The organism is Aliiroseovarius crassostreae, from assembly GCF_049803815.1.
Classification (GTDB): Bacteria; Pseudomonadota; Alphaproteobacteria; order Rhodobacterales; family Rhodobacteraceae; genus Aliiroseovarius; species Aliiroseovarius crassostreae_A.
In genome coordinates this window covers 1-111,863 of the sequence record NZ_JBNAGI010000007.1, presented here as the reverse complement: position 1 = coordinate 111,863, position 111,863 = coordinate 1, and the positions used below count along the sequence as shown (strand labels likewise).

The 111,863-nt window shown below is 58.3% G+C and carries 105 protein-coding genes and 10 pseudogenes (1 of these 115 running past the window's edge); 37 read left to right on the top strand and 78 right to left on the bottom strand.

Annotation, left to right across the window (positions count from 1 at the left end; genetic code table 11):
- From ACP15V_RS15825 to ACP15V_RS15755, 15 genes are all read left to right on the top strand, one after another.
- Positions 1-259, top strand: the 3' portion of a protein-coding gene (locus ACP15V_RS15825) for a VirB3 family type IV secretion system protein (RefSeq protein ID WP_170627168.1). Its footprint begins 20 nt before the window's first position; only the last 259 of its 279 coding nucleotides appear in the window; its start codon lies off the left edge, out of view; its stop codon occupies positions 257-259.
- Positions 249-2,627, top strand: coding sequence for a type IV secretion system protein B4 (locus ACP15V_RS15820; RefSeq protein WP_424944682.1), 2,379 nt, complete (start codon positions 249-251; stop codon positions 2,625-2,627). The genes ACP15V_RS15825 and ACP15V_RS15820 overlap by 11 nt, the downstream gene beginning before the upstream one ends.
- Positions 2,624-2,833, top strand: a complete 210-nt coding sequence (locus tag ACP15V_RS15815; RefSeq protein WP_170627172.1) for a hypothetical protein — start codon at positions 2,624-2,626, stop codon at positions 2,831-2,833. Before ACP15V_RS15820 ends, ACP15V_RS15815 begins: the two co-directional genes overlap by 4 nt.
- On the top strand, positions 2,830-3,942 hold the full coding sequence (locus ACP15V_RS15810) for a lytic transglycosylase domain-containing protein (protein WP_424944681.1): 1,113 nt from the start codon (positions 2,830-2,832) through the stop codon (positions 3,940-3,942). Before ACP15V_RS15815 ends, ACP15V_RS15810 begins: the two co-directional genes overlap by 4 nt.
- Positions 3,939-4,706, top strand: a complete 768-nt coding sequence (locus ACP15V_RS15805) for a type IV secretion system protein (protein WP_170627176.1) — start codon at positions 3,939-3,941, stop codon at positions 4,704-4,706. The genes ACP15V_RS15810 and ACP15V_RS15805 overlap by 4 nt, the downstream gene beginning before the upstream one ends.
- A 20-nt stretch (positions 4,707-4,726) precedes the next feature.
- On the top strand, positions 4,727-5,140 hold the full coding sequence (locus ACP15V_RS15800; RefSeq protein WP_424944680.1) for a hypothetical protein: 414 nt from the start codon (positions 4,727-4,729) through the stop codon (positions 5,138-5,140).
- Positions 5,141-6,154: a type IV secretion system protein gene (locus tag ACP15V_RS15795; RefSeq protein ID WP_424944679.1), complete on the top strand. Its 1,014-nt coding sequence runs from the start codon at positions 5,141-5,143 to the stop codon at positions 6,152-6,154.
- 17 nt (positions 6,155-6,171) lie between these two features.
- Positions 6,172-6,852, top strand: a complete 681-nt coding sequence (locus tag ACP15V_RS15790; RefSeq protein ID WP_037210179.1) for a virB8 family protein — start codon at positions 6,172-6,174, stop codon at positions 6,850-6,852.
- Between the two features lie 5 nt (positions 6,853-6,857).
- Positions 6,858-7,592: a TrbG/VirB9 family P-type conjugative transfer protein gene (locus ACP15V_RS15785; protein ID WP_424944678.1), complete on the top strand. Its 735-nt coding sequence runs from the start codon at positions 6,858-6,860 to the stop codon at positions 7,590-7,592.
- A 2-nt stretch (positions 7,593-7,594) separates the two neighbouring features.
- A complete protein-coding gene (locus ACP15V_RS15780; RefSeq protein ID WP_424944677.1) occupies positions 7,595-9,037 on the top strand; it encodes a TrbI/VirB10 family protein in 1,443 nt (480 codons plus the stop codon).
- A gap of 82 nt (positions 9,038-9,119) precedes the next feature.
- Complete coding sequence (gene virB11 / locus ACP15V_RS15775; protein WP_424944676.1) at positions 9,120-10,097, top strand: P-type DNA transfer ATPase VirB11; 978 nt, start codon at positions 9,120-9,122, stop codon at positions 10,095-10,097.
- Between the two features lie 227 nt (positions 10,098-10,324).
- Positions 10,325-10,621 carry a hypothetical protein gene (locus ACP15V_RS15770; protein ID WP_424944675.1) on the top strand — a complete coding sequence of 99 codons (297 nt, stop codon included), beginning with the start codon at positions 10,325-10,327 and terminating at the stop codon, positions 10,619-10,621.
- A 74-nt stretch (positions 10,622-10,695) separates the two neighbouring features.
- Entirely contained in the window at positions 10,696-11,181 is a 486-nt protein-coding gene (locus ACP15V_RS15765; RefSeq protein WP_424944674.1) for a tetratricopeptide repeat protein, read from the top strand.
- A gap of 40 nt (positions 11,182-11,221) precedes the next feature.
- Positions 11,222-12,007 (top strand): 2-keto-4-pentenoate hydratase, encoded by a 786-nt coding sequence (locus tag ACP15V_RS15760; RefSeq protein ID WP_424944673.1) that lies wholly within the window; start codon positions 11,222-11,224, stop codon positions 12,005-12,007.
- Complete coding sequence (locus tag ACP15V_RS15755) at positions 12,004-12,141, top strand: hypothetical protein (RefSeq protein WP_424944672.1); 138 nt, start codon at positions 12,004-12,006, stop codon at positions 12,139-12,141. The genes ACP15V_RS15760 and ACP15V_RS15755 overlap by 4 nt, the downstream gene beginning before the upstream one ends.
- 143 nt (positions 12,142-12,284) lie before the next feature.
- Here the strand turns inward: ACP15V_RS15755 and ACP15V_RS15750 are convergent, their stop codons facing one another.
- Together ACP15V_RS15750 and ACP15V_RS15745 are read right to left on the bottom strand one after the other, a co-directional pair.
- A complete protein-coding gene (locus tag ACP15V_RS15750; RefSeq protein WP_424944714.1) occupies positions 12,285-12,476 on the bottom strand; it encodes an integrase core domain-containing protein in 192 nt (63 codons plus the stop codon).
- 31 nt (positions 12,477-12,507) lie between these two features.
- Positions 12,508-13,466 (bottom strand): annotated as a pseudogene (locus tag ACP15V_RS15745) (IS3 family transposase); the annotation flags it as partial.
- 32 nt (positions 13,467-13,498) lie between these two features.
- Between ACP15V_RS15745 and ACP15V_RS15740 the strand changes: the two are divergent.
- Positions 13,499-13,660, top strand: a pseudogene (locus ACP15V_RS15740) (IS3 family transposase); the annotation flags it as partial.
- Between the two features lie 188 nt (positions 13,661-13,848).
- On the opposite strand, the pseudogene ACP15V_RS15735 reads toward ACP15V_RS15740, so the two are convergent.
- From ACP15V_RS15735 to ACP15V_RS15720, 4 genes and pseudogenes are all read right to left on the bottom strand, one after another.
- Positions 13,849-14,004, bottom strand: a pseudogene (locus ACP15V_RS15735) (IS110 family transposase); the annotation flags it as partial.
- Positions 14,005-14,251: 247 nt separating this feature from the next.
- Positions 14,252-16,165 carry a type IV secretory system conjugative DNA transfer family protein gene (locus ACP15V_RS15730; RefSeq protein ID WP_424944671.1) on the bottom strand — a complete coding sequence of 638 codons (1,914 nt, stop codon included), beginning with the start codon at positions 16,163-16,165 and terminating at the stop codon, positions 14,252-14,254.
- A 14-nt stretch (positions 16,166-16,179) separates the two neighbouring features.
- A complete protein-coding gene (locus ACP15V_RS15725; protein WP_424944670.1) occupies positions 16,180-18,108 on the bottom strand; it encodes a relaxase/mobilization nuclease domain-containing protein in 1,929 nt (642 codons plus the stop codon).
- On the bottom strand, positions 18,101-18,721 hold the full coding sequence (locus tag ACP15V_RS15720; RefSeq protein ID WP_424944669.1) for a helix-turn-helix domain-containing protein: 621 nt from the start codon (positions 18,719-18,721) through the stop codon (positions 18,101-18,103). Before ACP15V_RS15720 ends, ACP15V_RS15725 begins: the two co-directional genes overlap by 8 nt.
- A 279-nt stretch (positions 18,722-19,000) precedes the next feature.
- Here ACP15V_RS15720 and ACP15V_RS15715 point away from each other — a divergent pair, with 279 nt between their 5' ends.
- On the top strand, positions 19,001-19,249 hold the full coding sequence (locus ACP15V_RS15715) for a hypothetical protein (RefSeq protein ID WP_424944668.1): 249 nt from the start codon (positions 19,001-19,003) through the stop codon (positions 19,247-19,249).
- A gap of 47 nt (positions 19,250-19,296) precedes the next feature.
- Here ACP15V_RS15715 and ACP15V_RS15710 read toward each other — a convergent pair whose 3' ends face one another.
- A complete protein-coding gene (locus tag ACP15V_RS15710; RefSeq protein ID WP_424944667.1) occupies positions 19,297-19,656 on the bottom strand; it encodes a DUF2958 domain-containing protein in 360 nt (119 codons plus the stop codon).
- 70 nt (positions 19,657-19,726) lie between these two features.
- Positions 19,727-19,927 carry a hypothetical protein gene (locus ACP15V_RS15705; protein ID WP_424944666.1) on the bottom strand — a complete coding sequence of 67 codons (201 nt, stop codon included), beginning with the start codon at positions 19,925-19,927 and terminating at the stop codon, positions 19,727-19,729.
- Between the two features lie 594 nt (positions 19,928-20,521).
- Here ACP15V_RS15705 and ACP15V_RS15700 point away from each other — a divergent pair.
- Positions 20,522-20,737, top strand: a pseudogene (locus ACP15V_RS15700) (integrase core domain-containing protein); the annotation flags it as partial.
- A 296-nt stretch (positions 20,738-21,033) separates the two neighbouring features.
- Here the strand turns inward: ACP15V_RS15700 and ACP15V_RS15695 are convergent.
- The 10 genes from ACP15V_RS15695 to betI form a co-directional block, all read right to left on the bottom strand.
- Positions 21,034-21,363 (bottom strand): hypothetical protein, encoded by a 330-nt coding sequence (locus ACP15V_RS15695; protein ID WP_424944665.1) that lies wholly within the window; start codon positions 21,361-21,363, stop codon positions 21,034-21,036.
- A gap of 11 nt (positions 21,364-21,374) precedes the next feature.
- Complete coding sequence (locus ACP15V_RS15690) at positions 21,375-21,899, bottom strand: Hint domain-containing protein (RefSeq protein ID WP_424944664.1); 525 nt, start codon at positions 21,897-21,899, stop codon at positions 21,375-21,377.
- 23 nt (positions 21,900-21,922) lie between these two features.
- Positions 21,923-25,561 carry a Hint domain-containing protein gene (locus ACP15V_RS15685; RefSeq protein WP_424944663.1) on the bottom strand — a complete coding sequence of 1,213 codons (3,639 nt, stop codon included), beginning with the start codon at positions 25,559-25,561 and terminating at the stop codon, positions 21,923-21,925.
- Positions 25,561-25,710 (bottom strand): hypothetical protein, encoded by a 150-nt coding sequence (locus ACP15V_RS15680; protein ID WP_424944662.1) that lies wholly within the window; start codon positions 25,708-25,710, stop codon positions 25,561-25,563. The genes ACP15V_RS15685 and ACP15V_RS15680 overlap by 1 nt, the downstream gene beginning before the upstream one ends.
- Positions 25,703-26,758: a hypothetical protein gene (locus ACP15V_RS15675; protein ID WP_424944661.1), complete on the bottom strand. Its 1,056-nt coding sequence runs from the start codon at positions 26,756-26,758 to the stop codon at positions 25,703-25,705. The genes ACP15V_RS15680 and ACP15V_RS15675 overlap by 8 nt, the downstream gene beginning before the upstream one ends.
- A gap of 474 nt (positions 26,759-27,232) precedes the next feature.
- Complete coding sequence (locus ACP15V_RS15670; RefSeq protein WP_424944660.1) at positions 27,233-27,688, bottom strand: hypothetical protein; 456 nt, start codon at positions 27,686-27,688, stop codon at positions 27,233-27,235.
- Positions 27,678-27,833, bottom strand: a complete 156-nt coding sequence (locus ACP15V_RS15665) for an ArdC-like ssDNA-binding domain-containing protein (RefSeq protein WP_424944659.1) — start codon at positions 27,831-27,833, stop codon at positions 27,678-27,680. The genes ACP15V_RS15670 and ACP15V_RS15665 overlap by 11 nt, the downstream gene beginning before the upstream one ends.
- Before the next feature lie 215 nt (positions 27,834-28,048).
- Positions 28,049-28,936 (bottom strand): antitoxin, encoded by an 888-nt coding sequence (locus ACP15V_RS15660; protein WP_424944658.1) that lies wholly within the window; start codon positions 28,934-28,936, stop codon positions 28,049-28,051.
- Positions 28,933-30,024 (bottom strand): MarR family transcriptional regulator, encoded by a 1,092-nt coding sequence (locus ACP15V_RS15655; RefSeq protein WP_424944657.1) that lies wholly within the window; start codon positions 30,022-30,024, stop codon positions 28,933-28,935. The genes ACP15V_RS15660 and ACP15V_RS15655 overlap by 4 nt, the downstream gene beginning before the upstream one ends.
- A gap of 492 nt (positions 30,025-30,516) precedes the next feature.
- A complete protein-coding gene (gene betI, locus ACP15V_RS15650; RefSeq protein ID WP_424944656.1) occupies positions 30,517-31,167 on the bottom strand; it encodes a transcriptional regulator BetI in 651 nt (216 codons plus the stop codon).
- Positions 31,168-31,281: 114 nt separating this feature from the next.
- Here betI and choX point away from each other — a divergent pair, with 114 nt between their 5' ends.
- From choX to ACP15V_RS15635, 3 genes are read left to right on the top strand one after another with little or no spacing between them, the layout of a single operon-like run.
- Positions 31,282-32,208 carry a choline ABC transporter substrate-binding protein gene (gene choX, locus ACP15V_RS15645; protein WP_424944655.1) on the top strand — a complete coding sequence of 309 codons (927 nt, stop codon included), beginning with the start codon at positions 31,282-31,284 and terminating at the stop codon, positions 32,206-32,208.
- Positions 32,209-32,233: 25 nt separating this feature from the next.
- Positions 32,234-33,121 carry an alpha/beta fold hydrolase gene (locus tag ACP15V_RS15640; RefSeq protein WP_424944654.1) on the top strand — a complete coding sequence of 296 codons (888 nt, stop codon included), beginning with the start codon at positions 32,234-32,236 and terminating at the stop codon, positions 33,119-33,121.
- 38 nt (positions 33,122-33,159) lie between these two features.
- Positions 33,160-33,333: a hypothetical protein gene (locus tag ACP15V_RS15635; protein WP_424944653.1), complete on the top strand. Its 174-nt coding sequence runs from the start codon at positions 33,160-33,162 to the stop codon at positions 33,331-33,333.
- Between the two features lie 115 nt (positions 33,334-33,448).
- On the opposite strand, the gene istB is transcribed toward ACP15V_RS15635, so the two are convergent.
- The 5 genes from istB to ACP15V_RS15610 form a co-directional block, all read right to left on the bottom strand.
- Positions 33,449-34,177, bottom strand: a complete 729-nt coding sequence (gene istB / locus ACP15V_RS15630; protein WP_424944652.1) for an IS21-like element helper ATPase IstB — start codon at positions 34,175-34,177, stop codon at positions 33,449-33,451.
- Positions 34,110-35,675: an IS21 family transposase gene (gene istA, locus ACP15V_RS15625; RefSeq protein WP_424944651.1), complete on the bottom strand. Its 1,566-nt coding sequence runs from the start codon at positions 35,673-35,675 to the stop codon at positions 34,110-34,112. Before istA ends, istB begins: the two co-directional genes overlap by 68 nt.
- Positions 35,676-35,815: 140 nt before the next feature.
- A complete protein-coding gene (locus ACP15V_RS15620; protein WP_424944650.1) occupies positions 35,816-36,988 on the bottom strand; it encodes an ATP-binding protein in 1,173 nt (390 codons plus the stop codon).
- A gap of 62 nt (positions 36,989-37,050) precedes the next feature.
- Positions 37,051-37,650, bottom strand: a complete 600-nt coding sequence (gene scpB, locus ACP15V_RS15615) for an SMC-Scp complex subunit ScpB (RefSeq protein WP_424944649.1) — start codon at positions 37,648-37,650, stop codon at positions 37,051-37,053.
- A gap of 3 nt (positions 37,651-37,653) precedes the next feature.
- Complete coding sequence (locus ACP15V_RS15610; protein WP_424944648.1) at positions 37,654-38,538, bottom strand: DUF1403 family protein; 885 nt, start codon at positions 38,536-38,538, stop codon at positions 37,654-37,656.
- Positions 38,539-38,741: 203 nt separating this feature from the next.
- Between ACP15V_RS15610 and ACP15V_RS15605 the strand changes: the two genes are divergently transcribed.
- Entirely contained in the window at positions 38,742-39,794 is a 1,053-nt protein-coding gene (locus ACP15V_RS15605; protein ID WP_424944647.1) for a tyrosine-type recombinase/integrase, read from the top strand.
- 6 nt (positions 39,795-39,800) lie between these two features.
- Here the strand turns inward: ACP15V_RS15605 and ACP15V_RS15600 are convergent, their stop codons facing one another.
- The 12 genes from ACP15V_RS15600 to ACP15V_RS15545 form a co-directional block, all read right to left on the bottom strand.
- Positions 39,801-40,136 (bottom strand): type II toxin-antitoxin system RelE/ParE family toxin, encoded by a 336-nt coding sequence (locus ACP15V_RS15600; RefSeq protein ID WP_424944646.1) that lies wholly within the window; start codon positions 40,134-40,136, stop codon positions 39,801-39,803.
- Positions 40,133-40,390, bottom strand: a complete 258-nt coding sequence (locus ACP15V_RS15595) for a type II toxin-antitoxin system ParD family antitoxin (protein ID WP_424944645.1) — start codon at positions 40,388-40,390, stop codon at positions 40,133-40,135. The genes ACP15V_RS15600 and ACP15V_RS15595 overlap by 4 nt, the downstream gene beginning before the upstream one ends.
- A 55-nt stretch (positions 40,391-40,445) precedes the next feature.
- Positions 40,446-41,741, bottom strand: coding sequence for a plasmid replication protein RepC (repC, locus tag ACP15V_RS15590; RefSeq protein ID WP_424944644.1), 1,296 nt, complete (start codon positions 41,739-41,741; stop codon positions 40,446-40,448).
- Between the two features lie 274 nt (positions 41,742-42,015).
- The gene (repB, locus tag ACP15V_RS15585; protein ID WP_424944643.1) at positions 42,016-42,987 is read right to left on the bottom strand and encodes a plasmid partitioning protein RepB; all 972 of its coding nucleotides are present in this window, start codon (positions 42,985-42,987) and stop codon (positions 42,016-42,018) included.
- A 2-nt stretch (positions 42,988-42,989) separates the two neighbouring features.
- Complete coding sequence (gene repA / locus ACP15V_RS15580; RefSeq protein ID WP_424944642.1) at positions 42,990-44,171, bottom strand: plasmid partitioning protein RepA; 1,182 nt, start codon at positions 44,169-44,171, stop codon at positions 42,990-42,992.
- 208 nt (positions 44,172-44,379) lie between these two features.
- Positions 44,380-44,718: a DUF736 domain-containing protein gene (locus ACP15V_RS15575; protein WP_424944641.1), complete on the bottom strand. Its 339-nt coding sequence runs from the start codon at positions 44,716-44,718 to the stop codon at positions 44,380-44,382.
- Positions 44,719-45,115: 397 nt separating this feature from the next.
- Positions 45,116-46,672 (bottom strand): hypothetical protein, encoded by a 1,557-nt coding sequence (locus ACP15V_RS15570; protein WP_424944640.1) that lies wholly within the window; start codon positions 46,670-46,672, stop codon positions 45,116-45,118.
- Positions 46,673-47,133: 461 nt separating this feature from the next.
- Entirely contained in the window at positions 47,134-48,999 is a 1,866-nt protein-coding gene (locus ACP15V_RS15565; RefSeq protein WP_424944639.1) for a ParB/RepB/Spo0J family partition protein, read from the bottom strand.
- 123 nt (positions 49,000-49,122) lie between these two features.
- Positions 49,123-49,491: a phosphoglycerate kinase gene (locus ACP15V_RS15560; protein ID WP_424944638.1), complete on the bottom strand. Its 369-nt coding sequence runs from the start codon at positions 49,489-49,491 to the stop codon at positions 49,123-49,125.
- Between the two features lie 614 nt (positions 49,492-50,105).
- Complete coding sequence (locus ACP15V_RS15555; protein ID WP_424944637.1) at positions 50,106-51,263, bottom strand: hypothetical protein; 1,158 nt, start codon at positions 51,261-51,263, stop codon at positions 50,106-50,108.
- Between the two features lie 211 nt (positions 51,264-51,474).
- A complete protein-coding gene (locus tag ACP15V_RS15550) occupies positions 51,475-52,410 on the bottom strand; it encodes a nucleotidyl transferase AbiEii/AbiGii toxin family protein (protein ID WP_424944636.1) in 936 nt (311 codons plus the stop codon).
- Between the two features lie 76 nt (positions 52,411-52,486).
- On the bottom strand, positions 52,487-53,083 hold the full coding sequence (locus ACP15V_RS15545; protein WP_424944635.1) for a DUF6088 family protein: 597 nt from the start codon (positions 53,081-53,083) through the stop codon (positions 52,487-52,489).
- 253 nt (positions 53,084-53,336) lie between these two features.
- Here ACP15V_RS15545 and ACP15V_RS15540 point away from each other — a divergent pair, with 253 nt between their 5' ends.
- Genes ACP15V_RS15540 through ACP15V_RS15530 form a run of 3 tightly spaced genes read left to right on the top strand, consistent with a single transcriptional unit; the run spans position 53,337 to position 56,345 of the window.
- The gene (locus tag ACP15V_RS15540; RefSeq protein ID WP_424944634.1) at positions 53,337-54,293 is read left to right on the top strand and encodes an ABC-three component system protein; all 957 of its coding nucleotides are present in this window, start codon (positions 53,337-53,339) and stop codon (positions 54,291-54,293) included.
- A 2-nt stretch (positions 54,294-54,295) separates the two neighbouring features.
- The gene (locus ACP15V_RS15535) at positions 54,296-54,547 is read left to right on the top strand and encodes an ABC-three component system middle component 8 (protein ID WP_424944633.1); all 252 of its coding nucleotides are present in this window, start codon (positions 54,296-54,298) and stop codon (positions 54,545-54,547) included.
- Positions 54,537-56,345, top strand: a complete 1,809-nt coding sequence (locus tag ACP15V_RS15530; protein WP_424944632.1) for a DUF2326 domain-containing protein — start codon at positions 54,537-54,539, stop codon at positions 56,343-56,345. The genes ACP15V_RS15535 and ACP15V_RS15530 overlap by 11 nt, the downstream gene beginning before the upstream one ends.
- Before the next feature lie 499 nt (positions 56,346-56,844).
- Here ACP15V_RS15530 and ACP15V_RS15525 read toward each other — a convergent pair whose 3' ends face one another.
- From ACP15V_RS15525 to ACP15V_RS15465, 13 genes and pseudogenes are all read right to left on the bottom strand, one after another.
- Positions 56,845-57,867, bottom strand: a complete 1,023-nt coding sequence (locus tag ACP15V_RS15525) for a hypothetical protein (RefSeq protein WP_424944631.1) — start codon at positions 57,865-57,867, stop codon at positions 56,845-56,847.
- A 2-nt stretch (positions 57,868-57,869) separates the two neighbouring features.
- A complete protein-coding gene (locus ACP15V_RS15520; RefSeq protein ID WP_424944630.1) occupies positions 57,870-58,088 on the bottom strand; it encodes a KTSC domain-containing protein in 219 nt (72 codons plus the stop codon).
- A gap of 1 nt (position 58,089) precedes the next feature.
- Positions 58,090-59,991 carry an ATP-binding protein gene (locus ACP15V_RS15515; protein WP_424944629.1) on the bottom strand — a complete coding sequence of 634 codons (1,902 nt, stop codon included), beginning with the start codon at positions 59,989-59,991 and terminating at the stop codon, positions 58,090-58,092.
- Positions 59,969-61,228, bottom strand: coding sequence for an SIR2 family protein (locus tag ACP15V_RS15510; protein WP_424944628.1), 1,260 nt, complete (start codon positions 61,226-61,228; stop codon positions 59,969-59,971). The genes ACP15V_RS15515 and ACP15V_RS15510 overlap by 23 nt, the downstream gene beginning before the upstream one ends.
- Before the next feature lie 310 nt (positions 61,229-61,538).
- Positions 61,539-61,646 (bottom strand): annotated as a pseudogene (locus ACP15V_RS15505) (integrase core domain-containing protein); the annotation flags it as partial.
- A complete protein-coding gene (locus ACP15V_RS15500; protein WP_424944627.1) occupies positions 61,645-62,724 on the bottom strand; it encodes a TniQ family protein in 1,080 nt (359 codons plus the stop codon). The pseudogene ACP15V_RS15505 and the gene ACP15V_RS15500, both read right to left, overlap by 2 nt.
- Positions 62,688-63,557: a TniB family NTP-binding protein gene (locus ACP15V_RS15495; RefSeq protein WP_424944626.1), complete on the bottom strand. Its 870-nt coding sequence runs from the start codon at positions 63,555-63,557 to the stop codon at positions 62,688-62,690. Before ACP15V_RS15495 ends, ACP15V_RS15500 begins: the two co-directional genes overlap by 37 nt.
- Positions 63,554-65,152 (bottom strand): Mu transposase C-terminal domain-containing protein, encoded by a 1,599-nt coding sequence (locus ACP15V_RS15490; protein WP_424944625.1) that lies wholly within the window; start codon positions 65,150-65,152, stop codon positions 63,554-63,556. The genes ACP15V_RS15495 and ACP15V_RS15490 overlap by 4 nt, the downstream gene beginning before the upstream one ends.
- A 168-nt stretch (positions 65,153-65,320) precedes the next feature.
- Positions 65,321-65,542 carry a helix-turn-helix domain-containing protein gene (locus ACP15V_RS15485; protein WP_424944624.1) on the bottom strand — a complete coding sequence of 74 codons (222 nt, stop codon included), beginning with the start codon at positions 65,540-65,542 and terminating at the stop codon, positions 65,321-65,323.
- Positions 65,543-65,709: 167 nt separating this feature from the next.
- Positions 65,710-65,952 (bottom strand): type II toxin-antitoxin system Phd/YefM family antitoxin, encoded by a 243-nt coding sequence (locus ACP15V_RS15480; RefSeq protein WP_424944623.1) that lies wholly within the window; start codon positions 65,950-65,952, stop codon positions 65,710-65,712.
- Between the two features lie 190 nt (positions 65,953-66,142).
- Positions 66,143-66,686, bottom strand: a pseudogene (locus tag ACP15V_RS15475) (recombinase family protein).
- Positions 66,687-67,042: 356 nt separating this feature from the next.
- Positions 67,043-67,270: pseudogene (locus tag ACP15V_RS15470) on the bottom strand (SAVED domain-containing protein); the annotation flags it as partial.
- Between the two features lie 121 nt (positions 67,271-67,391).
- Positions 67,392-68,399 (bottom strand): LysR family transcriptional regulator, encoded by a 1,008-nt coding sequence (locus tag ACP15V_RS15465; protein WP_424944622.1) that lies wholly within the window; start codon positions 68,397-68,399, stop codon positions 67,392-67,394.
- Between the two features lie 36 nt (positions 68,400-68,435).
- Between ACP15V_RS15465 and ACP15V_RS15460 the strand changes: the two genes are divergently transcribed.
- From ACP15V_RS15460 to ACP15V_RS15425, 8 genes and pseudogenes are all read left to right on the top strand, one after another.
- Entirely contained in the window at positions 68,436-68,906 is a 471-nt protein-coding gene (locus ACP15V_RS15460; protein ID WP_424944621.1) for a TRAP transporter small permease, read from the top strand.
- Entirely contained in the window at positions 68,903-70,213 is a 1,311-nt protein-coding gene (locus ACP15V_RS15455; RefSeq protein WP_424944620.1) for a TRAP transporter large permease, read from the top strand. Before ACP15V_RS15460 ends, ACP15V_RS15455 begins: the two co-directional genes overlap by 4 nt.
- 38 nt (positions 70,214-70,251) lie before the next feature.
- Complete coding sequence (gene dctP / locus ACP15V_RS15450; RefSeq protein WP_424944619.1) at positions 70,252-71,244, top strand: TRAP transporter substrate-binding protein DctP; 993 nt, start codon at positions 70,252-70,254, stop codon at positions 71,242-71,244.
- A 71-nt stretch (positions 71,245-71,315) separates the two neighbouring features.
- A complete protein-coding gene (locus ACP15V_RS15445) occupies positions 71,316-72,413 on the top strand; it encodes an NAD(P)/FAD-dependent oxidoreductase (protein ID WP_424944618.1) in 1,098 nt (365 codons plus the stop codon).
- Complete coding sequence (locus ACP15V_RS15440; RefSeq protein WP_424944617.1) at positions 72,391-72,699, top strand: (2Fe-2S)-binding protein; 309 nt, start codon at positions 72,391-72,393, stop codon at positions 72,697-72,699. The genes ACP15V_RS15445 and ACP15V_RS15440 overlap by 23 nt, the downstream gene beginning before the upstream one ends.
- Positions 72,692-74,101 (top strand): NAD(P)/FAD-dependent oxidoreductase, encoded by a 1,410-nt coding sequence (locus ACP15V_RS15435; RefSeq protein WP_424944616.1) that lies wholly within the window; start codon positions 72,692-72,694, stop codon positions 74,099-74,101. Before ACP15V_RS15440 ends, ACP15V_RS15435 begins: the two co-directional genes overlap by 8 nt.
- Complete coding sequence (locus ACP15V_RS15430) at positions 74,098-74,436, top strand: RidA family protein (protein WP_424944615.1); 339 nt, start codon at positions 74,098-74,100, stop codon at positions 74,434-74,436. Before ACP15V_RS15435 ends, ACP15V_RS15430 begins: the two co-directional genes overlap by 4 nt.
- 28 nt (positions 74,437-74,464) lie before the next feature.
- Positions 74,465-74,626, top strand: a pseudogene (locus tag ACP15V_RS15425) (serine dehydratase beta chain); the annotation flags it as partial.
- Between the two features lie 251 nt (positions 74,627-74,877).
- Here the strand turns inward: ACP15V_RS15425 and ACP15V_RS15420 are convergent.
- From ACP15V_RS15420 to ACP15V_RS15405, 4 genes are all read right to left on the bottom strand, one after another.
- Positions 74,878-75,450, bottom strand: a complete 573-nt coding sequence (locus ACP15V_RS15420; RefSeq protein ID WP_424944614.1) for a hypothetical protein — start codon at positions 75,448-75,450, stop codon at positions 74,878-74,880.
- A gap of 631 nt (positions 75,451-76,081) precedes the next feature.
- Positions 76,082-78,199 carry a hypothetical protein gene (locus ACP15V_RS15415; protein WP_424944613.1) on the bottom strand — a complete coding sequence of 706 codons (2,118 nt, stop codon included), beginning with the start codon at positions 78,197-78,199 and terminating at the stop codon, positions 76,082-76,084.
- 9 nt (positions 78,200-78,208) lie between these two features.
- Complete coding sequence (locus ACP15V_RS15410) at positions 78,209-79,324, bottom strand: phosphatase PAP2 family protein (protein WP_424944612.1); 1,116 nt, start codon at positions 79,322-79,324, stop codon at positions 78,209-78,211.
- Positions 79,325-79,372: 48 nt separating this feature from the next.
- Positions 79,373-81,013, bottom strand: coding sequence for a hypothetical protein (locus ACP15V_RS15405; RefSeq protein WP_424944611.1), 1,641 nt, complete (start codon positions 81,011-81,013; stop codon positions 79,373-79,375).
- Positions 81,014-81,160: 147 nt separating this feature from the next.
- Here ACP15V_RS15405 and ACP15V_RS15400 point away from each other — a divergent pair, with 147 nt between their 5' ends.
- Positions 81,161-81,343, top strand: coding sequence for a hypothetical protein (locus ACP15V_RS15400; protein ID WP_424944610.1), 183 nt, complete (start codon positions 81,161-81,163; stop codon positions 81,341-81,343).
- Positions 81,344-81,535: 192 nt separating this feature from the next.
- Here ACP15V_RS15400 and ACP15V_RS15395 read toward each other — a convergent pair whose 3' ends face one another.
- From ACP15V_RS15395 to ACP15V_RS15350, 10 genes are all read right to left on the bottom strand, one after another.
- Complete coding sequence (locus ACP15V_RS15395; protein ID WP_424944609.1) at positions 81,536-82,552, bottom strand: nucleotidyltransferase family protein; 1,017 nt, start codon at positions 82,550-82,552, stop codon at positions 81,536-81,538.
- Positions 82,553-82,816: 264 nt separating this feature from the next.
- Positions 82,817-84,043 (bottom strand): plasmid replication protein RepC, encoded by a 1,227-nt coding sequence (repC, locus tag ACP15V_RS15390; protein WP_424944608.1) that lies wholly within the window; start codon positions 84,041-84,043, stop codon positions 82,817-82,819.
- A 174-nt stretch (positions 84,044-84,217) separates the two neighbouring features.
- Positions 84,218-85,267, bottom strand: coding sequence for a plasmid partitioning protein RepB (gene repB / locus ACP15V_RS15385; protein ID WP_424944607.1), 1,050 nt, complete (start codon positions 85,265-85,267; stop codon positions 84,218-84,220).
- An 82-nt stretch (positions 85,268-85,349) separates the two neighbouring features.
- On the bottom strand, positions 85,350-86,537 hold the full coding sequence (repA, locus tag ACP15V_RS15380) for a plasmid partitioning protein RepA (protein ID WP_424944606.1): 1,188 nt from the start codon (positions 86,535-86,537) through the stop codon (positions 85,350-85,352).
- A 216-nt stretch (positions 86,538-86,753) separates the two neighbouring features.
- A complete protein-coding gene (locus ACP15V_RS15375; protein ID WP_424944605.1) occupies positions 86,754-88,154 on the bottom strand; it encodes a TRAP transporter large permease in 1,401 nt (466 codons plus the stop codon).
- Between the two features lie 143 nt (positions 88,155-88,297).
- The gene (locus ACP15V_RS15370) at positions 88,298-88,930 is read right to left on the bottom strand and encodes a TRAP transporter small permease subunit (RefSeq protein ID WP_424944604.1); all 633 of its coding nucleotides are present in this window, start codon (positions 88,928-88,930) and stop codon (positions 88,298-88,300) included.
- 72 nt (positions 88,931-89,002) lie between these two features.
- Positions 89,003-90,013, bottom strand: a complete 1,011-nt coding sequence (dctP, locus tag ACP15V_RS15365; protein ID WP_424944603.1) for a TRAP transporter substrate-binding protein DctP — start codon at positions 90,011-90,013, stop codon at positions 89,003-89,005.
- A 121-nt stretch (positions 90,014-90,134) separates the two neighbouring features.
- Positions 90,135-91,475 carry a sigma-54-dependent transcriptional regulator gene (locus ACP15V_RS15360; RefSeq protein ID WP_424944602.1) on the bottom strand — a complete coding sequence of 447 codons (1,341 nt, stop codon included), beginning with the start codon at positions 91,473-91,475 and terminating at the stop codon, positions 90,135-90,137.
- A complete protein-coding gene (locus ACP15V_RS15355; protein ID WP_424944601.1) occupies positions 91,475-93,202 on the bottom strand; it encodes a sensor histidine kinase in 1,728 nt (575 codons plus the stop codon). The genes ACP15V_RS15360 and ACP15V_RS15355 overlap by 1 nt, the downstream gene beginning before the upstream one ends.
- A gap of 1,929 nt (positions 93,203-95,131) precedes the next feature.
- Positions 95,132-96,277 (bottom strand): alpha-D-ribose 1-methylphosphonate 5-triphosphate diphosphatase, encoded by a 1,146-nt coding sequence (locus ACP15V_RS15350; RefSeq protein WP_424944600.1) that lies wholly within the window; start codon positions 96,275-96,277, stop codon positions 95,132-95,134.
- Between the two features lie 73 nt (positions 96,278-96,350).
- Here ACP15V_RS15350 and ACP15V_RS15345 point away from each other — a divergent pair, with 73 nt between their 5' ends.
- On the top strand, positions 96,351-97,049 hold the full coding sequence (locus ACP15V_RS15345; protein ID WP_424944599.1) for a DUF1045 domain-containing protein: 699 nt from the start codon (positions 96,351-96,353) through the stop codon (positions 97,047-97,049).
- Here the strand turns inward: ACP15V_RS15345 and phnN are convergent.
- Genes phnN through phnG form a run of 8 tightly spaced genes read right to left on the bottom strand, consistent with a single transcriptional unit; the run spans position 97,016 to position 102,719 of the window.
- A complete protein-coding gene (phnN, locus tag ACP15V_RS15340) occupies positions 97,016-97,582 on the bottom strand; it encodes a phosphonate metabolism protein/1,5-bisphosphokinase (PRPP-forming) PhnN (protein ID WP_424944598.1) in 567 nt (188 codons plus the stop codon). The two genes, ACP15V_RS15345 and phnN, sit on opposite strands and share 34 nt — an antisense overlap.
- Positions 97,582-98,265, bottom strand: coding sequence for a phosphonate C-P lyase system protein PhnL (gene phnL / locus ACP15V_RS15335; protein WP_424944597.1), 684 nt, complete (start codon positions 98,263-98,265; stop codon positions 97,582-97,584). The genes phnN and phnL overlap by 1 nt, the downstream gene beginning before the upstream one ends.
- A gap of 4 nt (positions 98,266-98,269) precedes the next feature.
- Positions 98,270-99,097, bottom strand: a complete 828-nt coding sequence (phnK, locus tag ACP15V_RS15330) for a phosphonate C-P lyase system protein PhnK (RefSeq protein ID WP_424944596.1) — start codon at positions 99,095-99,097, stop codon at positions 98,270-98,272.
- Positions 99,094-99,963 (bottom strand): alpha-D-ribose 1-methylphosphonate 5-phosphate C-P-lyase PhnJ, encoded by an 870-nt coding sequence (locus ACP15V_RS15325; protein WP_424944595.1) that lies wholly within the window; start codon positions 99,961-99,963, stop codon positions 99,094-99,096. Before ACP15V_RS15325 ends, phnK begins: the two co-directional genes overlap by 4 nt.
- The gene (locus tag ACP15V_RS15320; protein WP_424944594.1) at positions 99,963-100,556 is read right to left on the bottom strand and encodes an HAD family hydrolase; all 594 of its coding nucleotides are present in this window, start codon (positions 100,554-100,556) and stop codon (positions 99,963-99,965) included. Before ACP15V_RS15320 ends, ACP15V_RS15325 begins: the two co-directional genes overlap by 1 nt.
- Positions 100,553-101,641, bottom strand: coding sequence for a carbon-phosphorus lyase complex subunit PhnI (locus tag ACP15V_RS15315; RefSeq protein WP_424944593.1), 1,089 nt, complete (start codon positions 101,639-101,641; stop codon positions 100,553-100,555). The genes ACP15V_RS15320 and ACP15V_RS15315 overlap by 4 nt, the downstream gene beginning before the upstream one ends.
- Positions 101,641-102,240 (bottom strand): phosphonate C-P lyase system protein PhnH, encoded by a 600-nt coding sequence (gene phnH / locus ACP15V_RS15310; RefSeq protein WP_424944592.1) that lies wholly within the window; start codon positions 102,238-102,240, stop codon positions 101,641-101,643. The genes ACP15V_RS15315 and phnH overlap by 1 nt, the downstream gene beginning before the upstream one ends.
- Positions 102,240-102,719, bottom strand: coding sequence for a phosphonate C-P lyase system protein PhnG (gene phnG / locus ACP15V_RS15305; protein WP_424944591.1), 480 nt, complete (start codon positions 102,717-102,719; stop codon positions 102,240-102,242). The genes phnH and phnG overlap by 1 nt, the downstream gene beginning before the upstream one ends.
- 121 nt (positions 102,720-102,840) lie before the next feature.
- Here phnG and phnF point away from each other — a divergent pair, with 121 nt between their 5' ends.
- Both phnF and ACP15V_RS15295 read left to right on the top strand, forming a co-directional pair.
- Complete coding sequence (phnF, locus tag ACP15V_RS15300) at positions 102,841-103,566, top strand: phosphonate metabolism transcriptional regulator PhnF (RefSeq protein ID WP_424944590.1); 726 nt, start codon at positions 102,841-102,843, stop codon at positions 103,564-103,566.
- Between the two features lie 90 nt (positions 103,567-103,656).
- Complete coding sequence (locus ACP15V_RS15295; protein WP_424944589.1) at positions 103,657-104,862, top strand: alpha-D-ribose 1-methylphosphonate 5-triphosphate diphosphatase; 1,206 nt, start codon at positions 103,657-103,659, stop codon at positions 104,860-104,862.
- 232 nt (positions 104,863-105,094) lie between these two features.
- Here the strand turns inward: ACP15V_RS15295 and ACP15V_RS15290 are convergent, their stop codons facing one another.
- The 8 genes and pseudogenes from ACP15V_RS15290 to ACP15V_RS15255 form a co-directional block, all read right to left on the bottom strand.
- On the bottom strand, positions 105,095-105,709 hold the full coding sequence (locus ACP15V_RS15290) for a chloramphenicol acetyltransferase (RefSeq protein ID WP_424944588.1): 615 nt from the start codon (positions 105,707-105,709) through the stop codon (positions 105,095-105,097).
- The gene (gene phnE, locus ACP15V_RS15285) at positions 105,709-107,037 is read right to left on the bottom strand and encodes a phosphonate ABC transporter, permease protein PhnE (protein WP_424944587.1); all 1,329 of its coding nucleotides are present in this window, start codon (positions 107,035-107,037) and stop codon (positions 105,709-105,711) included. Before phnE (ACP15V_RS15285) ends, ACP15V_RS15290 begins: the two co-directional genes overlap by 1 nt.
- Positions 107,034-107,903, bottom strand: a complete 870-nt coding sequence (phnE, locus tag ACP15V_RS15280; protein ID WP_424944586.1) for a phosphonate ABC transporter, permease protein PhnE — start codon at positions 107,901-107,903, stop codon at positions 107,034-107,036. Before phnE (ACP15V_RS15280) ends, phnE (ACP15V_RS15285) begins: the two co-directional genes overlap by 4 nt.
- Before the next feature lie 77 nt (positions 107,904-107,980).
- A complete protein-coding gene (phnD, locus tag ACP15V_RS15275; protein WP_424944585.1) occupies positions 107,981-108,889 on the bottom strand; it encodes a phosphonate ABC transporter substrate-binding protein in 909 nt (302 codons plus the stop codon).
- Positions 108,890-108,942: 53 nt separating this feature from the next.
- Positions 108,943-109,773: a phosphonate ABC transporter ATP-binding protein gene (gene phnC, locus ACP15V_RS15270; protein ID WP_424944584.1), complete on the bottom strand. Its 831-nt coding sequence runs from the start codon at positions 109,771-109,773 to the stop codon at positions 108,943-108,945.
- Between the two features lie 401 nt (positions 109,774-110,174).
- A pseudogene (locus tag ACP15V_RS15265) lies at positions 110,175-110,594 on the bottom strand (beta family protein); the annotation flags it as partial.
- A gap of 180 nt (positions 110,595-110,774) precedes the next feature.
- Positions 110,775-111,017, bottom strand: coding sequence for a type II toxin-antitoxin system Phd/YefM family antitoxin (locus ACP15V_RS15260; RefSeq protein WP_424944583.1), 243 nt, complete (start codon positions 111,015-111,017; stop codon positions 110,775-110,777).
- Between the two features lie 190 nt (positions 111,018-111,207).
- Positions 111,208-111,751, bottom strand: a pseudogene (locus tag ACP15V_RS15255) (recombinase family protein).
- Between the last annotated feature and the right edge of the window lie 112 nt (positions 111,752-111,863).

Genomic DNA, 111,863 nt, shown 5'->3' with positions numbered 1-111,863 from the left:
CTTTCTGGGCCTCGCCCGACCGCCCAAGTATCTGGGTCTCCCCGTCGGATACCTCGTGGTTCTGGCGACCGGGGTCGTTCTGCCGTTCATCTGGACGAAGTCGATGGTCTTCTTCCTGGTCGGGCTCGTCGCCTATCCGATCCTCTGGTTTGTGGCCGATCGAGAGCCACATTTCTTCGAGGTGCTGCGCATCTCCTACGGCTCTGTGCGCGCGACGAAGAACCGGGCCCTGCACGGAGGCGACAGCTTTGGCGCGTGATGCAGGCACCCTTTCTTCCTTCGGGACCGCCTTGCATCAAGCGGGTGGCGGGGCGTTCGCGCGGGAGAGCTATCTCGCCGAACACCTGCCGTATTTCGCGATGGCGGATGACGATGTGATGGTGCTGCGCGAAGGTGACCTCTTGGCGACCCTGCGCCTTGATGGGCTGAACCCGATGACCAGCGAGGACGCCCGGCTCGACGCGCTCAAACGCGCAGTCGCTGCCATCGTCGCCCAGACCGGCAATGCGTTCGGTTTCTACATCCACCGCATCTCCGTACCGCAGGATCTCGGGATGCACCCCATCGAAGGGGACAGTTTCGCAGCCGCGATCGACACGCGCTGGCAGGCCCATGTCAAAGACCTTCGCCCCGCCAAGCGCCAGCTCTATCTCAGCGTCATCCGGCGCCCCGATATCTCCGCGCGCATTCCGCTTCTGCGGGCGCTGGCCCGCAAGGCCTGGGTCAAGGACCGCGCGACACGCCTGCAGGAGCTGAACGAGGTCATGGGCTTCTTCGAGGTGGCGCTTGCCTCGGCCAACCCCGTCAGGCTCACGAAGTCGGGCGGTGAATGGCTGGGCTACCTCAATACGCTGAACGCTGGGGCATTCTCCCCCATCGCCTTCGGGCAAAGCGCCCTGCCTCTGTCGTACACCCTGAGCAATTGCCGCGCCACCTTCAACGGCGATGTCGTCACCCTGACCGACGCCGTGACCGGCCAGGTCAAATACGGCGCACTCTTTTCGATGAAATCCTATCCGGCCCTGACAGACGTTACGTTGCTCGACGCGCTCGACCTGCCGCTCGACATTGTTCTGACGAACTCCTTCAGCCCGATCCCGAACAACATCATGGCCGAACGCATCCAGCGGATCATCCGCCAGATGCATGCCTCCGACGATGCTGCCGTCTCCTTGCGAGAACAGTTGGGCCAGGCCGCCGATGACCAGGAGGCGGGACGGATCGCTTTCGGGGACCATCACCTCTCCATCGCCGTCTATGCGCCCGACCGTGACATGCTCGAACGTGCTGCTGCCCAGATCAAACGCGTCGGCCAGGAGATCATGTCCGTCATCGTGCGCGAGAATATGGCGCTGAAAGCCACCTACTTCGCGCAGTCGCCCGGCAACTTCGGCTACCGCGCGCGCAAGACGCCGATCTCCTCGATCAACTTCGCGGATTTCGCGGCGCTTCACGGCAGCGTCGAAGGACGTGGCCCGGATCAATCGCCCTGGGGCCAGACGATCTCGGTCCTGCCCACGGTTGGCACCTCGGGCTATCGGTTCAATTTCCACGAGGCGGGCAGCCCCGGCAAGGAACCCACGGTCGGCCATACGCTTGTGCTCGGGCGCACCGGGACCGGCAAGACGCTCACCACTGCCTTCCTCGCGGCACAGGCACAGCGGGTCGGCGCGCGGCTTTTTTTCTTCGACAAAGATCGCGGCCTCGAGATGGCCGTCCGCGCCCTTGGCGGCCGGTACAACGAAATCCGGGCCGGCGTGCCGACGGGGCTGAACCCGCTCGCTACCGAAACCGACGAGCGTGGCCGTGCCTGGCTTTCGGATTGGCTTGCGACCCTTCTCACGCGCAATGGCACGCTCTCGGGCGAGCAGTCTCGCCACATCCAGAGCGCGGTCGGCCAGAACGCCGATGCGGGTACGGCCCTGCAACGCTTCGCCAGTTTCGAGACCCTGTTCCAGTCGCTCGATGACGATGGCGAGCTGCAATCCCGCGTTGCCGAATGGGCGCCGGGCGGACGTTATGGCTGGGTCTTTGATGAGCCCGAACGGGGCGCGGGTCTCAAGCTTACAGGCGACATCGTCGGATTCGATATGACCGAAATCCTCGACATGACGACCGAGCGGATGGCGGTGCTCTCCTACATCTTCCGCCAGATCGAACGCGTGGTCGAGGACCGCCGCCCCACCATCATCGTGCTCGACGAGGCCTGGAAGCTTCTCGACGATCCCTACTTCGGGGCGCGGCTGGAAAACTGGCTGGTGACACTTCGCAAGATGAACTGCGTCGTGATCATGATGACGCAGTATCCGAGCCAGCTGGAGGGCAGCCGCGTCGGCAAGACCATCGTCGAGACGGTGCCCACCCAAATCCTTTTCCCGAACGACCGCGCCACGATCTCCGATTACGACTTTCTGCGCGTGAACGCCAAGGAGGCTGCCCTTCTCGTCCAGCCCACCATCGGCCAGCGCATCGCGCTTGTGCGTTCGGCGGGCGACAGCGTCTTCGTCGATGCCGATCTCTCCGCGCTTGGAGACCTCCTCCCCATCCTTGGCGGCGGCGCCACTGGCGAAGCCCGCGTGCCCGCCGATTGGCGCGCCAATCCCGATTTCTGGAGACATGTGATATGAATTTGAAACCCCTCCTTATGCTTTGCGCCGCCGCCAGCTCGCTGTCGGCTTGCGAGACATACACCGAACAAACCTCGCCCTGCTTCGGGCGCAATGGCGAGCCGCAGGTCACGCGGTCCGCGTTTTCGGTCTCGACTATGGGCGCACCAGTTCAGCAGGCAGCCAAACCCGACTGCATCTTCGAAACCCTGCCCCGTCCGGAATGAGCCGCGCCGCGATCATATCCGCCGGGCTCTGCCTTGGCCTCGGCGCCCTGCCCGCGCTCGCCCAGGGCGTGCCGACGCAGGATAATTCCGCCATCGGTCGCGCCATCGCACGGGTGACGGCATTGGCCGAGGATCTGGGCGTCCAGCAGGACAAGGATCGCACCGAATCCACGCTGGCCGACGTCCAAGCCGACCAGCTGCGCGTCCTCGAGGAGATGACCGCCGCGATCACCGGTCCCGGCTTCGACATCCGCGCGCTCGAGGGCAATGCGGAATTCGGGGTGGCGGCCGTCTACCCCAATACTGACCCGAGCCCGATGAACAGCCGCCTCTTCGGCGAGGGCCGCGAGACGGTCGAGATGATGATCGTCGAGGTCGCGGGCGAGTTCGCAGGCGCCCCGGGTGTGGCCCGGGCCGGTCTCTCGGCCACCCAGTGGCGCTGCCTCTTCCAGGCCCTGATCAAGCAGGAAAGTCGATTCAATGTCGCCGCTGAAAGCCCGGTCGGGGCCTATGGGCTGACCCAGCTCATGCCCGGCACTGCCTCGGACCTCGGCGTCGACCGATATGACGTGAAGGACAATCTGCGCGGCGGCGCGCGCTACATCACCACCCAGCTCAATCGCTTCGGCAACATCCCCCACGCACTTGCGGCCTATAACGCGGGGCCGGGCCGGGTCATCGAATACGGCGGGGTGCCGCCCTTTGCCGAAACGCAAGGCTACGTGCGCAATATCTCGAAGTTCTACAACGAGTATCTCGCCGTGGTGGGCGGTGCCGATGCGCTTGGCACGCTCTCACCTTCAGACTTTGCGCTCGCCGAATATGCCAGCATTTCCGAGGCGGGCGTCTATTACGCCGCCGACAGTTCGGCGACCACCGAACAGGTTATCAACCGCCTGCGTGCGATCATCCTGCAGATCGATGCGCAACCCAATGCCAAGGCGGCCTGGGAACTCAACACCTACGCCAAGGCCGAGATCGGCCGCATCCTCAACCTTCGCGTCCGGCTGATGGCCGCCAACCAGCAGCGCGAGGCCGCTTACGCGCAGCACCTCGTGGCCGACAGGCTGGCCGAACGCGACTTCATGCAGATGGGAGTTCCCGAATGAGACAGCTTCTCCTAACCGTAGCCGCGGTCACCACACTCGGGGTCTCTGGCCCCGCCATGGCGCAGGGCGTGCCGACTTTCGACGGCTCGCAGCTTGGCCAGCTCGTGGCCCAGCTCGAGCACATGGCCGAGGACCTGAACGTCCAGATGCAACAGCTGACCACCATGCGGCTGGAGCTTGAGACCCAGCTGTCGCAACTGACGAACCTCGAGGCGCAACTGACCTCACTGATTGAGGGCAGCGGGCTCGGAGAACTCTTCGCCACGGTCGAGGAGTTCCGCGCGCTGCGTGGCAAGCTGGTCGCCCCTCTCAACACCGCGCAGTCTTTGGCCAGCGGCGATTTCCTGAGCGGCTTCAATCCCGGTGCCGAGCTTTCTGCCTCGGTCGAGCGGGTGCTGTCTGGCAGCGGCTTCACCTCGGAACGCCTGAGCACGCTCTCGGGCTCCGACCAACCCGCCGACAACCGCATCGCCACCTCGGCCGGGGCCAGCGCCATGCTGTCGGTTGCCGCGCAGGAAAGCCACGAAGAAGCGGGCCAGAGCCTCGAACGGCTCGAAACCATGGTCGGGCTCATCGACGATCAGGACGGTCTGAAGGCCGCCGTCGATCTCAACACCCGCGTCACCGCCGAGCTCGGCATAATCCTGACCCAGATCTGGCGGCTGGAAGCGGCGCAAGGCGTCAGCGCCGGCCAGCTTGGCGTCGTCGATGCCGCGACCCTCGCGGATGAGCGCAAGTTCCGCTCGATGGCGGTGGATCCATGAGGCAAGCCATCAGCCACAGCTTGGTACCAATTCAGTCTCTTGGTCTCGCCGTGCTTGTCGCGGCCACCCTGCCCTGTGCCGCGCTGGCCCAGACCCCGAGCACAGATCCCTCCGGCGACACGCCTTTCAGCTCGATGGCCATCGCGCGGGATGAGGCCGACGCCTGCCGCGTCCCGAAACCGCCTGCAGGTCTGGCCGAGACCGCCTACCTGCGCAACGGTTACCGCGCGATCCTGCGCATCCTGACCGCCGAAGAGGCGCTCGCCTCGGAGAGCTGCACCTGCCTGCTGGATCAGTTCACCTGGGATCAGGCACTTGACGCCCTGCTCCGGTTCCAGACCTCGGACAACCCGCGCCTGCCGTTCAAGGTACTCGATCTCTACGCTCAAGCCGACGCGCTCGAGGCCCAAGTTGCGGAGGCCTGTGCCGAGTAGATGGGGATCATTCGCGACATCCTGAGCCAGGTCGACGCCGCGGTGGATACCGTGGCGCAGGACGGCTTTGTCTCTTCGGCAGGTGCTGTCGGCGACGTGATCTCCGCCGGGGCCGCGCTCCTTGTCGTGCTTCTCGGGATCAACGCGGTGATGCAACTCCGTCCCCTGCCCTTCGGCACGGGCTTTGCCTTCGGGATCAAGGTGGCACTGGTGGGGATCTTCGCGCAGAGCTGGGACAATTTCAGCGTCATCTATGGCGTGGTCACCGATGTCCCCGACTCCATAGGCGCCTCGATCCTCGCCCTCACCGGATCGGGCGACGAGGCCGGGGTCTATGAGAGCCTCGACAACATGGTCGCGCGCATCACCGCCTATGGCGACACGATCGGCGACCGCGCGGGCTGGGTCTTCGGCGCGGTCCTGGGCGCCATCTTCTTTGTCCTTTCCGCCATCTTCGCCGCCGTCACCGCCGGGATCATCGCCTTCGCCCGAATCGTCTTCGCGTTGATGATCGTCATCGCGCCCTTCATGATCGTGACCTCGCTCTTCAAACCGACCCAATCGCTCTTCGAGGCCTGGACCCGCGCTACCATCGGCTATGCGCTCATGCCGGTCGCGGCCGCCGGGGCCGCAGGCATCATCGTCGCAATCGCCGAGGCCATTGGCGATGCTTCCGCCGATCCCGGTGATGTCGAAACTGTCAGCCTCATCCTGCCCTTCCTCGTCATCCTGATCCTCAGCGCCGGGATCATGGCCTCGGTGCCCTATATCGCCTCCAACCTCACCGGCGTGGTCGGTATTGCGTCGAACGCCGTGGGTCTGACCGGCCTCGCACGTCAGGGGTTCGTGAACACGCGCCAGTATGGCACCGGCACCACTTCGCGCCTCGTCACCGGCAAGTCCCCGCAGGAACTGAACCAGATGGCCAATGCGGGCGTGGTCAAAACCGGCGAGATGATCCGACAAAGCCCCGGCGCGCTTCTCTCCGCCGCCAAGGCCTTCCGCAAACCCTGATGTGAAAGACGATTGACTTGAAGAAGCTTGTGACCAGTTCCCCCGCGCCCGATCGCGATGCTTTCGAGGCGGATTTCATCTACGGGCCGCGGCGGCGCGAGCGTTTCGCCTGGTTCGTCGCGGCGGCGGGTGTGCTGGTGGGCGTCGCCGGCATGGTCGCGGGCGCAAGCCTCTTTCCGCTCAAGACGACCGAGACCTTCGTGGTCGTGGTCGACAAGGAGACCGGAGAGATGGACCGGGTCGCCGCCGTCCAAGCGCTGACGCTTTCCGAGAGCGACGCCATCATCCAGGCCAATCTCGTGGCCTATGTCGATGATCGGGAAACCTATGATCTGACCGATGGCGAGCAGCGCATCAACTCGGTGCTCGATCGCTCGGATGGCGATGCCGCCCGCACGCTACGCGACCTCTGGTCCTCCACCAATGAAGACTACCCGATCACTGTCTACGGCCGCGACGCCAAGATCGAGGTGGTGATCAAATCCGTAAACCAGATCGAGCGCGGCGTGGCCCAGGTCCGCTTCACCCGAACGCTCCGACGCCCCCGAGATACGCGCACCGTCACCCGGTCCTATGTCGCCACCGTCGGCTACGACTTCCAACCCGAAACCCGCCAGCGCCTTCAGGACGTCTGGGCCAACCCCTTGGGCTTCGTGGTGACCTCTTACCGCGTCGACGCCGAGACCCTGGAGAATTGACCAAGATGAAACCCCTGCCCGCGCTCCTCACCACGTTTCTCCTAGCGCTTGCCATGCCTGTTGCTGCACTCGCCGAGGCCACGCCGCAAGGCGGACCGCTCGATATCCGCATCCGCACCGCCGTCTATACTGAAAACCAAGTCTACCGGATCGAGACCGATCTGAGGCATTCGACCACGATCCATTTCGGGGCGGGCGAGCGGTTTGAGGCTGTGATCGTCGGCGACACCGAAAGCTTCCAGGTCGACCCAATCCCCGAGCTCGGCAATGTGCTCACGATCAAACCGCATGTGGCCAATGCCTCGACCAACATGACGGTCATCACCAACCGCCGCACCTATTCTTTCCATCTGCGCGAGGGCTCGATCCCGAACCGCACCGGCATGTTCTTCGAAGTCCGCTTCCGTTACCCCGACGAAGAACGCCGCGCGGCGGGTGCGACGCAGCCCAAGGGGTTCAAGGCCCCGCGCAACTACACCTACCGCGTCTCCGGCGAGGGCGACTTCCGCCCCAGCCATATCTATGACGACGGGCGTTACACGTATTTCGTCTTCCCGGAGAACGGTCGCCAGCCCGCCCTTTTCAAGGCCGATGACCAGGGCCGCGAGCGCACGGTCAACTGGACCCAGCAAGGCAACACAGTCCGGGTGCTCGGGGTGAACACCTATTGGACGCTGCGCATCGGCGACGAGGCAGTTTGTGCCTGGCGCGACGAAAGCGCCATCTACGTGAGCAACTGACCATGGCCGATCAAACCCCTCCCGACCTTCAGAACCGCCTTGATCAATTCAGCCAGCGCGGCAAATCCAAACGCCGGGGCAACAGCCTAGGGGTCGGCGCGCTAGCCGCCGCCCTCGCGCTTGGCGGCGCCGGGGTCGCGTATTTCCTGGCCACCGGTCTGCAGGAGGGTGACAGCGCGCTTGAGACCTCGGACGTCGAGACCTTCCAGGACCGTCGGACCGGCACCGGCGGGCGGCTGGAATTCCCACCCGACGAGACCGAGCAAAGGGTGAATGACGCGCTGATCGCCGTCGAGGAGGCGCTCGACGTGCCTGCGGCCCCGGCCCCCGAGCCAAGCGCCGAGGTGCTGGCTGAGATCGCCAAGCTCCGCGAGGCCCTCGCCGCCAGCCAGGCCGCGCGGAATTCGGAAATCCAGTCTGCCGTCGCGGACCTGCGCGAAGCCTTCGACGAACAGAAGGCGGCGCTTGAAGCGACGCTCGCCGCCAAGGAAACCGAACTGGCCAACCTGCAGCGCCAGACCGAGACCCGTATCGAGGGGCTGCAGTCCATGCTCGATGCCGAACGGGCGCAGCGCGAGGGACTCGAGGCCGAGCTCGACCGCGAGGGGTTGATCGCCGATCAACGCCTGCTCGAAGAACGCCGCCGACAGGAAGAGGAGCAGCGCCTCCGCGAGGCAGAGCGCATCGCCGAAGAGCTTCTGACCGCGCAGATCAAGTCGCCGGCCGTGGTCTATGCCGACGGTCCGCGGGGTGGCCAAAGTGGCACCGCGGTCGCCGATCCGGCAGCCGCTGGCACCGGAGCACCAATCCTCTCGGGCAATGAGCAGTACCTGCAAAGTGCGCGGCCGCTCGAAGTGCAGGAGGCCGCTCGCCTCACCCATCCCGAACGCACGCTAACCCAGGGGTCCGTCATTCAAGCCGCGCTCCAGACCGCTATCAACAGCGACTTGCCCGGGTCAGTGGTTGCGGTCGTCTCCGAACCGGTCCCGGCGTTTTCTGGAGACCGGATCCTGATCCCCCGTGGCTCCCGCCTTTTTGGCCAATACCGTTCCGGCGTCGAGATGCACCAGAAGCGCATCCTGATCCTCTGGACCCGCGTCCTGACCCCGGACGGCACCTCGATGGAGATCGCCGCCGTAGGCGGGGACCAGCTCGGCCGCTCTGGGCTCACCGGTGTTGTCGACACCAAGTTCACCGAGCGCTTCGGTGGCGCGGCGCTGATTTCCGTGATCGGGGCGGCTCCGGCCGTGGCGGCCGAGAGTGCCAACAATAAAACCACAAGCATTGTTCTGGGCGATGTCGGCAGCGATCTGCAGGGCGCGGTCGAATCGGTCATCGCCGACCAGGTCTCGATCGCGCCCACGATCTATGTCGATCAGGGGGCGTCGGTCACCGTTCTCGTGGATCGGGATGTGGTGATTTACGGGGGTTCCGGTTCACAATGAAAAAGCAGCATCGGGGTTCGCGTTCGAGCCGCAGGCGAGAGGCAGCGAAACCAGATTCTATATTACCGGAACCACCGAATTGATGGAGCAGGCATCCCCCACTTCCTACCTCGAGCGGTATCTCGACCCGTTCCGCGGCCTCCTGAAGCGCGACGACGTTGTCGAAATCGCGATCAACCCGGACGGCAAGGTCTGGCTCGAGGTCGCAGGCGACGCCACCATGCGCCACGAAGGCCAGACCGTGGATCGCACCACCGCCCTCAACATGGCCCAGACCATCGTCGGCGACGCCAAGGCCCGCGTCTCTGAAAAGAACCCGCTCGTCTCCGGCAAGGTGGAATATACTGGCCGTCCCCTCCGGGTCCAGGTCGCCGTACCGCCCGCCATCGATCGCGGTGCCTCGATCACGATCCGTCTCTTCGCCTCGGGCAGCGTCCGAGACTACGCCCCCGCCTATCTCTTCGGCAAGGCCGTCTCGCTCGATGCGCTCCGCGCCGAGAAGATGAAGAACATCGCCACGCTCGCCGAGGAAAACCTCGAGGCCGCGCTGCAGACCCTGGTCGAGGCGCGGCTCAACGTCCTGATCAGCGGCGGCACCTCGACCGGCAAGACCACTTTTGCGCGCCACCTTCTGACCCACGTGAGCGAGCACGAGCGGCTGATCACCATCGAAGACGCCTTCGAGCTCTTCCCCGGCCAGCCGAACACCGTCGCCCTTCTGGCCGACCGCGGTGCCGGTTCACAACGCAGCGCCAACGCCCTGCTTCAGGCCTCCCTCCGAATGCGCCCCGACAGGATTATCGTCGGCGAGCTGCGCGGTGCCGAGGCCCTGACCTATCTCGAGGCCATCAACACCGGCCATGGCGGGTCGGTCTCAACCATCCACGCGGAAACCGCGGAACTCGCCATCGACCGGCTGGCAATCATGGTGCTGCAGGCTGGCACACCGCTGACCTTCGCCGAGGTCCGGGAATACATCCGGAAATCCATCGATGTGATCGTCCAACTCGGACGGGCCGAGGGGAGGCGGGGGATTACGGAGTTCTATTTGCCAGGTTGATCGTAATTTCCAAGGTGCGGGGAATGTGACTTCATTTGCCACAGCACGCAGGAATGATCGCCCAGCGGACGAAGCGAACTTTTACGATTTGAAAATGAAAGTGTGAAAAACACATATGTGCGCGAAGGATATTTACGATCAAGAGCTGCAGTGATAATGAGCTAGTTGGCCACGCTGAGGAGCGCAGCCTAGCTCGTTTTCCAGCAACTGCGAAAACAAGCTATTTTTTGTTTAATGTCGAATTCTCAGGATTACAAATGAAAATCATCCCTTTGACTGCGGCGTTACTCACAGTTGCTGGCCCATTGTTTGCAGCAGAGTGCACGAAGAAAATCAGCGACCAACGCCAGAGTGTTTATGCTGGGTTGGTGGCACGTTTGAAGGCGGAAAAACCGGTTTTGGCTGAACAATATGCGAAAGATGCACAAGACAAACAGATGGCCTGGATGGCAGACGCGGCGAGCCCTTGCGAGTTGATTGAGCTTATGATTCAAGATGTTGAGACAAATTTTTTGAACAAGTGATCGAGCCTGGCGACATTTTGTTGGAAAAGTCGCTACCTTCCTACCAATGGTAGTTTTTCTGTGTGGAGAACAGCGTGAGTTACAGAACTTTCTTTGTCATATTGACCTCAGCAATGATAACGCCTCCTGGAGCCGCCATATCTCAGACCCCGCTCGAACTTCAGATGCTTTGCTTGAAAGGAAACGCACAAGACTGCAATGAACTTGGTGTTCAATACCTGTGGGGAAATGGCGTTCGAAAGAGCGAGAAAATGGCTTTCAGTCTTTTTGAAGCGGCTTGTAAAGAAGGGCTGGCCGAAGGTTGCACTCGGTTTGCCCGTCTGGTCGAATATGGCGAAGGGGACGAAGATGAAAATTTTACCAAAGCTCTAGGGTTATACATCAGAGGTTGTGCGGGAAAGTATCCGCCAGCATGTGCTGATTTGGGGGTTACGTTTGAAGAAGAGCCTCTGAACAGCCCTCAAAGTGCCCACCATTTCTTTAAGCTGGCATGCAGCTTGGGCGATGAGTTTTCCTGTGAAGAGGCAAGACGCCTCTCCTCCATTCGAAACGTAGACTAATGGCTGCTAAGCCCCTCAGAAGTAAAACTAGAGAGAAATCATGACGCTTCAAGAAATTGGCGCTGCGATTGCGGAATCCCGTAAGTCATGCAAAAGGTTACTTAAATATCCCTCACCTATGCCCAAAAGTTTGGAAGATGCGTACATAGTTCAGGAACACATGGCACGGGCAATGGGAGAGCCGGTTGTTGGTTGGAAGGTCGGTTTTACTTCAGCAACCGCACGTAAGGCGGCAGGTGTGAGTGAACCGTTAGCCGGACCGCTGTTTCAAGAAACGATCTTGGGCAACGGAGCGACAGTAGATGTCAACGTTGACGACCTGAAGATCGTTGAGGCCGAAATAGGATTCCGTCTCAAAGGGGATCTCCCCCCTAGCAAAGCGCCATATACGCGCGAAGCGGTAGTGGCAGCGATAGGTACAGTCCACCCCATTTTTGAGATTGTGAACAAGCGTCTGCCTGGAGATGTCAAGGAGACACCAGAATGGCTTGTCGCCGACGGTTCGATAAACCAAGCCGTTGTAGTCGGCGATGGCTCTGCTTTTGACGCGAAGAAACCTCTGACAGCCGAAACAGTTGTTCTGAGCGCAAATGACAAACCTATCTCCGAGGGTATTGGGGCAAACGCCATGGACGACCCGGTGACTGTTCTTGTTTGGTTGGCAAACCACCTAAGTGCCAGAGGAATTCCTTTAAAGACAGGAGAACTGGTCGCCACCGGGTTACTATGCGATCTCGTCTTTGGTGAAGTGGGCATTACCTATTGTGCCGACTTTCAGTCACTTGGCACCGTCACCATGGCTTTTGCAAATACTTCGGCTTCATGAAATTGAATGTCCGTCGTCAGAGTTTTGGAACCAATGGCGGCCTAAAAAAAGAGAGTTTGGCTCATCTGGTTGGTGTGATTATGCGGCGCGTCTTCTGTGATGCAAGCGTCGCGTTTCAAGCGTCTTTTGTTTGATCCTTTCCCATTGTTCCAGAATGGCTGTGTCACGCCCGAAGTAAACATCTGCGGGTGTGTGATCAGCCCCCGTCTTTTCTTAAGACCTGAACGGATATGTGGGCTGAGCTACTCCCCAAAGTTTGGACAGTTTCGGGCGTGCTTTAAGCTACTTTCTGCTCCTGCTGATCGGGTTGGGTTTCATTTTTTCTCAGCCAATAGACCACGGCTGGAGGTTTGCCGCCAAGGGCGGAATGGGGCCTTTCGATGTTGTAGAAGGTCATCCAGCTGCTGATTACTCGCCTGGCCTGGAAGCCGTCGCTGATCTCTTCGAGATAGATCGCCTCCCGCTTCAGCGACCGTGACCTGCCCCCGAAGCTCCCTCATTCACAACGAGAGTCTGCGGGTCTGGTTTTCATATTGGTCGTGGTCAGTTTGGGCAAGCGCGCCGGGCGCGGAGCCCTCAAATTGCTCAAGCGTCCGGCGCGCTTCTGCGGGTGTTTGGTTTTCGAGCGATGAGTGTGGCCTGACTTGGTTGCAGTCGTATCGCCAAAGCGCCAGCTTCCTGCGAGCGTCGTCCACGCTGTCGAACATCTCCTCGTTCAAAAGCTCATCGCGCAGGCTTCCGTTGAATGACTCGATGAAAGCATTCTGCTGCGGCTTGCCGGGGTCGATGTAGTGCCAGCCCACGTCGTTGTCGTTGGCCCATTTCAGGATGGCCCGACTGGTGAACTCTGTCCCGTTGTCACTGACAATGCTGGTCGGTTTGCCATAGATGCGCACCAGGGCATCCAGTTCTCGCGCAACCCGATCCCCTGAGATGCTCGTATCGGCCATCAGACACAGGTTCTCACGGCAGCAATCGTCGTTTACCGCCAAGATGCGGAACCGACGGGATGCGCCGAACGTGTCGGACAGGAAGTCCAGCGACCAGCGTTCGCCTGGCCTCAGCGCTTGAAGCATCGGTGTTCGCGAGCCACGAGCCCGTTTGCGTCCACGTCGTCGCCTGACGCCCAGCTTTTCCTCCGTGTAAAGCCGATACAGCTTCTTGTGGTTCATGATCATTCCCGTGCGCTCCAGCATCACGCCGATCCGCCGGTAGCCAAACCGGCGTCGTTTGGCAACGACGGCCTTCATCTCCCTTCGGATGCCAGGGTTGTCCGGCGGGCGTTCGCGCCGGACAGTTTTGGGGGCGACACCAACGAGCCTGCACGCCCGACGCTGCGAGATATCATGATCCTGCATCGCCCTGAGCGCTGCATCACGCCGTTCGCTTGGCGTCGTCAGCTCTTTCCCAGCAAGTCCTTCAACACGACGTTGTCCAGCATCTGATCCGCGAGCAGAAGCTGGGCGTCCGGCGACGACGAGGCCGGAAGCGGGCCCGTGGCTCGCGGACGCCGATGCCGTGGAATACGCTACCTTGGAATGGGTCGATTGGTTCAACAATCGCCGCCTGCTGGAGCCCATCGGGAATATCCCGCCAGCAGAGGCCGAAGCAAACTTCTACGCGGCTATGGAAAGATCAGACTTGTCCGCGTAACTAAGACAAATCAGCCTCCGGCAAACCCGGCGCGGTTCAGATGCCCTTTTGTGATTGCCCAAGCGGTCTCAGCCGTCAAGAATCGGTCTCTCCCATGGCAAACACAGGGTACGCGCGATGGCGGCCCTCACCGTCCTTAAAACGAGATCCAAAATCCCAAGCGGAAGACCTGAACATTATCTACGAGGTCAGCGAACTGCCTCCACGGCTCCGATCAGACAAGGGTCCTTCCGCCTGGGCTCGCCCCCTTCGAAGAAGGGGTGATAGGGTTCGCCGTGTTTGATCACGGCGTGTACAGTGCGCGCCATCTTGGCTGCTATGGCGGTGTAGGCCTTGCGGCGCAGAAGCGGACCGACTGGAAGCCGGTGGCTTCGATCCATTAGGTGGAAAGTAAATTCGGCCATCATTTGACACTGCGGACCGAATGAATGGTTGTTTTGCTGAGCAGTACCGAGCTTTTCGTTTGTGCCGCATTTTCCACGCTGCAACCTCACGTTAAGGAAAGTTACTTCTCCCGCTCGAGGCTCACTAGCAACCTTCGCCGCAGGGAACGCAAAGGCCGGCATTTTGCAGTTCACAACTTAGTCAGTATTATGCACCCAGCAACTCCTCAATAAAATCCTCCTGCCGGTCGAACGTCGCTTCCCATTCCTTCGGCACCGCCCCTTCCCGCTCGAGCGTCTCGGGCTCAGGCTGCCCGCGTCCAGCCTCTATCGCCATCACGCTCATCGCCCGCGCTTCGCGCCGCTGCGAGCGATCCCGGACAGGCGCGCGTTCGGCTGGTTTCGCCTGCTCGTCTGCGCCGGTTTCTTCAGCACCATCGCCGCCCCAAGGTCCCACGCCCTGCACACTCGGCGGATAGGGGAACGGCTTACCCTCCTGGCGGGCGAGCATGTCCTTGAAGAACGGATCGTCGTAATACTTGATCCGGCTCGCCTTGATCGGATGCTGGGGCGAGGCGAGGATGATGACCTCGTCGGGGTCCATCAGGCGCGCTTCGGTCTCGGAAAGCAGCGGCCGTTCTTCCAGCCGCGCCGAAGTCGACGTCGCGCCGAGGAACCCCTTGTTCCGGCCGTACATCCGGGTGACCGCCTCGCGAGTGGTGCTGCCGACGGCCGCGGAAACCTCTTTTACCGTCCGCTGATCGCGAGGCGTGATGTAGAGCTTAAGCCCTGCCCCGTTCTCGAGGCTCTCGCGGCCTTCGGACCCATAAATACGGTCGAGCGAAGCCAGCGACTGAGCGATCATCGCGACGCGGCCGCCATAGCTAGCGAGCGAATGAATAGCGCGTTCGAGATAGGGCATCGCCCCCATCTGCTGGAATTCGTCGATCATCATCATGACCGGCCAAGGCTCGTCCGGACCCGGCTCATTCAATCGGATCGACGCGATAAGATCGGCGAACATCAGGCGCAGAAGCGGCGCCAGCGTTGCGATGTGATCCTCGGAGACGGCGATGTAGAGCGACTGCGGGGTCTTCCGGAAGGTTGAGAAATCAAAGTCGCTGTCTTGCGTGGCCGAGCGGACCGCCGGGTTGTCCCATTGCTTGAGACCGGCGGTCATCAGCGCCTGGATGTTCGAGGTCAGCAGCCGCGACGAGGCCGAGGCCGCATTGGTCCAGAGCTCGCGCAGGATGTCTTCTTCCGCCTCGTCAGCATAGGTCTTGTACTGCGCGTTCTTGTAGTCCCCCCCGGCGACAATCTTGTTCACCTCGCCAAGGTTCGGCGTGCCACGCTGGATCGCCAGCAGACAGGCCGCGACAAAGATCGACTTGCCGGCCTCGGAGAAGGTGTCGAGCGTCTTGTTGTCCTTGTCGAGGAAGAGGTCGGCCAGGATCGAGACCTCGGTAAAACGCTGCGCGAAGCTCGGGGCCTTGGCGATCCGGGCGAGAGGGTTGTAGCGATGCGTGGCATTGGCCCAGTCAAAGGGACTGAAGCGATAGACCTCGTCACCGTTCAGTGCGCGAAGCCGCGCGGTTTTCTCGAAGTTCTCACCCTTGACGTCCAGCACCACGACCGAGCCCGCGAAACTCAGTAGGTTCGGGATCACGAAGCCCACGCCCTTACCGGCCCGGGTGGGCGCGACCATCATCACATGCGGGATAGTGGTCGAGGAGATGAACTCAGCTTTGGACGTCGGGGCTCCGAGCTTGCCGCAGACAAAGCCCTTGCCAGGCGCTTGAAGCATGTCGTTCTTCTTCAGCTCCGCCTTTGTCTGCCAGTGGGCCGAGCCATAGTCGTCCCGCTCCTTCTTCCAGGTCCAGGCAAGCGCCAGGGCGCCGAGGCCGATGGCTCCGAAGGCGACGGCGCCAAACCCCACCTTGAAGGCCGCAGGATGTGCCGCGCGTGTCACGGCGCTGGCCTTCCAGAGCGCCAACATGTCGAAGCTCTGAAACCCGGTTTTCAGGGCCAGGGTCAGGTAGAAGGCGGCGACGATGGTGCCGATGACGGCGCCGCAGATCACACCGAAAAGGAGCGCGGCCCAGAGGGGAAGTGTCTTGGTCATGGTGGTCGTCCCCCTCAGAATTCCATCTCGTCATCGAGACCGCGGTCCCGACCGAGATCGCGCCCCATTTCCTGCTCCTCCTGCTGGCCGCGCAGTCGTGCCACCTCGGTCGCCTTGTCCTGCTGCAACCCGGCGGCGCGGTCGGTGAAGACCTGGTCGCCCGTTTCCTCAAACGTCATCTCAAGGAACTCCTGCGTGACCGTGATCTGATCGAGCTTGCTCGGAAGGGCTGCGTCCAGCACCTCGTAGTTGCCGCGCCGAAGTTCGGCCAAGCCCTCTTCGCCCAATTCCTTGAAGAGCTCGGATTGCAGTGTCCGCTCGACCGTCTCTTCCTGTTCCTCAGTCAGCTTGCCGTCACGCAGCATGTCGGCGAGGTCCTGTAGGTAGGGATTGGGCGTCCGGTCGTCCTCGTAGATGAGCGGCAGCGTCGCCTCTTCCTCATCGGCAAGGGTCCGGCCGATCTCGACGCCCAGTTCCTTGGCGCACTCCATCAGGGCGTCCATCACCCCGTCGACCTTCTCGAGCGCGGCATCGAGCTGCTCGTCATTGGCGGTCTCAACGCTGAGACCGTCTTTCGCCAACACCGCGTTCATGTCCCCTTCGACCCAGTCCTGCGCCATGCCGTAGTTCCACGTGCCACCCGCAGCGATCCGGGCCACCAACTCCTCGCTATCCATGCCTGCCTCTTCGGCGCGCTCGAGCACGTCACGGAGCCCTTCGTCATTGCCGGACTGCAGCGCGGCGATCAGCACCTCGCTGCCCGCCCCCGGAGGATAAGGTTCTTCGAGCTGCTTGCCGAAGCGCGCGCGCAGTTCCGGGTCTGGCACCATCTGCGAGAGGTCCGCGATGATCGGCGCGGCCTTGGCTTCAAAGGCGGCGCGCTCGGCCGGGTCCAGTTCTTCGGCCTTGAGCCTCAGCGCCTCGATCGTACGCTCGGAATAGTCGATCGCATCACCGACGGTCTTGATGTCCTTCATGTCTATCTCTCCTTCGGTGAAGTTCCACGGCATGCCGGAACCAAGCCCCTCCGCCATACCGCGCACGGCGCGTGCCATGTGGCGCTGGTCCACCCGGTCCAGCAGGTCGGCGAGGGTCTTGTAGTCCTTGGCGAAGCCCACCACCTGGGCCTGCGCGATGGCGGATTCCTGGGCTGTCAGGGCGATCTCGCGCGGCAGGCGGGCCTCTTCCTTGGCGCGGTAGATTTCCTCGATCCCGGCGGGCTTCTCGAAGATGCCGCGCTCGAGCCGGGTGGTGGCGTCAAGCATCACGCCATAGCGCTCCGCGATTTCGGCCTGCTTCTCGCGCATCAGCTGCGGTGACATCACGCCCTCGGCCCAGCAGGAAAACCAGGTGCCGTTTTCGACGCCGCGATTGTTCAGGATGATATGGACGTGCTTGTGCGCCCGGTCGTCATGGACCGCCAGGACGTAGTCCCATTGGTCGCCGTATTCACCGCTCTCGAAGAAATGCTCCGTCCAGTCCATCGCGATGTCGCGCACCTGGTCGACCGTCACGTCGGTCGGGAACGAGAGCAGCATGTGCGAGGTAAACCCGAGCTTGGTCGAGCCCCGCCATGTCCCGGCCCAATCCTCGATGATGTCTTCCTTCTGCGCCTCAGAGAGCACCGCCGCATCGGTCAGCGCGTTGGTCATCGTCGAGTAGGTGTAGACCGCCTTGTCGTTGATGTAGGAGATCTGCGCCCCGAGCGAAGCACGCGTCTTGCAGCCCCCGGTCCGGATCCTTTTGAACACCGCCGCCCGGCTCTGGCCCGAGGCCGCCTTCAGCGCGTTGCGCGCCGACATGGATCCAACGCGCGCGAAACTCCGCCCCTGCCGACGCCCCGCCAACCGCGCGTCGATCTGCGCCGCGGACTGGCCCCGGATGCGCTCATCCTCCCAGAGCCGGCCCATGACCGAGGTGTAGAGGGCGAGTGGATCAGCCATTCCTGACGAGCCTCAATCCGCGCTCGATCCTGCGCGGGCCATCCTCCAGAGCCGCGCTCTCCGCCCCCTGCCCCTCTTCCTTTTGCGGCCACTCCTGATGACGCAGCGCCTGCGCCGCATCCTTCATCCGGCCCATCTCACGGCTCATCGATTGCGCAAGATCGAGCAGTTCGATCAGCACATCGCGATCCGCCTCCGAGACCTCCAACCGACCGCGATGGACCGCCTTGGCGAGCACCAATCCGGCGTTGCTCACATCCTTGGCCTGACGCCATGCGGCGCAGAATTCCGTGACCAGATCACGCGGCACATCGAGGAACCCGCACCGCCCACGCAGCACTGCATTCAGCGCCTGTGACCGGTTGGCATAGCCCCGTTCACGCCACTCCGCGTCGAACGCTTCCAGCTCGGATCGACTGGCCCGGAACGCCACTGTTTCGCTCGGGTCGCGCACCGCGATCCCCTCCCCCGCCTCCTCTTTCGCCAGCCTGTTCACATGGCGTGGAGAGATGCCAAATGCCGCCGCCAACTCCTTCGCGCCCTCGCCGGCCGCAAAGCGCCGCGCGACTTCGATGCGCTGCTCAAGCTTCAGGTTTTTCGCTGGCCTCGGCACGGGTCAGACCCCTCGGACAAAATGTGCAAACATTGGGCATATCCTGCCAACGTCTTCCTTTTCTCCTTCGCTTATACCTCAATGCATCATATTGCGCAATATGATGTATTGAATGGTGTATCTTTTTGCCCACCATTTCTGGCACACCTCGATCAACAGAGTGCAGAGAGGCCCGACTATTCAATGCACTTCAAACCGACACCAGTCGGGGAACATTGAGGCCTTCTTTTTCTTCTGGGCCCCGCCTAAAATTTCGTTCAGCTTTGTTCGCGTGGGAGCATGAACGAAACAGAAAAAGGCCGCCCAGAAATGGGCAGCCTCTTCTTCTGGATGCTATGCGGCGCGCGACCGTCAGGCGGTAGTACCTTCATGATCCGTCAGAACCATGTTCGCGGTGACACCAACAAAAAGCGGCGTGATTTGATACTCGCTCTCGTCGCTATTAGGCGGCGTCACCGCGACGATTGCCACGGCTGGTTCGCCATCAAGGAAGCCGGAGAACAGCACGAAATTGTCGTGGTCTCCTGAAGTCAGCGCCTAAAAGGCGCTGATGTGTTCGGGACGAATGTTGGTGCTCACGTTACGATCCCTCCGGCTTCGCGAGCGCACTCGGCATAGGTGCTGAGCTGTGCCTCGGCTTTGAAGTGGAGGTCCCGCTCGATCGGCAAGCCAAGGCGGCCACGGTGTGCCATGAGGACGCTGAGCCGAACCGAGCCCAGCTCCGGGTAGCCAAGGCCGAGATCGCAAAGACCGAATGCGATGTCGGGATCCTCCGGGTCCGTTTCGCTGAGGAGCCAGGTGGCGCCGCCGTCTGGTGTGAAGAGCTTGACCACCGGCGCGAAGTCGATGGTGTCCTCACCAGCTTCGATGCGCGTCTGGTTGGCACGGCCATTGGCGGCCAGTTGGTCGAGGATGGGTTGAGGCAGAAGTTCCATTGTGTCTGTCCTTCGTATGAGATGTCGGAGAGGTTTGGCGGGAGGGGCACTAGGCCCCTCCCCGGCTGGGTCACTCGGTGACCTGGACGTCGTCGCTGTCGGGCTTAGGCTCGAAGAGGACGAGCTCGCCATTCACCGGGGTCGCGAAGAGCTGGATGGTCATGAAGGACTTGGCGCCTTCGTTCTGCGGGAAGGCGACGCCCACCTTGTGGAAGCGGGTCTTGCCATCCTTGCTGGTGTCGGGGGTGGTGACGGTGTAGTACTTGGTCATATCGGTTCTCCTTCGTTTTCGATGCAAACGAGAGACCGTGACTGCCCGGACCGGCTGTCACGCTGAACTTTGTTGCGCGAGGAATGGGCGCGAAGCGCACAGGGGAAAGTTCTGCTTGAAGGGGGCGGCTGAAAGCCGCGCCCGGCAGATGGGACAGGTCACGGAGATTGCATCAGGAAGAAAACGAGAGGGGAACTGAGGTGACCGGTCGACGTACCGATCACGCCAGACCGCAAGAGGATTGGATACGTCCACAATGGATGACGCCTGAAGTTGGATGAACCTGCCACGACCGGAATGACATGTCCCTGCGTAACCTGATATGGCGAGGTATGATCAAGCTTCGACCCATTGCTGATGACGACCCTAACCCATGCCGAGATCGCACAATACGAAATAGGCAACACGTCATGCCGGTTCGCACAAAGCAAGCGACGCAGAAAAACATAAACGTCGCGCACACAAAGCCCCCAGACGGACTCGCTATTTGAGGGCGGCGCGCCTGGGGGCTTTGCGCCACATAGGGTGGGTCAAACTTAAATGCTGAAACCGGGTCAGTTTTGAACGCTCATTGACACCCTGAGGGAATGGGTTTGTGAGAGCATCAACACGCGGATGCGAGATGAACTGTTCAACGGCGAGGTATACTACAGCTTGCATGCAGCTTAGATCCTGATCCAAGAATGGAGGAAACACTACAACACGAAGATACCACACAGTGTATTGGGCTATCGCCCACCAACCCCAGAAACCATCATGCCTATGGATCTCAGGTCACACATACACTATCATTCAACTTGGACCGCTTAGTTGGGACTGATCAAGGCTGTATTGAGGAAATAAGCACAAACGACACCACAAAAATAACAGCCTGTGCCGTCATCAAAGAGAAGTTTTGCAATCCGATAGCATGTAGAAACAGTAATGCGGAACATATCGTCAGTTCTTTTACTCGTACCGCTCGGTAATGATTGAACCTGTATATGGTGTCAGAACGGGAGTGCTCTGAAACTGTTTCAATTGACCTTTTTTTGTCTGTTTTTTCTAACATCACTCAAATTCCAACAATCACTAAGTCTACAGGAGTCTTTCGGCTTTTGATCCCGTCAGGTGAAAGAAAGCAAACCGATCAGAATTGCTATGAATACTAAACTCACAAGAAACGCAAAAAAGCGTAGAGGGAGCCACTTCACTTCGTCGGAAAAGGAGCCTGCCCAGCCAGCTTCTCCTTCATTCACGGTTTCATTTTCGGAGATTGGGGAAGCGCTAGTCCCCCGCCGAACCGAAGTAGTATTTATTTCGAAGTTTGGAACAGACCAAATCCAAGAATCTGCAGTTGGATCAACATTGGACCTAGACATCTGGTTTTTCAGGCTTGGAGATGATGACATTCGCGATGCCCCTGCAATGGGAATTCTGTCTTTCTGTTGTTCCATCATGCGAGCTTTCAAACCGCTTGCGAGGTGGCAAATAGTGCATTGGCGTCATCAACGACTGGGTGCGATGGCTCTGCATACAGATCGTCACCGAATATCTGCAAATATATCCCTTCCACATTCGCGAACTGGAAACGCTTCGCAAACAAAGCAAAATAGCGAATTGATCTCAGATCATTTTGGATTGGTGACGCGAATTTATCGGGCAATTGGTCCGCAGTGGCGAATCCCAGACCATTCCACTTGTCATGAGACCATGGGGAAGTTTTAAACGAAAGCGCTTGTTTTGGGGAAACAAGGATGTCACGTTGCGGTGCGTTGGGTGCGATGGATCCTGCTCGTAAGCAAACTGGAAAAAGAGGTGCCTCAAACCTAGTTTCATTTGCTGGGAATTGCACCTCACGCGAAAGAATATTGGTAAGCCTACAGTGTATCTGCGATACCGGATCAAAGACGGTGTCGCCAACTCTTAATTCTTCGACAGGAACAAAAGTTCCCCCTTCTTTGACTTGAACTTTGCAACCTTCTGTCAGCATCGGATCATCCCCACTATTGAACTTTATATTCCGTATTGCGCGGCAACGAGGCACTCGAGCCGGTTAAGAACTCTTCGCGCAGTTGAGAATTTGGCTCGTCCATCGGTGTCAGCGAGATCTGGGAAAAACTCGAGTATTTCTTTGCGCGCATCATGATCCAGTGTTGCCCATCCAACATGCCCGGGATGATAACTTTCAGACCAATGACCATTCCCCGAAATCACTTCGTGGCTTTCAAAGAGAATATGGAAATACTCTACCATCCCCCCTTCCATGCGGAGAACCTTTTTGCCATCAATCAGATGTTTCGCAGGCGCGAGCGTTTCGCTCTCTCCGCCCGCAAATTCTGATGCCACACCGCGCAGCAACATGCGGTGGTTCGGGGACACCCACAAATCAGAAGATTCTGGTATGAATGCGCCGCCGCGGATCAGAATGGGGGCCACGGCGCCAATGGCTTTGCGTTTGGTGCTGCCAATCCAACAGATCTTTTGATACCCGTTATCGCGGGTGATCACCCGATCCCCTGACGTCAGATACTCGACCGGGATTTCACCGCGATCCGTTGCGATTTTAGTGCCACGAACGAAACACAAAACATTGGTATTGTCGAAGGTCAGATCTGCGCCTGAAACCGAAGACCCACCATTCTGGATGGTCAGCGTGTTGTCAGCATCCCAACCGGCCTCGGTGTCATTCAGAATACCGTCATCTGCTTGGTCTGCGCGCATCCATTCAAGCGCAGTGGCATAAGTGTTGCCGGGGTTTGCCGCATTGTAAGCTGCAAGGTTGGTCGCGTTATAATAGCTGCTCAGATCGACAAAATCGTTGTTGGTCTGGTCGCCATCATCAATCGCCCCGGTATTGCCAAGGTTGAAGTCCGTGATCGTGTCGTTGCCTTCGACCACAAGGAAGGTGTCGTCACCTTCGCCACCGCAAAGCGTATCATCGCCGACAGATGGATCCCCCAACAAGGAATAGTCATAACCCTGAACGCTCGAAAAGGCTGTAGCCGCGTTAGCCGGATTGTTGTCTGTTGGGATGAATGTAATATCGTCGCCGGGCGACACATCCGTTGGAAATACGAGATAAGAACTATTAGAGGTATCTTGGTCAAAAGAGACGACCTGAGCCCATCCGGTTTCGCCTGTTGTATTGTTGACATACTCGACCTGTGCTACTGCATGGAATTCGGATCCTGCGGTATAGGTCGTTCCAAAGACCGTGACATCACTTGTCGTGACCTGAGGGTCACCGCTGTCCACAGGAATGCCGGGTACAAGGGCGCTGGCACTGAAATCTTCCAGCGCATTGTCGTCATCGGACACCGTTACGACAACGCTTGCCCCCCCGAAGGTTGTCGTGCCGCCCGTACTGAAAGCATCAGCAGCATTTGTACTGCCCGCCGGAACACCTGGAATTTCATCGAGAGCATATAGGTTGAGATTGAATGTACCAGGTTCGCCGCCACCGGAACCACCCGAGATCGTATCATTCCCGTCACCGCCGCAGACGATATCGTCACCAGCACCCCCATCGATGCTGTCATTGTCAGCACCGCCATCAACGGTATCGTTGCCAAGGCCTGCATCAATTGTATCATCACCGCCATTGCCGCGAATGCTGTCGTCGTTGCCATCCGCGCCGTCAATAATGTCGCCACCACCATTGGTGGCCTGACCGGAATCGTCATATCCCGGCGCCATAGCCTCGCCCGTTTCTTCGCCGTCAACAACGAGGCTGGAGACATTGGTATTGTCAAACGTCAGATCCGCGCCAGCAACGGCTGTTCCACCATTCTGGATGATCAGCGTATTGTCAGTGCTCCAACCGGCATTGGTATCGTTCAGGATTCCGTCATCATCCTGGTCCGCCTGCATCCATTCCAGAGGGTTTGTAATGATCGCTGGATCAATATCCCCTGCGGCCACCGCTGCGTCGTAGTTTGTCTGGTTATAGTACCCGCTCAGATCAACAAAATCGTTGTTGGTCTGGTCGCCGTCCGTGATCGATCCGGTGTTGCCAGTGTTGAAATCGGTGATGATGTCATTGTCGATCGTATTGATAAACGTGTCATCGCCGTCACCACCGGTGAGCACATCATCACCGGGGCCACCGCCCATAATATCGTTACCATCGCCGCCAAACAGTGTGTCATCGCCAGCTTGCGAATAAAGCGTGTCGTCACCTTCATCGCCGTAAAGAACATCGTTATCATCGCCACCATAGAAGATATCGTTGCCCGTTCCACCGTGAAGAGTGTCATCTCCGCCGCGACCGATGAGGGTATCATTGCCAGAGTTGCCCTCAATAAGGTTGGCAACATCGGAACCGGCGACGTAGTCGTCGCCAAAGCCAGTATATACGTTCTCAATATTGCTGAGCGATTGGGCCGTTGTTGCCGTTCCGGCAAAAGACCCGGTTCCCGCATTCAGATCAATGCTAGTCGCCTGGCCAAAGGCGCTGGCATCATAAAGGTCAATGCCGTCACCGCCATCAATCGTATCATTGCCGAAGGATGCCTGAATGGTGTCATTTCCAGTGCCCGCATCAATGCTGTCCGCTTGGTTGTCATAAGGCGTGCCATCATTTTGGCTCTGAAAAATATAATCATCGCCAGCGCCACCTTCGATCGTGTCGGCTCCAGACCCGCCATCAATGGTGTCGTTCCCATCCTCGCCGCGCAGAACATCGGCACCGCCGCCGCCGTCAATATTGTCATTGCCAGTGCCTCCCCAGATGAAATCTGCGACATTGTCGCCTGTGCCACCAACAATAGTGTCGTCGCCTGCATCACCAAATAGCCAGTCGCTATCGTTCGCTCCTCCAAAAATGGTGTCGTTTCCTTCACCGCCCCGAATGGTATCGCGTTCAGCACCGCCCTGAATAGAGTCGTTTCCGTCGCCACCAAGCACGCTGTCCCGGCCCTGGCCCGCATTGATTGTGTCGTCGCCGCCATAGCCGTAGATGGTATCATTGAGGCCATCGGCCCCGTCAATGATGTCTCCTTGGGCGTCGGTATACCCAATGCCCATAACATCACCAGAATCTGTGCCGTCGACCACACCGGCCACTGCGTACGAAGTTTCAGCGGCAGTCACATAGCCGCTTGAGATACCGCCAAGTGCATCGGAGGACGTGTTAGAAGTCTCGAAATCAACCCGGTAGCTTTCAGGAATTGTGCTCAGATCGCGGCTTGAAACAAAATACTCATCCTCGTTTGCATCTTTGACGCCATCCCCATCAAGATCGATGAATACGGATGTCACCCAGAAAGTATCGATTTTCGTGCCGCCACTTTGGGCATCGTAAAGCCCAACGCGATAGCTTTCCCCCGCAACGATTGCAACGTCATTGTAGACTGTTCCATCCGTAGCAACAAACGTATCGATCGTTTGTTGACTGGTATACGCCCCACCATTCAGCTGATCGTCATTCGCAGCGGAAATTGTTTCAATCCCTTCACCGCTCGAAAGGTTGTCATTGTTGTAATTGACCGTATTTGACGTGCCCGTCTGCGTATCCGTAACAGTGATATTCTGGATATGCGCCTGATCGTTTTCGATACGGTAAGACGCACCTGTCCCCCCCGCGTAACTCGCACCTGTGAAGCGGTTAACAAAGGTGCTGTTTGAGTATAGTCCAAGAGTGTAGGTAGCCATTAGAAGAGCTCCTTCGAGAGGGTTTTAATCGTATAATCGTTGAAGGAATGCCCAAAAGCATCCTCACCAGCAGCATATCCAGCTAGTCCAAAAGTATAGCTGTTTATCCTGTCACAGGTGTTCACACGGATTGATGTTGTATCAGACATAGCGATCTCCTGGGCGCCTTGTTGCGGCAGGACCAAATGTGGCCGATCCGCTGTTAGAGGGGGCTTTGCCGCGGATCATTTTACCAACTGAACAGTTAAATTGCCGTCTGCTGAACTCGTTAAGTGAACGGGTAGACGAAAATCCAACCGTACGTGCGATTTCTTCCGGTGACGGAATCTCTTGCAGGGCAAGCAAAACCCTCTCGCGCACGACCATGTTTTTCAACTCGTCAAAGGATGTGTCGTTTTCGAGAAGGCGGCGATATAATGTGCTATTGGACAACCGCAGTTTATTCGCCACATTGCCAATCTTGATCTCGACATACGGCAATTTCTCCATGACTTCCCGCGCCCCATCCAGAAAATCTCCGCAACCATCCGCTTCAGATTGCTTTAAGATCTCCTGCAGCAACAAATCATTCAGGAATTCATTAGGACCATCAGGCCGCACCTGTAAAAATTCTGTCGGATAGAAAGCATATGTTTCTTCCAAGGGGATACCAAAGTTGATTTGCACACCCACAAGGTTCTTGAAAACCGCTGCAGCTTCGTCATTCGGCACAGAGGTATTGAAAATAACCCCTTTTGCTTCTTCCGGGGCAATGTCCTCATAAATGGCCGCCATACCGAGAATGAGAAGCGTGTGAACGATGTGCCAGTTTCGCGTGCCAATGTCGTATCTCGGTCGCACCCTGATATCCATACCCTTGGGTGTCAAATTGTAGCTGACATTGACAAACGGCAGAAAGGCAGTCTTACCTTTCATCAGGTTCGCCAATGCGCTTAACATGGATTGGCTCGTGTTGAAGTAGGCGCTTGCAAGCACTTGCGATCGGGGTTTCCACAGTGACGTTGCAAGCAGCGGCCAATGCATTCCGACCGACGAATCTAGGACGGAAAACATCTGAAGCACCTGCTGCAAAGAGAAATGTTCCTCCTGGGGAAGCTCTTGCTTAAAATCTCGCAAATGAGCTCGGAACTGTGTGATAAGCTGGTCGCGCACAAATGCGGGCAGCTTCACTTCCTCTAGACTGTTCATCGTCTCCATTAAATCACCGCTAAACCACTTCAACACAGTTCAAAGCTAACAAGAGCCTGGAACCAATGGATGATCTCTTGCGTATACATTTTAGCGCAAGCGAGTAGTTCAAAACCAACCTTGCATGATTTGATTAATGTCTAATTGAGCGATATGACGTAAAACGGGATCCAATTCCGAGTGTTTTAATGTACTCGAATCAATGTCCGTTGTCAGAGATTTTGGAATAGATGACCGACTGAGCTAAGAGAGGGGCTGGTTCATGTGATTATGCGGCGGATTTGCGGTTCAGCAAGCACCGCATTCCAACGATCGTCGAGGCTAGCGGCGGTCCAAGCAACTTCGACCAGGAAAGAAGATGTTGGACCGCTAGATCACTTTGACCCGTGCATCAATCAAGGGCGGTCATTGGTTCAAGTAGGGGGCGAGTACGGCTGAGTGCTAAATCTCCCTTTAGGATTTTCCCTAGCGCTGTTGGTTAAGTCACCTGAGCCGGCTGATCTCGGGAATTGCGAAGTCGACCAATACTGCGGCGAGGACTTGCCAAGCATTGGTGTCATTGTAGTTTCCTGCGAAAGTGGAAACTAAGAAGTTTGTAGCGGGCTGTACGGTTAACCGCTGCCCACCGTTACCATTGGCAATCAAGATTGTATCTCCACTTGGTCCAGCCATAAGAAACCAAAGATAACTGTAGTTTAATCCCCATTGGGTTTCAGTCGCTATTTGTGAGCTGTCTTCGATCCATCCGGTCGGAACGACCTGGCAACCATCATAGACGCCCCCTTGCGCCACCATCACGCCGATTGTCGCCAAATCCCGCACAGTGAGTCTTAAGCCGGATGCCGCTGATGGAACCCCATCTTCCCTTCCAATCCATTCGAAAGACGTGATGCCAAGCGGCTCGAACCGTCGCAATCTCGCATATTCGTCAATTGGCATAGGCGATGCCATTGGGGCGCAAGGGCCGGGTGATGCGCCCGGCGAGGCGTTCGGCATTCCAAGGTTTATGCCAGGGTCGGGTGCCAGTCCCGAGATCGGCAATGATCTTCTCGGTGATGCGGGTGTAAATGTCGGGCTTTGCCATGTGATCCTCCATTGTCTCGTCTCTGTGCTGGACGCGGGAGGAAATGGCGGACGCAACAAGCCGGCCGTGCATGGTCAACCCGGGAGCGACAGCGAATGGAGCGGGCAGACCATTGCGCGGGCGGCGGCATCTGCCAAACCCGCGATCCCCTTGCTCGCACGGGGATGAGACGGTGGAGATCAGAGCGGTAATCCCCCTGCCCCGCCGGACCAAGATCAGATGAATGGCGCGATGACATCTTGAACAACGGCGCTCAAGTCACGCTGCCGCAAGATCCGATTGTCAGGATTCCACTCTTCTGCGCCCTCAAATCGCGCTGCGGCGGCAGGGCCATCTTTTTGATAGCCTTCAAACCCGTCGCCATCGCAAAAGCGCCGCGCGAGGATGTCGATCGCCGCTTGAACGGTTTCTGCGTGCTTGCCAGCCAGTGCGGCGTCGAATGCAGAACGCAAGGCCTCCGTTCCGCCTTTGTAGTGCTCAAGGCAATAGCAAAGGTCGTGCGCGTCTTTGGGTTCGGCTCGGTGATCGAAAGCAAACGCCTTGAGGCAGGTGAAGCTGACAATGTCGGCATGCCGGATGGTTTCGGTGGTGACGCCACCATCGTCCAGCAATTCTGCTGTGATCTCCACGGTCTCATGGTGATCCAACACCATTGCCGAGTGTGGAATGTGGATTGCCGAAACCGCACCCTCCGAAGGTAATTCCTGAAGCGCCCCACCCCTTTCGTCTCCGGCGTCCGCCAGGAACTCCAAAATCAGAACCGTGCCGTCGACCAACTCCTGCTGCCAGCGCCATGAGAGCTTTTTGCCGTCATCGTTTTCTGACCGTTTGAACCCGATGGCCCTAATATTGTCCTCAAGCGTCCGGTAGGCCTCGGTATCAGCCAGCAGTTTCATGTCGACGACGACATCTACGTCACCGGTCCCCGCATGCGCTGGTACCGCTGGGGGACGCTCCTTGATGAGGTAGCGTGGCGTCAGGCCGCCGACGAGAAAGATGGAGTCGCGCCACGGTCCCAAATGGCGGATCAGCGTGACCAGCACACGCTCACAAGCCTCGGTGACAGTTTGGTTGTAGCCTTGAATGGCCGTCGGTTTCTTCATTGCCACACCAGTTTCTGAGACCGCAGATGCTCTGCCATTTCCTTCGAACGGCCATGATCTTCCAGCAGGTCGAGATAGACTTGTAAAGGCGAGGCCATCAAGCGCTCATTCTCGTCATTCATCCTGTTACGATTTTTATTTTGCTTTGCGGCAATTAGGACCAGATTTGCGCCTTCGGAGACCTCTCGCGCATCTAAAGTCGAGATGAGCCAATCGTGCGTTCGTTTCCCAAAGGTTCGCACCGTGAGGTTCGATACATTTGAAAGATATGGCGTGTAGAATTGGGCGGCAAATTGGCCGGTAAACTCCAGATCGAAATCGTCGTAGTAGTTTGCGCTCTTGATCTCCTGAGCCATGTCCTCGGGCTTCATTCTTGGAACGTAGTACCGGGTCCGCCTCGATGCGCGACTAGTAAGAATGCTGTCCCGCCAGGCATCTAAGAGAACATCTGGTCGGACGAGCCTGCGTCGTTTCGCAGGCCCCTCCCCTTTCACCTCCAGCCAATCGCGACGCTCGAGATCCTTGAAGGTCTCGGAAACGGTTGCCGGCGATACGCCCGCATCTTCGGCAATTTCCGACCCGCTTACCCATTCGCCCGGGCGATCAAACAAGGCGTGCAAAACCTGTGCGCGGGTTCCTTTGAACACATTCATGGCGCGACGCTTGGCACGCTTGGGTTTCGGCCTCTCGATCAGCACAAACGTCTCATCGACACTGACAAAGAGCGATCCGCTCAAGTCGTGATAGGCGACCTGCTCTTCCTGAAGAAAGTCCCGAGCCCCTTCCGAAACGGAACGTGCGAGGATCATCGGAACATACCGCCGGTTGGAACTATCCAACTCCCGCAAGTATCGTTTGAGCTGCCAAACAATCTCTCGCGCGTCTCGCGGAAACACATCGCCTCGGGTTTCCACCACGAAGGCGATTTCACGACCTGCCACGATAGCGTCAAGAATTGCATCCGGGCGCAAACGCTGACCAATCCCCGCTTCCCAGGAGATTTCGCCCAAGTGAGCATTTGGAACCGCCTCAAAGCTTTCGCTTAGGCTTTCCATAAGTTCCGGCTCTATGTTCGCTATTTCTTCCATATTCACTGTTCAGCAGATTTAACTGTTTCTCCCTTATATTCGCCCAAATGTCAATATTCACTGTTCAGAAAACTTACGCATAACCACATCCCAACGATCCGAGCCCTTCTTCAGCAAACTAGGTGACGCCCCAATCAAGCAGCTTGCCACTGAGCCTGCCGTAGAAGCTGCGCTCGAGATGCAACTCCCCTGCCCCGGCTTTCTGGACAATGCCCCGCAGATATCCACCTGGAGAACCATGCCAGGAGCCCCTCAAGCGTTTCCGAGGCTGTGTTCCGACGCGGAAGACGCTCCAGGAGAGCGGATACAACTCCCAAACCGACAGCTTCACAGCGTAAGGTTTTGCGCTGAACAATGTTAAGCGACAAAGTCCCCTGCCCTGATCGCTTGCGGCCCTTACCGGTCATTCCTGGTCGACAACGTGAATGTCCGGTTTGCTGGGCACGAGAGCAAAGACTTCCCAAGCAAGTTGGGTGTCGCTGCGGTATCCCGTTACGCAGCATTCAAGGTCAATGCCTGGGCCAGCTCACTCATCTTGGCTTTAGCAGCTTGACGATCAGCCAGATCGCCAAACAGTTTATTGACCACAGCTTCGATATGAGCAGCGGCATCTTCCCGGTTCAGGCCACCAATTTGCAGGCCACATCGCAGCCAGATGCCGTCAATCAGCAAGCTGACTGCATTTGCACCATGCTCAGCTTCCGCTTCCGTCATCCCAGTGTCTTTCAACGCAGACACCAGATTGCTGTGAAGTCGGCGATAGATGACGGTCTGGATTCTCTGGAATTGTGGGTTGTGTGGCACCTCGGCGCACATCGAAATCCAACCATGGGCAACTGCAGGCCGAAAAGTTGTCGGCGAGAAGTTGGCTTCTAGGATCCCATAGAACCTTTCCCATGGGGTCGAGGCCAGGTTCATCAAGGCGACCGCCTCTTTTCTTAGCGTGGCATTGGCCTGTCGAAGGGCGGTTTCGATCAGGGTTTGCTTGTTCGAAAAATAATGCAGCACACTGGCTTTAGAGGCCCCCGTGTGATCCGCAACCCGCTGCAGCGTAGTGCCCTGCATTCCATGAACGGAAAGAACCTCGAAGGCTGCAGTGGCAAATTCCTCGCGCCTGATATCCGCAATACTTTTCCGGCCCATGAAAGCCACCTCCTGCCGCAGGAGTATAATTTATTGACTCATGGGTCAATATACCCTACTGGACCATTTATTGACCCGAGAGTCAATCAGTTGACCAACGGGAGGAGATGTCAAATGAAACGGAAATTGTTCGGTCCAACTGCAACCGCAGTGCTTGCACTTTTTACCCAACAGGCAGTTGCAAATTGTGACACTGTCCGAATGGCGGAGCCGGGGTGGTCCGATCTGGCACTGACGACTGGTGTGGCCAGCACAATACTGGAAGGGCTGGGTTACACGGCAGAAAGCGATGTCCTGGGAATTCCGGTGATCTATGAAGCCATGGTGGGCAAAGACCTGGATGTCTTCCTTGGGTATTGGGATCCTGCGATGGAAACCTACTATCAAGCCTATCGCGACACGGGCGAGATTGAGACAGTTCACCAGAACCTCGAAGGGGCAAAATTCACCTTCGCCGTCCCGAAATACGTCTATGATGCAGGCGTCACTGATTTCGCACATCTTTCTGAACATGCGGAAAAATTTGACAGCCAGCTATACGGAATTGAACCCGGTTCCAATGAGATCATGCTGGATGTGGTTGGCAAGGATGCCTTTGGTCTTGGTGGCTGGAAGGTCGTCGAAAGCTCCGAGCAAGGGATGTTGGCGCAGGTAAAACGGAGTGCGCGCAAAGAAGACTGGCTGGTATTCCTGGCCTGGGCGCCACATCCCATGAACACAGAGTTCGAGATTGAATACCTCAGCGGCGGCGATGATTTTTATGGTCCGAATTTTGGTGGTGCCACCGTGCATACCCAAGTTCGCAAGGGGTATCTGGATGAGTGCCCGAATGTCGGGAAACTCCTGACACAGATGACCTTTGACGTGTCGATGGAAAGCGAAGGTATGGGGTATATTCTGGCGGATGGCGAGAATCCCAATGATGCCGGGGCACGCCTTTTGAAGGCGCATCCGGAACACCTCGATACTTGGCTTCAGGGCGTAACCACCAAAGATGGCGGTGATGGTTTGGCAGCTGTTCGAACCCATCTTGGGCTCTGATAAATCGGCGGACGGATCGGTGAGCATGCGTAGAACCATTCCGGGTCCGTGCCCTATTCATGCGGAAATGCATGGGCGTGATGCTGCGCCCTGCATTGTCCTTCTGCTTGGGCTTGGGATGCAACTGGGTGAATGGCCCAAGTTGTTTCTGGAAAATCTGTCGCGTGATTTTCGGGTGATTTGTGTCGAAAACCGCGACATGGGGCGGTCAGGCCGATGTGGCCCGGATGATGAGCAGCTGGGCGAAATTTGCGACGGACAGGCGCCATTACTGCCCTACACATTGCACGACATGCGCAATGATGTGATGCGTGTCTTGCAAGAGCTGGATGTGCATCGCTTCGCGGTGATCGGATTTTCAATGGGCGGCATGATCGCCCAGCTTGTCGCAGAACAGGCGGGGGAGAGGTTGACGGCCTTTGCCCAGATCTGCAGCTCGGCTGGTGAAGCGGATGCCGCAATTCCCACGCCAGCCCTAAGGCGCTTCAAACGTATTGCGAGCGGATTTGAAACAGAGGCCGAGATGCTGGAATGGTTCGAGGATGACCTGATCTGGTGCGCCGCCCCTTCCACGATGACCCGGTCAGAGGCCAGGGAACTGGCGACCGCTATGCGAAATTCCGGCTTCACAACCGGGGGGTATGCCAGGCAACTGGCCGCGATCCGGTTTTCCGGCGACCGCGCCAATGCCCTGAAAGGGATCGCAGCACCAAGCCTAGTGATTGGGGCGGATCAGGATCGTTGCCTTGCCTCCGAGAGTTCACATCGAGCCCACGCGCTGATCCCGAAATCTGAGCTCAGGATGTTCGACGGCGTAGGCCACAGCCTTGATGAGGAGATACTGCGGCACCTCGAACATTGGCTTGTGACGACCATCCAGACCGCACAACCCAAGACGCACGCAGAAACGTAATTGGACCGGCACATTCGTGCGGGGGGAGAAACACAGAAATGGAATGGTTGGAAGACAACAAGATCCCGCTTGGGAAAGCCGTGCAACATTTCATAGAATGGCTGACTGATGGGTTTTATTGGGTATTTGATGCCTTATCCGCTGCACTTGAGGCGGTCATCCATATGCTGCTTTGGCTGCTTCAGGCCCCACATCCTGTCAATCGGCATTGAACTTTGTCCCCCTATAGGCGCCCAATATTGACCCCCCTTAGTGCTGAGCAGGCCCGTCGCTGCGTAGCCCTCACATAGCGCAGCGGCGGCGGGCCTGCGGGGTTTCGGATTTGCGCTATGCGCGGTTTTTGAAGCGCCAGCTTTCGTTGCCGGTCTCGATGATCTCGCAGTGGTGGGTGAGCCGGTCAAGCAGCGCGGTTGTCATCTTTGCATCGCCGAAGACACTGGGCCATTCTCCGAAGGCCAGGTTGGTGGTGACGATGACAGATGTCCGCTCGTAAAGCTTGCTGATGAGGTGGAACAGAAGCTGGCCGCCAGTCTGGGCGAAGGGCAGATAACCGAGTTCGTCCAGGATCAGGAAGTCGAGGCGGGAGATCAGGTCGGCAGTGCGCCCCTGCCGTTCTGCGCGGGCCTCGGCGTCAAGCTTGTTCACCAGATCGACGACATTGAAGAACCGTCCGCGGCACCCGGCCCGGATGCACGTCCGGGCGATGCTGACGGCGAGATGGGTCTTGCCGGTTCCGGTGCCACCGATCAGGACGAGGTTCCGCTGATGGTCGAGGAAGTCACCGGTGGCCAGATCGCGGATCAGGGTCTCGTTCACCTCGGCTGCTTCGAAGTCGAACTCTTCGAGCTCTTTGGCGAGCGGCAGCTTGGCGATGGTCATCTGGTATTTGACCGATCTGGCCTGCTTCTCGCGGATCTCGGCGGTCAGCAAATCCCCGATGATCTGCTGGGGTTCGTGCTGGCGCTTGACGGCGGTGGTCAGGACCTCGTCATAAGCGGCCCTCATTCCGTAAAGTCTCAGCTTCCCCATCGCATCGATTACGTCGGATCGTTCCATCTGTTTGTCTCCTCAAGCTGTCATATCGGTTGCAGTCGGCAATGGGCTCACAGGCCAGCTTCAGTGCATCTGGCGTTGTAATTGTCAGGGGTGGCGGCGGTTCGCGGTGCCGGGCCAGGATGTTCAGAACAACCCCGGCGGAATGGACATTGTGGGCAAGAGCTTCGGCACAGGCTGCTTCTACCGCGTCGATCCCATCGGTCAGCACGGCGCTCAGGATGTCGACCATCTGTCGGTCGCCGCCCGGCTGACGTTCCAGTTTGCGCCACACGCGACGGATCGGTACCGGCAAGTCCCATTCCTTGAAGGGCGCGCCGTTGCGAAGGGCGCCGGGCTTTCGGGCCAAAACAGGTATGTAATGCAGGGGATCGAAGATGGTTTTGTCGCGTCCGAAGGCCCGCTCGTGCTGGCCGACGATCCGACCGTCCTGCCAGCATTCCAGCCGATCGGCATACGCCCTGATCTCCACCGGTCGCCCCACGGCACGGGCATCAACCGAGTATCGGTTCTTGTCGAACCGCACGAGGCAGGTCTTGGATACAGAGGCTGGGACCGCGTGGAATCCATCGAACGGGCCGACGTAAGGCACCAGGCTCGGGCGCTCCTCTTCGAACACTTCCCAGATGGTCTTGTCGCGCAACTCCGGATGTTTGTTCGCCTTCGCGTAATCCCGGCACCGGTCTTCCAGCCAGGCGTTCAACTCGGCATAGGATTTGAACTTCGGACGCGGCACGAAGAAGCGCCGCCGGATCACGCCCACCTGGTTCTCGACCTGGCCTTTCTCCCAGCCTGATGCGGGTGTGCAGGCGACCGGATCGACCAGATAATGGCCACACATCTGCTGGAACCGCCGATTGTAGGCGCGATCCTTGCCGACGAAGATCGCATCAACCGCCGTCTTCATATTGTCGTAAATGCCCCGGGCACAGGCGCCGCCGAAGAAGGCGAACGCGTTGTCGTGGGCGTCGAACACCATCTCTTGCGTCTCGCGGGGGTAAGCCCGGACATAAGGCATCCGGCTATGGCTCAGGCGGACATGCGCGACCTTGATGGTCGTGGTGACGCCATCGATCAGAACAACCTCGTGGCTCCAGTCGAACTGGTACGCTTCGCCCGGGTCAAAGCTCAGAGGCACATAGGCCGCCGCCGAGGCTTCGCGTGTTGCCTTCGACCAACTCGCTGCATATCGGCGCACCGCATCATAGCTGCCGTCATAACCCCGGTTGCGCAGCTCTTCGTAAATCCGAACCAGGGTCAGCCGCTGGCGCTTGGGCTGCCGACCGTTCTCGGCCAGCATCTCATCCAGATCAGAACGCCAGGGATCGATCTTGGGGCGAGGCTGCGTGGACCGGTCATAGCTGAACTCCGTTGATCCTGACCGCACCACCTTGCGCACCGTGTTCCGCGACACTCGCAGCTCACGGCAGATCTGCTTGATCGACTTGCCTTGGACAAAATACGCCCGCCTGATCTTCGCAATCGTCTCCACAACCAACATCCCCAACGCGCTCCCTCAATCCTTTGAGGAAGCTTCTGAACAGAATTATCGGGGGGGTCACTTTTGGACGCCGATTACCCCAATACAGGGGTCAATTTTGCATGCCGGTTCACACTGCGACGTCACCCTGGGACAGCCCACTATGCTGACGCGAGCCGTTCCAAAGCAGCCATCAAAGGCATTGCACGAACGCCGCCCTGCCCGGGCACGTCCTTTTCATCGGCATAGACGAGGATCCGTTCCGAGACTTCCAACTCTTCGGCTGCGATGTGAAACCCTCGCGTGACTTTCGGCGAGGTCGTCCGCTTGATTTCAATGCCCCAAATCTGGCCTCGAGGAAGCTTCAAAACCAGATCAATCTCCGCACCGGCTGATGAACGATAGAAGCTCGCCTCGGTCCCGCGGGGAGCGCCAGCAATCAGGTTCTCGATGCAGAAACCTTCCCAGCTGCCGCCAACGACCGGATGCCCCAGCAAGTCTTCCCATGCCTCGATCCCTAGAAGCGCATGGGTCAGTCCGGAATCTCGTATGTAGACCTTGGGCGACTTGACCAGCCGCTTGCCCGCATTGGAATGCCAGGGCGGCAATCGCCGTACCAGCATCAGATCAACAAGCAGATCAAGATACCGTGCAATGCTTTGTCCCGAAACACCAAGATTACCTGCAAGCTTGGCTGCGTTGAGAAGCCCCCCTTGCTCGTGCGCAAGCATTGTCCAGAACCTTCGCAATGTTTCGGCGGGGATGCGCAACCCGAATGAGGGGATGTCGCGCTCAAGATAGGTCCTGATGAAATCTCCCCGCCAAGTGAGGCTGGCCCGATCGCTCTTCGCAAGGTAGCTGTCGGGAAAACCGCCACGCAGCCACAGAGTGGATATCATATCCGAACCAACCTCTGGCAGCATGAATGGTGTCAATTCATGATAGCTGACCCGACCCGCTAGCGATTCTGCACTTTGATGCAAGAGTGCGTTCGTCGCAGATCCCAACAACAGGAATTGCCCGGTCCGATGCCCCTGCCTGCGCCGACGGTCGATTTGTCCGCGTAAAGCGCCGAACAAATCTGGCAAGCGCTGGACTTCATCGATCACGACGAGGCGCCCCATCTGTTCGTCGAGATAAAGATCAGGTTCTTCCAGAATCTGGCGATCCGCAGTCCGCTCCATGTCGAGATAGACCGCATCGCGGCTTTCCGCTATGTCCTGAGCAAGCGTCGTTTTGCCAACTTGTCTCGGCCCAAGCAGGACAACTCCCGCTTGGTTCTCCAGTGCGTCTTCAACTGATTTTCTATGACTGCGCTCGATCATACCTTGCATTTATTCCATGCAGTGGAATATTTGCAAGGTTATTTTCAGAGAGTTCGTCCAATTGAAAGGCTTCATGGAGCCGCTATTTCCATCATACCCACATCTTCTAGCTGTTCCCGATCCGGCAGATCAGCGAGGGTTTCCAACCCGAAAGCCACCAGAAACTGTTCCGTCGTCACAAATGTATATGGCGCACCTCGTCTGGGCGCGCGCGGCCCGGTTCCGATCACCCCCCGCGCATGCAGTCGCCCTATCAGGTCACGGCTGATTTCTTTGCCGAAAATTTCCTTCAGACCATCCCGCGTAATTGGCTGATGATAGGCGATGGCGGCCAAGACTGCGACATCGAACTCGTTCAGGTCCAGAACCTGATCACTAACATCCGCCGCAGCGCGGATCGAAGAAGCATAGGCAGATCGCGTCCTGAACAACCACCCACCGGAAACCTGCGCAACTTCAAAAGACCGACCCTCGAGATCGGCGGCCAGATCCTCAATCAGCAGATCGACCGACACGTTCCCCACCACACGCGCCAGGTCCTCGCGCGGCACGGGTGAGGCGCTGGCAAAGAGCACCGCCTCGATCCGGCGCATCCATTCGCGCCAGCGCAGCTCTGGTGGCAGGTCGGCCAGTTCTCGGTCAATTGCGGGTGCCGGGTGATCCTTGGCCATCGCTTAAACCCCATACAGCCGAAAGGTGTTTCGCCCGGTCAATTCACGGATCGCACCAAGGTCCACCAGCCGGTCGCACAGCCGTCGCGCCGCGCGATCAGGCAAAGGCAAAGCCGCAGGTGTCAGAGCATCGCGAGTCAGGAACATCTTAACCGCCTCACCAGCCCCTTTCGCCCGGAGTTTTGGAGCCACCGCTGCGAGACGGGCTGTTCGTCGTGTCAGATCAGCGGCGAGGTGACACGTCTCGACCACTGAAGAGGCGGCAGCGCGATGGCAGGATAAACGAAGGTCATCACCTTGCTTGCGCAGGTCAGCGCGTTTCAGACTAGTTGCGAACATTGGCACCACATGATCCCAACCAAGAGCCTGCGAAAGAGCCGCATCGGCCAGAATCATCGCAGCTAGTTCTGCACGGGGTGCCTCAGCCAGAACCGTCTCCAGAACTGTCGCCACCTTGGTGACCGGAGCTCTGGGCCCCGCGTCCAACCAGTCGGCAATCTGTCCAGCCTCAACCCAGGGTATCGCCCGGTGCAGCGCCTTGATCGACACCGGTCGCTCTGCCGTGCGCCGCCAGGACAGATAAGTTTCCCCAGCCGGGCCCGGCAGGTCGCCGGGGCGCAGCAGATGAACCGCATCCCGCAACTCCCCCGCACGTTCTGGACGCCCTGAATCTGCAACACAGGCCTCAGCCGCGCGCAATGCCAGGCGTTCCCGCAACAATCTCTTGGGCACCTCTGGGCGGTTCACCACCATATGCAGATGGGACAGCGCAGTTCCTGACAAAAAGGCGACATCTTCAAGGGTTTCGGCGCGACCAGCCGTGACCCAACGCGGTGGTTGCGCTAGGCTGTCACCAGCACTGTTCAAGGGAAGCCGTCCATCTTTCATACGGCAAGCCTATTTCATAACGGCGCTTTGTTCCAGAAAATACAGCACTAACCGCCCCTCTGTGCAAATCCCAATTACGTCCAATAAGTTTGCATTATCGGACGTAAATAGGCTATGCTGCAGCACAGTCTCAAATACGGTGGATTTTCGGGAAAATGGTGGCCTCAGACAGCGAGAAATCGAGCTCAGCGTCCCATGATGCGATGAACGATGACGAGCGCGACGAGAGTGCTCCCATTGACAACGACACGATCACCCTACCCTCTCACGTCGCCGGGTCCGGCACCCTTGACCGGCTGGTTGACACCGCGCGCGACTACGCCAAGGCCTCGACAGCGGAGAACACCAACAAGGCCTATGCAGCCGACTGGAAGCATTTTGCGCGCTGGTGCAGGCTGAAAGGAACGGATCCCCTGCCCCCCTCGCCTGAGATGATCGGTCTCTACCTGACCGACCTGGCCGCACCAACAAACGGCACCCCTGCCCTATCCGTTTCAACCATTGACCGCCGATTGTCCGGCCTAGCCTGGAACTACGCACAGCGTGGATTCTCCCTCGACCGCAAGGATCGGCACATCGCCACCGTGCTGGCCGGGATCAAACGCAAGCATGGCAAACCGCCTGCGCAGAAAGAAGCGATCCTGCCGGAAGACATCCTCGCCATGGTCGCCACCCTGCCCTTTGATTTGCGTGGGTTGCGCGACAGGGCGATCCTGCTGATCGGCTATGCTGGCGGTCTCAGACGCTCGGAAATCGTCAGCCTGGATGTCGGAAAAGATGACACGCCGGATTCCGGAGGTTGGATCGAGATCCTCGACGACGGCGCTGTGCTGGTGCTGAATGCCAAGACCGGCTGGCGTGAGGTCGAGATAGGACGGGGTTCCTCGGACCAGACTTGCCCGGTGCATGCGCTCGAGCAATGGCTGCACTTCGGAAAGATCGATTTCGGGCCCGTGTTCGTGCGCACCTCGCGCGACGGCAAGAAAGCGCTGGAAACGCGGCTCAACGATAAACATGTGGCGCGCCTCATCAAAACCACCGTGTTGAAATCCGGCATCCGGTCAGAGCTGCCCGAAAAAGACCGGGTCGCCCTGTTCTCGGGTCACTCCTTGCGCGCCGGGCTTGCCAGTTCGGCCGAAGTCGATGAGCACTATGTCCAGAAGCAGCTCGGGCACGCCTCTGCCGAGATGACCCGCCGCTACCAGCGCCGACGCGATCGCTTCCGGGTGAATCTGACCAAGGCCGCAGGGCTTTGAATGCGATCAACCTTCATTGCCTTTGAGCGCTGTCAGCGCCGCAATGTGACGCGGCAGATCGCTGCGGGAATGCAGAATATCGACGATAATGACTTCCTCAGGCCGGTCCAGAAACACCAGAAAGTGCTCCCCTGCCCGGAGATATCGCAGGTCTGCGGCGTCATCGACCAGGATTGAGCAGCTTCGGCTATGTGCCTGACCATTCACGATCGCTTCGCAACGAGATAGAAGTTCAGCCTCGTAAATGTCTGCCTGGCGAAGCCCAAATCTTTCAATGGTCCAGCGGGCAATCTCGACCAGGCTTTCTTCCGCGCGGCGCGTCAGCCGAAAAGATCGGCTCATGACGTGGTCCGTGCCCTCGCAAAGGCCCGTCGAACCGCATCCACGCCGCTTCCTTCGGCCAACTCCCCGCGTTCTGCCTGCTGAAGACCTTCGAGCAGGCCGCCCCGAATACTGGCAAGCTGCGCTTCTTCTTGCTCCAACAACCGCAACCCCGCCCGCATGGCCTCGCTCACGTTCTGGTACCTGCCGGACGCGACCAATGCTTGGACCAGCTGATCCTGGGTTTCGGTAAGGACGACATTGCGTGTCACCATGGCATAACTCTCCTCATTGGCAATATATGCCAACGCCGTTCGTCTATCAACATCTTCACGCCGCCTGTCCACTAAGCCTGCCATAGAAGCTGCGCTCGAGATGCAGCTCCCCTGCCCCGGCCTTTTGGATCATACCGCGCAAATATCCACCCGGAGACGCCACTTCACCGGCGCAATGCTTGTCGAAGGTCAGAACCAGCGCCGCTGTCGCTATTTGCGGCCCAAGTCGGTCCTGCGCGAGGTTCCAGGCATGTTCTGAGACGCCGATCATCGGTCTCAACTGCCCGGCAACCCGATGCAGATCGCCCCAATCCTTCAGATACCCGCCCAAATTGCGCGCCCAGGACGCGAATTCAGGACAAGCCTGCATCACGGTCGGCAAATCAAGCGCTGCACCGCGTTTCTTGCGGGTTTCAGCAACCCAATCTTCCAACTCCCTATCAACTTGCTCTTCGGGTGGCGCATTGGGCACCACGCCTGCCGCTTGCTCAGTTTCTGAGCGATTACAGGTTACAGGGTTAAGTTGGGTTGTAATTAGTATATGAGGTTCAGAAATGACCTCCCTGGGGTCCAATTCTTGAGTCTTTTCACTGACTTGTTCGATGGATTCATCAGTGTTTTCCACAACCTCATCCGCCCGAACGGCCTTGATATAAGCCGCCTCGACGCGCTCCTGAAGCTCCCTGAACCATGCCAGGAGCCGCTCAAGCGTCTCCGAGGCCGTGTTCCGACGTGGAAGACGGTCCAGGAGGTCCTCGAACAGCCCTGAAAGATGCTCCCAGGGCCCTCTCAGCGCCGCGTGAGACGCCGCTTCGATCCGAGCGCGGATCATACGGCGTGCAACCGTGATCTGGCGCTTCAGACGCTGACAGAGCTCACGCTCGGCCTGCAGTTCGGCTTGTAGCTGCTCGAATTCCTCGACACGCGCTGACAGCGGCGACAGATCGAAGCCATAGGCCTCGATGATGCGCCCGTCAGCGTCCCTGTGGCCCCATCTCTTGCCGTTAGGGCTGTCCTTAAAGGAAATCACCCCGATCTCGGCCAAGCGTCGTGCATGGCGCTTGAGCGCCGAGAGCGAGAAGCCCGTCTGCTCCATCAGATAGGCATTGGACGCCCAAACGATCGGGCGTTGCCCTTCTTCCCAGTCCTGGGCCTGTGTGAATGCCCCGAGCGTGTCGAGAAGCAGCATATCGCCAGCCTTGAGACCTATATGAGCGCCTACGCGCTTCACGGCAACGAAGGCCTGCGATTTGGGAACGGCAGCCTTTTCCCCGGCCTGTGCGTGCCGTTCAGCGACAGCGAGTCTGGCCGTCGCTTTGCGCCAGCCCGAGGGTTGGTTGATATTGGACATACCTCCACCGTTCTGAGGCATGCCTGTCCCAGTCGCTCCATGCGGAGCATCATTGAATTTCTTCATTTTGCTATGCAGGCACAGAAAACCTGTTCGCCCAAAGACGTTTTTCGTTGTTTAGCGATTCGCGGGCTGCTAGGATTGTAGTGTCAAAACAAATCGCGCCTTGTGCGCAGCAGCCCTCGGGACTTCGGTTTCGAGGGTTTTCTTTTTGGTGCCGTTCTCCTTTCTGCTCGTTGCCTCCGTTTTGGCGGTTAACAACTGTTAAACGCCCCTATCCTTCGTGGTTTTCTGATTGAAACCGCTCGAAGGAATCCTGAATTAGCTGGTCCAGATTTTGGTCCAGCCAATTTGCAAATTGCGTGTTGTCCCCTGCCCTCTTGACGGATAGCGAGAGGCCGGACTTTCCACTCTTGATCTGAACACCGGGAAGTGGCGAGCGTTCCTCAATAGACCGTTCTTGCTTTCCGCGCTTGCCGATCTCCTTGAGCACGAGTTCCAAACGACCGTCGGATTCCAGTTCACTGGATCGACCAAGAACTCCCAGGGCTGCTTTCTCGGTCAGCTGCTCCTTCTCAAACGCCGTCGCGAGGCTTGTCCACTTCGGGCGCCCTGCCCCCGGAGCCGCGCCGATTGCTTCACCGACGGCGCAAGGAACCAGGCGATTGATACGTTCAAGCTGGGACAGCGTGTTTTTGCTGATTGCCAAGGCCTGGCAAACTTCTGCCCGGGAGTATCCCTGCTCCAGGATCGCTTGCGCAAAACGAACACGTTCATAGTAGCTCAGTTCCGCACGGCCGGCATTCTCAAGCCCCTTTGCCATCAAGGCGTCTGTATCGTCGAGCGTTCGGATTAATGCCCGCACTGGAATACCAAGCTGCCGACATGCGAGTATCCTTCGCTGACCGTAGATCACTTCGAAATGCCCATCGCGCTCCTTGGACGGTCGAAGAAGAACGGGCACCTGCTGTCCCGCTTCAGCAATACTGGATGCCAGGTCCTGGATCGATTCATTCGGCTCAGCGTTGTTAACAGCTGTTAACTCGATATCGAGCCGGTCCTTGGGACCCCAAGCCACGATGAGGTTTGTATCGATATCCTGAATACCGCCGAGGCCTGCGCGAACAGACCCAATGGTCCCTTTGGGCAATGTCCGATGCGCCCGTTCTGAACCACTGTCTTTTGCGGCTTCAGTCGCCGCAGTAATCGCGGCCATGATGCCGGTTTTGTTTTTCCCCATTGCCATGATTACCGCCCCCATGCCTGCTGAAGCATTCCCGCGATCTCAGCACCAACCGCATCCATGCTGTTTTTAGCGCGATCGTAGGTCGACCGTGTCATCTCGGAACGCGCGACCTCGTAGATCGACATCTTGAGCATCGATGCGTCGCCAATAGCCGTACTACGAAGGCCCGTCGCACTAACCACACGGTCCTGGAACAATGCACGCATCAGACTCACGATCTGCTGACTTGGAATATCGCTCGGGTCATCGCGCGTTATGAGGAACGAAAAGAAATCATGATCCAGCTTGACGCCTGTGTCTTCGATCACGCCCAAATAGGCGGAGGTCATCTCGACAAATTGCTGTGTGGAAGCCAGGTCGAGCATGCTCGGTGTCATCGGCACGATGACCGAGGTGGCCGCATATAGGCCCGTCAAAGTTAGAAACCCAAGTGCTGGTGGGCTGTCAATGACCACCACATCGTAATTGCTCTCCACGGACTTGATCGCATTGCTGAGCTTCTCAAAAAAGGCCACGCCGCGGCCAGCATTGACTGCAGTCTCGGTTTCGAACTCGCTCAGCACAAGACGAGCTGGCGCGAGATGGAGACCCGGGAAGTAAGTTTCCACAATGGCCTCCGACATGGACACCGGATCCTCGTAGCGGAGCGCGTCATAAATTGACGCGCCTTCAAACTCCAGTTCCGTCTGAATCCCGCAAAAACCCGTGAGGCTTCCTTGCGGGTCTAGGTCAATCGCCAGGACCCTATAGCCGCTCAAAGCAAGGTAGTGGCAAAGGTGGATGGCGGAAGTGGATTTGGCAGAACCTCCTTTGAAGTTCATCAGCTGAAGGACCTGGAGCTTGTCACCCTCGCGACGCCCAGGAAGGTACTTTCCTGGAGTACGCGAGCTCGCCTCAAACAGGTGACGTGCCTGCAGGATCTCTTCACCGGAGTAAAACCGACGCCCATTCTTGATGACTTCAGGCTCAGGAAGAGACCCTTCACTGTGGCATTTGCGTAGGAACTGACCTGTCACGCCGAGCAGTTCAGCAGTCTCTGTTGCACTGAATAGTCTCAAATTCTTGCGCTGATCAGGCGCATAAGCCTGCTGAAGATGTGTGGTGAGCGCCGTGTGTAGACGCGCCGCCATCTGGCTTGTAAGTTCGGATTGAGAGGCCGCTTCGATGGGTGCCGTCTGAAACATAGTTGCAATTTCTCTGCTCGAACGCGCTTATTTGCGCAACTTGACTCTAAAGGCAGTGATTCACCTTGCTAAGTCAAGGATTTTTCCACAATTTGTGCTGCCGAACCAACGGGCTACTAGGGAAGCGATACTGCCCCGACGAGTTAACAGCTGTTAACAGCGCCGGAGAAATGGGTGCACCGGGCTAGGACACGGCCCGGTGCAGGTCTTATTGGGCTTCCTTTGGACCCCAAGGAATGACAGCCTGAAGCGTGTCATCATCCTGGTTTGCGGCCTTGCCCAGATTGGCGTTGAAACCAAAATCCCGGATGCTCATTGTGAAGTAGTCAGCACCGGTATCACGGTTCTGCTTCTTCCAGATGCCACCGCATTCGACCAGGCGACCACGAGGGGAACGGCCAAGGACACGGTGCGTAGGGGCCATGGGATTGTCACTTGTGACCGGCTCGACAGTGATGTCGATGTCGAAGGTCAGAGTGGAGATTGAACCGACACCTTTGGCGTCTTCAATGTTTGCGCTTTCGAATTTGATGCAGTTCGTGGTCATTGTTGTGCTCCTTCATTTGGTGTTGCAATGATGGTCAGAGGGCAGGGGCTCATGACACGAACACACCGCAGGCGTAGCGGAGCGAAGAAGGGCAGGGGGACTGAAATTTGCAGCGCGAGGAATGCCCGACAGGGCAGGGGACAATTCTGGCACCCGCCCTTTGTGTTCGGGGCGGACCCTGCGACCAGCATGTCATGCAAAACCGCATGAAGGGGTACTTGACCACACTGAATGAACTGAAATTGCCAAACAAAGGAGATATCGCTCGGTTGTGCAGTTCCAGTCTGACCACTCCTTCAGCCAGAAAGCTGGATTTGCCAAGCACCGGAGGGACCTTTGGCAACACCGAACCCGCCTACTTCTCGGAAACAGAGGCCTTTGCCTCGTCCAATGGGCTTCAGCTCTGATACGGTGCCCCATCTTCGACCACAGCCACATGTTCCTGCGCGATCGAAGTCAAAGGATTACGGAAGTAGTGCTCTCGAAGCATCTCCCTTAGCGAGACATTGGACGCCTGGTCGGCATAGATCTTGAGCGCAGCCCCGTCTTTCCAATCAACCGTATACCCATCACATTCTTTGGCCTGTCGTTCGAGCCACTCCAAAGCAGATGCTGCGAAGATTCCATTCGTCCATATTTCAAAGTGAAAAGGCCGCTCAACTTCCTTGAACCCAGTGTTTAGGATGCGGTGGATCAGAGGAACACGGTTGTCATACCACCTCTTGACCTCCCTCTCGCTGACACGACCCCCGGGGTTCTTTGCTTTGCATTCCACGATCAAAAAGCCTGCATGATTGTCCTTGTCCAATTGGACATCAATTTCGGCCTTTTCCCCGGTGCTAAGGTTCGCGACCTTGAAACCCGTCTTCAGAGAGCCTCCCTCGACATCTTTGACCAGGCTGCCGACCACCAATTCGAATAGTGCTCCCCGAATATTGGCTGACGCCCCCTCTATTCGTGTGAGCGCTTTAAGCACCTTTGAAAGATGATCGGGGTTCACGGCCGCAGTCGCGCCGGTATCAGTAAGGAGACGAACAAGATCTCGAAGCGCCTTTGCGAGTTCAGATCCAAAAAGCGTCTCGGGGGTTATAGCCAAGATACCCTTGCTCTTTGCCAACTCGAAGCCTTTCTGCGAGAAGACATCAGCAACCAGCACAGGCATGATCCGTCCTACTTTCGCTGAAAATGCCGCTCCATCGCATTTACGAACGAAGGCTTCGACTGCGGCTTCATCGGTCACATCATGCAAGTTGATGTCGCAAGCGAAAAATCCCGGCTTTGGCTTCCCGTTGACGACTTGCAATAGGGGGCGAAAATAGGCGGGCGCCGTTATGTCGAAAGTGAAACCCGAGACAATGGCCGGGTCATCCTCATCGCGCATGTTGAATTTATTGTAGCTTCCCAGACCGAGGCGGCGTGCCCATTCCTTGATGCCGTGAAGCGCCACGAATTCTGCGAGCTCGTTCGCGCGTATCAACTCGATTGGAGCCGACCTCAGATAGGCGGCTTGAAAGAGAACATATGCTTGGTCGTTGAACGTTTGCTCTTCAAGCATTTTGATCGCGATTAGTCGTTCGAGGATAATATCCGGAGATAGTTGTCCTTTGCGTGAAATGGGTGCTCCGCTTATCTGCGCAAAGCGCTCGCGTCGACACATGCCCCCCCGCGCGCGAAGGTTTGTGATCGCTGCCCAATAGCTCTTCCCGTGCGTATAGAATGCGCTTTCAAGATTTCGCCAGAACCAGACAGTGCCATAGTCCTCCGGACGATAAATGAACCTGGTATTCTTCTCGAAACGAATACCCGCAAGCTTTGTGTAACCTTCTGTGGCCCGTTGCACCCTTTTTCGCGCCGCAGCATCACTCACTCCCTGTTCCTGAAGCCGCGAGATATACGTTGTTGTGAGTGCAGGCCCGATGTTCAAAATGAGCGCATTGGTATCGTCTGTCGTCATCACCAAACCGGCTAATTTAAGTCAATGTCACACTGCTCTATTTATAATATGTTCTCTATGCACGGGTGGGTAAAATTGATCTCAGACCAGGTCGAATTATTTTTGTTCAACATCAATATGTTACAAAGCACCTCACCTCCTTCTTGTCGGACATTTGTCCAACCAGCGCCAAGATATCGCTTCGAATTCTGTCCCATCCATCTCTCAAACGCCAGTTTTTTCAAACTCAAGCCAAGAGTGTCGCGCGCCTACTAGATGTGGGCCGGGGCCACCGATTGTACACAGCACCGCCTTCGCGGTGTTCCCGCGCGGACAGCGCCGGTCCGGCGGCGGGGCAAGGGGCTCGGCCTTCTGCCCCGTCGCCGGACATTTTTGCGGGCCTTGGTCCTTGATAACTACCTCGCAAAAAAAAGAAGCCCCGCGTGATGCGGGGCCAGTTGGGTCTCCCCACGAAGGAGCCGTCAGGTGCAGTCGGGCACCCATTTGTCGAGTTTGGCTTTTTGATCGTGCGTCAGGCCCATGAGTTTCTGGGTGGTGGGATCGCTCACGAGCTTTTCCATCTTTTCGGCTTTTTCCACCTTCTTAAGCTTGGCGAAACTGGCGACACGCTCGTCGCGGGCATCACAGTCGAGGAACTCGCAAAGCAGATCGACCAGATGACCGGCTGAAACCCGCGAGAAGAAATTCTCTGCTGTGGGCGTCCAGTGCTTGCGGATATCGGCACCGGCCTCGTCGGCGATCAAGCCGAAGAATTCCGCGCCGCCAGCTCGATAGGGCAGGGTGCGTGTGATCGCCTCGGTGATCTGGGCGTTGCGGGCTTTTTTGCCGGTCTCGCGGAAAGTGGCGAAGGCTTCCGACAGGTCTTCAAAGCGACTGCCTTTCTGCCAGTATTCGCTGGCATCAATCCCATGCTCAAGACGCGGTTCGCAGGCAAACCCATCCTCGACGCTTGGTGCGTTGGTCGGGCGGGCCAACCGAACGCCGAAGATACTTTCGAAACTGCCCGAGGCTTCCGAAAGGCCAAAACCAAGCAGGTCCAGAACCAGTTCGGGTTTGGCCAACAGGGCTGCCTGCACGGAAGCCAGCCGGATCGCCTGCATATCCGTCACCAGTTTTTGCGAGTAAGGGGATTTCGGGGTTTCGGGTTTGGTGGTTTGCGGCGCTTGCAGGATACCGGCCTCAATGGCGGCTTTTTTGTCTTCGGAGCGGACCAGACCGGCGGTGATCTCAGGTTTGCCCGAGCTGTTCACAAGGATGATGCAGCCCGCATGGGCTTTCTGTTCCCCGGAATAGTCGCCGTCGAGAATGGCCTGCAATTCCGAGAGCCGTGCTTCGCCGTCTTCGTCCAGAACACCTCCATTGGCCAAGTCTGCCAACTCGTCGTATTCCTCAGCTTCTTCCTCGGTTAGTTCGCCCTCGATGGGGTAGAGGCGCGCCAGTTTCATCTGGTCCAGCTCGTAGTAGTTGAGCCAGGCCTCGGGCCGGGCTTCGGCCCATGCCCAGGCTTGGGCCGCGACCAGATCGGCCCGGGCCGCGTCCAGCTTCTCGGCGAACAGGTGATCCAGCAGGGCAGGGGAGGCGAGAAAGACTTCGTCGGAGAAAAGATCGCGTGTAACCGTGCCGCCCTCGGCTTCATAGGCCTCGATCTCGACGAACTTGGCACGGCGGTCTGTGGCCTTGATGGCATCGGGGTGCAGCGCGTTCTTGATCGCGGACTCGGAGACAGCTTGCCCTTTCACCTGATCCAGAAGGCTCAGGGTCAGGGTCTCGTCATCGGAAAGCGTGAAGGCCTTGGCGGTACCGAGGCTGATTTCACCCGCCGCCAGCGCGTCCAGCACCGGTACGGGCAAACCAGCCAGTGCCAGCCGCTGATAGACGCGGGCTTCGGTCACGGCAAAGGCGAGAGCGATTTCTGGGACGGTTGCCCCGCGTGATTTCATGCGTCCGAAGGCGCGGATTTCGTCGGCGGGGGTCATGTCTTCGCGGGCCGCGTTCTCGGCATTTGCCCAATCTTCGGCCTCGGCGGCATCTGCTGCCAGCTTGACCGGGACCGTGGTGAAGGGATGGGTATCGGATCGCTCGGCGATCATCTGGATGGCGCGGAGACGGCATCCGCCCGCGACGATGCCGACCTTGCCCTCTTCGTCCATGAGGCCTGCGAGATTATGGATGAGGCCGAAACGTTCGATGCTGTCGGCAAGGCTTTCAATATGCGCCTCGGAAACCGCTTTGCGTGGGTTCAGATCGGAGATGAAGAGCATCTCCAAGGGGATTTGCAGGATCACAGCGCTGGCGGTGTCAGTTTGGATGGTCTGTTGCTTGGTCATTGGTTTGTCCTTTCGGATGGTTGTCAGGCCCGCTCGGAGCGCGGCTCAGGCGCTCGGCGGCTGATTTTGTGGATGGGGTAGGGGAGGGGGCCGGAACGCTTGGACGCCCCGGCCCCAGTGGCGTCACCACCAGCAGGAATAGATCACGGTCGATCCCTGTTCGATCTCGGCCCGCGCCCATGCGCAGAACTCGAGATCGTAGTCGTGGTATTCGGTGGCCTGCTCGTCTTGGAACTGGTGACCATAGAAGAACCCGCCCTCGCAATGAGGTAGTGCGCTTCCCTTCACCGCTTGTTCCAGCGTGTCGATGTCGGCGATTTCCAGTTTCAACTCGCCGCAGTTCAGATCGGAGGCCGAAAGCCCGGTCCGCTCGGTGTAGAGCGCCTCCATGAAGGTTTGCAGCTTGGAATGCTTGCGCCAGACGAATTTTGGGCTTTCGCCTTCATCGCCGCTCTCGGGGGTTTTGACAAATGCGTATTGATCAAGGCCCATTGGCCAACTCCTTCTCAAAGTGGGAGCGGCGCGGTGCTCGTTTTCTCCGACCTTGTGGCCTTGGCCCGCTTACCGCCAGTGGCGGAGGCCCCGACTGATCTGTCAGTCCGAAAAGCCCTCGTGCTTTTCGGCTGGGCAGAGCAGGGGAGGGCGGTAGCCCGTCCTGCGGCCGAACGGCGGTCCGACACAGGGGGCCAGAGCGGTGAAATCGGGAGGGCCCCGCGCACCCGTGCGGGAGGAACCGGATTTCTCCGCGGAGGCTGGCGCGGAACGCGACACCAGAGCCCCTGTTCGGGGCGCCGGCCGGATGGCAGGCGGAATTCAACATTGAAAACCTGCCAGGCGGGTTAGAGCGGAGCGGAGACCCGGTTGACCGCTGGCTCAAGCGATCGCGGTCTCGCCCGCGATCTCACCTGAGACATGCACGACGGATCGTTTCCCGGATGGGCGGAGACGCGAAACACGCGGCTCCGGGCGCAGCCAAGAGCCTGGTCAGCGCCAGTGCGCTGACGTGCCAACCAGTTCATTTGGCAAATTCCACGAATCCTCAAAGCTGCCCACGGACTTCAAAGAAAACTCCACCGACAAAGCCGGTGGAGCCAAGTGGCGCTCAATCACTCATGGTCATCATTGTTGCGAACAATGACCCCGTGTTCTTCGTACGCGTCCAGAAGAAGCCCGAGATACTCGCTTGTGCTGGCAGTAACATGTCCCAAACCCGGCCAAGTGAACGGAAACGTCATACAGGTCATCGCAAGCTCGAGCTCGATGCCAAGTTTGTCGGCAACCGCAATTGCCGCATCCGGGTCCTTCTCTTCAGGCCAAAGATCTTCGTCGAAGGTGATCCAAGCATCGTACTCATCATCGACATTGATCTCAGCCAGCAAAGCACCGAACCGCTCTCCTGGGTTGGTGGCATCTTCGAGAAGCGCGATCCGTAGAAGCAAGGAAATACTCTCCTCATCCAGCCTCAGAGTTGGCCTGGAATCCACCACGTCGATCCTGGGTTCGGGCCGCGTCTGACCATCAACACATTCAACAGCTTTAGGCTCCTCATCGCCGCCTTCCAACCACCACGGCGAAATGAAGATATTCAGAGGAGACGCACCACAACTCGGGCAGTGCCAAAGATTATCAGCGATTTGCGCGCCCGTGATTTTGCCATCGCAATGAAGGCAAAACCACTCCGCGGCCCGGTCACCGTGTAGCGGGTGAACGACTTCGCCTTTGGCATTTGGCTTGGTCGAACGCCGAGGCCAATCAGAAGCAATGGCTGCACGAGTTTTCACAGCCTGGGCTTCCGCAATAACGAGCGCTTTTTCGACAAAGCCAGGATTAGCGGCTGGGCTGGTCTCTTTGTGTGTCGTCTCGATCTCTACCATAGGCTGCGAGAAATCAGCCTCGCCTATGAGGATGCGCCAGCCATCACCCTCCATGCGAATGTCACCGGAGAACTCAAAGAGCTTGTAGACATGCCCGTCAATCTCGCCTGCTTTGATCGGCTCGTCGACTTGCCGCGACATGCTTTGCTCAATGAATTGTGGCATGCCTCCGAGCGAGGGGAAGAATTCACGAACAAAGGTATCGGCCTTTGCAAGCTCTTCCTCGCTCGGCATCCAGCCTTGCCTGGCCTTGACCGTGAGCGCCTTCCAATGCGGAAAGCCAAGCTCAGAGGCAATTGCATCAAGCGCCTCTCGGTGGTTTGAGCGCGTGGCATGCGCATAGCGTTTTGCCAGTAGTTTCAGTTGATCGATTTTAGTTTTGGTAGTCATTGTTCAGTTCCCAAATAGGGATCCGACTAGGTGCCCGCTACTAACCAGATCCCGAAATTGGTCTGGGTTGTTCATTTAACAATGAAGTGCTGCGTAGCTTTGCGTGGCGGGCACACTGGCATGCACTAGAGGCCGAATTCAACCTGCAGGATATCCCCACCTTCGTCAAGGCACCTTTCCAATTGTCCCAGACTAAATTCAGACCAATTGATCAGCTGTTGATTTCAGCCTCGAAAGCTTCAATTGCCCCGAGGATCTCATCGAAGTCCGGCGCGTCCCCGATGATCATCTCCCGCATGCCGGAATAGTCCCGTCGCAAGGCGGCAGTCAGATCCTCATTCGGCATCAATCTCAAAGACCCAGGCTTCGCCCTTTCGTAGTTGGCCCAAGCGGCTTTGAAGAAAACCGACTTGTGATGAGCGACCTGTTCCAGCAGGTCGACGCTGCTGACAGCACGCTCCTTGGCCTTGTGGCCGATGAGCTGGGCCATGTCGTAGTAGTGGCGTGACATCCGATCCGCGAGGGGTTTGGCGGGGTCTTGATGATATAGCATGTGCAGGATTGTGGCCTTTTCCCAGAAGGTCCGCTCAACACCCAGCACTTTCACATCCACCCCACCTGATCCCAGCAGATCTGGAAAGGCCTGATGAACATAGGGCGATATCTCGCGAACTTCGGCAGGCAGATGGACGCCCCGTGCTCCAAACTCGAAACGAACAATGGGTTTGACGTAACCGGCGGCACTGTCCGACAAGGATGGATAGGTGAAGAGCAGGGTTTGTGCATCTCCTGGGTCAACTGTCAGGGAAAAACCCTGATCCAGACTGGCATCGAATGCAGACTGAATCTCAGCCAAAAGCGGTCCGGAGACTTCCGTCTCGGCCGCATCCTGGAGCTCCTGAAGCAAGGATTTGCGCTTTCCGCCGGACAGTTCGGGGTTTTCAGGATCGCGGTCGCCTTCAAAACCCAACTGTGCGCGATCGAGGGATAGATCCACATCTTCCGAGAAGCGGTGGATCACGTCATAGGCTTTGGAAAGAGATGTCCCTCCCTTGAAAATCATGTGATCGCCAAAGGAGGGCAGGGCGAAGAGCTGTTTCAGGGACCAGCAGACCCAGAAATCTTTCTCAATGATGGCCTTGGACATCCCCCGAGCTGCGCCGCTGCCTCCTGGAAGGCCTCGTCGCGTTGTTCAGGGGTGTCATTGGCAAACTGATCCATGCTCAGGCGTGCGCAACGATCTGCTGCACAACAGGATGCATCCAAGCAGGCACATGTTTGCTTTGCTTGAAAAGCATAACCCTATCCTTGTCATCCAGCGCACGCGCCAAGGTACCGATTACTCGATCATCGACCCGGTCCTTGCCGACATAACGCAGCGCTTGAAACACGGCACCGGTTTTCTGGCCGGCACCAACAAGCGTCTTGGAGGAGGCATTGCGAAACTGGATCACCTGGCGACCGATTGTCTTGGTCCGTGTTGGCCCATCGGTCATGTAGGTCGGTTTGGACGGCACCTGTGTCGAAAGCCCAAGTTGGTTGGCGGCCATGGCAGGAGAGGGCTGCAGGACCTGGTTGTCCTTGCGGGCCACCGCCTTCGCGATATCGTCCGCGGATGGCGACAGATAGCCAAAGCGCGGGCTTTTCTTGGGATAGTCATAGAGCCCCCGCGTCAGGCGCCGGATCAGTCCCTGATCCGCCAGACGCGACAACGCCTGATCCACGCTGGCGCGGGACCCGATGTCCAGAAAATCCGGCGGCGCAAAGATTGCTCCACGGCCTTTTCCGATGATGCGTTGTTTGATCTTCGATGTGATCATGATCTATCTCCTTGTCAGAAAATAAGGTATGTTTTTCTAAAAGTCAATGTTGGAAAACCACGCCAAAAACCGTTTCGATGAGCGGAGTGCGGCCTTCTTCTGAGAGATTGAAAGCGATTGGGGCCTGCTTTGAGCCGCGGACGTTCATAATGAGATCGCACTCAATGTACCGAAACAGTTAAATCGTTTGACTTCATGATTCCTCATCACCTAACGTCAGAGTTGAGCAGATTATTTGCAATTCAGGCTATTTATGCGCAGAGACCACCGTCTATACGAACTCAGCGATGATGATTTTGAAGACCTTTGTGTCAAGATTTCAGTTGATTGGCTGGGCGAAGGTATAACACCTTTCGCACCTGGCCCTGACGGGGGGAGAGACGGTAAGTTTACCGGTAAGGCGAACAAGTTCCCCAGCTCAAGTGAACCGCTGAGCGGCAAATTTGTGTTACAGGCAAAACACGCAGCTTCGCCGATAGCATCCTATTCAGACAGGTCATTCCAACGAGCGCTGAAAGTCGAAGAATATCCTCGCATCAAGAAGCTTGTCGAGGATGAGATGTGCGAGCACTACATACTCTTTTCTAACCGGAAGCTAACAGGCGGTGCCGAAAAGAAAATCCACAAAGAGCTAATGGCACTTGGGCTGCAGTCCGCACATATTATTGGCGTCGAGCGACTTAATCTCGAATTGGAAAACAAGCCGAGCTTAGCAAGATCACTACCAAACGCCAGAGATGTCCAGCCTTTCACATTTCAACCTGACGACATAGTTGAAGTGATTTCTGCCTTGCACGCCTACTCAGATGGGCACATTGATGAGGCGTTTGACAGCGCCCAATCATTCGACACGATTTCGATCAAGTCGAAGAAGAACCCCATAAATGGGCTGTCGAAAGAGTTTTATGAACAGGTGATTGAAGCCGAGTCCATGCTTCATTTCGGCAAGATCGAACGCTTTCTCAAGAACCCACGCAACGCCGAACTCAGAGAACTCTACCATGACTCCGCTGACGAGCTTAAGCAAAAGCTCATTGTGGAACGAGATCATTTTGCTGATTTTGACCGGGTTTTCACGTTCTTGTACGACAAAGTGCAAAGCCAGCGTGAGGCCTTGAAAGGCAAGCGACGGTTGGTCAGCATCCTCTTGCATTACATGTACTGTAACTGCGATATCGGCGTGAAAAGCGAAGATGAACTGGCAGCCTGACCATGTTGACAGCAGAGAAACACTTAGATCTCGACACTTCACTGGTCCGGGTCGCCGCCGTGATCCTGAAAGAGCTGAAGCGCAAAGGTGCCGTCGCCTTTGAAGCTCTACGCAGGCTGATCATCCGCCGCGTAGGTGAAGATGGTGAGTTGATGTTCCTGCCAGCGCTTCGCTTTCTGTTCCTGCTGGGGCGTGTTGAGTATCACACCAAAAACGATGTGGTCGAACTTGTGGGTGTGGCCAATGCAAATTAGCCGTCTGTACAGCAACCACGACGAGGTTTTTACGCCCATCGATTTCAATTTTGGGGACGATGCGACAAGCTTGAACGTCGTCCAGGGCGAAATTCGTCATCCATCAGATCACGCCAGAGACTCCCACAATCTTGGGAAAACAACTCTGCTTCACCTAATCGACTTCTTGTTGTTGAAAGGGATGTGGCAAGGGCACTTTCTCGTGAAAAACAAGAGCCTGTTTGAAGGCTTTGAATTCTTTATCGAGATTGCACTGAACTCTGGCGGATTTGCAACCGTGCGCCGGGGAGTGAACGACCCAAACTTGGTTTCACTGGCTCGGCATAATGAACCAGAGCCAGCTTTTGTAGATGCGCCAGAAGAAAGCTGGGATCATTTTGAATTAAGCAGAAGCGACGCTGAAGTCATTCTGGATAGTTGGCTCGATCTGCGTATCTTGAAGCCGTTCAGCTACAGAAAGGCAATAACATACTTTCTACGCGCCCAAAGCGACTGGGATGATGAGCTGAAACTTCAGAAATTCGCATCTTCCAAGGATCAGCATTGGAAGCCGTTTATTGCAAGGCTTTTTGCCTTTGACGATGGTCTGGTGCAGCAAAAGTACAGTCTTGACGAAGAGCATGCCGAGAAAAAAACCAAGCTAGAACATCTTCAAGGGGAAGTGCAGTTTTCTGAAGACGAACTCCCTCAACTGAACGCACAGATATCGTCACTGGTGCAAGACATCAAGTCGAGCGAAACGGCATTAGATGCTTTCAGCTTCGACGAGGAAGAGCGGAAACTGGTCCGCGACCTCGTAAACGAGATCGAGGCCGAAATAGCCGACATCTCGTCCAGCATTTACAATTTGCGATTTGACATCAGGCAAATCGATGAAGCTCTTGCCCACAAAGACAAGTTCGACCTGAATGATGTAAAATCCATCTTTGAAGAGGTGGAAATTCACTTCCCAGAACAGCTTTCTCATGACTACGAGCAGCTTGTGGCGTTCAACCGGAAGATCACCAGGGAGCGAAATGCTGCGCTGCGCAAGCAACGAACGAACCTTGAAGAAAAGAGACTAGAGCTTGCTGAGAGGAAACGTCAGCTAGATGCCCAGCGCTCGCATCGGCTGCAGTTCATGCAGGCGACTGATACATTTGAAAAATTCAAAGCATTGCAGAAGGGTCTTGCCGAGCACAAAGCTCGTCTCGTGTACCTAGAGGAGCAAAAAAGTAAACTTGAACTCGTGGCGGCAGCTGCGCGAGAATTGCGTGAAGTCGAGAGAAATCGCGGGCGAGTAGCGGATGAACTGAAGGCTATGATTGAAAGGCCTAACCCTCTCTTTGAGCGCTTCAGAGACACTTTCAATGCTTACTGCAAGCGAGTACTTAACCACGATGGCATAATCTACTTCCGTGTAAACAAACAAAACAATTTCGACTATGAGATTGGCTTGTCACTGCCGGGAAGTTCGACCACAACATCCAATTTGTCGGACGGAACGAGTTACCAAAAATTGATATGCGTTCTCTTTGATTTGGCGCTCCTAAGTGTATACGAGGACGCGCCGTTTTTCCGCTTTGTGTACCATGACGGTGTGTTTGAAGGCCTCGACAACCGTAAAAAGAACAACTTGCTGGACGTGATCAACGAGCAGACTGGCTCTGGCAAGCTGCAGTACATTTTCACGTTGATCGACACTGATCTGCCTCGCGATTTGGAAGACCACCCCATTCGGTTTTCGGACGAAGAGGTGGTCCTTAGATTGCACGACGATGGTAGAGATGGCCGTTTGTTTAAAATGGCAGAGTTTTAGGTCATAGAACGCGTCCATCTCAATCGGACTATTGCCATTCACATCTTGAAAACTCTGTACGGTCCATCAAGGTTTGGTTTGACGGATCGCACCGCAGCGGCGGCTACCATCGACCGATGGTGGGAATGGCCCAAAACTTTCGCTTAACATAATAAATCTTATTGGCTCGATTGAGGCGTGGCGGTGCGCGTGTCGGAGTACGTAATTAATGAGACCGAAATAATGAGATTCGTCTTCTAAGAAAATCACAGGCATAAGATTTTCCAACTTTCTGCGGTTTTCACGGCTCCAGACACTCCAAGTTGGCACCAACACACCGTGCAGCGTTCTCCCCCAGGATTGGAACCGTCATAGATGTTAGGAGCGCCCAAACGGCTTTCGCGTTGCCAGGTTGCTGGCACCTGATGTTTCTTTGGAGATTGCTAGATAATCGACAGCCCTACCCCATGCATTTACGACCCAAACCGGACTAAGCCAGTGACCCAAAAGTTTGGGGCAACTAACCCAATACGTCGACTTCCTTGAACTTTGCACGCACTTGGTCACCTGAATAGAAGCTTAGCAAATCTTCTTTACTCAACGTACCATCTGACAGGAACTTCATCAGGTATTCTTGGGTAAACTGAAACGTGAGAAGGCTTTTTTCCAGTTGCTCCAAAATCTTGTTGTTGTTCTGGATGTTACTCCGTACGAGTTTCTCGATTTGTCTAACTTCACCGACGTCCTTGATCATTCGATTGACGAACAGCGCCAAGAAATCTTTGTCCAATTCTATCCGGGTTGCGTTCTTGATAAGGTCTCGAGCAAGCATGTAGGCAATAACAAGGTTGGTGTAATCTCCCTTGCCACTATCGACAATTACGCAAAACCCAATTTCAGGAACAAACCTGACATTCTGTACCGCTTTGGACACCGAGTTACTAACTGAAGCGACATCAAAAACGATAATCGCAGTCTTGCCGTCTCGATTTGCTTGAGCTTCGATCAGTTGGCTCCAAGCCGTATCTGCACCGCTTGCGAAGACGTCTCTCGAGCCAATGTCGCCGAGGGAAAGGCTCTTGTCGAATTTTGACTCGATCACAATCCTCTTGTCGTCTTTGCCATCGACCTCACAGACAATGTCACCTGTTTTGTTGTTTCCCAGCTTGCCCTTTGTAGCCCCTGTAAGCGAAATAGTGTCTGCCAACCTTTGTTCCTTGAAGAAATTTCCTAGAAACTCGGCGATTTCTTCTTCGGCGATGAGGCCTTTGGCTGCCGAGCGTAAGAAAATCTCCTGCTTCATGTCGAAGATCATCTTTAGACTCTCAAGTTCGGTACCCAAGTGATTAGATGTCTTTGCCAAAAAAGACGAAAGCCGATCTTCCATCAGAGCAAGTACGCCGATGTTTATCGCTTTGAGGAGCGCATTGTCTCTCTCGGCGGCAGGCAGCTTGTCAAAAAAACCAAAAACAACGGGGTTCTCAACTTCGAACTTGTCAATCCCAACCCGGTTAGACTGCTGATTTAACTTAATAATTGGCATCTTTAGACCTTGGAATACCGATAGTGCCCTTTGATCTCGGCATTTAGGTAGACACCTTTTGAGGCAGCGTTCTTGATGCCGTCCCACAGGTGTTCGGGAACGTCAAAATAGTGGTACGTGCTTCCACCATGAAAGGTCACCTCAAGTGTCCACGTCTCGTCATCGTATTTCAGTTGAGCGATGTTCGATGACTGAAAATTGTCGAAAGTCTCCCAAGCCATTCTAATCTTCCTTCTTTTGGGGTGCCGGTAGAACAGGGTTTTGCCGCCGCCAGACCTGACTTACGTCTTCAAATGCTTGCTCCAGGTCGGAGTTGTTCTTTACGCCCCACCCTCCGGGGTTCCTAGATATTTCTGGTGGCAAGACGTCACAAACTAACGGATCCTGGCTGTCCGGTCGGGCCCCTTCCGGTGGAGCCGAGATCAAAGTTCGCATAGGAAGGCTTACAGCTTCACCTAGCACAATCGCTTCACCGGTGCGAAGAACCGGCAACATATTTGTAAGGCCCTCCAAGTTGTCCGACAAAGCGCCGGTTATGTGGGAGCGATCACTCGAGTTGCTCAACCTCAACGCAAAGAAAGTTCCGCATTGTGAAAGGATCGTGGAATTAATCTCAGATGGTCTCTGGCTTACGATCATCGCTCCTATTCCGTATTTCCGACCTTCTTTGACGATACGTTTTACAATGGATGAAGCCAGCCCTTGAAGTTCGTCATTGAGATAGAGGTGAGCCTCTTCCATCACCACAAGCAGTGGGCGCTCCCTAGCCCCCTGAGAAAGGTTTCGAGCCCAAAACATTGCATCGTAGAGGACTCGCAGGAAAATTCCCACAACATCATTGAGGATGGAAGTGGGAACTCCAGAAAGATCCAATACGGATATCGGTTTGCCGCTGCCGATCCAACTCTGCAGTAGAGCCGGAAGGTCGGCCTCTACCTTGCCGCAAGTGTCGGGCTTCCAGTCGCCTGGATTAAGTAGGAAATCAAAGCGCGCTACTCTTAGTCTTGCGCCGAGGTTTTCCAACGGCCCGTGAATTTGCAATTGATTTGGTAACTTGGTGATCTTCTCGTCATCACCTTTTACGTTCTTGTTCTTCTTAAATTTTGGTGGAATTCCCTTTGAAGGGTCTCCGCGTTTCTCGTTGCCGCTTGCATCTAGCTCGAACGCCCAATTCGCCTCTTCTGGTAGCTTGCCATCATCAGAGTAATAGGTACCAAATTCATGGCAATACAGGTCATACCAAAGCTGATGCAGACTGAATGGGACTGGACTATCAGCGCCAACGGTCTCTTTCGTTATGCCTGGTATTGGATGTGTTTCTAGAGTTGATGCTTTGTATTCGATCACTTTTTCGAGGATCACATTCTTGGCATTAGTTGGTAGGCTTCCAAAAGTGACCGCCAAAAACTCATCAAAACTCATTGCCCAGTACGGTAGGAATAGGCCTTTTTCCCAAGAGTTCCGTTCGTCTGGGCTAATTTTGAAGACATTTGCTTTTTCTTTCAGAGCTTTGCCGTACTCGCCGTGGATATCGACAACCACGATACGTGAAGACGGGAAGCTCTCCAGCTCAGATAGCGCGTTCAGTAGCCCAGCGACGGTCGTTGATTTACCCGAGCCTGTCGTACCCACAATGGCTGAGTGTCTCGTCACCAGTCTGTTGACGTCAACCAATGCATCAATAGATTCTGAACCAGCGATATGGCCGATCTTAACAAGATGATTTTGCTCATCTTTGTGGCCATAGATTTTGGCTAGATCCGCTTCTGTTACAAGATGAACTTCGTCATCAATAGTTGGGTATTGAGATATACCGCGTTGGAACTTCCCTTGCCGCGAACCTTCTCCGATCAGTTGTACAGTCAGCCATCTGTGCGATGTAGTGTCTTCATCTTTCAGTGCATCTGGGATCGCGCTGGCTCCAACCTTGGAAACAATGCCAAATAAGTCGATGTAGCCGATTGGAATCTTTACAAAGCTGCCTAGTTGACCGATGCGATGAGCGTGTCCGTGGACAAACGTCAACCCAGAAAGTCGTTTCGAATTCATCGTGACGCTGACCGAAACGCCACTAACGTCTTGCACTGTTCCGAGCGATGTTTCAGCGCAATTCGACATCGGCATCCCTCGGTCCAGATATGTTTTTCAGCATGTCGGTGAACATCAGGAAATCACCGATCCTACACTCACAAAACTGATCGCCTTCTGATTCGGCTTCTGGAACTTGAACCATCCCAACTGGGAGGCTTCCCCGGCTATCATCATGAGCGACCCAACGCTTCTCGCGGCGGCTGATTATGCCAACGTCCGAGGAAAAGAGTGCTAGGTTTGGTGTCTTAAGGGCGAGTGTTCGAGCGTTCTTATACTTGGGATCGGGATTACCATCTTTGTCCAGCATGTTTCCAAAGAGCAATCCATAGACCATTGCAGATGGGTTGCTCCGCAAGCCTTCCAGGAGTAGATTATTTATGTGCTCGTCTCCGAAAGAGTACCCAGACATGAACAGCACTGATGACTGTTGCAATATGAAGCTTTTGAAGCGGTCCATCATAGCCAAGAACGGCATTTTCCTGCTCTCATCATACTTCAGATGTGAGGGATAGATCAGATAGTTTCTGTTCGTTTCAGCCTGCAAACCACGAGTGACAGTCCCATGATCACCCAACCGCCAATTTATTGAACCGTGCATCTTCCACAATCTTGTCCACCTAGCCGGGATCAACTTTTCGTCCTCTACAGCAGCTAAGTCAAAGAACGCTTTCCTCGAACCGATAAAGCCGTCGAAGTATGGAGCCGCTTCTTCTTCAAGTGCTTGCTCAGTCAGAAGATCGTAGTTTGTAGTAAAGAGGTGGACTGGGGTGTCGCGATTGATTGACCTGACCCAAATCGCCAAGTTGTGGTACGGGGAGTTCGAGTCAGGAAGTTCCTCGTTCACTTCCCTTGAAATGATTTCGCAAATTTCGCGCTCGACGGTCTCCAGCTCTGCTTTGGACAGCCCTCTTACTTCCCCGTTGCCTGCTACACTGCGCAGTCCTCGGACGGTCGACAGAATGACTTCGATGTTCGGGTCTTTTACTCCGTCTTCTTCGAATGCGGCAATTATTCTATCCCAAATTGACGGGTTCGCAGTGTCTTCTGAATGCAAATCTTCGCCGATCTTTTTGGTGAGATCGGCTATATCTTGGATAAGCGGATCGCTCGCGGTCCAAGTCTCGCCGTTTTCTCCTGTCTCAACTCTTGAATTCACTCGGATCGAGAGGGGACAACCGGCACTTATCATAAAACCCAAGGGCTTCCCGCTTTGTGAAAGGGCCTGTTGCAAGTACTCTATCTCGCGAAAAACGTCGTGACCTTCAGCCATTTTTGGTTTCCAATTACTAAAAAACAAATCGACAGGTGGATTACCAACCCAACGTTGAGCTTAGTTTTAGCTCCGTTTGTGCTTACGGTCCATTCCGATCTCGAGGCAAACCAAAATGGCCCAAACAGCAACCGTCGAGTCCGGCCATTGAACCTTGGTATGAGCTTGTTTTGGACGTGGTTTTCTGGATGGCACGTGGCGAGTGTCTGACCTGCCCCCAAGATTTCGGGCCATTCAAAAGGAGAGTTTGTTCTCGTATGCTGTGCTACCGGAAGTGTCCCCGCTCGGGGCTAGATTTTCCGCCGTTTGATCACACAGACGGGCTGGATGCGTCTGGTAATTTCATGAGCGCTGCTGGGACGTTGTTCCCAATGGCACTGTGCGGTCTTTCTTCGTTGTAGGCTCTAAGCCAAGCCTCAGACCCACCTGGATGGAAACATCAGCAGCAGTCGATCGAGCTCTGCATTTTGTTCGGGTTCGAGTTCGGAGCGGAGCTCCTGTAGTGTGGGGTCCCTACCCCATCGTTTCTCATGCACGCCTTTGATTGAAAACAGGTTCATACGGCGCTTCAGAATGGCAGCCATAAGCCCATGTGTTTTACGACGTACCGCGATGGAAGACGCGCGGTACGGTCGGTCCAGTGATGTGATGTTGCGCGAATTTGGTCGTGCCGGAAATGCGACACTCGAAAACAGATCGATCGGTGCGCGGGCGTGCGGGTTGGCTTTCATCAGGATATTCGCGAATGCCAAAACAAAGTTCTGAAATTCTTGACTGTTCGCGGTTTTTGAGTGCTCACACAGACTTTTTTCCAGTGTCATTTCCAATTGGATCGCACCATTCCATGCAAACTGCACATTCTTATTGTTGCGCAGCTGTATTGTGGTGGCGGACGACATGTCAGGTAACCCAAGCTGCGTTGCATAGGGAGAGCCGCATGCACCACATGTGAGCACGACATTGCCGGCGTTGAAGACGAATGCTGTTCCTGCTTGTCGATCATTGCAGGCCAAACAATGCGTCGTCAGCGGCCTTCTATGCTTCCAACAGAATGTCCGTGTAATGAGGCGCCATGACAGGCGCAGGAACTGATCGTGACCGTTGAGTTGGTCCACCAACAGGCAGCGAGGACACCACGCAAATGATGGCGTCCCGCTGAAGCGGTCACCACCCATTTTGATGCCCCCTGCCCGCCTCAACCACTTTGCATGAACGCCGGGCCTGGCAGATGGTAGCGTGAGCAGCTCCAACCTGCGTTTAGCGGGATCCAGCGCATCATTAAGGCCAGAGAGGAAGGCCCCCTGTTCCAATGCATCCAGGTCCTCATGCAAGTTAACCGTATGTTGGTAGTTGTTTGATGGGAAAAGGTTCCGAAGGAATGATCTTGTGTCCATTGAATTCATGGCCGCGGCTCGACCTACAAATGACATCAGGCTTTCCATGTCATAAGGCGTGACCTTCACAACGGCAGGTCCTGATCGCGGTAATTTAACCATGTATCGAGGTCCAAGCGCTCACTGTCGGAAACGATGGCATAAATTGCAAAACCTGTGAGAACCTGCATCACGGTTCTGCAGATACCATGCGTTTTGGTTATGATGGCCTTTCTTAGCTTTGGGTCGCTGGCTAACGCTCCCTTGTTGCTGACCGGGCACCATCGTTCAAACCCTTCAAGAAACTCAATGAAATCATCCTCATGGGGCGTCCACGCCCGATACTGAAGGTGCAGAGAGCGGCCAAGGGTCTGCTCATCTTCCATTGCCCACCTCCAAATGCGTGGAGCACCTGTCAGGACAACCCGGATATCGTATTTCGAAATCAGATAGTGGACGTAGTTTTGATACGAGACCCGTTGATGTTTCTGGAAGCTATCGGTCTGGTGAAAATCTTCCAGGATCACGATGCGAGTGTGCAAATGCCCGAGAAGCTCGAGGGTTTTTGAGTATGAAACTTGACGAACGAGGGGGCCATAACCCGGGATGGCAAGATTGGCGCGGAGCGCGTCGCAATAGTCTATAATATCACCACTCGGATGGATGAGTTCATTCACGACAGGGACTAATTGTTTTCCACTTCGCCCGCAGGTCGTCTTAGGGTGTTGGGCTGCAAACTCGTCTAGAATGCGCGTGACGCCCATCCCCGCTGGCGCGGTTATGAACATAAGCTTGTTGTCGCAATCAGACGGCGTTCGAACCAATTCGTCGAGACTGTTTCGAAGCGCACGTCTTGCCGATGTATCGAAATAGGTACCTTCACGGATGTAGTGAATGCGCTCCGGAACTGATGCTTTTGACATATCGGGAAACTGCTGCGCGGGAGTCTTGCTCATGAAAGATCCCCCCGTTTGGAAAGTTCTCGAAACCCGCCAAGATCGCGAATGTCACGACCTTGCGCTAGGGAACCTGTTCCAATTCGGCCTACAGCTTTCTTACGTTTACGTGCATCAGCCAATATCTGCTTTCTGAAATCATGCGCCTCAGCGGGGTTTGGAACGCTCAGCGACGCATTCAGCCGATCTTCGCGTTTTTTGCGCAGATCTTGATAGTCGTCGACAGACAATGGGTTGCGTGGAAAATGTTCCCCCCGCGCCTCGTAGTACGTTTCGTTATCAGCGCTGAAATGAACTGTTCGGATATCGGTTGGATCATATTTAATGGTGACATTCTGAACGCCGCAATTTTTCATCTTCTGAAGGTGTTCTGAACGGTAAAACATCCCGAACAATTCCAGCCCTTCGCGCTGGATGTTGCGTTTTTCAAACGGCAGAAAATCCAGCCGGAAACGTTCTGGATCCATCGGGAAATGCGGACATGACTTGCTTTCTCGCCAGCTGACATTCCAGGCGTTGATTGGGGAAGTCAGCAACCGGCGCTTCCTGTCGTGAACGTAGTCCCGTAGAATGAATTCGAGCAGGAGCTTTTCAACATCGCGTAAGGTGAGCGTTGCTTGCTTTTCCGGTTGATAGGTCCCCTTCTTCTCGATGCTTGAGAAAGTGGTTCCGGGAAGAGTCTGAACGAAGGCTTGGATCGTTCCGATGAATCGTTCGACATGCCCGCCCAGATGAGGCTGTGCTACAGGGCGGAAAATGTGCTCAACACCATACTGTTCCAGCCCCCAGTTAAAGGCTTTTGACTTGAGATCGGCCCCGTTGTCGCTGCTGATCACGCGTGGCAGCCCATAGACAGGCCAGTTATACGGAATACCCATTTCGGCGAGGTATTCCGATTTAGGAAAAACCGAACGATGAAAGGCTGTCATGAGATTGATGGCCGATGGCGCGTCCATCGACAGGTAAATTCCGGTTGGCATCGCCGTGGCGATATCCAGAAGAACCGTCAAATATGGCCGTCCGATACATTCACCTTTGTCTGGATCAACAACCATCACGTCCAGTTCAGAGTGATCAATCTGAACAACAGCAAGCGGGTCTTTCACAACATATCTACCACGGATAATCTGGTAGGCTTGCCGAGCTGCTTTCCCGCCATGACGTTTCAGCTTAAGCACTCTGTCCGGGATCGTATTAATCCTGTTGATCAAAGCAGTTTTTGAAATTTCCGGGCAACCAAGCTCTCTAAGCTCACGGTTGACGCCTGCCAACGCCTTGGCCGCGGAGATTTTGTTTCGGTTGAGAAATTCTTTGCGAAGGTGCTTATCAACCGTACCTTCCTGTTTGGCACTGAGCCTGGTGCTCATGTTTTTTGGTCCGGGTTTTATGCGCCGCAATGCAGCCGCCCGGTCATCAGATTGTAGTCGTTTGAGTAATCTGTAAGCGGTGGCTCTTGAGAATTTGTAGGCTCTGCAAATATCCTGCACGGCCGCGTTTGATTGAAAACCGGTGTGAATGTACGGGGCCAGGTCTTTGCGAAGCGCAATCGCCCTCGCCCACTCGCGTTCATCGCGAGCAGTGTCGTTCTCCGACATGATCGTCTCCTTGTCGCAAGGCACATCAACGGGCTCGAAAAATCCGAGTGGCAGCCTTGACATTAAGATTTGATTTGAGATGATTGAGGTGACTGAAGCGAATAGTCACTAGATCAATGGCAAGCCTATGTGTTGGCGCACATAGGTTTTTGCTTTTCTAGGGCCAGTTCATGTCGCACCTCCCTCTTGCCCATAGCGATCGGGCCAAAGCTGTTCAGGTGTCGTATTCAAACGATCAGCGACGGCCTGCTCGATACGCTTTGAACGACGGGCACCACGAGCAACATCTGCGACAGCCGTGTGCGACACTCCAAGATCACGCGCTATGGATCGGAGCGTAACACCGGCAGATTTCAGATCTGCTTTCAGCTTGGAATATGCGTTGGTCATCTTGAACTCTGGAAGCCTCTATCCAGAGTGAAAGCTTCCAACGAGTTCGAGTCAAGTATTTGTTATCATTGCAATATTACTATATTGCACATGGGGAGCAATCTCGCCAACTTTGTCACCACCACTCAGAGACATCGCCTCCAGCGCGCGAAATGTGAAATCTGCTCTCAGTCGTTTTCGATGCTGGCCTGTAATTCACTTGCAAGGCGGGTGGCTTCGGTATTGTCCAAATCATCTATATGATGCGCAGTTTGGGTAGCTTTGCATTGGCGTAAGGCTTCAAATTCTTCCGTGGACAGGACAACGAAGCGCGGCTTGCCGTGGCGCGTGATGGCAACAGGCTGTTGCGCGGCGAGGGCCAGAACGTCCCCGGTCTTATTGGCAAGATCTGTAGCGGAAAACTGTCGCATGGTATTTCTTCTTCCCGTTTGAGCTTACCGGCCTAGAAAAATAGGGGGCAGGATAGTTTAGCTAAAATAGCTAAATACCCATGGCTCAACAACACATAACACTACTTCAAACGTCACTACGTTGTGCCGGAGCATTCACTGAGAAGGACAACAGAGAATACCCTGCATGGCAGCGTATGCGCCCCGCTGATCAGCGCAATCTGGAAATTGTGGTGTGAGCTACACCAAGATCCAATGAGATAGCGCGACAGCTCTCACCATTTGCCATGCGCTCGCGGGCAATCTGGCGCTGATGCTCGGTCAGCTTCGGTTTCCGACCAAACCTGACACCCTGCTTGGCTGCAATGGCGCGACCCTCGTTTGCTCGGCGGGTGATGCGTTCCCGTTCGTCTTCTGCAAGAGCAGACAGAAACGCCAGAATGCCCTTGCCTATCGGTGTGGTCAGGTCGAGCCAGGGCTTATCAAGAACTTTCACATATGCCCCGCGCTCAGCAATCCGCTGAATGATGTTGATGCCGTCAATCATGGATCGCGTGGCCCTGTCCCACTGCGATAACAAACACGTCCCCTGCCCCAAGAGCGTCTATCGCACGTTCGAGCTGCGGCCTGCCCTTGACGGATTTCCCAGACATTTTCTCGCGAAAAATCTTATCGACGCTGGCGGCATTCAACGCGCCGATCTGACGATCAAGGGATTGCCCACGACTGGACACTCTGGCGTAACCAATAAGCATGGTTCAAGCCTACCAAACGCGCCCAATATATGCACCGGAAATATGCAACATCTGAATGGCCTTGTTTTCATGGGTCTGAGGCCTTGGTGCAAATATTATGAATTACGCAACAGAACCGCCATCCGCTGCGCTGTGAGTGAACGGGTAAGGTGCGGACGAAGAGGCCGTTGGTGCTTCAAACGCGAATGTCTGCTGCGTGCGCTTCGCAACCGAAGCGAGAAACACCAATCGGAGAGCCTACGTTCTCTGCCCCAGCAAAGGACTCACCGCCGTTTTACTGAAACAGACGTTGAACCTGGTCGCGCTTTCTACGTGATCTCCCCTTAACATCAGAGAAGTCGATCTTTCGGCTAGTGCTACTCGATCCTTAGTCGCCGAACGAACCCACGGTCTTTTACCTGATTATAAATCTCCATTGGAAGATGTGCTTTGGGTTGCCAAACACGGACAAACTCTATGCAGCAAGCCGCTGGTGCCGCCAAAAAAACACTAATTTCCACGGCCTCGCCGTGACATTGTCTGATCCGGTTGATTGTAGATCTTACGACCGTCCGAAAATGGCTCAGGTCTTCACGCGTTGAGAGAACGTCGTAACCCCGTTGTCATTTTCCGTCATATTGGAACCGTAGCATCCCCACCCGTCATTCGCCAGCCTAGCCGACCTGGGACACCCGCATATGGATTGTGTGAGCTAGTGCGCACAGCTCAGCATTCGCCGCCCAAAATGGTCACCATCTCTTTCTGCATGGTTTCAATCTCGTCGATCAACCTGTCTCGGAATGCTTGCGCCACCAATGAAGGCGTAGCGAATCCCGGAGTCAAAACTGACACAGCAATCGTGACACGCGGTCGAAACGGGCGGAACACAATCGAGGATGCATTGCCCGACAGCACATGGCTATAGGCAGTGATCATGTCGCAGACGAGGTAGCAGGCACCTGTTGAAACGAAATCAAGCCCGGGCATGAAAGTGCGAAGCTCAAGCCGTTTGTTGAGCCTGCACCCCTCAGCGATAAATGCGTTCTCGGTTTGCGTCGCCGATGTGTGCCCTTCGAACAGGATACCCATAGGCTTCCCGTCAAGATCTTGCGGCCGGATCAGCTTCTTTGACGCAAGTGGATCATTCTTCGGGACCGCACAAACGCATTCAAGCTCGAAGTCGACCTTCTGGACCGATGCCCGCTCTTTCGGGGTTTCCGCAAAACCGACATCAAACTGCTGAGATGCAATCAGGTCTTCGATCACATCGGATGAGCGCATGATTAACGCGATGTCCAAATCGTCCTTGCCCGAAAGAAAAGCGGTTAACATCTTTGGCACGAAAAAATTTGATGCGGAGGGCAGGCAGGCGATCCGGAGCGAACCTGCGTAAAGCTTCCGCACGCCGAGCATTGCGCGCTCGGTTCGGTCGACCCTTTCCAAGATGCTTTCGCATTCTTCAAGGAAGAACCGCGCCTCAGGCGTCGGGATTAGTTTACCTTGCTCGCGCACGAACAACGATACCCCCAACTCGACCTCAAGATTCGATATCATGGTGCTCACAGCGGGTTGCGTGCGCCCGACGGAGCGGGCGGCTTGAGAGATAGAGCCGCCGCGCATGACCTCTCGAAACGTTGCAAGTTGCCGAAGCGTTAATTCCATTCCCATAAACTCACTTGATGACATCAGAGAAACTTTAAATTTGCCTTTATGGCCTGTGTCCAGTGAAATCAACAAAATCGGCGCTTGTGACGCCGTGATGGAGGGAAGATGGATAAGTTTGCGAAATATCTGCTAACGGGGTTGATATTGATCGTTGCACTTGGGCAATTCGTTCAAGTCATAACGCGTTACATACTTCAGGTGCCAGTCATGGGGCTTGAGGAAACAATGCTGTATCCCACCCTTTGGCTGTATGTTCTGGGCGCGGTCAACGCGTCGCGTGAAAACACGCACATCCGTGCGAATGTTCTTGAACTTTGGCTCAAAACTGATCGACAGCACACCATACTGGCCATCATCGGTGAGGTTGTCAGCCTCATTATCGGCCTCTGGTTGCTGAGCTGGGCCTGGGACTTCACACGCTATGCTTGGCGCGTTTGGAAAGAGAGTCCAACGCTCTACATCCCAACTTTTTATGCCGATTTTGCGCTCGTGCTCGGCCTCACCCTCATGATGATTTACACGGCATGGCATCTCTGGGGCCACGTTCGCAGCCTTCTGAAAGGACCGGCCCAATGATTGAGATCGCACTTCTTGCAATCGCAGTTCTCGTTATCACACTCACTTTGGGGGTGCCCTTGCCGTACTGCTTCGGTGGCGCGTTGATGGTGATGTACTTCATCGGCGACGTGACGATGAAGGGTATGGTTCTTTGGGGGTTCCAGCAGCTTGGCAACCCTGTGCTTCTGGCCATTCCACTGTTCGTTCTCGCAGGAACGATTATGTCGGAAAGCGGGATCGCGGCCTCGCTCCTGCGCTTTGTCAACGCTTTCATTGGCCACGTGCGGGGCGGTCTGGGTGTGGTTGCCGCAGTCAGCTGCGCCATTATCGGGGCCATTTCCGGCTCTGGCCTGACGGGCATCGCCGCAATCGGGCCGCTGCTGATCCCGGAAATGGAAAAACGCGGCTATCCGCGCGAATACGCCACCGCGCTTATTGCAAACTCGTCCATTCTGGGTCTGCTCATCCCCCCATCTGTCACGATGATCGTTTATGGTTGGGTAACGGACACCTCAATCCTGGCATGCTTCCTTGCGACCCTCGGCCCCGGGTTGTTCATCATGTTCAACTTCTCGGTTGTGAACCTGTGGATGTCGCGCAAGTTCGACCTGAAACTTGACGACAAACCGACCTTCAGCGAGCTGACAAGCGAAGTGGCCAAGCGCGGTATCAACGCTTTCCCTGCCATGCTGATGCCCATCATGATCCTTGGTGGCATCTACGGCGGCATCATGACACCGACAGAAGCCGCCGCACTTGCCGTGATCTATGCCATTCCGGTTGGGTTCTTCATCTACAAAGGTCTGCGCTGGGAAAACTTCCTCTTCGCAGGCAAGGAAGCCGCAACGGCGGTCGGGGCGATCATGATCATGATCCTGTTCTCGATGATCCTGGGCCAGATGTATGTGTACGAGGGTATCCCTCAGCAGCTGGTCAGCGCGATCTTCGGTATCACCGAAAACAAGGTCATCCTGCTGATCTTGATTAATATCCTGCTGTTCCTGGTGGGTATGGTCGTGAATGACGTCACAGCGATCATCCTGATCGCCCCGCTGCTTTTGCCACTGATGCAGGCGATAGGTGTAAGCCCGATCCAGTTTGCGGCGATCATGGGAGTGAATACCGCAATGGGCGGCGTGACACCTCCCTATGCCTCGATCCTGTATCTGGGCGCACGCATCGGCAAAGTGAAAGTCACCAAGGTGATCCCGCCCGCCATGATCCTGATTGTGACTGGTTATGTCCCTGTCGTTTTCCTGACTTCGCTGTGGCCTGACCTGTCGCTCTTCCTGCCGAAACTGTTCGGCTACATCACCGCCCCTTAATTCAACCAGCCCTTAATCCAACAGAGAGGAAACTACCCATGAAACACGTCCTGACAGGAACCGCAGCTGCCGCGCTGATGGCAGTAGCTGGCATCGCTACGGCTGCCGATCTAAAGATGAGCCACGTTCGTCCGCAAGGCGCGACAATCGATGTCGAACTGCGCGCTTTTTCAGAGAGTGTAGCCGAAGCCACTGGCGGCGATGTAAATATCAACGTCTTCGCGGCATCCGCGCTCGGAAATTATACAACGGTTCAGGAACGGATTTCTGTCGGTGCTATCGATATGGCGACTCAGCCAGCTGCGACAGCCGCCGACCGACGCATGCAGATCAGCTCCTTCCCTTATCTTGCCAACAGCTGGGCGGAAGCACGCGAAATTTACGGTCCAAACGGCCCGGTAAGTTCTGTCATGGCTGAATTGTACGCCGAACAGGACATCACGATGCTGGCCGCTTATCCGGTTTATTTCGGTGGCATTTCGCTTAACACCGATCCTGTGAGCCCTGGCGACCCATCTCAGTCCAACGGCATCAAAGTCCGCGTTCCGGGCATCAAAAGCTTCCAGCTGACAGGCGAATCGCTTGGCTACATCCCGTCGCCAATCCCGTTCTCCGAAGCATTCACCGCGATCCAGACCGGCGTTGTTGACGGCGTTATCGGTTCGGGCGCTGAAGGGTACTATGCCTCGTTCAGAGATGTGACCAAAGCATTTGTCCCGGCAAACACGCACTTCGAAGTTTGGTACATGATCATCTCCAACGAATCCCTGGCCGAGCTTGATGCAGACGATCAAAGCGCTCTGAAATCTGCCGCGGCGGAATTTGAAGCGCAGCGCTGGACAATTGCTGAAGCAGATCAGGCAAACTGGGAACAGCGGCTTGCTGACGAACTGGGTGCGACGGTTGTCGACCTGAGCGACGCTGAGCTTGCAGCAATGGCGGAAAAAGTCCGCGCTGAGGTTTGGCCGGAAGTTCTGGAAGACGTAGGTGTCGAATGGGGCCAGGCCATCCTGGACCAGATCGGGAAATAATTCTCCCTCCCACCGGAAGCGGAAGGTTCGCCGACCGCTTCCACTTTTCATTGCTTGAGAAGGTTATCCTGATGGACGCGGAATATGCAATTATCGGCGGCGGCGTTGTCGGCCTTTCCATCGCTTGGGGATTGCTGAAACGAGGAAAGACGGTTGTCGTACTCGACGGCGACGATGGCAGCTTCCGGGCCAGCCGGGGAAATTTCGGGCTTGTGTGGGTGCAGTCAAAAGGCCTCGATCAGCCGCGCTATGCACAATGGTGCCAGCAATCAGCAGCAGCCTGGGCAGATTTCGCAGCCGAGCTTGGCGATGCGGTCGGTCGCAACCTGGGGCTGGAACAGGATGGTGGATATGATTTCCACTTCAGTGAAGAAAGCCTATCAGAAACCGTCGCAAAATACGAAGCTCTCAAAAGCAAACTGGGTGGGAACTACCCTTTTGAAGTCTTGGGGAAGAACGCGCTGCGCAAGGAAGAGCCGGAAATTGGTTCCTCGGTGAAAGGCGCGATCCTTCACCATCAGGACGGACATGTGAATCCACTGCGTCTTTTGCAGTCATTGGCTCAGGACGTTCGCCAGTTGGGCGGCAAGGTGTTGACCGGCAAGATCGTGACCGACGTGGATAAGCCGGGGTCGTTCAAGTTGACCTGTCGGGACGGCACGATTATCGAATCGGAAAAAATCGTTCTTTCCGCGGGCCTTGGCGCAGCCGAACTTGGACCCAAATTGGGCTTCATTGCACCGGTGTCGCCCCTACGGGGCCAAAACCTCGTAACTGAAAAATTACCTCGCTTTATCAACCGGCCGTCTCTTATTGCACGACAAGTCAATGAGGGGGGCGTGCAGATTGGTGTCAGCTCCGAGAAGGCCGGATTCGATGACGGCGTGACCGTCGACACGCTGTCGTCCATCGCCTCAAACGCGCTCAAAGTCTATCCCTGCCTGACGAATGCAAAAATTGTTCGCACATGGGCCGCGCTTCGGATCATGTCCCCCGATGGCCTTCCGATTTATCAGGAAAGCAACGAGATGCCCGGAGCGTTTCTGGTGACGTGCCACAGCGGCGTGTCTCTGGCCGCAGCTCACGCACGGTTTCTGCCCGACTGGCTGGAAGGCACAGAAAAAGCCCCGAATCTGGAGGTGTTCCGTGAAACCCGATTCGCAGTTTGAATTTGTCTCGCCACCCAAGAAACTGGTGACTGTAAAGTTTGATGGCGTGGAATACGCACTACCGGACGGGGAAAATCTGGCCGCCACTTTGCTTGCCGCCGGTGTTCGCAGCCTCCGGCAAACCCCGGTTTCGGGCGCTCGGCGTGCGCCTTTTTGCATGATGGGAGCCTGTTACGATTGCCTGGTCGAGATAGACGGCGCAACCCGGCAGGCCTGCATGGTCGAAGTCAGCGCAGGTCTCGTTGTCGAGAAGGCGAAACTGGTCGGAGGGGACGACAATGACTGACACTAACCTTGCGATCATTGGTGCCGGACCCGCCGGAATGGCCGCCGCAGCAACCGCTGCCGAAACCGGGCTGACCGTCACGCTATTGGACGAGCAAAAACGTCTCGGCGGACAGATATACCGCGACATCGAACGTGTGAACGAACTGCGGGCTGCGGTTCTGGGAAAGGATTACATGGCGGGTCTCACTCTGGTGGACGGTCTGGCCGATGCCGATATCTCCTACGTGCCGGATGCGACGGTCTGGCAGGCGGACGAGCAGGGGCAGATCAGCTATTCAGTGGACGGGGCTGCCAAACAAATTACAGCTGACCGCATTTTGATCGCAACAGGCGCTCTTGAGCGACCAGTTCCGATTCCGGGTTGGACTCTGCCCGGTGTCATGATGGCCGGAGCGGGGCAAATTCTGCTCAAGCAATCGGGCATTTTCGCCAAGCGTGCCGTGGTTGTTGGAGCAGGACCGCTGCTCTACCTGATCGCCGCACAGATGGTGCGTGCCGGAACGCCACCTTTGGCGGTTGTCGAGACACAGACAACGCAAAATCTGCTGGAGGCTCAAAAGTACTTGCCCGGCGCATTGAGCGGGTGGCGCTATCTGGCCAAAGGGCTAGGCCTGATTGCAGAACTGCGACGTGCGGGGGTCAAACGGTATAAAGCCGCCACCAATTTGGCGATTAAGGGTAAGGATCAGGCGCAAGCGCTGGTCTTCGATTGCCGAGGCAAATCCGAGCGGATCGACTGCGACACGGTGTTTCTGCATATGGGGGTGGTCCCCAATACGCAACTGAGCCGGGCGATGAACCTTGCCCACGAATGGGATACGACTCAGCTTTGTTTCCGACCCGTGACCGACAAATGGGGCGCGTCGTCCTCGGAACGCGTTTTCATAGCCGGTGACGGCGCGGGAATATCCGGCGCCAAAAGCGCGGAAATCGCGGGTCGCATTGCATCGTTGCGAATTGCAAAGGAGCTTGGGCGGATCGACGCGGCGGACTTTCAGCGCCGGTCCCAACCCTTTCAGCGCGCACTGTCGAAAGAACGGGCAATCCGGCCTTTCCTCGATACTGCCTTTCCTCCGGCCAAAGACATTCTAACTCCGCAAAACGACACGATCGTTTGCCGATGCGAGGAAGTCACCGCCGCTGATATCCGGCGATATGCGGCGATGGGCTGCGACGGACCAAATCAGACCAAAGCCTTTGGCCGCCCGGGAATGGGGCCATGCCAGGGACGCTACTGTGGATTGACGGTCTCGATGCTGTTGGCAGAGGCCAACAAACGCAGTCCGCAGGACACGGGCTATTATCGCATCCGCCCGCCCATCAAACCTCTGACGTTGGGAGAGTTGGCGCAGCTGGATGAGAACACACAGGACGAAAGAAAAGAATTGGAATTGGGATGATTGAACGGATTGATACCGCCACACGCATGAGCAAGGTCGTAAAGCACAACGGTGTGGCCTACTTGTGTGGTCAGGTCGGAAGCGGCGAGACGGTTGCAGAACAAACCACCGATTGTCTGGCCCGTGTCGATGCGCTGTTGGAGAAAGCAGGATCTTCGCGCCAACAGCTGCTTCAGGTCATCATCTGGCTGGCGGATATGAACGATTTTGCCGAGATGAACGAAGTATGGGACGCATGGGTTCCAGAAGGCCATGCCCCCGCGCGTGCCTGTGGCGAGGCCAGAATTGCCCGACCCGAACTCAAGGTCGAGATGATCGTCACCGCAGCCTATTAACGGAACCGAGTCGGGTTGTTTCCATCCAATGTTCTTGTCCGTCCGCGATATTTTTAAGATCGGTATCGGACCGTCGTCGTCACACACGATGGGGCCAATGATTGCGGCTGGCTGCTTTCTTGCCGTACTGAGAGATCATTTCCGGGGTAAACGTCAGCCCAAGGGCATTGGGGTCCGGGTCATGCTGTATGCGCTGAAGCCAATTGCCGAGCGAGATGCCAAAGGCAAGATACCATTAATAGCTGCCATTTGGACCGAACGCAGCATTGGTCAAAGAGGGCTCGATCGGTGAATCCGCCGCGAGATGTACGAATGTGAGCTACCGGAAATCACTGCCGTCCGCGTCAGCCTCAGCGAACGGGTAAGGCGCGCAACAAAGCCCCATTTCGCTGCAGCTGTGCCAATGACTGTATTTTCGCAGAGTGGTAGCTCTTATGGGGATTATTGTGCGCCGTCAGCGCTGAGATATGCAGAACTACCCACACCGATTTGGCCCCATACGGGTCGATGACCGCCGTTCAAATCGTATTGGGCGTCTGCATCCCAAACAGTGACAATCTGTTTCGGAAAAACGTGCTCGTACTGCTCCGCCCATATAGTTTCATCGTTTTCGTTTTGTTGAAACAGCGCGAATATCTCAGATGCGTCATGGTCAAAAAGATCAATACCTTGAAAAACGAGACGAAGCCCTGCGTGTGGAGCAACCCCAATGAAAGAGGACGTGCCCTCAGGCTCAAACTCTATCTGGATCGAGTTGTCCAAAAAGTAGAGATGCCCGTGAGCGGTTGAACTGAGGTCTTGTCTGTTGGCTTTCATCGCGGCAATCGCGTCTGCCTTTGTCATACCCAGCAGTAACGGGCCGACCCCTACCTTAGGTTTCAATGTCAATTCGAGTATTGGAGGCTTGCCAAAAAATTTAGAGAATAGCTGCATAGCCAAGCCTTTCGATGTCGCGACGACTCTGAACATGGTGTTCTCAAAAATCAATGCTTGGCTTTCTCTGTTTGCTGTCATTCGTCCACATTGCAGCATTCGCCAATTTGGGCTCTCCTGACACCTTCGCCGCATGTCGGACGAACGGCAGGTTCTCGACAGATGCGTTGATAATTGGTGAGTTTACGAGTCTCAGAAATTCAAAATCCTAAGTGATTGATTTCATTGCATGTGCAGTCTCACCAATTAGGTGATCCGACAGTGATCCTGCCCCCGATCCGCCACGGGCAGGCAGGTCAGGCAGTCAGGTCGGGCAGGTTGGGCCCGCAAAAATGGTGGCTGCAACGCCAAGGCGCCACAGCCACTAGGTGCTAAAAATGGTTTCGCGCTTAAATCCCAGCGTTCCGGACAAAGACATTATGGCACGAGAGAACGCTCCGAATTCATCTCGTCGACCCACATCCCCTCGGTCGATCCAAAAGCAGTCAGCGCATAAGAGCTCACATAAAAATATGGCTGTAAGCCCGGGCCTTGGCGACGCATCAGGAAGAAATTTACCGTCGCTTTGGCTTAACCTTAAGTTAACATGGCGGGTGGGAAAGCTGCCTGTGAAAAGCCTGTGAAAAACGGGTGAGGGGGCGCGGCGGGCCTGAAAACTCCCCCCGCGCGCCCCTCTTAGTGCATTGAAATCACAAGAAACGTCAGCGCCGGGTCAGCCGGGTTTGGCGACACCCGGCACCGCCAGATCGCCCAGCCGAACCGCCCAAAGGGTCTTTTGCGCCGGGTCCTCGGGCGCGTGATCCTCCAGCGCGCTGATCGGGGTGAACCCCTCCATGGCCGCGCGCCCCGCCGCCAGATTGCCGACGATATGGCGCGCCGCCGACGGGCAGGCCGCGCTGGTGCCGACAAGGCGACCCCGCGCACCGGACAGCACCCCAATCGACGCGATCCCGGGCCGCGATGGGGTCTGATCCGCCACGGCACACAGATCCGCCTGCGCGCCCCAGATCGTCAGCGCCCCATCCGCCGCCTCCAACACCCCCCCTGCCCCGCTGTAGGAACAGGGTTGCACGGTGCTTTTGACATAGCCCGCCACCCGCGTGGTGGACGCAGAGGACGCCACGCCGTTCAGCGACCCATAGCCCCGGACCTGTTCAAGCACCCGGGTGTGCGGGCCATCGACCGAGTCATCGAGGCTCACCAATCGGCTTTGCCGGCCCTGCATGTTCAGATCACTGGGGTCATCATCGCGTTGCAACCAAATCGTCAGCGGCGCGCCCGCCGGCACATCTGCGGCCCCGGTGGCGCGATGCACCGTCACGGTCCAAAGCCCCGCGGGGGCTGCGCGGGATTGCCCCCGTGTGAAGGCCGTGGGGATCAGGGCAATCATCACCCGCCACCGCTCGCCACGGTGCTGATCGGCAGAGATCTGCCCCACATTCACCCCGCCCTTCTCGATCTCGACAAAGCGCCTTGGGTCGCCATTGCCGGGGTCAGGGCCATCCGCCGAAATCTCCAGCCGAACCGGTTGATCCAGCGCGGCATGGGCCGGGGGCGTCAGGGTCACGCTGTACCCGGCCGTGTCAAACCCGTCGGGAAACCACAGTTCCAGATAGCTGGAGGTCAGGTCATCCGGTTTCACATCCCAGCCGATTGCGGCCTGTTCAGGGTCACCAGAGAAATCCCGATCCTCGATCACCGCATGCATCCGCGAGTCGAAATTATTGCCCGCGGGCATACACAGATAGGTCTCGGGCTGCAGGCTGCGGCGGCTGTGCAGCAGTTCTTCGATGGCGATTTCCATCTCGCTTTTGCCGTCATGGCGGCTCGCGCTCCAGCCATAGCTGAAATTCACCACCAAGGGCAGCTCGCCCCCGCCAAAATGCGCGGCGATGCGGGCGGCGCGGTCAAAAATGTAATGCAGCGCGCTCAGCATATACATTTCCTTGCCAAAACCCGACGTGTCCCAGGCGATGGTATTGGGCAGCTGCACCGCGATGATCTGGATGTCATCCCCTTGCGGCGCGGCCTCAAACAGCGGGGCATTGCCCGCCGCCAGCCCCATCACCATCGACCCATGAGTGGCGTGGCGCAACAAGATGTTGCCCAGTTCCGGCTGCGAGGCATCAATGGCCCCGGCGTGGTAGTAAAGCGCGATCTCGTCATGGCCATGGGTTGCGCGCCAGGCGTCGATCTCGGCATTGACGATTTCCCGACCAAACGGCACGCAGGCGCTGTCCTGCCCGGGGCCGGATTGCAGCCAGCAATGGCTGATCCGCGTCTGCCCGCCCGCGTTCAGAAAGGCCCGGTTGGCAAAGGGCAGCGCGTCGTCAATCACCGCGACAATCGCTTTGGGCCGCGCGCCGGGTGCCTGCCAGTTTTGCGGGGCCGCGTCATGGCTGTAGGTCCGGGTCCAGGATTTTGGCGCAATCGGGAAGTTCAGCCGGAACCGGGGTTTCACCACGGATCGGGTTTTATAGGTGCTTTGCCTCAGACTATCCAACATCTTGGCCACCGCCGCATCCTGGGCCACCGGGGCCCCGGCCGAGGGGTCCGCGTCCTGCGGGCCGACGGAGGGGTCATAAAAGGCAAAGGGCGTCACGCTGCGCACCATCGATGTGGGGTTCCAGATCGGCGGCAGCCGCGTCTGCAACCCGTTTTCGGTTGGCGGCACCTGCGCGCCTTCCAAAAGCGCCGTGTAATAGGGGGACGCTCCGGTGGCGATGGCCGGAAAGGTAAACGGCTTGCCCAGGGCGTCGGAAAAGGACCAGCGTTCATAGGGCCCGGTATAGGTTTCGATTTGCTCTTCGGGGGCACGGTCAGGAAACATATCGTGACCTCACACGTTTTGCGTGTCAGAGAGCGCTTTTTGCCAGATCCAGGTCCAATGTTTCCCCGGATCAATGTTGAACGTTCTGGCGGTCGTCAGCCCATGGGCCACCGGGTCACTGTCCAGCAAATGCGTGCTGAAATCGCTGTTGATGGCGGTATAGCGATGGTCGGGGATCATGTGGTCCCCTACCCCACAGAGGTTCAAAACCGCCCCGCCGATCGAGATGCCAAGCGCCGCCCCTGCCCAGCTGTCAATCGGGTAATGCACCCCGGCCACGGTGCGGTTGACGGAAATGCGTTCGGCCAGCCCCCGCAACATATTCAGCCGCGCGGACAGGTCGGCAAAGCTCTCCCATTTCGAGCACAGGGTTTCGAGCACGGTCAGAACCGCAAAGGCTTCGGTCGCATGGGCCGACGGGAAACTGCCATGGCCGGGTGTCGGGATCATCGGCAGGATCCGCCCGTCATATTGATCCGGCCTGCGCACCGCCAGCGCGTGTTTGGCAATCATCGCGATATGCGCGGCCATCACCTGTGTGGCGGTGATCAGTTCAAAGGTGTGTCTGTGCTGCCCCATATGCAGCCCCAGCACCATGGCGAAATATTCGTTGGGAAACCCGAGTTGCGAGGTGATCTCGGCCCCGCGATCGGCGCGCAGGTCAGCGTAGCTTTGCACAAAACTGCATTGCTGCGCCAACAGCGCCGCGCTGGGGCGGGTCAGTTTGGTCATGGGTTCGCCCGACACGGTGATCGTGACCGAAGGCACCTCTCCACTGACGCGCCCGTCCTCCACCTGATACCCCACGCGGGTCATAAACTCGCTGATATAAAGCGATCCGCGCACCCAGCGGGCCCAGCGGTCATTGTTGTCGGCGGAATTCAGGGTGAGGTGTGACCCGGCCGGGGTCGCGTCGGTCCCGGCCAGATGCAGCAGGTTTTCCGAGGTCGTCATCAGACCCGCGGTTGTCACCCCGGAATAGCCGCCCACATCATCGGCGCCCAGAAAGGCGCCCAGACCGGTGACATTGGTGCCGCCGCCGACCCCACCGACGCCGCCAACACCGCCAACGCCCCCGACACCTCCAACACCGCCTACACCACCAACGCCCCCATGCTGAGCCATATCTCTTCTCCTTGTTGTCGAATTTTTGGTTGTTGAATTGTTCTGAACTTAATGAATGCCCGCCCCCGCCAGCGCTTCGATCACCCGTTGACCGATCAAATTCTTCGCCCCCGGATGTTCGCGCTTGTAATCATCCAGACGGAAATCCGGGTACCGTCGGCACAAAACCTGCGCCACATCCCGGGCGTCCTGAACGCGCCCCAGAAAATACAGCGCCGTGATCTTGGCCCGCAATGTGGACAGGTGCCGGTCATTCACCGCCAGCGATTTATCGGCAAATTCCAAGGCCTTGTCATACCGCTCCGCCGCCAGATAGGCCGAGCTGGTCAGGCTGTCGAAATAATAGCCAAACGGATCAATCGGCGAAAGTTCCCGCGCCATCCGAGTCGCGTCAATTGCAGCAGCGCCATCGTCGCTGAACGCCTTGCCCGCCCCCGACAGCAACCAGGCCAGGCTGGCATTGGGATTGAGGTCAATCGCCGCGTCATAGCGCTGCCCGGCCAGTTCGACATTCTTCAGAAGGTTGCTGTTGGCAAACCCGTCAATGGTCAGCGAAAAGCTGCTTTCGGCGTCGATATCAAGGGCGCGCGCGGTGCAGCCCAACGCCTTTTGCGTGTCATTGGCGCGGTCCACGGAAAACCCTTTGAACACGTTGAGAACATACCATTTTCCCAACCACGCATGGGGATCGGCCCAATTGGGCATCCGCGCGCTGGCCTCTGTCAGATATTCATGCGCCTTGATGAAATCGCGGATCGTGCGCCGATGCATCAGCGACGCCCCCGCGATCAACAGCTTGTGGTCTTCGATCTCCGGCAACGCCAGGGTGCGCGTGGTGCTGACCGCGCCTTCCGCAATCGCCCGCGCCACGGCCCGCACCACATCCCGAAGCGGCCCCATCAACCCGTCCAGCGCCCCCGCGCTGTCCACCATCACCGTGCGGTTCCAGATGATCTGCCCGGTCTCGGCGGCGATGAAATCAAAATCACAGGTCAGTTTCGCCCCGGTGTCGCGAATGGCCCCGGTCAGGATGTAATCCACATCAAGCGTTTTCTTCACCTCGGGCAGGACCACCCGCTGTTGCGCCATGGCCCGGCTGGACAGATGCGAAATCACACTCAGCAGGTTAGAGCGCGACAGAAAGCGGCAGCATTGTTCGGCAACCCAGTCGCCGATCAGGGCGAATTTCGGATCATCGCCAAGCGCCATCAGGGGCAGCACCGTGACCTTCGGCTGACGCCTGCGCATCTGCGCCCCGGGCGCCCCCCGATGCAGCGCGATGACCGGATCGGGGTTGGCCCGGACCGACCCGACCCAATCCTGAAACCCCGGTTCGCGCAGATTGAGATCCTCCAAAAACGCGCCGCTGCCGGGATCGCCGATGAAACGCACCTGTTTCAGGTCCAGTTCAATATCCGCGGCTTCCAGGCGAAACAGCGCGTCAAACCCCGCGCCCAACAGCTTTCTCAGATCCGACAGGGCGCGGCGCAGGTTCTGGTTGCCGCTGTCATAATCGGTCTCGCCCCACAAGGTGGTCTGCAAATAGCTGCGGGTGCGACGGCCAAGCGGAGCGGTGGCCAGAATGGCCAGCAACGCGCGGTGTTTGCCGCCGCGAATTTCGAAGGTCTCCTCTCCGATCACGCGAACGGCGCAGGTCCCAAAAAGCGATATCTCCAGCCGCGTACCCACGCAATCTCCATCTCTCCCATATGGTTATTAAGCATGAAGGCCGCGCCTCCTCCAAGCGTTTCACAGTGTTTTCACACCTATCGTCGCGCGGCAGGCGATAAACTTAAGGGGGAAATGAACGTTGCCGGCCGGAGGATCAGGACATTGATGAGCGCACAGAAAACACCGTTTGAAGACCTGGTAGAGTTTTACGAGCAATGGCCGGAGCTGCGACAGCACGTGAAGGATCTTTTGCAAGATGACCGTCTGGATGATCGCCAACAGGCGGTGATCCGGTCGATGATGCATGTTGTCGATTGTGTGGGCCCCGCCGACCTGAAACACGGATGAGCGCAGGGCCCGGCCCCCGTAAATCCGATGTGGATGATCCGTCCTGATCACCCCCTGCCATGCCCCCCCTGCCCTTTTTGGGTCGCGTTCGGGGCGCGCCGTGTCTGGGTGTGCCCGGGTATGTCTGTGCATATCTGTGCGTGTCTGCCGGATCTTCGCCCGAAACCGCGCCCCGATCTTCGTCAGCTCAGCTCAGCGCAGCGCGGTCAGCAGCGCCAGACTTTCCGGCATCCGCGCCAGGGACGCCTCCAGATGCGCCTGCCATCGCGGGCCGCGCGACAGCGCATCCTGATAGGCCTCGCGCAGCTCGTCCGGGCGATCTTCGGCCAGAACACGGATCAGGAACGCCGCCTGACGGCGATCTTTCTCGGCCTTCAACCGGGCCTGTCCGCGCCGACGATTGGCCACGATCAGTTTATGAATGGCAAACCGTTCGGGTTGCGGGATCTGGACCAGAACACCGCTGCGATAGCTGACGGCGGCGGGAATGGGCGCTGCGATCAGGTAATTCAGGTGGTGTAACGCCTGCGCATCGACGCCAAGCGCCGGCAGCGGCTGCACGCTTTCTTCTTCGGCAAACGAGGGGGTCAGAAACTCGATCAACGTATCGCCGCGCGTCTGCTTCCACCGCCAGGTCTTGCCTTTGTCCAGGCTGGGCTGCGGGGCAAATTCGAAATCCTTGAACACGGTTTGCAACGGCGGGGCGGCCGCATCTTCCAGGGCCAGGGACAGGCGGGTGAAACTGGCAATGTCGATGTCATCGGTGTGGGCGACCATGTCGCGGTCATAGCGGATCCCCAATTCGCCTTCGTACAGGCGGAAGGCATGGGTGCCAACAATTGTGCCGCCAAGGCGAAACACCCCTGCCCCGGCCATGGCCGCCATCAGGCTGCCGGTGGCCGCGTCCACACCCAGGAACCCTTCGGCCCGCAAAATCCGGACCAGCCGGGTCCGGGATTTACGCCGATCCTCCTGCGCGGCTTTCAATTCTGCATGGCGGTCCAGACGGTCGCGCAGCGCGGCGCTATCCTCTCCGATATAGCGTTTGCGCACAGAGGCCCCGACCCGATAGCTGTCATACCAATAGGTTTTGCCGCCGCGCTCGACCCGTGTTGGCGTGCCGCGCAGGTCGGACACGGCATCATCCAGAAGCGCCCGGAGAAGATCGTGATAGGCCGCATGGGCGGAGGAGGAATGGCGATTGATCATGGGTGTGTTCTGCAAAAACCTGTTTTGTTGAACATAGGCCGGACAGGGGGCGTGTTCAACAAAAAATAAACCTGTTGAGCACGGTCAAGACGCAGTTGGGGTAAGGTTGGGAAACCATTATGTATTTCAATATGATACCCATAGAATAGCGCCCCTTTCGATCCGTGTTTCATGCCGCCCTGCCCCGCGCATCCCGGCAAAGTTCACAATTGTGAACGTCGATGACAGATCGATCTTTCCGGGCGGGTTCACAGCTGTGAACCCCTACGCCGCATCGCGCCGCATCAACGCCATGACCATCGGCCCACAAGAAAACGCCCCCATCGCCGCCTTGCTGCTCAGGTGCCGCAAATAGCCGCCCGGTGAATGAATATCCCCAAACCGTTCCAGCATGGCCGCAACAACCACGGCCGCTTCCTCTGGCCCCATTTCCTGACGCGCCTCATCCCAGGCGGAGGGTGAAATCCCCATCATCGGCCGCACCAGATCCGCCGCGCGCACAAGCTCATGCCAATGTCGGATCGGCGTATCGGAATAGGTCTGAATTTCCAGACAGGTCGCCAGGACCAACCCAAGTGGCAGATTGGGCAGCTTGCGATCCTCCGGTGCAGAAGAGGGTTCACACGGCCCCTCCCCCTCCTCCGGCGGATCATAATCAGAGGGGCGCACCGCCTCGCCTTTCGACTTTTCAAAGCGAAGTTCAGAATCATAAGAGTCTTTATTTGAATTCTGATAGTGATGCTCAGTTATAGCATCATTGGTGCTCATATTTTCTGTTTCAACGGGTTCCAGGATGTTGCGCGCCGCGTCCAAAGCCCGTTTCAATTCGGCCTCCAGCGCCGTCAAATCCGCCTCTGACAGCTTGCGGCGAAGGTCACGCGCCGTCAGACGGGCCATGTCGGAACACTGGTCCCAAAGCGGCAGATCAGGACGCTGCGACGCGCCGTATTCCGCCAACCCGGCCAGATCGCGCCGCATCAGGCTCACCGCCTCCCGCAGGCGCTTCAGGCCTTCCTGAGAGGCCCGCACAGCCTCCGCCGCGGCGCTGATCTCGGCAAACCGGGTCGCCAGCGGGGTCAGGTCAAAGCCAAAGCTGATCTTCTCACCGCCATAGCGCCGCGCATAGCGCTTGCCGTTGGGGCTGTCGCGCCGCACCACAATGCCCGCCGCCACCAGATGGGCCAGATGCCGCCGCATGGTCGAGCAGGGCATCCCGTTCAACCGCTCGCAGATCGCCTTGTTGGACGGGTGAACCACCAGATCCTTGTCATTTCCGCCCAGGATCGTCGCCTGGTGAAAGCTGACCAAAGCCTGCAACACCGACATATCGCGATCGGACAGGCCAAACACCGTCCGCGCCGCCGCCAATTCGCGCAGCGCCTCCCATTTGTTCACCCCGTTTGGGGGCAATTCGCCTGTGGCATGCGCCTGATGTTCCAGATGCGCAGCCTCTACCATTCGCCGAAACGGCGTGACTGGAGTGTATTGCATGAAATCATATCACGAAGACAAAGAAATCCCGGCCTGCGAATCACTTTGGACTTGCAGATTTATGTCACGGTGCCTAACGTGAAAGTGCTAAAAACAGTCAGGGTCTCGTGAAGTGTCGTCTTTGCGGGACCTTTTCTTTGGCCTTGTCGTGCCTCCTTTTCTCGTTGCTCGTCCTCAATCTTCCGCGCGCGTGGACCAGCGCGTGTGAAGCTCGTCAATCAAATCCTGCGCCTGCGCCTCAACCCAGCGCGCAAATTCACCGTCCTCCAGCGACAGGGTGACCCCCTTGGCGGTGCGTTTCACCGCGCCCCCAGGCTGGCCGCCAATCGTCAAGGGAACCGACCGGGCAGGGGGACGGGCAGGGGCACGCGCCGCCTTTGCCACGGGTTTGGCCGGGCTCACCGCCTGTTCCACGGCCTCCAGCGCCGCCAAAGAAGGGTCCTGCTCCGCCCCGTCCCCGTCCAGCACCGCAACCGCCGCCGCGTCGCGCGCCGCATGGGCCACATCCAACAGCGCCTCCCCGTCCATGCCGGCCTCAGCCAGCGCGCGCGCCAGCGCATCCCAGCGCGGCCGCCCAACCCCATGGGCCGGGCCAATCGCGCGCACCAGATCTTCGCCCAAAGCCTCAACAATCGAGATCGACATCGACACGGACGACTTGGTCACGGTCAGGATCTCTGCCACCTGCGACTGGTTGCCCAGCCCGTTTGCCACCAGAGATTTCGCCAGCAGCGCCTTTTCAATGAAACTCAGATCCCGCCGCGCCATGTTTTCGGAAATCTGCGCGCGGATCGCACTGTCATCATCCATAGTGGCGACCAGCGCACGCACCTTCGCCACCTTGTCCGAGGCCCGGATCGCTTCAAGCCGCCTGCGCCCGTAAATCAACAAATACCGGTCGCTCTCCGCCGGGTTGCGGCGCACCAGAATGGGCACGGTCTGCCCGTTGGCCTCGATCGCATCGCGCAGATCCATCACATCGTCGGGGTTCAGCCGGTCCGCCGGGCGCATGTCATCGATTTGCGCGGGGTCCAGTTCCCACACATGATGCCCATCCACCGCATCGCGGGCCGAGCGCAGCGCGCGGTTGGACGACATCATCGTGCCCGCGCCAGATGGGGCCGGCGCGGTGGCTTTGGAGGGGGCCGGGGCAGGGGGGCTGGCCATCCCCGCCGCGGCCAGATTGTCCAGAAGCGACATGCGTTTTTTCTTACTGCTCGTCATTTGCGCCTCTCCTTTCAGGTGCCCCGCAGGGCGGTGTATCAGGCTCTAATCCGGCCCATAGTCTCTGTTTTTTGCGCGGCACTCACACACGGCCCCAGGTGTTCTGGATCAGCGCGGCAATCTCGTCATTCACCGCATTCAGGCTTTCCACGGCCCGGTCATAGGTGGAGCGGGTAAAGGCGCTGCGTTCGACCTCATACAGGGTTTGCTTCGTCAGCCCCGCGTCGGAAATGGCGGTGGATTTCAGCATCGGCGCATTCAGCACCTTATCGCCATACATGGTGCGCAAAAAGGCTACGATCCGGTTTTGCGGCGCATCGGAGGGTTCATAGCGCGTTAACAGGTAGCGCATCCAATCATGGGACATATCCGCCCCGCTTTCGGCAATCACATCCATCAGATCGGCGGTCATGCGCAGGAATTGCGACATGGACATCACGTCGAGCATTTCCGGGTGGATCGTCACCAGCACGCCAGTGGCCGCCGACAGCGCCGACATGGTGAGGAACCCCAGCTGCGGCGGACAGTCGATCACCACCACGTCATAATCGGAATCGACCTGTGTTAGAGCCTCTTTCACCCGGAAAAAGAACAGGCCCGCCTGACCCTGTGCCAGGGCGCGGGGGGTTTCATGTTCAAATTCCATCAGCTCCAGATTGCCGGGAATCAGGTCGAGATTCGGGATATAGGTTTTGCGGATCACCTCGGCGATGGGCACCGGATCGTCATAGCGGATCGCATCATAAAGCGTGCCGCCATCGACCAGGTCAAATTCCGGCTGCACCCCGTGCAGCGCGGTCAGCGAGGCCTGCGGGTCGAGGTCGATCGCCAGCACGCGGTAGCCTTTGAGGGCCAGCCGTTGGGCGAGGTGGGCGGCGCTGGTGGTCTTGCCCGAGCCGCCTTTGAAATTCATCACACCGATGACCTGAAGGTGATCGCCTTCGCGCCGACCCGGCAGGTAATCCCCTGTTTTTCTTGCGGTTTTTTCCAACAGGACGCGCAGGTCCTGAATATCGGCCGCGGAATAGATGCGCCGGTTGCCCGGCGTCAGTTCGGGCGAGGGGCCCCGGCCTTCGAGATGCAGTTTGCGCAGGTAACTGTCATTCACGCCCAAAAGGGCGGCGGCTTCGCCCGAGGTGAATTTGCGCATCTGCTTGGCGGCATCCGGGGGAAACAGGCTCTCGCGCTGCGAATGCAATTGGCTGGCAAGCCATTCGGAATGTTGACGAATGACCGCGTTCAGGTCTTCATCATGGGGAAAATCGTCCATCTGCTCCACCGCATTTGCGCCTTGTCGTTGCGCCGTGTTCACGGAAATTGGCGTTTTTTGCGCCTTTTTCGTGACTATTGCCGAAGGACGGGGATTCGTGCAAGGTTTTTCTATATCTAGTGGCCCGGCGGGGGCGGCACACCAAGGCGGTCGGGGTCAGACCGGACCGGGTCCCGTGCCAAATCAGTGCCAAACCCGTGCCAAACCCGCGCCGGTTCAGACCTGCCCGGGCAGCCAGAGCACGATCACGGGGAAGGCGACCAGCAGGCCAATGGTGATGGCATCGGCGATGAAAAACGGGGTCACGCCCTTGAACACGTCCTGCACGCTCAGATCATCGCGCACCCCGGCCACGACAAAGCAGTTCAGGCCGATGGGCGGGGTGATCAGGCAGAACTCGGCCATTTTCACCACGAGGATCCCGAACCAGATCGCGCACATGGGCCCGGACATTCCAAAGGTGCTGTCGGCGGCAGAGACGAACTCGCCCCCGTTCAGGGCCATGACGGCGGGATAGACCACGGGCAGGGTCAGCAAAAGCATGCCGATGGCGTCCATGAACATGCCCAGGACCGCGTAGGCCAGCAGGATGCAGATCAGGATCAGCATGGGCGACAGGGTGAGCGAGGTGATCCAGGCCGAAAACGCGGCCGGAAGCTCGGCAAAACCAAGGAAGCGCACATAGATCAGCACCCCCCAGATGATGGTGAAGATCATCACGCTGAGCTTGGCGGTTTCCAACAGCGCGTCTTTCAGTTGCGCCCAACGCATGCCCCGGTACAGCGCCATCAGGAAGACCACAAAGGCCCCAATTGCGCCGCCTTCGGTGGGGGTGCCCCAGGCCTCGCCGCCGAAGGGGTTGTAGACGAAGAGGATGATGGTCAGGACCACAACGAGGATCGGCAGGGCAGGGGGGAGCGCGACGAAACGCTCTTTCCAGGTGAAGCCTTTGACGGGGGGGCCGAAATCCTTGATCACCACCGCCATGCCGATGATCAGCGCCCCGTAGATCAGCGCCGAGAACGCGCCGGGGATGAACCCGGCAAGCAACAGTTTGCCCACGTCCTGTTCCACGATGATCGCGTAGATCACCAGAATGGCCGAGGGCGGGATCAGCGAGGCCAGCGTGCCGCCCGCGGCCACCACGCCCGCCGCGAATTGCTTGTTATAGCCGATCTTCAGCATCTCGGGGATGGCGATACGGGCAAAGACCGCCGAGGTTGCCACCGACGCGCCCGACACGGCGGCAAAGCCCGCGGTTGCGAACACCGTGGACACCGCCAACCCGCCCGGCACCCACGCGAGCCAGCGTTTGGCGGCCTCGAACAGGGCCTTGGTCAGGCCAGCGTAATAGGCCAGGTATCCGATCAGGATAAAGGTCGGGATCAGGCTGAGCGCCTGGCTTGAGATCTTGGAATGCGGCACTTGGCCGGCGGTTTTCACCGCGATGGTCATCGCCTTGCCAAATCGGGCCGGGTCATAGCCGAACTTGGCCCAGAAAATCCAGATCAACCCGATCATCCCGGCGGTCGCCGCGGCAAAGGCCACGCGCATCCCCAGAAGAACAAGAACAAGAAGGCCGCCCGAGACGACAAGGCCAATTTCAATCGGTTCCATACCTGTATCCTTTAAGCGGTTCGGGACAAACCTAAGACATGTGTTTGTTTTGAAACGCCCACATCATTGATCTTTCCGCGCGCGCGCCATCTGCCCCCTGTGCCAGGCGCAGATCCAAACGCAGGACGCGTGGTTACGCGTGATTAAGTGTCACTGCCCGAGACATGCTCGGCCTCCATCGCGGCCATTTGCGCGGCATCGGCAATCAGCGGCACGGCGATGGGCGCGGGCGCCCCGGTGATCAGGGCACGCCCATAGGCCCAGACCTGCAGCAAAAGCCGCAAACACAGGACCGAAAACGCCACCGGCGCCAGAAGTTTCGCGGGCCACAGCGGCAGCGAAATATCGACCGAGCTGTCGCGGCTCCACAGCGGCGCGGCAAAATCAAAACTGCGCTCGAAATGCGCCCAGCTTCCCCAGACCAACAGCAGCATCAGGGCAAGGATGAACAGCGTTGTGATCAGTTCCACCAGATAGAGGCTGCGGCCCCGCAGCGCGCCCACCAGCATGTCCATGCGGATATGCCCGCCATCGCGTTGCGTAAACGAAATGCCCATGAAGGCAATCAGCGGCATCGCCTGTTCGATCCAGTCGATATAGCCGGGCAGGGGCTGGTTGATGAAATTGCGCCCGCTGACCGAGACCACCGCCAGGATCATCAGGGAAAACACCGCAAGCCCGCTGATCAGCGCCAACATACCTTCGATGCGATAGAGTTTCCGGTCGATACGGCTGAGCAGGCTGTTGTCGCTCAGAACAAGGGAAGATCCGGCCATGGCACCACTCCGTTTGCGATGGGACGTTTGCAATGAAAACCCCCGCGCCGGTTGGGCGCGGGGGCGATGGGGTTAGCTGCCCTCGGCAATCATGCCGGTGACAAGATCGTACAGCTCTTGTGCGGGCAGGCCACGGGCCGTGTTGTCGGCAATCCACGCCTCGGCGGCCGGGGCGGCGGCGGCCTCGCGGAAGGCGGCGATTTCCTCATCCGAGAAGGTGACCTGCTGGATGCCTTTTTCTTCCAGGGCAGGGCCCCAGGCGACCATGGTCTTGTTGTTGTAATTGTCGACATAATGGGCCAGCGCCTCATCCACCGAGCCCAACAGCGCCGTGCGATGGTCGTCCGACAGATTGGCCAGCGCGTCGGAATTCACCACAACCGGGCAATTCACCGTGCCCGGGTTCAGGTTGGTGGTCCACCAGGTCGCGTTTTCGATTGTGCCAAAGGACATATGGGCGTGCGGGGCAAAGCTGACGGCCTTGACCACACCGCTGTCCATGGCCTGACGCACTTCGGAGGCCGACATCGAGGTCGGCACCGCGCCGATGGTTTCCATCGCCTTGCCGATCCCGCCGGTGGCGCGCACGGTCAGACCTTTAAAGTCTGCCAAGTTTGCGGGCGCATCACCTGCGCCAACGATGTTGTATTGCGGCAGGGGCGAGGGCATCAGCAGCGTCGCATTCCAGCGCGCCATATCGGCTTGCGTGGCCGGGTGATTGTAGACCGCCATCGACAGGGCAATCTCTTGTTCCAGCGACGTCACCCCCAGAAAGGGCAGTTCCAGCACGGTGATCGACGGGTTCTTGTCGCGGTGATACCCCGCACAGAATTGGGCCATTTCAAAGGCTTCGATCGAGATCCCGTCCAGGTTTTCCTTGTTCTTGGACAGGCCACCATAGCTGATGTTCAGGGTAAATTCGCCATTGGTTTTTTCGCTCACCAGTTCGGCCAGTTTTTCAACATGTTCGGTAAAGGCGCGGCGTTTGCCCCACAGGGACACGTTCCATTCGGTGGCGAAAGCTTCGGTTGCAAAGCTCAGGGAAAGCGCTGCGATGACAGCGCCTTTGACATTCGGTCGCATGGTATTCCTCCCAGAAAACGCGATTTATGCGGTCAGTATCCGCCGCCCCATCACGTCTGCCTATGAGGGAAATCGCCTGTGGCTTTGCCCCAGCCCTGCGGAAATCCGCAGGGCAAACCCCCTATAGCAGCGCGCCTTTGTCCAGCCCCAGCTTGACGATCTTTTCATTCAGCGTCCGGCGTCCGATTCCCAGCGCCTCGGCGGCGGCATCCATGCGGCCTTCATGGGCCTGAATGGCCTTGCCGATCAGTTCGCGTTCAAAGGCGGCGACGGCTTCGCGCAGGGTGCCGGGGATGTCGTCCAGATGCTGATCGGCCTCGATCGCCTGGGTCATCGACCCGCCGCCGCGCCGCGCCGCCAGCACGCGGCGTTCACACACATTGCGCAATTCGCGCACATTGCCGGGCCAGTCATGGGCCAAAAGCGCCGCCAGATCATCTTGGGTCAGGGGCGGGACGGCCAGTTCGTAGATCCTGGCATAGCCGTCCAGAAAATGGCGCGCCAGCAGGGCAATGTCATCGCGGCGCTGGCGCAACGACGGCACGTTCAAGACCACGGTATTGATGCGAAAGAGAAAATCCTGCCGCAAGCGCCCCTGCCGGACCGCTTCGGCCACATCTTCACTGGTGGTCGACAGGACGCGAAATTCGGTTGTCACCGTTTGCGTTGCCCCCATGGGCAGCACCTGTTTGTCTTCGAGCACGCGCAACAGTTTGGCCTGAACCACAAGGGGGCAGGCGCAGACTTCGTCCAGAAACAGCGTGCCGCCCGAGGCCGCGGTCAACCGCCCCTCGCGTTCGCCGGCAACGCCGAACATCTCGGCCTCGAATGTGTCGGGGGACAGGGCCGCGCAGTTCAGCGCCAGAAACGGGGCCTGCCCATCCCCGCCCAGATCATGCAACGCCTGGGCGACCAGCTCTTTGCCGGTGCCGGTGTCCCCGGTGATCAGAACACTGGCCCCGATATCCGCCAGGGCCATCACATCCTTGCGCAGCGTTGCAATCTCATCCGTTTGCCCCAAAAGCACCCGGTCCAGCCCGGACAGGCGCATCAGGCGGTCTTTCAGCCGGGCATTGTCGCGCCGCATCCGGTTTTGTTCGGCGGCATGGGTCAGGATGCGCAGAAGGCGGCGCGGTTCATAGGGCTTTTCGACGAAACTATAGGCCCCGTCCTGCATCGCCTGCACCGCCATCGGAATATCCCCATGCGCCGAGATCAGCACCAGCGGCGGGGCGGTTTCGGGGTCCAGCGCGGCCAACAGATCCAAGCCGCTCATGCCGGGCATCTGCACATCGGACAAGATGACATCGGGGGGCGCATCTGCCAGGGTCACAGACACATGCGCCGCGCGCGAGGTCGCCTCGGCCCGCCACCCGGCGGCGGTCAGAAGATCCACAAGGGATTGGCGCATGGCCTTGTCATCATCGACAATCAAAACGCTATAGGGGCGCGTGTCCACCATCAAACCTGATCCTCTTCCAGGGGGGCATGGGGAAAGGTTACACGAAAAACGGCCCCGTCCGGGTCGATATTTCGCGCGGTCATCTCGCCGTCGTGATCCTTGACAATGCTGGCTGAAATCGCAAGGCCCAGCCCCATGCCACGCCCGCTGTCGCGCGTTGTGACAAAGGGTTCTTTCAGGTCCTCCAACGTGGCCGAGCCAATGCCGTGCCCGTTGTCTTCTATTTCGACCCAGGCCCGCGCGTCAGACACGCCCGCGCGCACCGTCAGCACCGGGGGGCTGCGGGTTTCACTGGCATCCAACGCGTTGCGCAACAGGTTGGTCATGACCTGTTCAACGCGCAGCCGAATGCCGCGAATGGGCACGGGCTGCGCCGGCAGATCCAGCACCACTTTGGCCCCGATCCGCTGCATGTTCGGGGCAACCAGCTCCAGCGACATGGAGATCGCATCGCGCAGATCCAGCGCCTTGAAGGCCTCGGTGTCGCGGCTTGCAAAGAATTTCAGCTGGCGGGTGATCCCCTCCATCCGGTCCACCAACCCCCCGATATCGGCGGTCAGCCTGGTCCCGCCGCCCGCGCCGATCTCGGCCGCCACAAGATGGTTGCGCATCGCCGCAATCGGCTGGCCCAACTCATGCGTGACCGAGGCGGCCAACCGCCCCAGCGCGGCCAGCCGGCTGGCGCTTTCCAACTCGCTTTGGGTGCGTTTCAGGCGGCGTTCGGCGGTCCGGCGTTCGGTGATTTCGGTGGCCAGCCGCGCGTTCGCCCGCCTAAGCTCGGCCTCTTCACGTTCCGACCGGCGCAGTTCCACATCCACACGGCGGGCGCGCTGGATCTGAAACAGGATCAGCGCGAGCGCGGCCAGGATCATCGCAATCGCCGTCACCAGCCACGCCCGCGTGCGCGCCTGATCATCGCGCGCAAAGAAATGCAGCTGCCAGCCATGCGGCAGGTCATCCGCCACCAGATGCAGATGTTCCGAGGCCCCGATCCGGGCACGTTGATCCGGCAGCGCGGCCCAGTCCAACGGGGCCAGATCCTGCCCCGCAAACTGCCGCACCGCCACAATCTGCCGCCGCCGTTCTGCCGACAGGGGCGCAAGCACGCGGTAGCGCCACGACGGATCGGAGGCCAGCAAAACCACCCCATCCCTGTTGGCCAGAAACACCCGTTCCCCCGAGCTGATCCAATTGTCTTCAAGCCCCGAAATATTGATCTTTATCGCCAGAACGCCAAGCATCTCGCCGGTCGTGTCATACACTGCATCCGCCATGAAATACCCCGGCAGACCCGTGGTGGCCCCAATCGCATAAAACCGCCCCTGCCGCCCCGAAAGCGCATCCTGAAAATAGGGCCGGAACGCATAATTCTGCCCGATGAAACTGCTTGGCTCCTGCGCGTTCGAGGCGGCAATGGTCTGGCCGTTTGGGTCAATCAGATAGATTGCATCCAACCCGGCCCGCGCCGCAAAATCCCGGATCCGCGCGTTCAACTGATCCGTCCCGCGCCCTTTCGCGGTCTCGATCACAAACGGATCGCGCGCCAGCACATAGGTCAGATGGGAAAACCGCTCCAACTCCCCCGAAACCGAGCTTTGATACAGCGACAGCCGCCCCTGCGCCTTTGAGAGTTCCTCGGATTGGAAATAGCCGAAAGACATCCTGAACAGGATGAACACAACAACCGCCGTCGCGACGACCGGAAGGATGAGGGACCGCAAACGCATGCAATTCGATTGGCGGGAAACGGCCGGGAAAGCAAGACTTTCTTGTTTTGGTCCGGCCTGTCCGGGCCCACTCGGGCCTGTCCGGCCTGTCCGGGCCCACTCGGGCCTGTCCGAGCCTATTCGGGCCGGGCCGGACCGGGCCGCGGCACACCCTGTTTGGCGCAACCGTTGAACGCGGCGCGGTCTGGTCGGTCTATCTGGGCCATGACGGGCGCGCCGTATTCTCCTATGCCAGCGGCAACACCGGCACGGCGCGCTGGCGCGTTGCCGACAAAGAGGTGATCTGTTTTACCTTCGATGACAGCGGCAAGGAAACCTGCAAGCGCGGCAGCGCCTATGGCATTGGCAGCGGCTGGTCCACGGTCTATCCACGAGAGGATGGCGGCTGGCGCCCCTATCAGGAAGACCCGCATGGCTCTTCGCGTATTTTTGCCGCCTGGCCGGGTCATCACCATCACAACCCCGCCTCTTTCACCGGAGATCTGCGCGCGTCTCTGCCCGGCCGGCTTTATGTCGACAAAGTGGGGACAGGCATATTCGCGGTTGAGGTGCGGCCCGACGGCACCGGCGCGCTGTTGTCATCCAGGGGGACACGTCAGATCAAAGAAACCGACTACGGGGCGCGCCATATTTGCATAGATGGGGAATGCGCGGACCTGCGGATCGAACATGATCGGCTGCGGCTGTACAATCGCGGCAACGACTGGTCCGAGGGCAACCTGATCTATCTGGCATTGGGCCGCTATGACAGGCCGGCCGCACCAAAACCGCAAAAGACGCCTGAACCCGCCCCCTTGGCCGATACCGTGGCCAAGGCCCCCTCTGCCGAACCGGCCCCGGACGACGATTGCAGCGGCAATATTTTCGGGGGTGCCGCCACCGCGTGTGCCGACGCGAAGATCAGCGCGGCCCGAGAGGCGGCTTTGGCCGCCGCCGGGGCGAAACCTGCACCGCCTGTCGAGAGCGCCCCTGAACAAGACACCCGAGAGATCGAGTATCCCTGGTTTGGTCGCTCTGCCGACATCCCCAGCCGAAACGCTAAAACATGGGATCTCGGGGATCCGGTTCGGGTTGATTTTGAAAACGGATCGCCACGGATCGGCGGGCGCGTTCTGGTGCCGGGATTCACACCTGAGGCAGCACGCATTGTTGCGGTGACGGACTCCTTTGCCCTGATCCGCTATGTGGATCGGGGGCTGCCAAACGGCTGCGCCGAAGCCTATCGCTGGATCTGGGTCACGCAACCTGATTACGGGCTGATGTCGCCCCCGTTCGGCGCGTGCTCCGAGGCCGAAGAGGTTGAGGTGACATGGCAGGGCGCCAAGCTGCTGGCAACACTCACGCCGAAAGCTGGGGTGGCGAGCACGTTCAGCACCTTTCCGTCACGCCGGGATGGCCGCAATCCGATGGGGGTGTTTGTCGCCGCTGGTCCGTCGATAGAGTTCGCCCCGCTCGATGAAGAAGATTGGAAAGCCGTCGAACGCCGCGAAGCCAAGGCCCGCCAGGCCGCCGAAGAGCAGCAAAAACTGGAAGCGCAGCGTCAGGCCCAGGACGCCCGAAGCGCCAAACGCGCAGCGCAACTGGAGGCCCAACGACAGCCCGCCAGACCCGCTGGGCAACTTGACGGCGGGAATGCCTTCGACATCCTGGCCCAGGATGCTGTGCAATCCGCCATCGCGGGGGCCGAAAACGCAAAGGGCCTGCGGGACCTGTTCGCGCAGCATTTCACCAGCGCAACATATATGCCGGAAAACAGGCGGGTCGGCGATATTTACATAGGGGTGGCCTGCGGCCCGGACGGCTGTGAAAAACTTCAGCTCATGGTGCTTTATGGCGGCCGATCTGGTGCCGGATCACACACGCTAGCAAGCGGGGCCGGCCCGGACACGGCGCACCCGCGACGGAACAGGCCGGCCCATGCGCCAAAACCTACCCGACCTGGCGTCCTTCCGACCACACCCCGCGCAGGACCGGGGCATGTTCGAACCGGGCAAAGCGGATCAGATCCGCCCGTTTGCCCACCGCAATCACCCCGCGATCGACAAGCCCGACGGCGCGGGCGGGCGCGTGGGTGACGGTTCCCAGACCGCGCGCCAGATCGCCCCAGAGATCCCCCAGTTGCAGCGCGGCCAGCATCAGCGACGAGGGCACGTAATCCGACGACAGGATGTCCAGAAGGTCCAGCCGGGCCAGCTCTGACGCCGCCACATTGCCGGAATGCGACCCGCCGCGCACCACGTTGGGCGCGCCCATGATATTGGCGATGCCCGCCGCGTGGCCCGCCCGCGCCGCCTCGACCGTGGTGGGAAATTCCGCCAGATGGATGCCATAACCCGCCGAGGTCGCCACCTGCGCCGCGGTGGTGTCATCATGGCTGGCCAGGGTCGCGCCAAGGCGCGCGGCGTGATCCACCGTGGCGCGTTCATGGGCCACGCCCAGCCGGGCCTGCAACCCGGTCAGGAAGGCGATATAGTCGTCAAACTCCGCGTCCTGCATCGCGTATTTGCCCTGAATATAGCCCTTGAATTTCGACACATCCGAGAACTGCCGCTGCCCGGGCGTGTGATCCATCATGCTGACAATGCCCACGCGGTCCTCGGGCGAAAACTCCGCCAGCTCCTCGGGCAGGGTTTCCGAACAGATCTCCGCGCGCAGATGCAGGTGGTGCGAGATCTTCAGCGCGCCTTTGGCCCGCAACGCCAGAATTTCATCGGCCAGCGCGCGGGCATATTTGCCGTAATTCCGGCGCCCGTCCGAATGGATCGACCCCACCCGCAGCGCATCAAAGACGGTGGTGATCCCGACGGATGCAAGCTCGGCATCATGGGCGACAATCGCCGCATCATGGGGCCAGTCCACGCGCGGGCGCGGGCGCATGTGGCGTTCCAGATTGTCGGTGTGCAGCTCCACCAGCCCGGGCGCGATGTAATCACCGCCGCAATCCACGGCCCCCGTCGGCACATCGGTGCCCGGGTCGATCGCGGTGATCTGGCCGGTCTTGACGGTCAGGGCCCCGGTGATCACCTCGGTTTCCAGAACAAGTTTGGCATTGGCGAGGGTGAAGGTCTGTGTCATCTGAATGTCACGCTTTGCTGTCAGGGAAGGGCCGATTTCGACAGGGGTCCATCGGGCCGGGAATGAGGGTGAGATGAAGTTCAACCGCTATGCGATTTACTACACGGCGCCGCAGGGCGCACAGGGCGCGCTGGCTGAGTTCGGGGCCAGCTGGCTGGGCTGGGACGTGGCGCGCGGGCGCGCGGTGGCCCATCCCGATCTGCCCGGCCTGTCGCGGTCCGAGATTGCCGAGATCACGCAGACGCCGCGCAAATACGGGTTTCATAGCACGATCAAACCGCCGTTTCGTCTGGCCGAGGGCACGGATGCCGACGGTCTGGCGCAGGCATTTGAACGCGCCGCGGGTGAGGTCGCGCCGGTGACGCTGGACGGGTTGACGCTCGCCCAGATCGGTCGGTTTCTGGCGCTGGTGGTGGAGGGCGACCAAGCCGCGCTGGCGGGGGTGGCGGGCCATATGGTGGCCGCGCTCGACGGGTTTCGCGCGCCCGCCAGCGACGCAGAGCTGACCCGCCGCCGCGCCGCCGGGTTGACGCCTGTGCAGGACAGATTGCTGGTGACATGGGGCTATCCCTATGTGTTTGACGAATTCAGGTTTCACCTGACCCTGACCGGCGCGCTTGACCCCGGTCGGGCCGCGCAGATCCGCGATGCGTTGGTCCCGGTGCTGGGGCCGATCCTGCCGCGCCCGTTCCGGGTGGTTGACCTGACCCTTGTGGGCGAAGATGCCGATGGCCGGTTTCATGAAATTTCCCGCGTGGCGTTGGGGGCCTGATCGCGCAGCCGGTTGAGGATGGTTGTCACCGTGTCCTGCAGCGCGCCGTCATTGGCGACCTCGATCACGTGCAACCCCTCGGGCAGATCGACCTGCCGGGCCAGCCGCCTGGCAATCTCATCCGCGCTTTCGCGTCCGCGCGCGGCCAGCCGGTGGGCCAGAACCTCGGGGCTGGCGGTCAGGTTAATCACGGTAAAGCCGGGGAACGCGGCGTGCGCCTCGGTCAGCACCTGACGCGACAAGTTGACCAAGGCATCGCGGCCCTGATCGAGGCAGGCCAGTTCCGTTTTCGGGATGCCATAGCGCAGGTCATGCGCGCGCCAGTGCAGCGCAAAACGCCCCAGCGCGAGGTCCATCACAAATGCCGTGTCATCGCAGCCGTCAAACCGCTCGCCGCCCGCCGCACTGGGCCGGGTGATCACGCGCCGCACCAGGTGGAAATCTGCCGCCTGCGCCAGCGCGTCCATCACGCTGTCCTTGCCCACCCCGGAGGGGCCAACCACGGCGATCAATCTTCCCGGTTGGGCCTGCATCAGGCATCCCCTTTCGGCAAAAACCCTGCCACGTCCAGGACCCGGTCACAGACCCGGTCGCGCGCGGCCTCGTCATGGAAGATCCCCACAATCGCCGCGCCCCGCGCCTTGGCCTCTTCGATCAGGCACAGCACCGTTTCGCGGTTTTGCGCGTCAAGGCTGGCGGTGGGTTCATCCAAGAGCAGCGCGCGGTAGGGGTGCACAAAGCCACGCGCGATATTCACCCGTTGCTGCTCGCCGCCGGAAAAGGTGGTTGGGCTCAGCGACCAGAGCCGTTCGGGGATGTTCAACCGCGCCAGAAGGGCGGCGGCCTTGGCGCGCGCGCCGTCCGCGTCTTCGCCCAACGCCAATAACGGCTCGGCCACAACATCCAGCGTCGGCACGCGCGGCACCACGCGCAGGAACTGGCTGACATAGCCCAGCGTGGTGCGGCGCAGGTCCAGCACGTCACGCGGGTTGGCCCCGACCACCTCGACCCCATCCACGCGGATGGATCCCGATTGCGTCAGGTAATTGCCGTAGATCATCCGCATCAGGGTGGATTTCCCCGCCCCCGACGCGCCCGCCAGCGCCACGCATTCGCCCGGCGTGACCGCAACATTGGCGTCGCTCATCACCGTGATCACGGCAGACCCCTGATTGTGCAGGGTAAAGCTTTTTTCGACATTTTGTATGGAAATCATGGCGTTACACCTGCAGAACGGAGGAAACAAGAAGTTGCGTATAGGCGTGTTGCGGGTCATCCAGCACCTGATCGGTCAGGCCGGTTTCCACCACGTGGCCATCTTTCATCACCATCAACCGGTCCGCAAGCAGACGCACCACAGCAAGGTCATGGGTGACGATGATCGCCGACAGGCCCATCTGCCGCACAAGCCCGCGCAGCAGATCCAACAGCCGCGCCTGCACCGAGACATCCAAGCCGCCTGTGGGTTCATCCATGAACACCAACCGCGGCCCGGTGACCAGATTGCGCGCGATCTGCAGGCGCTGCTGCATCCCGCCGGAAAAGGCCGAGGGGCGGTCATCGATGCGGCTCTCGTCAATTTCCACCCGGCCCAGCCAATCCACCGCCTCGTCGCGGATCTGCCCGTAATGGCGCGCGCCCACCGCCATCAGCCGCTCGCCGACATTGCCGCCCGCCGAAACCGACATGCGCAGCCCGTCGCGGGCATGTTGGTGCACAAAGGCCCAGTCGGTGCGCGACAGCATCCGGCGGTCGGGTTCGGCCATGGTCACCGTGTCGACCAGCCCATCCGCGCGCGTGTCAAACAACACCTCGCCCTGATCCGGTTCCAGATGCCCGGCAAGGCAGTTCAAAAGCGTCGATTTGCCCGATCCGCTTTCGCCCACAATCCCCATCACCTCGCCGGGGTAAAGATCGAAACTCACACCGGTACAGCCGATGCGCGGCCCATAGCGTTTCTCGATACCCGCGACCCGCAAAAGCGGGCGCGGGGCGGGGTTTTCGGAACGCTCCGGGGAAAAGTCCTGGGACGGTTTTTGCAACGTCATGCCGAAATCTCCTGCATTTGGGGGGCGGCGGCGTTGGGGGACGCGGCCTGGCGCGCGGCGCAATAGGCCGTGTCGGAACAGACAAAGATGCGCCCGCCCTGATCATCGACGATCACCTCGTCCAGGTAACTGTCATCGGCGCCACACAGCTCGCAGCTGTGGTCGGCTTTGGATGCCTCAAACGGGTGGTCGTCGAAATCCAGACTGGTGACTTCGGTATAGGGGGGCAGGGCATAGATGCGCTGTTCGCGCCCCGCGCCAAACAGCTGGATCGCCGGCATGGTCATTTTCGGGTTGTCAAATTTCGGGATCGGCGAGGGGTCCATCACATAGCGCCCCTCGACCTTGACCGGATAGGCATAGGCGGTGGCAATCGCCCCGTGGCGCGCGATGTCTTCGTAAAGCTTCACATGCATCAGCCCGTATTCCTCAAGGCTGTGCATCTTACGGGTTTCCGTTTCGCGCGGTTCCAGAAAGCGCAGGGGTTCGGGGATCGGCACCTGATAGACCAGGATCTGGTCTTCGCTCAGGGGGGCCTCCGGGATCCGGTGACGGGTCTGGATCACACTGGCCTCTTCGGTCACTTCGGTCGTGTCCACACCGGCGGTCGCCTGAAAGAACTTGCGGATCGACACGGCATTGGTGGTGTCATCCGCGCCCTGGTCGATCACCTTGAACACATCCTCGGGCGTCAGGGTTGCGGCCGACACCTGCACCCCGCCCGTGCCCCAACCATAAGGCATCGGCATTTCGCGCGACGCAAACGGCACCTGATAGCCCGGGATCGCCAACCCCTTCAGGATCGCGCGCCGGATCATCCGCTTGGTCTGTTCGTCGAGATAGGCGAAGTTGTAATCGCTTTCCATTATAAAAGCCCCCGTGCTTTCAGGCCCGCGGCAAGCGCATCAGGCCCTGTGAAATGGATCGCATCCATGCCGGCGGTTTTGGCACCCAGGCAGTTGTGCAATCCGTCATCTGTGAAAATGCAATCCTCTGGGCGCACCCCGGCCTTGGCGCAGAAATGCTGATAGATTGCGACGCTGGGCTTCACCATACCAACCTCACCCGAGACGATGGTGGTCTCAAAGACCTCGGCCAGTTCGGGATGGGCCTTGCAGCCTTCGGGCCATGTCTCGGCGGACCAGTTGGTGATGGCGAAGACGCGCACGCCTGCGTCTTTCAAGGCGTAAAGGATGTCCCATGTCCCCGCGATTTTTGCCGGGACCGTGTGCCTGTAACGGTCCACATATTGCGCCAACCGGGCTGCATCATCCGCGTCTGGCACAAGCCGCGCGGCATCGGCAAAGGTCGCACCCGCATCGCAGGCATGGTTCAGTTTGTCGAACTGGATCCGGTCAAGAAACGCGCGGGCTTCGGCGTCGCCCAGTGCGGTCTGCCACGCGAGGGCCGGGTTCCATTCGATCAAAACCGCACCGATATCGAAAACAACATGTTTCATTCTGCGGCGTCCTGCACTTGGTCTGCCCCGGCCTTGCGGCGCAGCTTGCGCACCAGTTCCAGTTCCGATTGGAAATCGACGTAATGGGGCAGTTTGATATGTTCCAGAAACCCGGTGGCCTGAATGTTGTCGCAATGGGACAGGACAAATTCCTCGTCCTGCGCGGGGGCGCCCAGATTGTCTTCGCCCAGCTCTTCCCAGCGCAGCGCCCGGTCCACCAGCGCCATGGAAATCGCCTTGCGTTCGGACATGCCGAAGACCAACCCATAGCCGCGCGTGAACTGTGCGGGTTCCGATTTTGACCCGGTGAACTGGTTCACGGTTTCGCATTCGGTCACGGTGATGTCGCCGATTTCGATGGCAAAGCCCAGCTCCGGGATCTCGACCTCAACCGGGACCGCGCCAATGCGCAGCTCGCCGACAAATGCGTGGTTGCGGGCGTACCCGCGTTGGGTGGAATAGGCGAGGCTGAGAAGGAACCCTTCGTCGCCCCGCGCCAGCGATTGCAGCCGCAAGGGGCGGTTTGCGGGCAGTTCCATCGGTTCGCGCGTCAGGTCGGGCGGCGTGTCGGCCCCCGGACGTTCCTGCTGGATCACCCCTTCGCCATCCAGAAAGCCCAGCACATGCGGCACGCTTTCCGGTTGCGGATCCCCAACCGGGGCGTCGACCAATCCGCCTTCCGCCGCCAGTTTGAAATCCAAAAGACGGTGGGTGTAATCGAAGGTCGGCCCAAGGATCTGCCCGCCCGGCACGTCCTTGAACGTGGCCGAGATGCGACGGTCACAGGTCATGTCCCCGGTTGCAATCGGGTCAGACCCGGCGAACCGCGGCAGAGTGGTGCGATAGGCGCGGATGAGGAAAATCGCTTCGATCATATCCCCGCGCGCCTGCTTGATCGCCAGCGCGGCCAGATCCGGATCATAGAGTGACCCTTCCGCCATCACCCGGTTCACCGCCAGCGACAGCTGTTCGCGGATCTGGGCGACGGACAGTTCGGCCACCTCCGGGTCGCCCCGGCGCTCCTCGCCCAACCAGGCATGGGCGTTGTCAATGGCGCGCTCGCCCCCTTTTACGGCAACATACATCAGGCAACCTCCCCATCTGTCTTGCTGTCAGATACCTGTGTCGTGCGCGGCAGACCGGCCAGTTGGTCCCCTGCGCAGAAAAAGAAATCGAGGCCCAGCGGGAAAAGCAGGGCGTTTTTCTGGAAGGCCCCGGTTTCTGGCAGCGACAGGGTGGCCGCGTCCTTTATGCCCGGCCCACGCAGCGTGGCACCCGTCTGGCTCAGCCCGTCCATTTCAACAATCAGCGTGGCAGAGCGGTCCGGGTATTCCGGCGTGCCAATCGCAAACCGGTTCAGCGGCAAAAGCGCCTCCCACCGGCCCACTGCGAAATCGGCCTTATCCGCCGGGACAATCGGCGCGCCGGTGTGAAACTGCACCCAGGCGCGAATGTCGGCGGTGTCATGATCGCCAGCAAGGTGAAGCCCGGTGTCCGGGTCACAGAGCGTCAGCACCATGACACCCGCAGCCACAGACATCGGGGCAGGGGGGGTGGCCCCGTCAAGGCGTTCGATCCGCCCCGGTCGGGCAATCGCATTCATGATGGCGCGGAACTGGCGCGCGGCCTCGGTCGGGATGTCGTCAAACCCGCCCTGCATGGCGGTTGTGGTGGTGGTCTGCATCAATCTTCCCCCCGCACCATGGTGAAGAAATCCACCTTCGTCGCCGCGGCCTTCGCGGCGCGTTTGGACGTCGCGGCCGCCACGTGGTCAGCCAGCGGGGTCAGCACCCCGGCGCGTACCGTTTCGGCCTGATCCCCCTGCATCAAGGCATCCACCAGCGCCGCCGCGCGCGCCTTGTCCTGGCTGCGCCCCTGCACATAGCCATGCCCAACCGCGCCACTGTCCAGCTGCACCGCACAGCGCGTCACGGTCATTTCGCCAAGGTTGAAGGGCGCGCCCGTGCCGCCCGCGCGGCCCCGCACCATCACGGTGCCGACCTCTGGGCGGCGCAGCCAGGTAAAGGCCGGGTCCAGTTTCAACCCCGCCCACAGGGCCAACATCTCATCTTCTGGCGCTTTGGCCATCAGGCTCAGCCACGCTTTGCGCGCGGGGATATCGGGGATATCGGGGCCGGTTTCGGTATGTGTTTCGACTGTCATGCAGACACCTTGTCAAGTTGTCTATATTTCTATACTTCTAGACAAATCATCACGGATTCGCGCCGCTCTGGCAAGGAAAGTGTTGTGAAATTTTTGTGACGCCCGAGGTCAGGATCCAAGCATGAGCATCTGGAAAACCATTCACGACAGCCTGCTGCAGGACATTCAAAACGGCCAGTACGGGCCAGGCGACAAGCTGCCGACCGAGGCGGCGCTGGCCGCGCGGTTCGGCGTCAATCGCCACACGGTGCGCCGGGCGCTGGCGGAACTGGCCGCGCAGGATCTGGTGATTTCGCGCCGGGGGGCAGGGGTGTTTGTGCAACACGCCCCCACGGATTACCCCCTCGGGGCGCGGGTCCGGTTTCACCAGAACCTTAGGGCGGCGGGCAAGATCCCCGGCAAGAAAATGCTGGCCTTTGAAACCCGCCGCGCCAATGCGCAAGAGGCGCAGGCCCTGGCGCTGGAGGAGGGGGCAAAGGTCCATGTCTATGACGGGTTGTCCCTGTCGGACGGCCACCCGATTGCGGTCTTTCGCAGCATTTTTCCGGCAGAGCGTTTTCCCGAAATGCAGCAAGCACTGACCGAGATGAATTCCGTGACCGCCGCACTTGCGCATCACGGAGTTGCGGATTTTACCCGCGCCGAAACCCGCCTGTCGGCCCGGCCCTGCCCAGCCACGCAAGCGCGCCACCTTGGCCTGCGCGACGGGGCCCCGGCGCTCTTTTCCGAAGGCATCAATGTGGATCGCCAGGGCAGACCCGTCGAGCTTGGCCTGACCTGGTTTGCAGGCGAGCGCGTCACCCTGACGCTGGAGGGCACTGAGACGGCGCACACGTCACACAAGTGATACCTGACCGTCACATCCGCGATACAGCCCACCGGTAGGAACGGCGCGATCAAACCCCGATCGAAGCCCGATCCAAGAATGAGACCCGGAATGCCGCGCGACCCGTCCCACACCCTGCATCCCCCCCTTCCGTCCTTTCGGATGACCCATGCCACCATCCTGCGCGACCGCGAGATGCAGCGGCGGTCGGTTGTTGTGCAGGACGGGCGGATCTCGAAAGGCGCGCTGCCCGAAGTCAACCTGTCTGGTTATTGGATTTTGCCCGGCGTGATCGACCTGCATGGGGATGCGTTTGAACGCCATATGGCCCCGCGCATCGGCGTGCATTTCCCGGCCGAAACCGCACTTCGCGCAACCGATGCCGACGCGGCGGCGGCGGGGGTGACCACGGCGTGGCTGGCCCATGGCTGGAGCTGGGAAGGCGGGCATCGCGGCCCTGACGCGGCAGAGCGGTTCCTGGCGGAAATGAGCCACTACCGCCCCCGGGCGCATACGGATCTGCGGGTGCAGCTGCGCTGCGAGACGCATGCCATCGACACGGCCAACCGCCTGCAAGACGCGGTGGAACGGCACAAGATCGACTATGTGGTGTTCAACAATCACCTGGACGAGGCAACCAAACTGTCCATGACCCAGCCGGGGGCGCTTGCAAACTGGGCGCATAAGCTGGGCCTGCAACCGCCCGACCTGATGAGGGCGGTCGAGGCCGCCCGCGCGCAGGCCGGCGACGTGCCGCGCCACCTGTGCCGGTTGGCCGAACGCTTTGACCAGCTTGGCGTCAGCTATGGCAGTCATGATGACCCTGACGGGGACACGCGGGAAAGGTTTTCCATGATCGGCGCGCGGATCTGCGAATTCCCCCTGTCGAAATCTGCCGCCCAGGCGGCGCATGCGGTGGGGGATCCGGTGATCATGGGGGCCCCCAATGTGGTGCGGGGCGGGTCGCAATCGGGCAATATCGCCGCGCAACAGCTGATCCGGTTCGGGCTGTGTGACGCGCTGGTCAGCGATTATTACTATCCCGCGCTGACCCAGGCGGCCTTTCGGCTGATGGATGACGGGATACGGACGCTGCCCGAGGCCTGGGCGATGATTTCCTCGAACCCGGCCGATATTCTGGGCCTGTTTGACCGGGGCCGCATCGCGTATGGCAAGCGCGCGGATCTGACGGTGATCCATCAGGAAACGCGGCGGGTTGAGGCCACGATCTCGGGCGGGCGCATCACCTATCTGGCGGGCGAGGCGGCGCATCGGTTTACCCGGATGGGGGAACGCCTGTCCCTGGCGGCGGAGTAATCTCGCCCCACGAGGGGCCCTCGGCCAGGGCCTCGGGCCGCGCGGCGGCCATGGCTCATCTGCGATGAGCCTGAAGGGGCGCTGCCCCCGCGAGGCAAGCTCGCTCCCCCGGGATATTTGGAACCAGGAAAAGAGGCGCGCGCCTTATTTTCTAATCAGAAATATCCCGGGGTGAGCGGCGCAGCCGCGAGGGGCAGCGCCCCTGGCTGGGTTGATCTCAGGACATGAGGTCTCATTCGTATTTCTCAAGGAAGGCTTCGGCGCTGAGGGTGCGGAAATCGTGCAGCGAGGATCGCAGGCGGGTGTGGTCCCAATCCCACCAGGCCAGCGCGATCAGCCGGTTGGCAACCTGCTCTGGCTGGCGGGCGCGGATCGGTTTTGCGGGAATGCCTGCGACGATAGTGTAGGGGGGAACATCCTTGGTGACGATGGCGCCCGCGGCCACAACGGCCCCGTGGCCCAGGGTCACCTCCGGTTTCACCATCGCCCCGTGGCCAATCCAGGTGTCATGGCCAATCCGGGCCCGGCGCGCGGCGCGGCGGGCAAAAAACGCCTCATCCGCCTCGGCGTCGTCCCAATACATGTCAGACCGATAAAGAAAATGGTGGCAGGCGGCCGTGTCCAGCGGGTGATCCGTCGCCCCGATCCGGGTCATCGCCGCGATATTGGCGAACTTGCCGATCGTCGCATTGGCGATGTCCGAATAACGGTCGCAATAGGAGTAATCGCCGATCTGGGCGTTCACCAGCCGCGTGCCGCGCCCAATTTCCACGTAGCGCCCAAAGCTGCTGTTGTGGATCTCGCATTCGGGGTGCAGGACGGGGGCGTCGGGGGAGAGTTTCGGCATCAGTGCCCCTCCTGCCCGCCGATCAGGCGCTTGCGCAGCCAGCCCGAAATCCAATCCATCGCCATCACCATCAGGATGATCAGGGTGATGTAATAGGCAACCTCTTCCCAGTCTTTCTGGGTGATCATCGCCTGTGTCAGCAACAGGCCAATGCCGCCCCCGGTGATCGCGCCGATGATGGTGGCAGAGCGGGTGTTCGATTCCAGATAATAGAGCACCTGCGACAGGAAGATCGGGGTGATCTGCGGCAAGACGCCAAAGCGGTAGGTTTGCAACGGCCCCGCCCCGGTCGAGCGGATCCCTTCGATCTGCTTGCCGTCGACGTTTTCCAGTGTCTCCGAGAACATTTTGCCGAAACTGCCGGTGTCCGTGATCAGGATCGCCAGCGCGCCCGTGAGCGGGCCGGGGCCGAAAGCGCGCGCCAGCACGATGGTCCAGATCAGCGCATCCACACCGCGCAAAAAGTCAAACACCCGACGCGTGACCATGCGAACCCAAACAAAAGGCGCAAAATTGCGCGCCGCCAACAGCGCCAGCGGCAGCGCCACAATCGCCGCGCCGAACGTGCCCAGAAAGGCCATCAGGATGGTTTCGAAAATCGCCCAAGCCACCTGATGATGTTGCCACATGCGGTTCATCCAGAAATCCTGCCAGATCGCGCCCGCTTCGCCATTGATCGCCCGCCCAGCCAACGCCACCGGCCCCAGCCCGTGATAGGGGCTGTCGAGGGTAAAGAAGAAAAGCTCCCACCCCAGCGCATAGCGAAACACTTCGGTGCGGTTGCGGGTCACGGTCAGGCGGCCCGCGTCGGTCTTGATCGCCAGACGGTTTTTGGATGCGTTGATCCAACCCGGCACGTCGCCCGCAGGCAGCGTGGCGTTTACGCCGCCGCGCCCCGGATTGGCGGTGACCAGCCCGTAACCGGGGATGTCGTAGCGCACGGATCCGTCGGCCAGAAACCGCACCTCATGCCCTTTGGGCAGGGTGATCACCGTGTCGGTGCCAAGCGCGACCCAATCCGGCGACATCCCATCCGGATAGGCCCCTTTGCGCTCGCCTTCAATTGCGACCGACACCTCCCCCGTGCGATTGTCGCGGGTCACATGGGTCTTGTAGGAATAGCTGTCGCTGACCAGCGTCATCGCATTGTCCAGACTGGCCCGCTCGCGCAGGCCCGCAATGTCAAACGCGACAAAGATATAGGCGAAATAGGCCACGATCAGCAGCGGCACCATCAGGGCCACCACCCGTTTGCGCGCAAACAGCGCATCTGTGTCGCGGATCAGGCCGGCGGTGGTCGCGGTGGGCGAAAGGGTTGCGGCGCTCATGCCTGTGCTCCGATCATGTTGGATTTCTTGCCATGGGTCAGGCGGTCGCGCAGCACCGAGGACAGCTGATCGACCACAACGATGGTGACAAACAGCATCGCGAAAATCGCCGCCGCCTCGTCATATTGGCCTTTGCCCCAGGTCATCGCGTTCTTGAGCTCATAGCCAATGCCGCCCGCGCCGACAAAACCCAGAATGGCCGAGGCGCGGATGTTGATTTCTAACCGCAACAACGCATAGCTGAGATAGTTCGGCGCGACCTGCGGGATCACGCCCAGCACCATGCGCTGCGCCCAGCTGGCCCCGACCGAGGACAGGCCCTCCACTGGCTTCAACGAGGCATTTTCATTTACCTCGGAAAAGAGCTTGCCCAGGGCGCCCACCGTGTGAAAGGCAATCGCGATCATCGCGGGCACCGGCCCGCCGCCAAGGACAAAGATCAACACCAGCGCAATCACGATCTCGGGCACCGCACGCATAATGTCCATGATCCGGCGAAACACCGGGATCAGGCGTGGCCAACGGGCCATGCCGCGGGTGGCGAGCAGCGACAGGATCACCGCGCCCAACGCGCCCAGAAGGGTCGAGGCCGCCGCGATATTGAGGGTTTCCAAAAGCGAGGGGGCGTATTGCACGACATGGGCCGGGAACGCACCCAGCTTGCCCACCGCTTCGCCCAGCACCTCGGCGGGGAAGTCGAAAAACCGATGCCAGCCATCGATGAAACTGCCCGCGTTGCGGCGATCAGCGGTGCGAAACCCCGCCAGCATCAAGGCCACAAACACCGCCAGCATAATGCCGCCATACAGGCGTTTTCGTCGAACCATGTCCATGTAGGTCTGGTTGATGTGGTCGATATTCTGCATGGCCCTGCCCCCGTGCCCCCGGTTTAAAAAGACGGGCCCCGACCTGCGGGACCCGCCAACGGCTCATTGAAAATGCCTTATTTCGACTTCAGCTTGCGCGCCTCGATGATCACCTCATAGGCGTCATGGGTGATGGGCTCAAACGCGCGCGCTTCGCCCGCGGCCACACCGTAGAAACATTCGCGGTCTTTCTCGGCCAGGCCCGCCATCAGCGCGGTCATCTTTTCCTTCACATCGGCGGGCAGGGCTTTGCGCAGCACAACCGGGCCTTCCGGGATCGGTTTTGAGCGCCAGATTTCCACCAGGTCGTTCATGTCGACAAGGCCCGCATCCACGGCGCGGCGCAGGGCCCCGGATTTATAGCCGTCTTCCCATTCGCCCAGACCGTCGGCCCAGGTCACGCCGCCCGCAACGTCGCCATTGTTCACGGCAACGATGGTCTGTTCGTGACCGCCGGTGAATTTCACCTCACCGAAATAATCGCCCGATTCCATCGTGGCGTTGATCTTTTGCGGGATTTCAATCGACGGGATCAGGTAGCCCGAGGTCGAGTTGGGATCGCCAAAGCCAAAGGTCTTGCCCTTCAGGTCTTCCACGGTGGTGATGCCGCTGTCCTTGCGGGCAAACCCGATGGAGTAATAGCCATAACCGCCATCGGTGTTCACCTTCACCAGAACCGGTTCCACGGCTTCCGGGTCGGACAGATAGGTCTTGGCATAGCCCGACGCGCCCAGCCAAGCCATGTCGATGGTGCCGCCCAGAAGGCCCTGGATCACGCCGTTGTAATCGGCGGGGGCAAACAGCTTGGTGTCCACACCCAGCGCCTCTTCGGTGTATTCGCGCAGGCATTCATTGTTGTTCAGACGGTCCTGAGCGTTTTCGCCGCCCAGAATGCCGATGCGAAACTCGGTGATGTCCGATGCCATGGCCGGGGCGGCCAAGGCGGTGGCCAGAAGGGCCGTTGCAGCAGAAAGAAGGTGGTTCATTTGGATCTCTCCTGATGGGCGCCCTGTCCCATCTGTTGTTCGGTTCAAGTTCGTCAGGGCAGGTAAAGGGGGGTGCGGTCCTGGCTGGCCGCTTTGGGCGCAGCATCAAGAGCAGACAATTCGGTTGAGGTGGCCGCTTCGCTGAACGTGTCATCCGCGCCGTAAATGTCGCGCGCCACTCCGGCGGTCAGCTGTTCGGGGGTGCCGTCAAACACAACCCGCCCCGCGCGCATCCCGATCACCCGGTCGCAATAGCGCCGCGCGGTGTCCAACGTGTGCAGGTTGGCGATGACCAGCCGGCCATCTTCGTCATGGATCCGGCGCAGGGTCTGCATCACAATCTGCGCATTCATCGGATCGAGCGAGGCAATCGGCTCGTCCGCCAGAATGATCGACGGGTCCTGCATCAAGGCCCGCGCAATCGCCACCCGTTGCTGTTGCCCACCCGACAGCGCCTCGGCCCGTTTCGCGGCATGTTCGGCAATGCCCAGACGGTCGAGAATTTCGATGGCGCGGTGAATGTCGGCCTTTGGGAACAGGTTGAACATGGTCGCCAGGGTCGATTGCCGGTTCAATGTGCCATGCAGCACATTCGAGGCCACGTCCATCCGCGGCACCAGGTTGAACTGCTGAAAAATCATCGCGCATTGCGATTGCCATTCCCGCTTTGCCGCGCCGGTCAGCCGGGTCACATTGCGGTCCTTGAACAGGATCTGACCCTCGGTCGGATCGGCCAGCCGGTTGACCATGCGCAAAAGCGTCGACTTGCCCGCGCCGGAGGCTCCGATAATGCCGATCATGCAGGGGCGCGCGACCGAAATGGTCACATTGTCCACCGCGCGTTTGTCGCCAAAAGCCTTGGTCAGGTTGGTAATCTGCAGCATGTCGCCCCCTTCGTTTCGAGGGGGGGATATCGGCGTTTCCCAACAGCTTTATGTCGAGAACACAAAACTTCTGTAACAACAGCCTCGCGGCTTTGCCCCGTGCAGGGGACAGGGCCCTTCATTTTACATAACCCTCATTATCGGAGGTCTGATTGTAACGTAAAGTGATTGTCGGAGTACGTAATTAATGAGACCGAATTAATGAGATTCGTCTTCTCAGGAAATCAGAGACATAAGATTTTCCAACTTTCAGCGATTTTCATGGCTCAAGAAACTCCAAGTTGGCTTCAACACGGTGTAGTGTCCTCCCTGGATTGGAGTTATCCTGGATAGTAGAAGCGCCCAATTGGCTTCGTGAAGGACCCAAATGGCGACCAGGTCACACGCGGTACTGGCAACCATTATTCTTGGAATTCGTCGTCCGTGTCGGGCGCAGGGTCAAAATTGCCAAAGTTCATTTGCGTGTACAGATGCAAGTTGATCCGCGTTGCCGCCGCACGAGCCGGGGACATAATCGCGTTTTTGTCCCTATTTTTCTTTAGGCCGGTTGGATCATCAATCGCTGTCGCTGCGATCACGTAGGTCGCCCAAATTCCCAAATCCTTAGGGTAATTCTTACTAGCCATTGCGGCCTTTGCCGCTGCCGGAAAGCCTCCGTCCTCATCGCGAACACGGTAGATTTCCCATGTGCTCTGAGTGGACAGATCAATCCTCGGTGGGATCGGATGCCCGCCCCCGCCTCCCTCAGACGGACTGCGACTGCTGGCCCAATCTCCATAGATCAAACGCGCGGCGTTGTTATTGCTGATCAAGTTGTTGAATTGAACGCGCTCATCTTGAACTCTGGAGGCTTATATCCAGAGTGAAAGCTTCCAGAGGATTCGAGTCAACTATTTGTTATCATTGCAATATTACTATATTGCACATGGGGAGCAATCTCGCCAACTTTGTCACCATCACCCAGAGACATCGCCGTCAGTGCGCAGAGGTGAAATTTGCTCTTAGTCGTTTTCGATGCTGGCCTGCAATTCACTCGCAAGGCGGGTGGCTTCGGCATCATCCAGATCATCTACATGATGCGCAGTTTGGGTATCTTTGCATTGGCGCAAAGCTTCAAATTCTTCCGTGGACAGGACAACGAAGCGCGGCTTGCCGTGGCGCGTGATGGCAACAGGCTGTTGCGCGGCGAGGGCCAGAACGTCCCCGGTCTTATTGGCAAGATCTGTAGCGGAAAACTGTCGCATGGTATTTCTTCTTCCCGTTTGAGCTTACCGGCCTAGAAAAATAGGGGGCAGGATAGTTTAGCTAAAATAGCTAAATACCCATGGCTCAACAACACATAACACTACTTCAAACGTCACTACGTTGTGCCGGAGCATTCACTGAGAAGGACAACAGAGAATACCCTGCATGGCAGCGTATGCGCCCCGCTGATCAGCGCAATCTGGAAATTGTGGTGTGAGCTACACCAAGATCCAATGAGATAGCGCGACAGCTCTCACCATTTGCCATGCGCTCGCGGGCAATCTGGCGCTGATGCTCGGTCAGCTTCGGTTTCCGACCAAACCTGACACCCTGCTTGGCTGCAATGGCGCGACCCTCGTTTGCTCGGCGGGTGATGCGTTCCCGTTCGTCTTCTGCAAGAGCAGACAGAAACGCCAGAATGCCCTTGCCTATCGGTGTGGTCAGGTCGAGCCAGGGCTTATCAAGAACTTTCACATATGCCCCGCGCTCAGCAATCCGCTGAATGATGTTGATGCCGTCAATCATGGATCGCGTGGCCCTGTCCCACTGCGATAACAAACACGTCCCCTGCCCCAAGAGCGTCTATCGCACGTTCGAGCTGCGGCCTGCCCTTGACGGATTTCCCAGACATTTTCTCGCGAAAAATCTTATCGACGCTGGCGGCATTCAACGCGCCGATCTGACGATCAAGGGATTGCCCACGACTGGACACTCTGGCGTAACCAATAAGCATGGTTCAAGCCTACCAAACGCGCCCAATATATGCACCGGAAATATGCAACATCTGAATGGCCTTGTTTTCATGGGTCTGAGGCCTTGGTGCAAATATTATGAATTACGCAACA

Excerpts from the sequence above, each read along its gene's own strand:
- ACP15V_RS15815 (WP_170627172.1), top strand. The coding sequence starts at position 2,624 with ATGAATTTGAAACCCCTCCTTATGCTTTGCGCCGCCGCCAGCTCGCTG.
- ACP15V_RS15810 (WP_424944681.1), top strand. The coding sequence starts at position 2,830 with ATGAGCCGCGCCGCGATCATATCCGCCGGGCTCTGCCTTGGCCTCGGC.
- ACP15V_RS15805 (WP_170627176.1), top strand. The coding sequence starts at position 3,939 with ATGAGACAGCTTCTCCTAACCGTAGCCGCGGTCACCACACTCGGGGTC.
- ACP15V_RS15795 (WP_424944679.1), top strand. The coding sequence starts at position 5,141 with ATGGGGATCATTCGCGACATCCTGAGCCAGGTCGACGCCGCGGTGGAT.
- ACP15V_RS15785 (WP_424944678.1), top strand. The coding sequence starts at position 6,858 with ATGAAACCCCTGCCCGCGCTCCTCACCACGTTTCTCCTAGCGCTTGCC.
- ACP15V_RS15780 (WP_424944677.1), top strand. The coding sequence starts at position 7,595 with ATGGCCGATCAAACCCCTCCCGACCTTCAGAACCGCCTTGATCAATTC.
- virB11 (WP_424944676.1), top strand. The coding sequence starts at position 9,120 with ATGGAGCAGGCATCCCCCACTTCCTACCTCGAGCGGTATCTCGACCCG.
- ACP15V_RS15760 (WP_424944673.1), top strand. The coding sequence starts at position 11,222 with ATGACGCTTCAAGAAATTGGCGCTGCGATTGCGGAATCCCGTAAGTCA.
- ACP15V_RS15755 (WP_424944672.1), top strand. The coding sequence starts at position 12,004 with ATGAAATTGAATGTCCGTCGTCAGAGTTTTGGAACCAATGGCGGCCTA.
- ACP15V_RS15730 (WP_424944671.1), bottom strand. The coding sequence starts at position 16,165 with ATGACCAAGACACTTCCCCTCTGGGCCGCGCTCCTTTTCGGTGTGATC.
- ACP15V_RS15725 (WP_424944670.1), bottom strand. The coding sequence starts at position 18,108 with ATGGCTGATCCACTCGCCCTCTACACCTCGGTCATGGGCCGGCTCTGG.
- ACP15V_RS15715 (WP_424944668.1), top strand. The coding sequence starts at position 19,001 with ATGAACGAAACAGAAAAAGGCCGCCCAGAAATGGGCAGCCTCTTCTTC.
- ACP15V_RS15710 (WP_424944667.1), bottom strand. The coding sequence starts at position 19,656 with ATGGAACTTCTGCCTCAACCCATCCTCGACCAACTGGCCGCCAATGGC.
- ACP15V_RS15705 (WP_424944666.1), bottom strand. The coding sequence starts at position 19,927 with ATGACCAAGTACTACACCGTCACCACCCCCGACACCAGCAAGGATGGC.
- ACP15V_RS15695 (WP_424944665.1), bottom strand. The coding sequence starts at position 21,363 with ATGGAACAACAGAAAGACAGAATTCCCATTGCAGGGGCATCGCGAATG.
- ACP15V_RS15690 (WP_424944664.1), bottom strand. The coding sequence starts at position 21,899 with ATGCTGACAGAAGGTTGCAAAGTTCAAGTCAAAGAAGGGGGAACTTTT.
- ACP15V_RS15685 (WP_424944663.1), bottom strand. The coding sequence starts at position 25,561 with ATGGCTACCTACACTCTTGGACTATACTCAAACAGCACCTTTGTTAAC.
- ACP15V_RS15680 (WP_424944662.1), bottom strand. The coding sequence starts at position 25,710 with ATGTCTGATACAACATCAATCCGTGTGAACACCTGTGACAGGATAAAC.
- ACP15V_RS15675 (WP_424944661.1), bottom strand. The coding sequence starts at position 26,758 with ATGGAGACGATGAACAGTCTAGAGGAAGTGAAGCTGCCCGCATTTGTG.
- ACP15V_RS15670 (WP_424944660.1), bottom strand. The coding sequence starts at position 27,688 with ATGCCAATTGACGAATATGCGAGATTGCGACGGTTCGAGCCGCTTGGC.
- ACP15V_RS15665 (WP_424944659.1), bottom strand. The coding sequence starts at position 27,833 with ATGGCAAAGCCCGACATTTACACCCGCATCACCGAGAAGATCATTGCC.
- ACP15V_RS15660 (WP_424944658.1), bottom strand. The coding sequence starts at position 28,936 with ATGAAGAAACCGACGGCCATTCAAGGCTACAACCAAACTGTCACCGAG.
- ACP15V_RS15655 (WP_424944657.1), bottom strand. The coding sequence starts at position 30,024 with ATGGAAGAAATAGCGAACATAGAGCCGGAACTTATGGAAAGCCTAAGC.
- betI (WP_424944656.1), bottom strand. The coding sequence starts at position 31,167 with ATGGGCCGGAAAAGTATTGCGGATATCAGGCGCGAGGAATTTGCCACT.
- choX (WP_424944655.1), top strand. The coding sequence starts at position 31,282 with ATGAAACGGAAATTGTTCGGTCCAACTGCAACCGCAGTGCTTGCACTT.
- ACP15V_RS15640 (WP_424944654.1), top strand. The coding sequence starts at position 32,234 with ATGCGTAGAACCATTCCGGGTCCGTGCCCTATTCATGCGGAAATGCAT.
- ACP15V_RS15635 (WP_424944653.1), top strand. The coding sequence starts at position 33,160 with ATGGAATGGTTGGAAGACAACAAGATCCCGCTTGGGAAAGCCGTGCAA.
- istB (WP_424944652.1), bottom strand. The coding sequence starts at position 34,177 with ATGGAACGATCCGACGTAATCGATGCGATGGGGAAGCTGAGACTTTAC.
- istA (WP_424944651.1), bottom strand. The coding sequence starts at position 35,675 with ATGTTGGTTGTGGAGACGATTGCGAAGATCAGGCGGGCGTATTTTGTC.
- ACP15V_RS15620 (WP_424944650.1), bottom strand. The coding sequence starts at position 36,988 with ATGCAAGGTATGATCGAGCGCAGTCATAGAAAATCAGTTGAAGACGCA.
- scpB (WP_424944649.1), bottom strand. The coding sequence starts at position 37,650 with ATGGCCAAGGATCACCCGGCACCCGCAATTGACCGAGAACTGGCCGAC.
- ACP15V_RS15610 (WP_424944648.1), bottom strand. The coding sequence starts at position 38,538 with ATGAAAGATGGACGGCTTCCCTTGAACAGTGCTGGTGACAGCCTAGCG.
- ACP15V_RS15605 (WP_424944647.1), top strand. The coding sequence starts at position 38,742 with ATGAACGATGACGAGCGCGACGAGAGTGCTCCCATTGACAACGACACG.
- ACP15V_RS15600 (WP_424944646.1), bottom strand. The coding sequence starts at position 40,136 with ATGAGCCGATCTTTTCGGCTGACGCGCCGCGCGGAAGAAAGCCTGGTC.
- ACP15V_RS15595 (WP_424944645.1), bottom strand. The coding sequence starts at position 40,390 with ATGGTGACACGCAATGTCGTCCTTACCGAAACCCAGGATCAGCTGGTC.
- repC (WP_424944644.1), bottom strand. The coding sequence starts at position 41,741 with ATGTCCAATATCAACCAACCCTCGGGCTGGCGCAAAGCGACGGCCAGA.
- repB (WP_424944643.1), bottom strand. The coding sequence starts at position 42,987 with ATGGCAATGGGGAAAAACAAAACCGGCATCATGGCCGCGATTACTGCG.
- repA (WP_424944642.1), bottom strand. The coding sequence starts at position 44,171 with ATGTTTCAGACGGCACCCATCGAAGCGGCCTCTCAATCCGAACTTACA.
- ACP15V_RS15575 (WP_424944641.1), bottom strand. The coding sequence starts at position 44,718 with ATGACCACGAACTGCATCAAATTCGAAAGCGCAAACATTGAAGACGCC.
- ACP15V_RS15570 (WP_424944640.1), bottom strand. The coding sequence starts at position 46,672 with ATGACGACAGACGATACCAATGCGCTCATTTTGAACATCGGGCCTGCA.
- ACP15V_RS15565 (WP_424944639.1), bottom strand. The coding sequence starts at position 48,999 with ATGACCAAGCAACAGACCATCCAAACTGACACCGCCAGCGCTGTGATC.
- ACP15V_RS15560 (WP_424944638.1), bottom strand. The coding sequence starts at position 49,491 with ATGGGCCTTGATCAATACGCATTTGTCAAAACCCCCGAGAGCGGCGAT.
- ACP15V_RS15555 (WP_424944637.1), bottom strand. The coding sequence starts at position 51,263 with ATGACTACCAAAACTAAAATCGATCAACTGAAACTACTGGCAAAACGC.
- ACP15V_RS15550 (WP_424944636.1), bottom strand. The coding sequence starts at position 52,410 with ATGTCCAAGGCCATCATTGAGAAAGATTTCTGGGTCTGCTGGTCCCTG.
- ACP15V_RS15545 (WP_424944635.1), bottom strand. The coding sequence starts at position 53,083 with ATGATCACATCGAAGATCAAACAACGCATCATCGGAAAAGGCCGTGGA.
- ACP15V_RS15540 (WP_424944634.1), top strand. The coding sequence starts at position 53,337 with ATGCGCAGAGACCACCGTCTATACGAACTCAGCGATGATGATTTTGAA.
- ACP15V_RS15535 (WP_424944633.1), top strand. The coding sequence starts at position 54,296 with ATGTTGACAGCAGAGAAACACTTAGATCTCGACACTTCACTGGTCCGG.
- ACP15V_RS15530 (WP_424944632.1), top strand. The coding sequence starts at position 54,537 with ATGCAAATTAGCCGTCTGTACAGCAACCACGACGAGGTTTTTACGCCC.
- ACP15V_RS15525 (WP_424944631.1), bottom strand. The coding sequence starts at position 57,867 with ATGCCAATTATTAAGTTAAATCAGCAGTCTAACCGGGTTGGGATTGAC.
- ACP15V_RS15520 (WP_424944630.1), bottom strand. The coding sequence starts at position 58,088 with ATGGCTTGGGAGACTTTCGACAATTTTCAGTCATCGAACATCGCTCAA.
- ACP15V_RS15515 (WP_424944629.1), bottom strand. The coding sequence starts at position 59,991 with ATGCCGATGTCGAATTGCGCTGAAACATCGCTCGGAACAGTGCAAGAC.
- ACP15V_RS15510 (WP_424944628.1), bottom strand. The coding sequence starts at position 61,228 with ATGGCTGAAGGTCACGACGTTTTTCGCGAGATAGAGTACTTGCAACAG.
- ACP15V_RS15500 (WP_424944627.1), bottom strand. The coding sequence starts at position 62,724 with ATGGTTAAATTACCGCGATCAGGACCTGCCGTTGTGAAGGTCACGCCT.
- ACP15V_RS15495 (WP_424944626.1), bottom strand. The coding sequence starts at position 63,557 with ATGAGCAAGACTCCCGCGCAGCAGTTTCCCGATATGTCAAAAGCATCA.
- ACP15V_RS15490 (WP_424944625.1), bottom strand. The coding sequence starts at position 65,152 with ATGTCGGAGAACGACACTGCTCGCGATGAACGCGAGTGGGCGAGGGCG.
- ACP15V_RS15485 (WP_424944624.1), bottom strand. The coding sequence starts at position 65,542 with ATGACCAACGCATATTCCAAGCTGAAAGCAGATCTGAAATCTGCCGGT.
- ACP15V_RS15480 (WP_424944623.1), bottom strand. The coding sequence starts at position 65,952 with ATGCGACAGTTTTCCGCTACAGATCTTGCCAATAAGACCGGGGACGTT.
- ACP15V_RS15460 (WP_424944621.1), top strand. The coding sequence starts at position 68,436 with ATGGATAAGTTTGCGAAATATCTGCTAACGGGGTTGATATTGATCGTT.
- ACP15V_RS15455 (WP_424944620.1), top strand. The coding sequence starts at position 68,903 with ATGATTGAGATCGCACTTCTTGCAATCGCAGTTCTCGTTATCACACTC.
- dctP (WP_424944619.1), top strand. The coding sequence starts at position 70,252 with ATGAAACACGTCCTGACAGGAACCGCAGCTGCCGCGCTGATGGCAGTA.
- ACP15V_RS15445 (WP_424944618.1), top strand. The coding sequence starts at position 71,316 with ATGGACGCGGAATATGCAATTATCGGCGGCGGCGTTGTCGGCCTTTCC.
- ACP15V_RS15435 (WP_424944616.1), top strand. The coding sequence starts at position 72,692 with ATGACTGACACTAACCTTGCGATCATTGGTGCCGGACCCGCCGGAATG.
- ACP15V_RS15430 (WP_424944615.1), top strand. The coding sequence starts at position 74,098 with ATGATTGAACGGATTGATACCGCCACACGCATGAGCAAGGTCGTAAAG.
- ACP15V_RS15420 (WP_424944614.1), bottom strand. The coding sequence starts at position 75,450 with ATGACAGCAAACAGAGAAAGCCAAGCATTGATTTTTGAGAACACCATG.
- ACP15V_RS15415 (WP_424944613.1), bottom strand. The coding sequence starts at position 78,199 with ATGTTTCCTGACCGTGCCCCCGAAGAGCAAATCGAAACCTATACCGGG.
- ACP15V_RS15410 (WP_424944612.1), bottom strand. The coding sequence starts at position 79,324 with ATGGCTCAGCATGGGGGCGTTGGTGGTGTAGGCGGTGTTGGAGGTGTC.
- ACP15V_RS15400 (WP_424944610.1), top strand. The coding sequence starts at position 81,161 with ATGAGCGCACAGAAAACACCGTTTGAAGACCTGGTAGAGTTTTACGAG.
- ACP15V_RS15395 (WP_424944609.1), bottom strand. The coding sequence starts at position 82,552 with ATGATCAATCGCCATTCCTCCTCCGCCCATGCGGCCTATCACGATCTT.
- repC (WP_424944608.1), bottom strand. The coding sequence starts at position 84,043 with ATGCAATACACTCCAGTCACGCCGTTTCGGCGAATGGTAGAGGCTGCG.
- repB (WP_424944607.1), bottom strand. The coding sequence starts at position 85,267 with ATGACGAGCAGTAAGAAAAAACGCATGTCGCTTCTGGACAATCTGGCC.
- repA (WP_424944606.1), bottom strand. The coding sequence starts at position 86,537 with ATGGACGATTTTCCCCATGATGAAGACCTGAACGCGGTCATTCGTCAA.
- ACP15V_RS15375 (WP_424944605.1), bottom strand. The coding sequence starts at position 88,154 with ATGGAACCGATTGAAATTGGCCTTGTCGTCTCGGGCGGCCTTCTTGTT.
- ACP15V_RS15370 (WP_424944604.1), bottom strand. The coding sequence starts at position 88,930 with ATGGCCGGATCTTCCCTTGTTCTGAGCGACAACAGCCTGCTCAGCCGT.
- dctP (WP_424944603.1), bottom strand. The coding sequence starts at position 90,013 with ATGCGACCGAATGTCAAAGGCGCTGTCATCGCAGCGCTTTCCCTGAGC.
- ACP15V_RS15360 (WP_424944602.1), bottom strand. The coding sequence starts at position 91,475 with ATGGTGGACACGCGCCCCTATAGCGTTTTGATTGTCGATGATGACAAG.
- ACP15V_RS15355 (WP_424944601.1), bottom strand. The coding sequence starts at position 93,202 with ATGCGTTTGCGGTCCCTCATCCTTCCGGTCGTCGCGACGGCGGTTGTT.
- ACP15V_RS15350 (WP_424944600.1), bottom strand. The coding sequence starts at position 96,277 with ATGACACAGACCTTCACCCTCGCCAATGCCAAACTTGTTCTGGAAACC.
- ACP15V_RS15345 (WP_424944599.1), top strand. The coding sequence starts at position 96,351 with ATGAAGTTCAACCGCTATGCGATTTACTACACGGCGCCGCAGGGCGCA.
- phnN (WP_424944598.1), bottom strand. The coding sequence starts at position 97,582 with ATGCAGGCCCAACCGGGAAGATTGATCGCCGTGGTTGGCCCCTCCGGG.
- phnL (WP_424944597.1), bottom strand. The coding sequence starts at position 98,265 with ATGATTTCCATACAAAATGTCGAAAAAAGCTTTACCCTGCACAATCAG.
- phnK (WP_424944596.1), bottom strand. The coding sequence starts at position 99,097 with ATGACGTTGCAAAAACCGTCCCAGGACTTTTCCCCGGAGCGTTCCGAA.
- ACP15V_RS15325 (WP_424944595.1), bottom strand. The coding sequence starts at position 99,963 with ATGGAAAGCGATTACAACTTCGCCTATCTCGACGAACAGACCAAGCGG.
- ACP15V_RS15320 (WP_424944594.1), bottom strand. The coding sequence starts at position 100,556 with ATGAAACATGTTGTTTTCGATATCGGTGCGGTTTTGATCGAATGGAAC.
- ACP15V_RS15315 (WP_424944593.1), bottom strand. The coding sequence starts at position 101,641 with ATGTATGTTGCCGTAAAAGGGGGCGAGCGCGCCATTGACAACGCCCAT.
- phnH (WP_424944592.1), bottom strand. The coding sequence starts at position 102,240 with ATGCAGACCACCACCACAACCGCCATGCAGGGCGGGTTTGACGACATC.
- phnG (WP_424944591.1), bottom strand. The coding sequence starts at position 102,719 with ATGACAGTCGAAACACATACCGAAACCGGCCCCGATATCCCCGATATC.
- phnF (WP_424944590.1), top strand. The coding sequence starts at position 102,841 with ATGAGCATCTGGAAAACCATTCACGACAGCCTGCTGCAGGACATTCAA.
- ACP15V_RS15295 (WP_424944589.1), top strand. The coding sequence starts at position 103,657 with ATGCCGCGCGACCCGTCCCACACCCTGCATCCCCCCCTTCCGTCCTTT.
- ACP15V_RS15290 (WP_424944588.1), bottom strand. The coding sequence starts at position 105,709 with ATGCCGAAACTCTCCCCCGACGCCCCCGTCCTGCACCCCGAATGCGAG.
- phnE (WP_424944587.1), bottom strand. The coding sequence starts at position 107,037 with ATGAGCGCCGCAACCCTTTCGCCCACCGCGACCACCGCCGGCCTGATC.
- phnE (WP_424944586.1), bottom strand. The coding sequence starts at position 107,903 with ATGCAGAATATCGACCACATCAACCAGACCTACATGGACATGGTTCGA.
- phnD (WP_424944585.1), bottom strand. The coding sequence starts at position 108,889 with ATGAACCACCTTCTTTCTGCTGCAACGGCCCTTCTGGCCACCGCCTTG.
- phnC (WP_424944584.1), bottom strand. The coding sequence starts at position 109,773 with ATGCTGCAGATTACCAACCTGACCAAGGCTTTTGGCGACAAACGCGCG.
- ACP15V_RS15260 (WP_424944583.1), bottom strand. The coding sequence starts at position 111,017 with ATGCGACAGTTTTCCGCTACAGATCTTGCCAATAAGACCGGGGACGTT.